At 68.4% G+C, this 113,590-nt stretch carries 101 protein-coding genes and 1 pseudogene (1 of these 102 cut by a window edge); 43 read left to right on the forward strand and 59 right to left on the reverse strand.

What is annotated here, in order from left to right:
- Positions 1-161: 161 nt before the first annotated feature.
- Positions 162-971 (reverse strand): SGNH/GDSL hydrolase family protein, encoded by an 810-nt coding sequence (locus tag ACLARN_RS06525; protein WP_409490388.1) that lies wholly within the window; start codon positions 969-971, stop codon positions 162-164.
- A 151-nt stretch (positions 972-1,122) separates the two neighbouring features.
- Here ACLARN_RS06525 and ACLARN_RS06530 point away from each other — a divergent pair, with 151 nt between their 5' ends.
- The gene (locus ACLARN_RS06530; protein ID WP_409490389.1) at positions 1,123-1,713 is read left to right on the forward strand and encodes a TetR/AcrR family transcriptional regulator; all 591 of its coding nucleotides are present in this window, start codon (positions 1,123-1,125) and stop codon (positions 1,711-1,713) included.
- A gap of 57 nt (positions 1,714-1,770) precedes the next feature.
- Positions 1,771-2,268: a hypothetical protein gene (locus ACLARN_RS06535; protein ID WP_409490390.1), complete on the forward strand. Its 498-nt coding sequence runs from the start codon at positions 1,771-1,773 to the stop codon at positions 2,266-2,268.
- Between the two features lie 106 nt (positions 2,269-2,374).
- On the opposite strand, the gene ACLARN_RS06540 is transcribed toward ACLARN_RS06535, so the two are convergent.
- The 3 genes and pseudogenes from ACLARN_RS06540 to ACLARN_RS06550 all read right to left on the reverse strand — a co-directional run bounded on the left by ACLARN_RS06540 (position 2,375) and on the right by ACLARN_RS06550 (position 5,271).
- Positions 2,375-3,496: a homoserine O-acetyltransferase gene (locus ACLARN_RS06540; protein WP_409490391.1), complete on the reverse strand. Its 1,122-nt coding sequence runs from the start codon at positions 3,494-3,496 to the stop codon at positions 2,375-2,377.
- Positions 3,493-4,793, reverse strand: a pseudogene (locus ACLARN_RS06545) (bifunctional o-acetylhomoserine/o-acetylserine sulfhydrylase). Before ACLARN_RS06545 ends, ACLARN_RS06540 begins: the two are co-directional and overlap by 4 nt.
- Positions 4,794-4,872: 79 nt before the next feature.
- Positions 4,873-5,271, reverse strand: coding sequence for a glyoxalase superfamily protein (locus tag ACLARN_RS06550; RefSeq protein ID WP_409490392.1), 399 nt, complete (start codon positions 5,269-5,271; stop codon positions 4,873-4,875).
- Positions 5,272-5,328: 57 nt separating this feature from the next.
- On the opposite strand from ACLARN_RS06550, the gene ACLARN_RS06555 reads away from it, so the two are divergent.
- Genes ACLARN_RS06555 through ACLARN_RS06565 form a run of 3 tightly spaced genes read left to right on the forward strand, consistent with a single transcriptional unit; the run spans position 5,329 to position 7,712 of the window.
- A complete protein-coding gene (locus ACLARN_RS06555; protein ID WP_409490393.1) occupies positions 5,329-5,688 on the forward strand; it encodes a PadR family transcriptional regulator in 360 nt (119 codons plus the stop codon).
- Positions 5,685-6,122 carry a VOC family protein gene (locus ACLARN_RS06560; RefSeq protein WP_409490394.1) on the forward strand — a complete coding sequence of 146 codons (438 nt, stop codon included), beginning with the start codon at positions 5,685-5,687 and terminating at the stop codon, positions 6,120-6,122. Before ACLARN_RS06555 ends, ACLARN_RS06560 begins: the two co-directional genes overlap by 4 nt.
- Positions 6,123-6,158: 36 nt before the next feature.
- Positions 6,159-7,712: a PucR family transcriptional regulator gene (locus ACLARN_RS06565; RefSeq protein ID WP_409490395.1), complete on the forward strand. Its 1,554-nt coding sequence runs from the start codon at positions 6,159-6,161 to the stop codon at positions 7,710-7,712.
- Positions 7,713-7,840: 128 nt separating this feature from the next.
- Here ACLARN_RS06565 and ACLARN_RS06570 read toward each other — a convergent pair whose 3' ends face one another.
- The 4 genes from ACLARN_RS06570 to ACLARN_RS06585 all read right to left on the reverse strand — a co-directional run bounded on the left by ACLARN_RS06570 (position 7,841) and on the right by ACLARN_RS06585 (position 9,547).
- The gene (locus ACLARN_RS06570; RefSeq protein ID WP_007033850.1) at positions 7,841-8,068 is read right to left on the reverse strand and encodes a hypothetical protein; all 228 of its coding nucleotides are present in this window, start codon (positions 8,066-8,068) and stop codon (positions 7,841-7,843) included.
- A 117-nt stretch (positions 8,069-8,185) separates the two neighbouring features.
- Complete coding sequence (locus ACLARN_RS06575) at positions 8,186-8,437, reverse strand: hypothetical protein (protein ID WP_409490396.1); 252 nt, start codon at positions 8,435-8,437, stop codon at positions 8,186-8,188.
- Positions 8,418-8,606, reverse strand: a complete 189-nt coding sequence (locus ACLARN_RS06580; RefSeq protein WP_409490397.1) for a hypothetical protein — start codon at positions 8,604-8,606, stop codon at positions 8,418-8,420. The genes ACLARN_RS06575 and ACLARN_RS06580 overlap by 20 nt, the downstream gene beginning before the upstream one ends.
- Positions 8,606-9,547, reverse strand: coding sequence for a zinc-binding dehydrogenase (locus ACLARN_RS06585; RefSeq protein WP_409490398.1), 942 nt, complete (start codon positions 9,545-9,547; stop codon positions 8,606-8,608). The genes ACLARN_RS06580 and ACLARN_RS06585 overlap by 1 nt, the downstream gene beginning before the upstream one ends.
- A 164-nt stretch (positions 9,548-9,711) precedes the next feature.
- Here ACLARN_RS06585 and ald point away from each other — a divergent pair, with 164 nt between their 5' ends.
- The 4 genes from ald (at position 9,712) to ACLARN_RS06605 (ending at position 17,724) form a co-directional block, all read left to right on the forward strand.
- A complete protein-coding gene (ald, locus tag ACLARN_RS06590; protein ID WP_409490399.1) occupies positions 9,712-10,827 on the forward strand; it encodes an alanine dehydrogenase in 1,116 nt (371 codons plus the stop codon).
- A gap of 838 nt (positions 10,828-11,665) precedes the next feature.
- The gene (locus ACLARN_RS06595; RefSeq protein WP_409490400.1) at positions 11,666-12,856 is read left to right on the forward strand and encodes an ABC transporter ATP-binding protein; all 1,191 of its coding nucleotides are present in this window, start codon (positions 11,666-11,668) and stop codon (positions 12,854-12,856) included.
- Positions 12,856-13,740: an ABC transporter permease gene (locus ACLARN_RS06600; protein WP_409490401.1), complete on the forward strand. Its 885-nt coding sequence runs from the start codon at positions 12,856-12,858 to the stop codon at positions 13,738-13,740. Before ACLARN_RS06595 ends, ACLARN_RS06600 begins: the two co-directional genes overlap by 1 nt.
- A gap of 261 nt (positions 13,741-14,001) precedes the next feature.
- The gene (locus ACLARN_RS06605) at positions 14,002-17,724 is read left to right on the forward strand and encodes an ABC transporter ATP-binding protein (protein ID WP_409490402.1); all 3,723 of its coding nucleotides are present in this window, start codon (positions 14,002-14,004) and stop codon (positions 17,722-17,724) included.
- A 173-nt stretch (positions 17,725-17,897) separates the two neighbouring features.
- Here the strand turns inward: ACLARN_RS06605 and ACLARN_RS06610 are convergent, their stop codons facing one another.
- Positions 17,898-18,164 (reverse strand): hypothetical protein, encoded by a 267-nt coding sequence (locus ACLARN_RS06610; protein WP_409490403.1) that lies wholly within the window; start codon positions 18,162-18,164, stop codon positions 17,898-17,900.
- Positions 18,165-18,536: 372 nt separating this feature from the next.
- Here ACLARN_RS06610 and ACLARN_RS06615 point away from each other — a divergent pair, with 372 nt between their 5' ends.
- Positions 18,537-22,274, forward strand: coding sequence for a multifunctional oxoglutarate decarboxylase/oxoglutarate dehydrogenase thiamine pyrophosphate-binding subunit/dihydrolipoyllysine-residue succinyltransferase subunit (locus ACLARN_RS06615; protein ID WP_409490404.1), 3,738 nt, complete (start codon positions 18,537-18,539; stop codon positions 22,272-22,274).
- Between the two features lie 124 nt (positions 22,275-22,398).
- Positions 22,399-23,187 (forward strand): SMP-30/gluconolactonase/LRE family protein, encoded by a 789-nt coding sequence (locus ACLARN_RS06620; protein ID WP_409490405.1) that lies wholly within the window; start codon positions 22,399-22,401, stop codon positions 23,185-23,187.
- Here the strand turns inward: ACLARN_RS06620 and ACLARN_RS06625 are convergent.
- A complete protein-coding gene (locus ACLARN_RS06625) occupies positions 23,184-23,915 on the reverse strand; it encodes a hypothetical protein (protein WP_409490406.1) in 732 nt (243 codons plus the stop codon). The genes ACLARN_RS06620 and ACLARN_RS06625 overlap by 4 nt on opposite strands.
- 197 nt (positions 23,916-24,112) lie before the next feature.
- Complete coding sequence (locus tag ACLARN_RS06630; protein WP_409490407.1) at positions 24,113-25,678, reverse strand: S8 family serine peptidase; 1,566 nt, start codon at positions 25,676-25,678, stop codon at positions 24,113-24,115.
- 394 nt (positions 25,679-26,072) lie between these two features.
- Here ACLARN_RS06630 and ACLARN_RS06635 point away from each other — a divergent pair, with 394 nt between their 5' ends.
- Positions 26,073-26,588 (forward strand): GNAT family N-acetyltransferase, encoded by a 516-nt coding sequence (locus ACLARN_RS06635; protein WP_409490408.1) that lies wholly within the window; start codon positions 26,073-26,075, stop codon positions 26,586-26,588.
- A gap of 76 nt (positions 26,589-26,664) precedes the next feature.
- On the opposite strand, the gene ACLARN_RS06640 is transcribed toward ACLARN_RS06635, so the two are convergent.
- The 4 genes from ACLARN_RS06640 to ACLARN_RS06655 all read right to left on the reverse strand — a co-directional run bounded on the left by ACLARN_RS06640 (position 26,665) and on the right by ACLARN_RS06655 (position 30,108).
- Positions 26,665-27,564: an ABC transporter substrate-binding protein gene (locus ACLARN_RS06640; RefSeq protein ID WP_409490409.1), complete on the reverse strand. Its 900-nt coding sequence runs from the start codon at positions 27,562-27,564 to the stop codon at positions 26,665-26,667.
- 86 nt (positions 27,565-27,650) lie between these two features.
- Positions 27,651-28,340: an ABC transporter permease gene (locus tag ACLARN_RS06645; RefSeq protein ID WP_409490410.1), complete on the reverse strand. Its 690-nt coding sequence runs from the start codon at positions 28,338-28,340 to the stop codon at positions 27,651-27,653.
- A complete protein-coding gene (locus tag ACLARN_RS06650; RefSeq protein ID WP_409490411.1) occupies positions 28,337-29,020 on the reverse strand; it encodes an ABC transporter permease in 684 nt (227 codons plus the stop codon). The genes ACLARN_RS06645 and ACLARN_RS06650 overlap by 4 nt, the downstream gene beginning before the upstream one ends.
- Entirely contained in the window at positions 29,020-30,108 is a 1,089-nt protein-coding gene (locus tag ACLARN_RS06655) for an ABC transporter ATP-binding protein (protein WP_409490412.1), read from the reverse strand. Before ACLARN_RS06655 ends, ACLARN_RS06650 begins: the two co-directional genes overlap by 1 nt.
- Positions 30,109-30,199: 91 nt before the next feature.
- Here ACLARN_RS06655 and ACLARN_RS06660 point away from each other — a divergent pair, with 91 nt between their 5' ends.
- Positions 30,200-31,603, forward strand: a complete 1,404-nt coding sequence (locus tag ACLARN_RS06660) for a bis-aminopropyl spermidine synthase family protein (RefSeq protein WP_409490413.1) — start codon at positions 30,200-30,202, stop codon at positions 31,601-31,603.
- 52 nt (positions 31,604-31,655) lie between these two features.
- Complete coding sequence (locus ACLARN_RS06665) at positions 31,656-32,417, forward strand: septum formation family protein (RefSeq protein WP_409490414.1); 762 nt, start codon at positions 31,656-31,658, stop codon at positions 32,415-32,417.
- A gap of 243 nt (positions 32,418-32,660) precedes the next feature.
- Here ACLARN_RS06665 and ACLARN_RS06670 read toward each other — a convergent pair whose 3' ends face one another.
- Positions 32,661-33,821 carry an NADP-dependent malic enzyme gene (locus ACLARN_RS06670; RefSeq protein WP_409490415.1) on the reverse strand — a complete coding sequence of 387 codons (1,161 nt, stop codon included), beginning with the start codon at positions 33,819-33,821 and terminating at the stop codon, positions 32,661-32,663.
- Positions 33,822-34,211: 390 nt separating this feature from the next.
- On the opposite strand from ACLARN_RS06670, the gene ACLARN_RS06675 reads away from it, so the two are divergent.
- On the forward strand, positions 34,212-34,817 hold the full coding sequence (locus ACLARN_RS06675) for a dTDP-4-dehydrorhamnose 3,5-epimerase family protein (protein WP_409490416.1): 606 nt from the start codon (positions 34,212-34,214) through the stop codon (positions 34,815-34,817).
- Position 34,818: 1 nt separating this feature from the next.
- Here the strand turns inward: ACLARN_RS06675 and ACLARN_RS06680 are convergent, their stop codons facing one another.
- Positions 34,819-36,426, reverse strand: coding sequence for a GMC oxidoreductase (locus tag ACLARN_RS06680; protein WP_409490417.1), 1,608 nt, complete (start codon positions 36,424-36,426; stop codon positions 34,819-34,821).
- Positions 36,427-36,594: 168 nt separating this feature from the next.
- On the opposite strand from ACLARN_RS06680, the gene ACLARN_RS06685 reads away from it, so the two are divergent.
- Complete coding sequence (locus ACLARN_RS06685; RefSeq protein WP_409490418.1) at positions 36,595-37,272, forward strand: hypothetical protein; 678 nt, start codon at positions 36,595-36,597, stop codon at positions 37,270-37,272.
- A 154-nt stretch (positions 37,273-37,426) separates the two neighbouring features.
- Here the strand turns inward: ACLARN_RS06685 and ACLARN_RS06690 are convergent, their stop codons facing one another.
- On the reverse strand, positions 37,427-37,897 hold the full coding sequence (locus tag ACLARN_RS06690) for a hotdog fold domain-containing protein (RefSeq protein ID WP_409490419.1): 471 nt from the start codon (positions 37,895-37,897) through the stop codon (positions 37,427-37,429).
- Between the two features lie 63 nt (positions 37,898-37,960).
- Here ACLARN_RS06690 and ACLARN_RS06695 point away from each other — a divergent pair, with 63 nt between their 5' ends.
- Positions 37,961-38,554: an acid phosphatase gene (locus tag ACLARN_RS06695; protein ID WP_409490420.1), complete on the forward strand. Its 594-nt coding sequence runs from the start codon at positions 37,961-37,963 to the stop codon at positions 38,552-38,554.
- Position 38,555: 1 nt separating this feature from the next.
- Positions 38,556-39,038, forward strand: a complete 483-nt coding sequence (locus tag ACLARN_RS06700) for an N-acetyltransferase family protein (RefSeq protein ID WP_409490421.1) — start codon at positions 38,556-38,558, stop codon at positions 39,036-39,038.
- A 150-nt stretch (positions 39,039-39,188) separates the two neighbouring features.
- Here ACLARN_RS06700 and ACLARN_RS06705 read toward each other — a convergent pair whose 3' ends face one another.
- A complete protein-coding gene (locus ACLARN_RS06705; protein WP_409490422.1) occupies positions 39,189-39,689 on the reverse strand; it encodes a hypothetical protein in 501 nt (166 codons plus the stop codon).
- 282 nt (positions 39,690-39,971) lie between these two features.
- On the opposite strand from ACLARN_RS06705, the gene ACLARN_RS06710 reads away from it, so the two are divergent.
- Complete coding sequence (locus ACLARN_RS06710) at positions 39,972-40,898, forward strand: diacylglycerol/lipid kinase family protein (protein ID WP_409490423.1); 927 nt, start codon at positions 39,972-39,974, stop codon at positions 40,896-40,898.
- Between the two features lie 273 nt (positions 40,899-41,171).
- Positions 41,172-41,426 (forward strand): WhiB family transcriptional regulator, encoded by a 255-nt coding sequence (locus ACLARN_RS06715; protein ID WP_026466945.1) that lies wholly within the window; start codon positions 41,172-41,174, stop codon positions 41,424-41,426.
- 280 nt (positions 41,427-41,706) lie between these two features.
- Here the strand turns inward: ACLARN_RS06715 and ACLARN_RS06720 are convergent, their stop codons facing one another.
- Entirely contained in the window at positions 41,707-43,230 is a 1,524-nt protein-coding gene (locus tag ACLARN_RS06720; RefSeq protein WP_409490424.1) for a sensor histidine kinase, read from the reverse strand.
- A 106-nt stretch (positions 43,231-43,336) separates the two neighbouring features.
- On the opposite strand from ACLARN_RS06720, the gene ACLARN_RS06725 reads away from it, so the two are divergent.
- Positions 43,337-43,411 (forward strand): 50S ribosomal protein bL37, encoded by a 75-nt coding sequence (locus tag ACLARN_RS06725; RefSeq protein WP_369299112.1) that lies wholly within the window; start codon positions 43,337-43,339, stop codon positions 43,409-43,411.
- A 68-nt stretch (positions 43,412-43,479) separates the two neighbouring features.
- Here ACLARN_RS06725 and rsrA read toward each other — a convergent pair whose 3' ends face one another.
- On the reverse strand, positions 43,480-43,803 hold the full coding sequence (rsrA, locus tag ACLARN_RS06730) for a mycothiol system anti-sigma-R factor (RefSeq protein WP_020631335.1): 324 nt from the start codon (positions 43,801-43,803) through the stop codon (positions 43,480-43,482).
- Positions 43,800-44,438, reverse strand: coding sequence for a sigma-70 family RNA polymerase sigma factor (locus ACLARN_RS06735; RefSeq protein WP_409490425.1), 639 nt, complete (start codon positions 44,436-44,438; stop codon positions 43,800-43,802). Before ACLARN_RS06735 ends, rsrA begins: the two co-directional genes overlap by 4 nt.
- 191 nt (positions 44,439-44,629) lie before the next feature.
- On the opposite strand from ACLARN_RS06735, the gene ybaK reads away from it, so the two are divergent.
- Together ybaK and ACLARN_RS06745 are read left to right on the forward strand one after the other, a co-directional pair.
- On the forward strand, positions 44,630-45,106 hold the full coding sequence (gene ybaK, locus ACLARN_RS06740; RefSeq protein WP_409490426.1) for a Cys-tRNA(Pro) deacylase: 477 nt from the start codon (positions 44,630-44,632) through the stop codon (positions 45,104-45,106).
- Positions 45,107-45,332: 226 nt separating this feature from the next.
- On the forward strand, positions 45,333-45,896 hold the full coding sequence (locus ACLARN_RS06745) for a hypothetical protein (protein ID WP_409490427.1): 564 nt from the start codon (positions 45,333-45,335) through the stop codon (positions 45,894-45,896).
- On the opposite strand, the gene ACLARN_RS06750 is transcribed toward ACLARN_RS06745, so the two are convergent.
- Both ACLARN_RS06750 and ACLARN_RS06755 read right to left on the reverse strand, forming a co-directional pair.
- Positions 45,846-46,454, reverse strand: a complete 609-nt coding sequence (locus ACLARN_RS06750) for an alpha/beta family hydrolase (protein WP_409490428.1) — start codon at positions 46,452-46,454, stop codon at positions 45,846-45,848. The two genes, ACLARN_RS06745 and ACLARN_RS06750, sit on opposite strands and share 51 nt — an antisense overlap.
- The gene (locus tag ACLARN_RS06755) at positions 46,451-47,209 is read right to left on the reverse strand and encodes an SOS response-associated peptidase (RefSeq protein WP_409490429.1); all 759 of its coding nucleotides are present in this window, start codon (positions 47,207-47,209) and stop codon (positions 46,451-46,453) included. The genes ACLARN_RS06750 and ACLARN_RS06755 overlap by 4 nt, the downstream gene beginning before the upstream one ends.
- Before the next feature lie 101 nt (positions 47,210-47,310).
- On the opposite strand from ACLARN_RS06755, the gene rsgA reads away from it, so the two are divergent.
- The 5 genes from rsgA (at position 47,311) to ACLARN_RS06780 (ending at position 51,920) form a co-directional block, all read left to right on the forward strand.
- Entirely contained in the window at positions 47,311-48,321 is a 1,011-nt protein-coding gene (rsgA, locus tag ACLARN_RS06760) for a ribosome small subunit-dependent GTPase A (protein WP_409490430.1), read from the forward strand.
- 60 nt (positions 48,322-48,381) lie between these two features.
- Positions 48,382-49,278 carry a hypothetical protein gene (locus ACLARN_RS06765; RefSeq protein WP_409490431.1) on the forward strand — a complete coding sequence of 299 codons (897 nt, stop codon included), beginning with the start codon at positions 48,382-48,384 and terminating at the stop codon, positions 49,276-49,278.
- Positions 49,279-49,428: 150 nt separating this feature from the next.
- Positions 49,429-50,109: a hypothetical protein gene (locus ACLARN_RS06770; protein ID WP_409490432.1), complete on the forward strand. Its 681-nt coding sequence runs from the start codon at positions 49,429-49,431 to the stop codon at positions 50,107-50,109.
- Positions 50,110-50,180: 71 nt separating this feature from the next.
- Positions 50,181-50,975 (forward strand): hypothetical protein, encoded by a 795-nt coding sequence (locus tag ACLARN_RS06775; protein ID WP_409490433.1) that lies wholly within the window; start codon positions 50,181-50,183, stop codon positions 50,973-50,975.
- A 60-nt stretch (positions 50,976-51,035) separates the two neighbouring features.
- Positions 51,036-51,920, forward strand: a complete 885-nt coding sequence (locus tag ACLARN_RS06780) for an NAD-dependent epimerase/dehydratase family protein (protein ID WP_409490434.1) — start codon at positions 51,036-51,038, stop codon at positions 51,918-51,920.
- A 78-nt stretch (positions 51,921-51,998) separates the two neighbouring features.
- On the opposite strand, the gene ACLARN_RS06785 is transcribed toward ACLARN_RS06780, so the two are convergent.
- Both ACLARN_RS06785 and ACLARN_RS06790 read right to left on the reverse strand, forming a co-directional pair.
- Positions 51,999-52,490 (reverse strand): DUF6912 family protein, encoded by a 492-nt coding sequence (locus tag ACLARN_RS06785; RefSeq protein WP_409490435.1) that lies wholly within the window; start codon positions 52,488-52,490, stop codon positions 51,999-52,001.
- Positions 52,487-53,893: a WS/DGAT/MGAT family O-acyltransferase gene (locus ACLARN_RS06790; protein WP_409490436.1), complete on the reverse strand. Its 1,407-nt coding sequence runs from the start codon at positions 53,891-53,893 to the stop codon at positions 52,487-52,489. The genes ACLARN_RS06785 and ACLARN_RS06790 overlap by 4 nt, the downstream gene beginning before the upstream one ends.
- A gap of 34 nt (positions 53,894-53,927) precedes the next feature.
- Between ACLARN_RS06790 and ACLARN_RS06795 the strand changes: the two genes are divergently transcribed.
- On the forward strand, positions 53,928-54,701 hold the full coding sequence (locus tag ACLARN_RS06795) for a TrmH family RNA methyltransferase (RefSeq protein ID WP_409490437.1): 774 nt from the start codon (positions 53,928-53,930) through the stop codon (positions 54,699-54,701).
- Between the two features lie 154 nt (positions 54,702-54,855).
- Here ACLARN_RS06795 and ACLARN_RS06800 read toward each other — a convergent pair whose 3' ends face one another.
- Entirely contained in the window at positions 54,856-55,245 is a 390-nt protein-coding gene (locus tag ACLARN_RS06800; RefSeq protein ID WP_409490438.1) for an HAD family hydrolase, read from the reverse strand.
- A gap of 139 nt (positions 55,246-55,384) precedes the next feature.
- On the opposite strand from ACLARN_RS06800, the gene ACLARN_RS06805 reads away from it, so the two are divergent.
- Positions 55,385-55,900, forward strand: a complete 516-nt coding sequence (locus ACLARN_RS06805; RefSeq protein WP_409490439.1) for an Rv3235 family protein — start codon at positions 55,385-55,387, stop codon at positions 55,898-55,900.
- 51 nt (positions 55,901-55,951) lie between these two features.
- On the opposite strand, the gene secA is transcribed toward ACLARN_RS06805, so the two are convergent.
- The 8 genes from secA to ACLARN_RS06845 form a co-directional block, all read right to left on the reverse strand.
- Positions 55,952-58,783, reverse strand: a complete 2,832-nt coding sequence (gene secA, locus ACLARN_RS06810) for a preprotein translocase subunit SecA (RefSeq protein ID WP_409490440.1) — start codon at positions 58,781-58,783, stop codon at positions 55,952-55,954.
- Positions 58,784-59,010: 227 nt separating this feature from the next.
- Positions 59,011-59,703: a ribosome hibernation-promoting factor, HPF/YfiA family gene (hpf, locus tag ACLARN_RS06815; RefSeq protein ID WP_409490441.1), complete on the reverse strand. Its 693-nt coding sequence runs from the start codon at positions 59,701-59,703 to the stop codon at positions 59,011-59,013.
- A 543-nt stretch (positions 59,704-60,246) separates the two neighbouring features.
- Positions 60,247-60,885 (reverse strand): ComF family protein, encoded by a 639-nt coding sequence (locus ACLARN_RS06820; protein WP_409490442.1) that lies wholly within the window; start codon positions 60,883-60,885, stop codon positions 60,247-60,249.
- Between the two features lie 643 nt (positions 60,886-61,528).
- Positions 61,529-63,256: an LpqB family beta-propeller domain-containing protein gene (locus ACLARN_RS06825; protein ID WP_409490443.1), complete on the reverse strand. Its 1,728-nt coding sequence runs from the start codon at positions 63,254-63,256 to the stop codon at positions 61,529-61,531.
- A complete protein-coding gene (gene mtrB / locus ACLARN_RS06830; RefSeq protein ID WP_409490444.1) occupies positions 63,253-64,932 on the reverse strand; it encodes an MtrAB system histidine kinase MtrB in 1,680 nt (559 codons plus the stop codon). The genes ACLARN_RS06825 and mtrB overlap by 4 nt, the downstream gene beginning before the upstream one ends.
- 43 nt (positions 64,933-64,975) lie before the next feature.
- A complete protein-coding gene (gene mtrA, locus ACLARN_RS06835; protein WP_005150760.1) occupies positions 64,976-65,653 on the reverse strand; it encodes an MtrAB system response regulator MtrA in 678 nt (225 codons plus the stop codon).
- Positions 65,654-65,764: 111 nt separating this feature from the next.
- Entirely contained in the window at positions 65,765-66,892 is a 1,128-nt protein-coding gene (locus ACLARN_RS06840) for an NAD(P)/FAD-dependent oxidoreductase (protein WP_409490718.1), read from the reverse strand.
- Between the two features lie 11 nt (positions 66,893-66,903).
- Positions 66,904-67,221 (reverse strand): bifunctional 3-phenylpropionate/cinnamic acid dioxygenase ferredoxin subunit, encoded by a 318-nt coding sequence (locus tag ACLARN_RS06845; protein WP_409490445.1) that lies wholly within the window; start codon positions 67,219-67,221, stop codon positions 66,904-66,906.
- Positions 67,222-67,374: 153 nt separating this feature from the next.
- On the opposite strand from ACLARN_RS06845, the gene ACLARN_RS06850 reads away from it, so the two are divergent.
- The 4 genes from ACLARN_RS06850 (at position 67,375) to ACLARN_RS06865 (ending at position 73,099) form a co-directional block, all read left to right on the forward strand.
- A complete protein-coding gene (locus ACLARN_RS06850; protein ID WP_409490446.1) occupies positions 67,375-68,160 on the forward strand; it encodes an IclR family transcriptional regulator in 786 nt (261 codons plus the stop codon).
- Between the two features lie 270 nt (positions 68,161-68,430).
- Positions 68,431-70,857, forward strand: coding sequence for an FAD-dependent oxidoreductase (locus ACLARN_RS06855; protein ID WP_409490447.1), 2,427 nt, complete (start codon positions 68,431-68,433; stop codon positions 70,855-70,857).
- Positions 70,854-71,999, forward strand: a complete 1,146-nt coding sequence (solA, locus tag ACLARN_RS06860) for an N-methyl-L-tryptophan oxidase (protein WP_409490448.1) — start codon at positions 70,854-70,856, stop codon at positions 71,997-71,999. The genes ACLARN_RS06855 and solA overlap by 4 nt, the downstream gene beginning before the upstream one ends.
- On the forward strand, positions 71,996-73,099 hold the full coding sequence (locus ACLARN_RS06865) for an aromatic ring-hydroxylating oxygenase subunit alpha (protein WP_409490449.1): 1,104 nt from the start codon (positions 71,996-71,998) through the stop codon (positions 73,097-73,099). The genes solA and ACLARN_RS06865 overlap by 4 nt, the downstream gene beginning before the upstream one ends.
- 39 nt (positions 73,100-73,138) lie before the next feature.
- On the opposite strand, the gene ACLARN_RS06870 is transcribed toward ACLARN_RS06865, so the two are convergent.
- The 3 genes from ACLARN_RS06870 to ACLARN_RS06880 all read right to left on the reverse strand — a co-directional run bounded on the left by ACLARN_RS06870 (position 73,139) and on the right by ACLARN_RS06880 (position 75,244).
- Positions 73,139-73,771 (reverse strand): dTMP kinase, encoded by a 633-nt coding sequence (locus tag ACLARN_RS06870; protein WP_409490719.1) that lies wholly within the window; start codon positions 73,769-73,771, stop codon positions 73,139-73,141.
- A 139-nt stretch (positions 73,772-73,910) separates the two neighbouring features.
- The gene (locus tag ACLARN_RS06875; RefSeq protein WP_409490450.1) at positions 73,911-74,678 is read right to left on the reverse strand and encodes a hypothetical protein; all 768 of its coding nucleotides are present in this window, start codon (positions 74,676-74,678) and stop codon (positions 73,911-73,913) included.
- Complete coding sequence (locus tag ACLARN_RS06880; protein WP_409490720.1) at positions 74,675-75,244, reverse strand: papain-like cysteine protease family protein; 570 nt, start codon at positions 75,242-75,244, stop codon at positions 74,675-74,677. The genes ACLARN_RS06875 and ACLARN_RS06880 overlap by 4 nt, the downstream gene beginning before the upstream one ends.
- Positions 75,245-75,584: 340 nt before the next feature.
- Here ACLARN_RS06880 and ACLARN_RS06885 point away from each other — a divergent pair, with 340 nt between their 5' ends.
- Positions 75,585-76,568 (forward strand): hypothetical protein, encoded by a 984-nt coding sequence (locus ACLARN_RS06885; protein ID WP_409490721.1) that lies wholly within the window; start codon positions 75,585-75,587, stop codon positions 76,566-76,568.
- Between the two features lie 117 nt (positions 76,569-76,685).
- On the opposite strand, the gene ahcY is transcribed toward ACLARN_RS06885, so the two are convergent.
- On the reverse strand, positions 76,686-78,158 hold the full coding sequence (gene ahcY, locus ACLARN_RS06890; protein ID WP_409490451.1) for an adenosylhomocysteinase: 1,473 nt from the start codon (positions 78,156-78,158) through the stop codon (positions 76,686-76,688).
- 91 nt (positions 78,159-78,249) lie between these two features.
- Here ahcY and ACLARN_RS06895 point away from each other — a divergent pair, with 91 nt between their 5' ends.
- Positions 78,250-80,544, forward strand: coding sequence for a hypothetical protein (locus tag ACLARN_RS06895; protein ID WP_409490452.1), 2,295 nt, complete (start codon positions 78,250-78,252; stop codon positions 80,542-80,544).
- A 44-nt stretch (positions 80,545-80,588) separates the two neighbouring features.
- Here ACLARN_RS06895 and ACLARN_RS06900 read toward each other — a convergent pair whose 3' ends face one another.
- The 3 genes from ACLARN_RS06900 to ACLARN_RS06910 form a co-directional block, all read right to left on the reverse strand.
- Positions 80,589-81,287, reverse strand: a complete 699-nt coding sequence (locus ACLARN_RS06900; protein WP_409490453.1) for an LPXTG cell wall anchor domain-containing protein — start codon at positions 81,285-81,287, stop codon at positions 80,589-80,591.
- 223 nt (positions 81,288-81,510) lie between these two features.
- Positions 81,511-83,031: an amino acid permease gene (locus ACLARN_RS06905; protein WP_409490454.1), complete on the reverse strand. Its 1,521-nt coding sequence runs from the start codon at positions 83,029-83,031 to the stop codon at positions 81,511-81,513.
- A 767-nt stretch (positions 83,032-83,798) separates the two neighbouring features.
- A complete protein-coding gene (locus tag ACLARN_RS06910; protein ID WP_409490455.1) occupies positions 83,799-84,713 on the reverse strand; it encodes a cation diffusion facilitator family transporter in 915 nt (304 codons plus the stop codon).
- Between the two features lie 144 nt (positions 84,714-84,857).
- Between ACLARN_RS06910 and ACLARN_RS06915 the strand changes: the two genes are divergently transcribed.
- Positions 84,858-87,872 (forward strand): BTAD domain-containing putative transcriptional regulator, encoded by a 3,015-nt coding sequence (locus tag ACLARN_RS06915; RefSeq protein ID WP_409490456.1) that lies wholly within the window; start codon positions 84,858-84,860, stop codon positions 87,870-87,872.
- 41 nt (positions 87,873-87,913) lie between these two features.
- Here the strand turns inward: ACLARN_RS06915 and ACLARN_RS06920 are convergent, their stop codons facing one another.
- From ACLARN_RS06920 to ACLARN_RS06945, 6 genes are all read right to left on the reverse strand, one after another.
- Positions 87,914-88,423 (reverse strand): hypothetical protein, encoded by a 510-nt coding sequence (locus ACLARN_RS06920; protein ID WP_409490457.1) that lies wholly within the window; start codon positions 88,421-88,423, stop codon positions 87,914-87,916.
- A gap of 201 nt (positions 88,424-88,624) precedes the next feature.
- Entirely contained in the window at positions 88,625-89,848 is a 1,224-nt protein-coding gene (gene manA, locus ACLARN_RS06925) for a mannose-6-phosphate isomerase, class I (RefSeq protein WP_409490722.1), read from the reverse strand.
- Positions 89,849-89,915: 67 nt separating this feature from the next.
- Positions 89,916-91,007, reverse strand: a complete 1,092-nt coding sequence (locus ACLARN_RS06930; protein WP_409490458.1) for a hypothetical protein — start codon at positions 91,005-91,007, stop codon at positions 89,916-89,918.
- Positions 90,991-91,212 carry a Trm112 family protein gene (locus ACLARN_RS06935; protein ID WP_409490459.1) on the reverse strand — a complete coding sequence of 74 codons (222 nt, stop codon included), beginning with the start codon at positions 91,210-91,212 and terminating at the stop codon, positions 90,991-90,993. Before ACLARN_RS06935 ends, ACLARN_RS06930 begins: the two co-directional genes overlap by 17 nt.
- Positions 91,213-91,264: 52 nt before the next feature.
- On the reverse strand, positions 91,265-92,620 hold the full coding sequence (locus tag ACLARN_RS06940) for a phosphomannomutase/phosphoglucomutase (protein WP_409490460.1): 1,356 nt from the start codon (positions 92,618-92,620) through the stop codon (positions 91,265-91,267).
- A 71-nt stretch (positions 92,621-92,691) separates the two neighbouring features.
- On the reverse strand, positions 92,692-93,045 hold the full coding sequence (locus tag ACLARN_RS06945) for a DUF3499 domain-containing protein (protein WP_074038239.1): 354 nt from the start codon (positions 93,043-93,045) through the stop codon (positions 92,692-92,694).
- A gap of 116 nt (positions 93,046-93,161) precedes the next feature.
- Here ACLARN_RS06945 and ACLARN_RS06950 point away from each other — a divergent pair, with 116 nt between their 5' ends.
- A complete protein-coding gene (locus tag ACLARN_RS06950) occupies positions 93,162-93,593 on the forward strand; it encodes a metallopeptidase family protein (RefSeq protein WP_076159697.1) in 432 nt (143 codons plus the stop codon).
- Positions 93,594-93,833: 240 nt separating this feature from the next.
- On the opposite strand, the gene ACLARN_RS06955 is transcribed toward ACLARN_RS06950, so the two are convergent.
- Both ACLARN_RS06955 and ACLARN_RS06960 read right to left on the reverse strand, forming a co-directional pair.
- Entirely contained in the window at positions 93,834-97,094 is a 3,261-nt protein-coding gene (locus tag ACLARN_RS06955) for a glycosyltransferase (protein WP_409490461.1), read from the reverse strand.
- A gap of 135 nt (positions 97,095-97,229) precedes the next feature.
- Positions 97,230-97,613 (reverse strand): WhiB family transcriptional regulator, encoded by a 384-nt coding sequence (locus tag ACLARN_RS06960; protein WP_007028952.1) that lies wholly within the window; start codon positions 97,611-97,613, stop codon positions 97,230-97,232.
- 171 nt (positions 97,614-97,784) lie between these two features.
- Between ACLARN_RS06960 and ACLARN_RS06965 the strand changes: the two genes are divergently transcribed.
- Positions 97,785-98,546 carry a site-2 protease family protein gene (locus ACLARN_RS06965; protein ID WP_409490723.1) on the forward strand — a complete coding sequence of 254 codons (762 nt, stop codon included), beginning with the start codon at positions 97,785-97,787 and terminating at the stop codon, positions 98,544-98,546.
- A 1-nt stretch (position 98,547) separates the two neighbouring features.
- On the opposite strand, the gene ACLARN_RS06970 is transcribed toward ACLARN_RS06965, so the two are convergent.
- The 3 genes from ACLARN_RS06970 to mshB are packed head-to-tail and all read right to left on the reverse strand — an operon-like array spanning position 98,548 to position 100,596.
- A complete protein-coding gene (locus ACLARN_RS06970) occupies positions 98,548-99,339 on the reverse strand; it encodes a hypothetical protein (protein WP_409490462.1) in 792 nt (263 codons plus the stop codon).
- Positions 99,332-99,757: a hypothetical protein gene (locus tag ACLARN_RS06975; RefSeq protein WP_409490463.1), complete on the reverse strand. Its 426-nt coding sequence runs from the start codon at positions 99,755-99,757 to the stop codon at positions 99,332-99,334. Before ACLARN_RS06975 ends, ACLARN_RS06970 begins: the two co-directional genes overlap by 8 nt.
- Complete coding sequence (mshB, locus tag ACLARN_RS06980; RefSeq protein ID WP_409490464.1) at positions 99,754-100,596, reverse strand: N-acetyl-1-D-myo-inositol-2-amino-2-deoxy-alpha-D-glucopyranoside deacetylase; 843 nt, start codon at positions 100,594-100,596, stop codon at positions 99,754-99,756. Before mshB ends, ACLARN_RS06975 begins: the two co-directional genes overlap by 4 nt.
- A 157-nt stretch (positions 100,597-100,753) precedes the next feature.
- Between mshB and ACLARN_RS06985 the strand changes: the two genes are divergently transcribed.
- Positions 100,754-102,535, forward strand: coding sequence for an ABC transporter ATP-binding protein (locus ACLARN_RS06985; protein ID WP_409490465.1), 1,782 nt, complete (start codon positions 100,754-100,756; stop codon positions 102,533-102,535).
- Positions 102,536-102,937: 402 nt separating this feature from the next.
- On the opposite strand, the gene ACLARN_RS06990 is transcribed toward ACLARN_RS06985, so the two are convergent.
- The 4 genes from ACLARN_RS06990 to ACLARN_RS07005 all read right to left on the reverse strand — a co-directional run bounded on the left by ACLARN_RS06990 (position 102,938) and on the right by ACLARN_RS07005 (position 108,857).
- Positions 102,938-103,855, reverse strand: coding sequence for an ABC transporter permease (locus tag ACLARN_RS06990; RefSeq protein ID WP_409490724.1), 918 nt, complete (start codon positions 103,853-103,855; stop codon positions 102,938-102,940).
- A 1-nt stretch (position 103,856) separates the two neighbouring features.
- Positions 103,857-104,873 (reverse strand): ABC transporter permease, encoded by a 1,017-nt coding sequence (locus ACLARN_RS06995; RefSeq protein ID WP_409490466.1) that lies wholly within the window; start codon positions 104,871-104,873, stop codon positions 103,857-103,859.
- A gap of 181 nt (positions 104,874-105,054) precedes the next feature.
- Positions 105,055-106,860, reverse strand: a complete 1,806-nt coding sequence (locus tag ACLARN_RS07000) for an ABC transporter family substrate-binding protein (protein ID WP_409490467.1) — start codon at positions 106,858-106,860, stop codon at positions 105,055-105,057.
- A 287-nt stretch (positions 106,861-107,147) separates the two neighbouring features.
- The gene (locus ACLARN_RS07005; RefSeq protein ID WP_409490725.1) at positions 107,148-108,857 is read right to left on the reverse strand and encodes an ABC transporter family substrate-binding protein; all 1,710 of its coding nucleotides are present in this window, start codon (positions 108,855-108,857) and stop codon (positions 107,148-107,150) included.
- Between the two features lie 228 nt (positions 108,858-109,085).
- Between ACLARN_RS07005 and ACLARN_RS07010 the strand changes: the two genes are divergently transcribed.
- On the forward strand, positions 109,086-110,459 hold the full coding sequence (locus ACLARN_RS07010; protein WP_409490468.1) for an MFS transporter: 1,374 nt from the start codon (positions 109,086-109,088) through the stop codon (positions 110,457-110,459).
- Between the two features lie 170 nt (positions 110,460-110,629).
- On the opposite strand, the gene typA is transcribed toward ACLARN_RS07010, so the two are convergent.
- Positions 110,630-112,552, reverse strand: coding sequence for a translational GTPase TypA (gene typA, locus ACLARN_RS07015; RefSeq protein WP_409490469.1), 1,923 nt, complete (start codon positions 112,550-112,552; stop codon positions 110,630-110,632).
- Between the two features lie 204 nt (positions 112,553-112,756).
- Here typA and ACLARN_RS07020 point away from each other — a divergent pair, with 204 nt between their 5' ends.
- Complete coding sequence (locus ACLARN_RS07020; protein WP_409490470.1) at positions 112,757-112,915, forward strand: hypothetical protein; 159 nt, start codon at positions 112,757-112,759, stop codon at positions 112,913-112,915.
- A 7-nt stretch (positions 112,916-112,922) separates the two neighbouring features.
- Here the strand turns inward: ACLARN_RS07020 and ACLARN_RS07025 are convergent, their stop codons facing one another.
- Entirely contained in the window at positions 112,923-113,222 is a 300-nt protein-coding gene (locus tag ACLARN_RS07025; RefSeq protein ID WP_409490471.1) for a YciI family protein, read from the reverse strand.
- A 343-nt stretch (positions 113,223-113,565) separates the two neighbouring features.
- Between ACLARN_RS07025 and trpS the strand changes: the two genes are divergently transcribed.
- Positions 113,566-113,590, forward strand: the 5' end (the start) of a protein-coding gene (gene trpS / locus ACLARN_RS07030; RefSeq protein WP_409490472.1) for a tryptophan--tRNA ligase. Its footprint extends 941 nt past the window's final position; 25 of the gene's 966 nt are visible here — the first part of the coding sequence; its start codon is at positions 113,566-113,568; its stop codon lies off the right edge, out of view.

Consider the following 113,590-nt stretch of genomic DNA (forward strand, 5'->3'; position numbering starts at 1 on the left):
GCCCAGCAACTCAACGGCCGGCCACGCAAAACGCTCGGCTGGAACAAACCAGCCGAGCGCCTGCGTGATCTACTGGCAGCCACATAAGCCATCAGGTGTTGCGAGGACCCCGAGAATTCGCCCGGCTCAACCGAGGGAAGGGGGCCTTAACGCGCAAAACGTCAGCCGATGGCGGAGACCAGCGGGGCGTAGTAGCCGCCGCGCTGGCCGGTGGCCGTCGGGTGGTACGAGTTCACGATCGGCCAGGTGAGGCTGTGCAAGTAGTCGTTGGCCGACGAGCAGATGTTGTGCCCGGTGAAGGCACTCCGCACGTCCACGAACTTCGCACCGTGGGCGGAAGCCCGCGCCGAGAGCACCGCGGCCAGCGTGTCGGAGCCCGAGTTGATCGCGGACCGCTTGGTGTCGGACAGGCCGACCGAGCACGAACCCGGCACCGTGTAGAAGCGCGGGTACCCGAGGACGACCAGCTTCGCACCCGGCGCCTTCGACTTGATCTTGCTGTAGACGTTGTTCAACAGCCCGGGCAGCGTGTTGTTGGCGTAGGTCTTCGCGGTGTTGACCCGGTTGATGCACGTCTGGTCGCTGCCGGTGGTGCAGGTGGTCATGACGTCGGCGAACCCGGCGTCGTTGCCGCCGACCGACACCGTCACCAGCGTGGTGCTGGAGGTGACGTTCGCGATCTGGTTGAGGACGTCGCCGGTGCGCGCCCCCGAGCACGCGACGAACTTGAAGGTGGTCCCGGCGTGGGCGTTGGCCCACAGCTGGGGGTAGGCGTTGGCGCTGCGCATGCAGTCGCCCGAGTTCCCGTAACTGCCGGCACCGACGCCGGACGAGTACGAGTCACCGAGCGCCACATAGTTGGTCGCCGCTTGAGCGGTGCCGGCGAGACCGAAAGTGGTAAGGACAGCGACCCCCAGGGCCGCGACTGAACGAGTGAAGGAAAACGCTTTGATCCGAGCAGGGACGGCCATGGTCACTCCTTCGTGACAAGTTAACGAGACACAGCATTACCAGGTGGTAGCTCCACGCAAAAGGGTCATTTCCCCAGGTAACCCGCTTGGCCCAGGCTGGAAGTACGGCCGCGTGTTAGCGCTCGCTAACACGCGGCCTTAATATGGCCAGATGCCGGCGAACCCCACCCCACTCGTGAACGGCGAGAAGGCGAACAGGCGCGAACAGATCATGGCCGCCGCCGCCGAACTCTTCGCCCACCACGGTTTCCACGGCGTCGGCATCGATGACATCGGCGCGGCGGTCGGCATCTCCGGTCCGGCGCTGTACCGGCATTTCCGCAGCAAGGACGCCATTCTCGGCGAGATGCTGAACTCGATCAGCCGCTACCTCCTCGACGGCGGGACGGCGAGGGCGAGCCAGCGGGACGAGCCGGGTGAGGTTCTCGAAGCACTGGTGGATTTTCATGTGGACTTCGCTCTCGCGCATCCCGCGCTGATCACAGTCCAGGAGCGCAACCTCGCCAACCTCACCGACAGTGACCGCAAGCAGGTCCGGGCCATGCAGCGGCAGTACGTCGAGGTCTGGGTGCGCGCGATCAGTGACGCCGTCCCCGGGATCGGCGAGCGGCAGGCGCGGTCGGCGGCGCACGCGGTCTTCGGGTTGATCAACTCGACGCCGTACAACCGCCATCTCGGTGACAGCGAACTCGCCGAAATGCTCTGCCGCCTCGCGCTGGGTGCACTACGCGCCGCGAAGTGACCACGTCCGGGTTTCGGCCTATCCCCACTTTTCCGTCCTCTGGTGTTTGATAGGCACGTGGAGCCGGACAGGAGCGAGTACGAGCGGAGGCTCGTCGAAAAGGCGCAGCGTGCGCTCGTGGCGATCAGCCTCGGGGACGACGCCGAGGCGCTCGACGAGCTCACGCCGACCGCCGCCGAGCCGCAGGCCCGCTCCGAAGAGACCAAAGAACTCGTGATGATGCTCTTCGGCGAATGCAGCGCCATGGTGTCGACTTTGGGTGACGGCGGCAGCGCGCCGGTCAAGGTCCAGGTGTTCGACGAGGACGGAGAAGAGGTCTCCATCGACCAGGCGGATCCGCCCGTGCGGACAGCCGTGCGCACACTGCTGGCCGAAGTGCACGGCAACAGCGAGGCCGCGCAGGAACAGGTCGAGATCGCCCTCGCCAACGCCGCGCCGGACGAGGTCGACAGCCTGGTGCTGCAGGCCCTGCGCTGGACGATCCGGCTGTCGGCGGAATGCCTCGACCGGGACCTGCCGGTGGCGCCCTGGATCTCGGACGCCGTCGCCGACTAGGCGAGGATGGCTCCGCCGGGCAAAGGCCGGGTGTCGTGAAAGCCACTTTCGCGACACCTGATGTCCCGAAAGTGGCTTTCGCGACACGCCCGCCAGGCACGCGGCCTCAGCCGAGCAGCAGCCGGACCAGTTTCGCGATCTGCTCGGTCTCGATCAGGAACGAGTCGTGCCCGTACGGCGAGTTGATGACGGCGAATTCCGCGCCCGTGACGGCGTCCGCGATCGCCTGCGACTGGTACAGCGGGTAGAGCCGGTCACTGTCCACTCCGGCGGCGACCGTGCGGGCGGTGATCCGGCCCAGCGCGTTCGCGACGCCGCCCCGGCCGCGGCCGACGTCGTGGGTGTTCATCGATTCGGTGAGCACCACGTAGCTGCCGGCGTCGAACCGGCGGGACAGCTTCCCGGCGTGATGGTCCAAATAGGACTCGATGGCGAACCGGCCGCCGCTCAACGGGTCCTCGCCGTCCTGATACCGGCGGCCGAACCGTTGCGACAGTTCACCTTCGCTGCGATAGGTGACGTACGCGATCCGGCGCGCGATGCCGAGACCGGCGTGGGGACCACCGCCGGGGATGTCGTGGTAGTCACCGCCGTGCCAGCCCGGATCGGACCGGATGGCGTGCAGTTGCGGTGCGGCCCAGGCGATCTGGTCGGCCGACGCCTGCGCCGTCGAGACGAGGACGAGCAGCGCCGCGACCCTGTCCGGCTCGCTCACCGCCCATTCCAGCGCGCGCATCCCGCCCATGGAACCACCGAGCACCGCGGCCCAGCGGTCGATGCCCAGCGCGTCGGCGAGCGTGACCTCGGCGGCCACCTGATCCCTTACGGTGACAGCGGGAAACCTGCTGCCCCAAGGACTTCCGCCCGGATGCGGAGACGACGGACCGGTCGATCCCTGGCAGCCGCCGAGTACGTTCGGGACCACGACGAAGAACGCGTCCGTGTCGATCGCCTTGCCGGGGCCGATCAGGCCGTCCCACCAGCCAGGGCTGACGTGGCCCTCCTCGGCCGGGCCGACGGCGTGACTGTCACCGGTCAGCGCGTGCTCGACGAGAACAGCGTTGGAGGCACTGGAATTCAGCGCCCCCCAAGTCTCGTAAGCGATCCTGAAAGGCAACTCCTGCCCGGTTTCGAGCACTTGGACGCCGGTGACGAACCGGCGCCGCCCCAGCGGATCTCCCTCCCGCCACACACCGATGACAGGAGGGAGATCGTGAGCCTGGGTCACAGAGTCGCCTTGGCCGCCCGGAATCCCGCCTCGAGGTCGGCCTTGAGATCCTCGATCCCTTCCAGCCCGACGGCGAGCCGCACGAGCCCCGGCGTGACACCGCTGGAAACCTGCTCCTCTGGCGAAAGCTGGCTGTGCGTCGTCGAAGCGGGGTGCACGATCAGGCTGCGCACGTCGCCGATGTTGACCAGCTGGCTGTGCAGTTCCGTACCGTCCACAAAGGCCCGTCCGGCGTCGACACCGCCACGCAGGTCGAACGAAAGAACCGCGCCCGCACCCTTCGGCAGGTACTTCTTCGCGGCCTCGTAGTACGGGCTCGACGGCAGCCCGGCGTAGTACACCTTCTCGACCTCGTCGCGCTGTTCCAGCCATTCGGCCAGCGCCTGCGCGTTGGATACGTGCCGCTCCAGACGCAGCGACAGTGTCTCGATCCCTTGCAGGATCAGGAAACTGTTCAGCGGCGCGATGGCGGCACCGGTGTCGCGCAGGATCTGGACGCGGGCCTTGGCGGCGTACGCGCCCGGGCCGAGGGCCTCCCAGTACTTGAGACCGTTGTAGCTCGGGTCCGCCTCATTGAACCCGGGGAAGCGCGCCGGGTCCTTGCCGAAGTCGAAGGTGCCGCCGTCGACCAGCACACCGGCGACCGTGGTGCCGTGGCCGCCGAGGTACTTGGTCGCGGAATGGACCACGATGTCGGCGCCGTACTCGATCGGGCGAACGAGATACGGGGTCGGCACGGTGTTGTCCACGACCAGCGGGACACCGGACTCGTGCGCGGCGTCGGCGACCGCGCGGATGTCGAGGACGTTGCTGCCCGGGTTGGCCAGCGTCTCGGCGAAGAACAGTTTGGTGTTGGGCGGACCGCGGCCTTCCACTGCTCGATGTCGTCCTGGTCATCGACGAACGAGACCTCGATGCCCAGCTTCGGCAGCGTGTAGTGGAAAAGGTTGTAAGTGCCGCCGTAGAGCGACGGGCTGGAGACGAAGTGGTCGCCCGCGTTGGCCAGGTTGAGGATGGCCGCCGTCGTGGCCGCGGTCCCGGAGGCGAACGCCAGCGCCGCGACGCCGCCTTCGAGCGCGGCGAGACGCTGCTCCAGCACGTCCTGCGTGGGGTTGTTGATCCGCGTGTAGATGTTGCCGGGCTCGGCGAGGCTGAACAGGTCGGCGCCGTGCTGGCTGTCACGGAACACGTACGAGGTGGTCTGGTAGATCGGGGTGGCCCGCGCGCCGGTGGCGGTGTCCGGCGCCGCACCCGCGTGGATCTGCTTGGTCTCGAACGACCATCCGTCCGCGCTCATCGCGATTCTCCTAGCGGTTCAAGGGTTTCGGCCTGTTGCCACCGAAGCTAGCTCCGCCGAACGGGGCACCCAACCGCTCTCAGGAGGTGGGATTCCTTTCCTGAAGGGCGAACCTGTTGCCCTCGGAGTCGACGAACATCGCCCACCAGCCCCACGGCTGCTTCTCCGGACGGGCCGGGAACTCGACACCCTTCGCCGAGAGCTCCTCGTACGTCTTTTCGATGTCGTCGGCGTAGAAGAAGAAGTTGGCCGTCGGGATCTCGTCACGTACCTCGAAGCGTTTGAGGTCCTCCGGCGAAGTACTCAGGACGAGTGCCGTCTCGCCGTCGGCGGTGGTGACCTCGACCCACCGATTCCCCTTGTCGTCATAGGGCGCGTCGGTGGTGACCTCGAATCCGACGACCTCCGACCAGAACCGCTTCGCCCGTTCCTGGTCCCGCACTCCGACGACGATCTTGTTGACTCCCTGAATCGCCACTTCCGGCTCCTTTGTATCCATCATGGATATAACTAATCCGGAGCGTATGCTTTCCGGATGGCCGACGGCAACCCCCAGCTCACCCCCGCGGCGTTCCAGACCCTGCTGGCGCTCGCGAACGGCGACGGCGGCCGCGCGCACGGATACGCGATCATGGGTTTCGTCGACGAGATGAGCGGCGGCGCCGACCGGCTCGGTCCGGGCACGCTGTACCGGACGCTGGCCAGGCTCGCCGCCGACGGCCTGGTCGAGGAGGCTCCCGACGCGAGCGAAGACCAACCGCACGACTCGCGCCGCCGCTACTACCGGCTGACCCGCGCCGGCCGGGACGTCGCCGCGCGCGAGGCGGAGTTCCTGAGCAGGCTGGTCGCCGTGGCCGGTCAGGCGGGGCTGCTGAAGCGGGCGGAGTCGGCGTGAGCCGGGCTCTCGGGCTCGTCCCGCATCTGTTCGTCAAGGACGTGAGCACGTCGCTTTCCTTCTACGGCAAGGCGTTCGGGGCCGTGGAACTGTTCCGCAACGTGCTGCCGAACGGTGTCGTGCTGTTCGTGGAACTCGCCGTCGGCGACGCGCGGCTGCTGGTGAGCCAGGAGATCCCGCAGCTGGACGCGCTCGCGCCCGCGACCCTCGGCGGCACGCCGATGCTGCTGACCCTGGAGACCGAGGACCCCGACGACCTCGTGCGGCGGGCGGTGTTCGCGGGCGCGCGGGTGGAGGCGCCGGTCGAGGAGATGTTCTTCGGCGAGCGGTACGGCCGAATCGTCGATCCCGACGGGCACCGGTGGGCGCTGACGACCAAACGGGAGCGGTTCACGCCCGAAGACATCGATGCCAGGACGCCACCCGAGGTCTGACGTGTGCCGGGCTCCCACCTGCTGGACAATCGCACCATGGTTTCCGTGCGCAGCGTCGTCGACCGGGTGGGTCCGACGCTGCTGCACGCCCTCCAAGTGCCCGAAGAGTCCCCGGCCGTCGGCGACGTCGTCATCGCCGAACCCGGCACCACCCTCGCCGCGGGCGACCTCGTGCTCGGCGTCGCCATCACCGAGACGTCGGACGCCGCGGAACTGGTCAAGGCCGGCGCGTCGAAAGGCGCGGCCGCCATCCTGCTGAAGCCGCCGCTCGCGGCCAAACCGTCGGTGAAGCGGGCGGCGAAGTCGGCGGACATCGCGTTGATCGAAGTGCGTTCGGCGACGTCGTGGGCCCAGCTCGTCTGGCTGCTCAGGACCGTCCTCGACGCGCTCGCCGACGAGTCCGACGCACTGGAGGACGGCGGCGGGCCCGGTTCCGGCGATCTTTTCCGGCTCGCCGACGCGGTCGCTTCGGTCGTCGACGCGCCCGTCACCATCGAGGACACCAACTCGCGGGTGCTCGCCTACTCGGCCCGGCAGGACCTGACCGACTCGGCGCGCGTGTCCACGATCATGGGCCGTCGCATCCCTGACGACGTGCTCGCGCGGTTCCGTTCTCGAGGTGTGTTCCGCGAGCTTTCCCGTGGGCGGCAAACGATCTTCGTGCCCGCGCAGCGCGACGGCACCCTGCCCCGGCTCATCGTGCCGATCCGGATGGGCGGCGAACTGCTCGGTTCGATGTGGGCGGTCGTCGCGGGCCCGGTCTCCGACGAACGCGCGGCCGCGTTCGCCGACGCGGCGCCCGTCGTCGCGCTGCACCTGCTGCGCCGCCGCGCGCACACCGACTCCCAGCGCCGCGTCTCGGCTGAACTCCTGCGTGCCGTGCTCGAAGGGAAGGCCAGCCCGCGCAAGGCGATCGCGGAACTCGACCTGTCGGAGGAGCCGCACCGCGTCGTCGTCATCGAGGTCTCCGGCGGTGACGGCCGTGACGACGAAGGGCTGCGGCTCGCCCTCCTCGAACGGATCTCCCAAGGCGTCGGCAGACGGCCGGTGGCCACCGAACTCGGCGGCGTGCTCTACGCCGTCGTCCCGGACGGCGACGGCTGGGACGAACTCCGGGCCGCGCTCGAAGCCCTGCCGACGCCGAGGCGGGGCGGAACCCCGCGGGCGGCCGCGGGTTCGGCCTGCGAAATCGGGGAACTCGCGACGTCACGGGCCCAGGCCGACGAAGCGCTGGGCCTGCTGCGCGCCAAGCTCGTCCCCGGTCGTGTCGTGGTGTTCGACGAGGCGTGGACCGCCCTTTCACTGCATCGCGGAGCCACTGCCGCGAGTACCGCGAAGGTGGCCGAACTCGGCCCGCTCGGTCTGCTGCACGCGCACGACGAAGCCCACGAGAGCGGCTACGTCGACACGCTCTACCAATGGCTGCGGCATCCCGGCGACCCGCGCGCCGCCGCGAAGGAACTCCGGATCCATCCCAACACCCTGCGGTACCGCATGCGGCGGCTGCTCGATCTCGTCCCGCTGGATCTCGATGATCCGGATGTCCGGCTGGCGTTGATCACGCAACTCGTTTCCCTGCGGTGGAGCTGACCCGGGATTCCACTTCATTCTGTTCAATAACGAACACCTTGTCGTGCGACAAAACCGCGCGCAGACGTCATGAAAGGGTCTTTCAAGACGTTTTCTGTCAGGAAAGACCCTTTCACTACATCCAGCGGCTAGTGCGCGCTGGCGCGATATCCGTCCTCAATGGTCTGCCGTACCGCGGCGAGCAGATCGGCGCCGGGGTAAAGCGGCAGAAGCACACCGGGGCCACCGTCGACCCGCAGCGCGGCTTCGTAACCATGCCCCGGAGTTTCGACAAGGCCGACGATGACATCGGCCGGATTGCCCTCGGTGTCGACGGTGCGGACACGCCGCTCCCGCCGCCAGTCCTGATTTGTCATGCGCAACAGAATGGCAGCTTACCGGCCAGTAAGATCAACATCTTGACTCGATCGTGCTGCATTTACCGATTCGCAGGTTGCACGGCCGCGCCCACCCCCAGCGAACGCGGCCGTGCGTCATACCCGATAACCGAGGTCTTCGGCGACGAAGCGCTTCGGCACCATCCGGACCCAGACGGTCCCTTTCACCTCGGGATCATCGTGCAGGTAGGAACGAAATCGCGCATCCCAATTGATCTCTTCCGGCCCGAGATACCTGCTCAGCAGCCGCCGTCCACGGGGGACGTCGAACGGGAGTACCTCCGCCTCGCCTCGCGCGAGCACCTGTCTCACCAGGCCGGTGCCGACGTCACAGACGTCGACGGTCACCGCGATCGACGGCGATTCGCGGACGAGACCGGCCAGCCTCGCCCACGGTCCGGTGAGGATCGGAGAAGGCCTGCTTCTCCCAGAGGTACCAGGTCGGGCGCACGGTCGGCCCGGCAGCGGCGACCCTGGCCGTGAGCGGTCCGGCGAGGAACTCGTCGACGTCGAACATCAGACCTCGAGCAGCGTCTTGCCGATCGCGCCACGCGACTGCATGACCGCGTGCGCGTCCGCCGCGCGTTCGAGGGGGAATCGTTGGCCGACCACGGGTGTCAGCCGTCCGGCGGCGGCTTCGGCGAGCGCGGACTCGGTGAACGCCCGCATCTCCGCCTGCCCGCCGAGGTTCTGGATCACCGTGACCCCGCGCGCGGCGGCGTCCTCTTCGGACACCTCTGTCCACGAGCCACTCGACAGCCCGTAGATCAGCATCCGGCCGCCCGGCTTCAGCAGCCCGAACGACGTCGTCCCGATCTCGCCGCCGACCCCGTCGAAGACGACGTCGACCTCGCCCGCCTTCGCCGCCCAATCCGGTTCGCGGTAGTCGACCGCCAGATCGGCGCCGTGCTCCCGGACGTGTTCGACCTTCTCCGGGCCGCCCGCCGCGCCGACGACCTCCGCGCCCGCGGCCTTGGCGAGCTGGACGACCAGGCCACCGACACCGCCCGCCGCGGCCTCGACCAGCACCCGCTCTCCCGGCTGAAGGCGCGCGGCGGTCACCAGCGCCGTCGCCGTGCGGCCGTCGGCGAGGATCGCGACCGCGGCGTCGAGGGCCAGCGCGTCCGGCACCTCGAAGACGGCGTCGGCGGTGACCGCGACCCGCTGCGCGTACGCCCCGGATCCGCCGGTGGAGGTCACGACCCGCTTCCCGACCAGGCCGAGGTCGACTCCTTCACCGACCGCGCTGATCACGCCGCCGACGCCGTTGCCGGGGATCATCGGCAGTTCGGCGCGGAACGGCCCGCCGCCGCCGGCTCGGAACTGGGTCTCGACGAACGTGATGTTGGCGAACGCCACCTCGATCAGGGCCTGCCCGGCGGCGGGCACCGGATCGGGGGCGTCGCCCGCGACGAGCACTTCGGGCCCGCCGAACTCTTTCAACCACACGGCTCTCATGTGACCCAAGGTGCAAGCTCCAGCTGACTGGAGGTCAAGCGATTGTGCTGGAAGGACCATGTTCGCCTCTCGATCTTGTCGTGAGCGCACGATGACACCGCCGTCCGGGTGGCTCACCGTGAGTGGCAGCACCTTTGTCGTAGACCCGCCGCAGGAGGCACTCCGTGCGTATCGCCGTCCCCCGTGAAATCAAGAGGCACGAATACCGGGTGGCACTCACCCCGGCGGGCGTGCACGAACTGACCGGGCGCGGCCACGACGTGTTCGTCGAAACCGGCGCCGGCCTCGGCTCGTCCATCACCGACGAGGAGTACCTCGCCGCGGGTGCGAAGATCCTCGCGACGGCGGACGAGACCTGGTCCGAGGGCGAACTCGTGCTCAAGGTCAAGGAGCCGATCGCCGAGGAGTACCCGCGGCTGCGCGCCGACCAGGTGCTGTTCACCTACCTGCACATCGCCGCGGACCGCCCGCTGACCGACGCGCTGTTGGCCGCGGGCACCACCGCGATCGCGTACGAGACGGTGCAGACCCCGAACCGCGCGCTGCCGCTGCTCGCGCCGATGTCCGAGGTCGCGGGCAGGCTGGCGCCGCAGGTGGGCGCGTACTCCCTGATGAAGCCGAGCGGTGGCCGCGGTGTGCTGCCCGGTGGCATCCCCGGTGTCCACCCGGCGCGCGTGGTCGTGATCGGTGGCGGTGTCGCCGGTCTCAACGCCGCGCGGGTCGCGCTCGGCCTCGGCTCGGACGTCGAGATCCTCGACACCAACGTCGACCGCCTCCGCCAGATCGACAACGACTTCGGCGGCCGCATCCGCACGGTGACTTCGAACGCGCTGTCGGTCGAGCAGTCCGTGCTGGAGGCCGACATGGTCATCGGCGCGGTGCTCGTGCCCGGCGCGAAGGCGCCGAAGCTGGTCTCTAACGACCTCGTTTCGCGGATGCGCCCGGGCAGCGTGCTGGTGGACATCGCGATCGACCAGGGCGGCTGCTTCGCCGACTCGCGCCCGACCACGCACGACGAGCCGACCTACAAGGTCCACGAGTCGGTGTTCTACTGCGTCGCGAACATGCCGGGCGCTGTCCCGCGTACGTCGACCTACGGCCTGACCAACGTGACGCTGCCGTACGCCGTCCAGCTCGCGGAGCTCGGCTGGCAGAAGGCGCTGCAAGCGGACGCTTCGCTCGCGAAGGGCCTCAACACGCACGCCGGTGCCCTCACGAACGCCCCCGTCGCGGCCGCGCACGGCCTGCCCGCCACGGACCTGGCCGACGTCCTGGCCTGACCCCCAAGCCACACTCCCACGCGAGGGACCTTTGCCACCCCAGTGCAAAGGTCCCTCGCTCCTTTCGCGGCTTCGACTGGTCGCGGGTCCGGTCCGTGAAGGCCTCCTTCCCCACTCTGAAGGTAGGGAAGGAGGACTTCACGGACTTCAAGCGAGTCTCCTCACCAGCCACAACGACAGCGCGCGAAGGTCCCCTTCCCTCGGCTCAGCCGAGGAAACTCGGCCCTCACACCCCACTCCCCAGTACATGGAGGCCCCCTTCACTGCGCTAGACGCAATGAAGGGGACCTTCACGGACTTCAAGCGACCAGGGCGCCGGTACGAGCAGGGCGGCGCGTTGGTCATGTCCACGCCGGGCCGCCAGGCCCGCGTAGGACCCCCACCCGCCAACCGCCGCTTCACGCACCGTGGGGGCTCCGGGGGCTCGGCCGCCGGGTGATACGACGAAGCCCCACCTTCGGGAAGACGCGCCAGCGTCGACCGAAGTGGGGCACAGGGGCTGAGGGCGGCCCGCTCGACCAGCCTGGGGGTCACTGGGAGCGGGCCGCCTCCTACATCGTAGGTAATAAGTCGCCGTCGCGCTGCATGGGGTTGCCATGTCTTCGGAATTATTTCTTCACAGACCTCCTTCGCAGTCGGTGATTTTCCGCGCTCTACGTCGCGTATCCGGTAGTCAGCGGCCATTCGGCCCAGCGGCGACTGCGCTGGGGGATGGAACCGTCACCGCACTGAACGTGACGAAGGTCGCTTTCGGTGGATTGACCCCTTCCGCGGGTGCGGGCTCACCCGGTGAGGCAGGATGTCGCGTGATCGGCCTTCGTCAACAAAAGGGGACGGTATGCACGACGGCAGTGGCCGCATCGCGGTGCAAAATCTGAGCAAGCAGTTCGGTGCGGTCAACGCGGTCCAGAATCTGAGTTTCACGGTGGAGCCGGGTTCGGTGACCGGGTTCCTCGGGCCCAACGGTGCGGGGAAGACCACGACGCTCCGGATGCTGCTCGGCCTGGTGACGCCCACGAACGGCACGGCGACCATCAACGGGCGCCCGCACGACCAGCTGGGCAATCCGGCGCGGGTCGTCGGTTCGGTGCTGGAGAACGAGGGCTTCCATCCGGGACGTACGGCGCGGAATCACCTGCGCGTGTACTCGGCGGCGATCGGGATGCCGGATCAGCGGGTGGGCGAGGTCCTCGGCCTGGTCGGCCTTTCGTCGGCGGCGGACCGCAAGGCGGGCGGGTTCTCGCTCGGTATGCGGCAGCGGCTGGCGCTGGCGACGGCGTTGCTGGGTGATCCGCAGGTGCTGGTGCTGGACGAGCCGACGAACGGTCTCGACCCCGAAGGCATCCTGTGGCTTCGGAACTTCCTGCGCGCGTACGCGCGTGAGGGGCGCACGGTGCTGGTCTCGAGCCACCTCCTGAACGAGGTGGAGCAGACGATCGACCAGGTCATCATCATCAGCCAGGGCATGACGCGCTACAACGGCTCGCTCGACCAGTTGCGCAAGAGCAACCAGTCGCGGGTGCTGGTGCAGTCCGCCGACGCGAACGGCCTCGTCACCGCGTTGCAGGAGGCGGGCATCACGCAGGTCTCGCCGATGCCGGACGGCCGGGTCGCGGTTTCCGGTGCGACGGTGCAGCAGATCGGTGACGTCTCGGCGAAGTCGGGCATCGCGGTCTACGGCATGCAGGAGGAGACCGCGGATCTGGAGCGGATGTTCTTCCAGCTGACCCAGGGCCAGTACGCGGCGCCGCAGCCCGGTTTCCAGCAGGGTCCGCCGCCCGGCTACCAGGGCCCGCCCCCGGGTTATCAGGGCCCGCCGCCCGGCTATCAGGGTCCGCCGCCCGGTTATGCGCCGCAGAACACGCCGCCGCCCGGGTTCGCGCCGCCGAACACCCCGGCTCCCGGGTTCGCGCCGCCGCAGCAGCAGTTCCAGCAGCAGGCGCCGCAGCAACAGCAGTACCAGCAGGCGCCGCCTCAGCAGCAGGCGCAGCAGCAGGGCCAGAACGAGGGCTGGGGAGGCCAGGGCTGATGGGCAACCTGATCAAGGCGGAGTTCCGCAAGACGCTCACGCTCAAGGCGTGGTGGGCGCTGATGATCCCCGCGGTGGTCTTCGCTTTCGCGTTCGCCCTGTTCTGGGGCATGATCACCAACGACTTCAGCGACTTCCTCGGCCGTTCGGACACCCGTGAGCTGACCGAAGCGCTCGGCATCTCGACCGGTGAGCTGCCCGTCGGCCTGCTCGCCCTCGGGCACGGCATCAACATCGGCACGATGATCCCGATCATCTTCGGTGTCTTCGCGCTGGCGGGCGAGTACACGAAGAAGACGATCACCACGACGTTCCTCACCGCCCCGAACCGGGTTTCGGCGCTGAGCGCGAAGATGATCACCTACATCGCGTGGGGCGCCATCTACGGCGTGATCATCGTGGGCGCGGCGAGCCTCGGCACCGTGATCACGGTCGACAGCGCGCGCCTGCCGACGGCGGGCCAGTGGCTGGGCGTGCTCGGCGCGGGCGTGCTCGCGACGATCCTGGCGACCCTGTTCGGCATCGGTGTCGGCGCGGTCTGGCGCAGCGTGGTCGGCAGCATCATCACGCTGACCATCTGGATGCTCGTCGTCGAGAACGTCCTGGTGTTCGTCATGTTCGGTGCGGCGGACATCACCTGGCTTGGCGGTGTCCTGCCGAACGGCACGGTCAACGGCATCGTGGGCGCCATCGGCGCGGAGGCGTTCGGCGCCGCCGGTGTGAAGGTGCCGGCGCTGGAAGACGAGACGGCGTGGGCGCTGCAGTACGCGGCCGGTGCCCCCGGCGCCTTCTCGTGGTGGGCCTCCGCGCTCATCTTCTTCGGCTGGACGATGATCTTCTTCCTCGCCGGCTGGGCCGTGAACCAGAAGAAGGACATTACTTGATCTTTATCGCGCGCTGTATTTCTATCGCGCGCTGACGTAAACGTGCCGAAGGGGCGCCGACCCGCTTCAACCTCAGGTTGGGCGAGGAGGCGCCCCTTCATCACGTTTCCGTGGGCCTTCGGCCCAAAAGAGGGCGCGCGACGGGTGAAGTCTCCGTCGGGCGCAGAGCGCCCTTTGGGAGACCGTTCGGTGGCGCCGACGTGGGTCACTTCTCTGCGCGAACCGGCCGGGGTTGTCGGTGGTGCCGCATAGGCTGGCGGGGTGACTACTGCTCCACCTCGTCCGCGTCAAGCCAGTCCGGCACGTGAGACCACCCCCGCACCCACCGGAGGCTGGATCCGCCGTCTGGCCGCTTCGTGCTGGAAACACCCCTGGCTGGTCGTGCTGTCGCTGGGCGCGGCGATCATCGGCGTCGGACTCCAGGCCGCCGGCCCCCTTTTGATCCGCGAGGCGCTCGACGGCGCCGTCGCCGGCGACACCTCCCGTCTCGGCGTGCTCGCCGCCGTGATGGCGGTACTCCAGGTACTGACCTTCGGGAACGCGTTCGCCCGCCGGTACGTCGGCGGGCGGCTGGCCCTCGACGTCCAGCACGACCTGCGCAGGCAGGTGTTCAACGCGGTCTCCCGGCTCGACGGCGGCAAGCAGGACGCGCTGCGCACCGGGCAGGTCGCCTCGCGCGCGATCTCGGATCTCCAGCTGGTCACGTCGGTCCTGATGCAGGTGCCGCTTTCGGCGGGCTCGGTGATCTTCGCGCTGCTGTCCCTCGGCGCGATGCTGTGGATGTCGCCGACGCTGACCCTGATCGCGATGGTCGTCGCCCCGGCGATCGCGATCATCATGGCCGTGAGCCGGAAGCGGCTCTTCCCCGCGACATGGGCGGCCCAGCAGCGCGCGGCCGACGTCGCGCAGCAGGTCGAGGAGACCGTCACCGGCGTACGCGTCGTGAAGGGCTTCGGCCAGGAGGCGCGCGAAGTCGCGAAGCTGGAGAAGACAGCGAAGAAGCTCTTCGCCGAACGCATGCGCGCGGCCCGCTTGTCCTCGTTGCCCACGGCCACGACGGCGGCGCTGCCCGCGGCCGGTCAGGTCGCGGTGCTGGCGGTCGGCGGTGTGCTCGCGTTGAAGGGCGAAGTCAGCCTGGGCACCTTCCTGGCCTTCGCCACCTATCTGTCCATCCTGATCGGCCCGGCCAGGATGATCTCGAGCCTCGTCGTGCAGGCCCAGCTGACCCGCGCGGGCGCGGAACGGGTCAACGAGCTGATCGACGCGCAGCCGGACGTCGTCGACAGCCCGGACGCGCGGCCGCTGCCCGAAGGCCCGCTCGGTGTCCGGCTGGAGGACGTCTCCTTCGGCTACACGCGGTCGGATCCGGTCCTCGACGGGCTCACCCTCGAAGCCAGGCCAGGGGAAACACTCGCCCTGGTCGGCACCGCCGGCTCCGGTAAGTCGACGATCTCCTTGCTGCTGCCCCGGTTCTACGACGTCCACAGTGGTTCGGTCCAGGTCGGCGACCTCGACGTCCGCGACGTCCGGCAGCACGACCTGCGCAGCACGATCGGCGTCGTCTTCGAGGAAGCGTTCCTGTTCTCCTCGTCGGTGCGCGACAACATCGCCTACGGCAGGCCGGACGCGAGCGACGAGGAGATCCGCGCGGCAGCGAGAGCGGCCGAAGCGGACGAGTTCATCCAGCGCCTTCCCGACGGCTACGACACGCTCGTCGGCGAACGCGGCCTCACGTTGTCAGGCGGCCAGCGGCAGCGGCTCGGCCTGGCCAGGGCGCTGATGACCGACCCGCGCGTGCTCGTCCTCGACGACGCGACGTCCGCCATCGACACGGTCACCGAGGCGGCGATCCACGACACGCTGCGCTCGGTCACCGCGAGCCGGACGACCCTGCTGATCGCGCATCGCCGCTCCACCCTCGCCCTCGCCGACCGGATCGCCGTGCTGGACAAGGGCCGCGTCGTCGACGTCGGCACCGAAGAGGAACTGCTGGCGCGCTGCCCGCTGTTCCGCGAACTCGTCGCGGGACCGGGTGACGACGTCGAGGAACCGCACCGCTGCGAAGGCCTCGACTGCGGCCCCGCGGGAATCACCCCCGCCCTGTGGCCGGAGCAGGACAAGGCCGACGAGCTGGCGAGTGAGCGCAAGGGCTCCGGCGGCGAATGGGACGTCGACCTGCCGCCGACCGGCGAACTTCTGGAAGGCGTCCGGAAGCTGCCGCCCGCCACGGACACGCCGAAGCTCCCTGGCACGGACATCACCGCGGCCGAACCGAAGTTCCGCCTCGGCCGCCTGCTGAAACCCGTGCGTCGCCCGCTCGCCGTGGTGATCGGCCTGGTCGCGGCGGACGCGCTGGCCACCATCGCGATGCCCGCGCTGTACCAGTACGGCATCGACAGCGGCGTGCGCACCGGGCTGGAAGCGGTGATCTGGCTGGCCGCCGGGATCGGCGCGCTGGTGATCGTCGTGGACTGGCTCGCGATCTACCTCCAGACCAAGATGACGGCGCGGGTCGGCGAAACGGTGCTGTATTCGCTGCGCGTACGCAGTTACGCGCATCTGCAACGACTCGGGCTCGACTTCTACGAACGCGAACTGTCCGGGAAGATCATGACCCGGATGACGACCGACGTCGACGCTCTCTCGACGTTCCTGCAAACCGGTGTCGCACAGGCCGTGGTCAGCGCGCTGACACTGGTCGGGATCGCGGCGGCGCTGATGATCACCGACATCGGGCTGGCGGCGTACGCGCTCGCGGTACTGCCGATCCTCGTCGTGGCGACGGTGATCTTCCGCCGCGCCTCGTCCAAGGCGTACACCGAGGCGCGGGAACGCGTCAGCGTCGTCAACGCGGACATGCAGGAGAACGTGAACGGGCTGCGGGTCGCGCAGGCGTACACGCGCGAAGAGCGGACGGCGGAGAAGTTCGCTTCCCGCAGCGACGAGTACCGGCGTTCGCGCTTGCGCGCGCAACGTCTCGTCGCCACGTACTTCCCTTTCGCGGCAATGCTTTCCGGACTGGCCGAGGTGGTCGTGCTGATCGTCGGCGCGAACCGGGTCGCGGCGGGCACGCTGTCGGCGGGGGTACTGGTGGCGTTCCTGCTGTACCTGGGTCAGTTCTTCTCGCCGATCCAGCAACTGTCTTCGGTTTTCGACGGTTACCAGCAGGCGCGGGTCGGCCTGGTCCGCATCGGCGAGCTGTTGCGCACGCCGAGTTCCGTTCCCGAGGCGGAGAAACCGGTCGCGGTCCCGGAGCGGCTGCGAGGCGAGGTCTCGTTCAAGGATGTCGATTTCGCTTACACCTCAACGGACGAGCCCGCCTTGACGCAGCTTTTGCTGGAAGTCCCGGCCGGGGAGACCGTCGCTTTGGTCGGCGCGACGGGCGCCGGGAAGTCGACAGCGGTGAAGCTCGTCGCGCGCTTCTACGACGCGACAGGCGGCGTGGTCCGGATCGACGGAACCGACATCCGCGAGTACGACCTGGCCGCGCTGCGCGCGCGAATGGGTGTGGTGCCACAGGAAGCGCATCTGTTCTCGGGAACCGTCGCGGACAATGTGCGCTACGGCAGGCCTTCCGCGACCGACGCGGAGGTCGAGGAGGCTGTCCGGTCCGTCGGCGCGCTCGACGGTGTCGCCGCGCTCCCCGCCGGTTTCCACCAGCCCGTCGGCGAACGCGGACGTTCACTTTCGGCGGGACAACGGCAACTCGTCGCCCTGGCCCGCGCCGAACTCGTGGACCCGGACGTCCTCCTGCTCGACGAGGCGACCGCGGCCCTCGACCCGTCCACCGAAGCCGCCGTCCTGCGCGCGACCGAACAACTCGCGCGCCGCCGCACGACCTTCGTGGTCGCGCACCGCCTCGCCACCGCCGCCAAAGCGGACCGGATCGTGGTACTGGACCACGGCCGGATCATCGAGCAAGGCACGCACGCGGAACTCCTGTCCGCGAACGGCCACTACGCACGCCTGTGGTCCCTGGGCTAGCCACCGCGACTAGCCGACTACTTGCGGACCGCCGCACCCCGATGTCCCCAATGCGACATTGGCGACGCTGAGCGTCTCAAATGCGACATTGGGAACCTCCCGCCCCGGCGGACACGAGAATGTCGGTCACAGGTCACCATGTCGACAAATCGATCGGAGCGTCCGTACCCCGCTTAGGAGCGCCACGAGAGGCCGCTCATCCCGGCGACCTCCAGGTCCCGGGCCGACGCCCACCGGAAGGTCCCGGGCCGGACGTGCACCCCGGCCGCCACGGCCCAGTCCGGCTCGTCGGGCTCGACGTGCTCCATCTCCTTGAAGTCGGAGAGCGTCGGCCAGACCGCGGCGCACGAGTCGCACCTCAGGACGACCTTGCCGGACTCGGTGACCACCGGGCGCACACGCCCCTCGTCCCAGAACGACGGACACTCGTCCAGCCACATCGTCTGCCACCGCCTCGCGGGTGATCGGCGGCCGGCACGACACCGGCCGCATCCTCCACCCAGCAAAGCCCCCCGACGTGAACTCCAGGCTGTCCCGGCACGACCACTCCGCCAACCTTTACCGACCAAACAGTGACCTGACCTGCACAGACCGTGAACCGACAGCAAAGGTCCCCCGCTCCCCCGAACGGCCGCGGACCGCTTCGGCGAGTGGTACATTTTCGATCTCTTGATCGAGACAGTGACCCATCACCTAGTGCGCCACGCCTCACACAGGCCAGTTCCATCACACGGCTGCCACCGAGGGGGTTAGCCTGGTAGGCGCATCAGCGGTGTTCAAGATCTCGAGACGGATAGAGGCGAGTCCAAGCCGTGTCCAGCAGCAGCCCTGCGTCACAATTCGGCCCCAACGAGTGGGTCGTCGAGGAAATGTACGACCAGTTCCTCGCCGACCCCACCTCAGTCGATGCCGCCTGGCACGACTTCTTCGCGGACTTCAAGCCAACGCAGGCCGCGCAGACCAAGGCGGACGACGCACGTCAGACCTCCACGGAGACCGTCAAGGAGGGCTCGGGCGCCAACAACGGTCAGGCCTCCACGCCGTCGCCGCAGACGGTCCGCAACGCCGAGTCCGCCGCGAAGCAGAGCGCTCCGAAGACCGAGGCGAAGGCCGCCACACCGGCGAAGGCCGCCCCGAAGACCGAAGCGAAGGCCGCCGCACCCAAGGCGGCCGCTGCGAAGGCTCCCGCCAAGACGGTCGAGAAGGACGCTGAGCCGGAGTCGAAGCAGCTCCGTGGCGCGGCCGCCGCGATCGCGAAGAACATGGACGCGTCGCTGTCCGTGCCGACGGCGACGAGTGTGCGTGCCGTCCCGGCGAAGCTGATGGCCGACAACCGCATCGTCATCAACAACCACCTCAAGCGCACGCGCGGCGGCAAGATCTCCTTCACGCACCTCATCGGTTACGCGATGGTCCGGGCGCTGAAGAACTTCCCGAACATGAACCGGCACTACCAGCTGATCGACGGGAAGCCGTTCGCGATCACGCCGGAGCACGTGAACTTCGGTCTCGCGATCGACATGAAGGGCAAGGAAGGCTCCCGCACGCTCGTCGTGGCCTCCATCAAGGCCACCGAGAACATGACCTTCATGCAGTTCTGGCAGGCCTACGAGGAGATCGTCAAGAAGGCCCGCAACGGCAAGCTGACCGCCGACGACTTCGCGGGCACCACGATCTCGCTGACCAACCCCGGCGGCATCGGCACCAACCACTCGGTGCCGCGGCTCCAGGCCGGCCAGGGCGCGATCATCGGCGTCGGCGCCATGCAGTACCCGGCGCACTTCGAGGGCACCAGCGAGAAGGCCCTCGTCGACCTCGGCGTGTCGAAGATCATGACGCTGACCTCGACCTACGACCACCGCATCATCCAGGGTGCGGAGTCGGGCGAGTTCCTCAAGCGCATCCACGAGCTGCTGCTCGGCGAGGACGGCTTCTACGACGACGTCTTCACCAGCCTGCGCCTGCCGTACGAGCCGATCCGCTGGGTCGCCGACATCCCGGACGGCCCGGTCGACAAGACCGCGCGCGTGATCGAGCTGATCGACGCCTTCCGCATGCGCGGTCACCTGATGGCCGACACCGACCCGCTGAACTACCGGCAGCGCAGCCACGCCGACCTCGACGTCCTCTCCCACGGCCTGACCCTGTGGGATCTGGACCGCGAGTTCCCGGTCGGCGGTTTCGCCGGCCAGGAGCGGATGAAGCTGCGCGACATCCTCGGTGTCCTGCGCAACTCGTACTGCCGCACCGTCGGCATCGAGTACACGCACATCCTCGATCCCGAGGAGCGCCGCTGGATCCAGGACCGCGTCGAGGTCCCGCACGAGAAGCCGGACCCCGCCGTCCAGAAGTACGTGCTCTCGAAGCTCAACGCCGCCGAGGCGTTCGAGACCTTCCTGCAGACCAAGTACGTCGGACAGAAGCGGTTCTCCCTCGAAGGCGGCGAGACGGCGATCCCGCTGCTCGACACGCTGCTGGACAAGGCCGCCGAGCACGAACTCGACGAGGTCGTCATCGGCATGCCGCACCGCGGCCGCCTGAACGTGCTCGCGAACATCGTCGGCAAGCCGATCGCGCAGATCTTCCAGGAGTTCGAGGGCAACCTCGACCCGGGCCAGGCGCACGGTTCCGGTGACGTGAAGTACCACCTCGGCGCCGAGGGCAAGTACTTCCGCATGTTCGGCGACGGCGAGACCAAGGTGTCGCTGACCGCGAACCCGTCGCACCTGGAGACCGTCGACCCGGTGCTCGAAGGCATCGTCCGCGCGAAGCAGGACATCCTCGACAAGGGTGGCGAGGGCTTCACGGTCCTCCCGGTCCTGATGCACGGCGACGCGGCCTTCGCGGGCCAGGGTGTCGTGGCCGAGACGCTGAACCTGGCGCTGCTGCGCGGCTACCGCACCGGCGGCACCGTGCACGTCATCGTCAACAACCAGGTCGGCTTCACCACCGCGCCCGAGCACTCGCGTTCGAGCGAGTACGCCACCGACGTCGCGAAGATGATCGGTTCGCCGATCTTCCACGTGAACGGTGACGACCCCGAAGCCGCGCACTGGGTGGCCAAGCTGGCCGTCGAGTACCGCCAGGCGTTCCACAAGGACGTCGTGATCGACCTGATCTGCTACCGCCGCCGCGGCCACAACGAGGGCGACGACCCTTCGATGACCCAGCCGGCGATGTACGACATCATCGACACGAAGCGTTCGGTCCGGAAGACCTACACCGAATCGCTGATCGGCCGCGGCGACATCTCCGTCGAAGAGGCCGAGGCCGCGTTGCGCGACTTCTCCAGCCAGCTGGAGCACGTGTTCAACGAGGTCCGTGAGCTGGAGAAGCACGCGGTGAAGGCCAGCCCCTCGGTCGAGGAGGAGCAGCAGGTCCCGGCCAAGGTGCCCACGGCGACCACCACCGAGGTCATCGAGCACATCGGTGACGCGTTCCTCAACGTGCCCGAGGGCTTCACCCCGCACCCGCGGGTCAAGCCGGTCATGGAACGCCGCCACAAGATGTCCCGCGAAGGCGGCATCGACTGGGCGTACGGCGAACTGCTCGCCTTCGGTTCGCTGGCCATGGAAGGCCGCCTGGTGCGGCTCTCCGGCCAGGACTCCCGCCGCGGCACCTTCACCCAGCGCCACTCGGTGCTGATCGACCGCAAGACCGGCCAGGAATACTCCCCGCTGGCGAGCCTGGCCGAGGGCCAGGGCCGCGTCATGATCTACGACTCGGCGCTGTCCGAGTACGCGGCCGTCGGCTTCGAGTACGGCTACTCCGTGGCCAACTCCGAAGCGCTGGTCATGTGGGAAGCGCAGTTCGGTGACTTCGTCAACGGCGCGCAGACCGTCATCGACGAGTACATCTCCTCCGGCGAGGCCAAGTGGGGCCAGCTTTCCGACGTCGTGCTGCTGCTGCCGCACGGCCACGAAGGCCAGGGCCCGGACCACACCTCCGGCCGCATCGAGCGCTTCCTCTCGCTGTGCGCCGAAGGCTCGATGACCGTGTCGGTGCCGTCGACCCCGGCGAACTACTTCCACCTCCTCCGCCGTCACGCCCTCGACGGAGTGAACCGCCCGCTGGTGGTCTTCACCCCCAAGTCGATGCTGCGCAACAAGGCCGCCACCTCGGCGGTCGAGGACTTCACCGGCCAGACGAAGTTCATGTCGGTCATCGACGACGCCGTCGTCGACCCGTCGAAGGTGCGCAAGGTCCTGCTGACGTCGGGCAAGCTGTACTGGGAACTGGTGGCCGAGCGGACGAAGCGCGAGGCGAACGACATCGCGATCGTCCGCGTCGAGCAGTACTACCCGCTGCCGAAGAAGAAGCTGCTCGCGGCGCTCGAGCGCTACAACGGCGCTCCCGCGGTCTGGGTCCAGGAGGAGCCGGAGAACCAGGGCGCGTGGCCGTTCTTCGGCCTGAACCTGCCCCGGAAGCTCCCGGAGGTGTTCTCCAACCTGGACGTCGTGTCGCGCCGGCCGATGGCCGCCCCGTCGGCTGGTTCGTCCAAGGTGCACGAGGTCGAGCAGAAGGCGCTGATCGCGCGGGCGTTCGACTGATCGCCTAGAAGTACATGAAGGCCCCCTTCCTTGCGCCTGGCGCAAGGAAGGGGGCCTTCATGTACTTAGGTGTCGAAACCGGCGGACCCCGTTCGTATAGGGGTAAACAACCGAAGGAGACACCATGAAGACCCTGCTCGACGGCCTCAAGCTCCCCGAATCCGCCCGCTGGCACGACGGCCGTCTCTGGCTGGCGAACTGGGGCACCGGACAGATCCTCGCCGTCACCCCGGACGGCGAAAGCGAGGTCATCGCGAACGTGCCGACCACGATGCCGTTCTCGATCGACTGGCTCCCCGACGGCCGTCTCCTGATCATCTCCGGCCCCGAAGCCCGCCTGCTCAACGCGGACCTGAGCACCTACGCCGATCTGTCCCCCGTCGCGGCGCTCTGGAACGAACTCGTCGTCGACAGCCGTGGCAACGCCTTCGTCAACGGCTTCCACGACCTCCAGGCGCCCGGCGTCATCGCCGTCGTCACCCCGGACGGCGAAGCCCGCCAGGTCGCCGACGGCATCCTCTTCGGCAACGGCATGGCCGTCACGCCCGACGACTCGACGCTGATCGTCGCCGAGTCGTACGGCAACCGGCTCACCGCTTTCGACATCGCCGAGGACGGTTCCCTGTCCGGACGGCGGGTGTGGGCCGAACTCGGCGGCGATCACCCCGACGGCATCTGCCTCGATGCCGAGGGCGCCGTCTGGTACGCGGACGTGGCGAGCAAGCACTGCGTCCGGGTCCGCGAAGGTGGCGAAGTACTTCAGAAGGTCGAAACCGATCGAGGCTGCTTCGCCTGCACGCTCGGCGGCGAGGACGGAGGTTCGCTCTACATCCTCGCCGCCGAATGGCACGGCTGGGACAACCCGTTCGGCGACGGACCGACGGGACAGGTCCAGGTCGTAGAAGTCGGCTAGCCGATCGCCTCGGAGGTCGCCTTCGCGACCTTCAGGGCGTTCTCCTTGCACTTCGTCTGGTTGACCGTCCCGGAAGGATCGGGGCCGGTCACGATGATCTCCGCCTCGACGTTGCCCTGCTGGAACTTGATCTGGCACTGGCTCGCGGAATCGAGCTTCGCGTACACGGCCTTGGTCGCCTTGGCCATGGTGGGGATGAGCACGCCGCCGGCGTTGACGGCGTTCTCGATCGAGGCCTTGGCCCAGTCCTCCCCTGCGCCCGAACCCGGCTCCTTGGACTTGGACAGGTACATGCCCACCATGGCCGAAGGCGCGTCAGGTTCCCGCCAGGTGCAGAACGAGCGCGTGTAGACGATCTCGTTGTTCGAAGTACTCGCCGGCTCTTCGCCCTTCGGGGTTTCGAGTGGCGGCAGGTTCTTCACGCCGGTCCCGATCTTCTCGCAACCGGGCATGGCGGTGTACTTGTCCGGTGGCCCGGACTTCTTGGACGCCGTCGGCGCCGCGCTCGAACTCGAATCGCCGGAGAACAGGAAGAAGGCGCCGACTCCGCCGCCACCGAGCAACACCACCGCACCGATCACGATCCCGATGACGAGGCCGGTGTTCGACTTCTTCGGCGGCGGCGGGCCGTACCCGGGCTGCGGGTAGCCCGGGTAGCCCTGCTGCGGATAACCCTGCGGTGGATACGGCTGCTGAGGTCCCTGCTGATAGGGCGGTCCGGGCTGCATACCCCAGAGGCTAGAGCCTCGCGACGGTCCTTAGTGGACGAACGCCGCAACCGGTGCCACATGTCTGGATGGCGATCTCGTGTGATCGCCGCCTGATCACGCGAGATCTCCGCTCAAGCACGCGTGTTATCCCGCTGGACACGGGGAGGCCCCCTTCCCAGCAGGAGGAAGGGGGCCTTCGCGTTCTCAGGGGCGGATCAGAGGGTCAGCGACCAGCTGTTGAGCGTGCCGGTGTCGACCCGGTACACGTCCTGCACCTTCAGTTTCCAGGCGCCGTTCGCGGCCTCGGCCGCGGCGTTGACGGTGTACGTGGTGTTGATGTTGTCGGACGAGTCGTTGCTCGAACCCTTCAGGCGGTACGAGGTGCCGTCCGGCGCGACCAGGTCGATGACCAGGTCACCGACGTAGGTGTGCGTGATGTTCACCGCGACCTTGGTGGTGGCCGAGGCGTTGCGGGCGCAGTTCGCGACGGTGACCGTGCTGGTCACCGCGGCACCGGCGTCGGGGATGGCGACGGCGCCGCTGCTGGTCTGCGTGCCACAGGGCGTGGGCTCGGGGCCGGGGCCACCGCCGGTACCGGTGTAGAGCAGCACGTTCGGCGAACCGGTGCCCGGGTTGGTCACCTTGTCCTTGGTGCCGTTGGCGACCAGCGCGTCACGGACCTGCTTCGGCGTGGCCGACGGGTTGGCGGAGGCGTACAGGGCCGCCGCACCGACGACGTGCGGGGTCGCCATCGAGGTACCGCTGATGGTGTTGGTGCCGTTGTTCAGCCACGTCGACGTGATGCCGCTGCCCGGCGCGAAGATGTCGAGGCAGGTGCCGATGTTGGAGAAGCTGGACCGGGCGTCGGTGTTCGTGGTCGAGCCGACGGTGATCGCCTCGGGGGTACGGGCGGGCGACGTGTTGCACGCGTTGGCACCGGTGTCGTTACCGGCAGCGACACCGTAGGTGACGCCCGCCGCGATCGACCGCTGGACGGCCTGGTCGAGGGTCGCCGAAGCGCCACCGCCGAGGCTCATGTTCGCGACGGCCGGCTTGACGGCGTTCGCGGTCACCCAGTCGACACCGGCGATGACACCGGCGGTCGTCCCGGAACCGGAGCAGTTCAGCACGCGGACGGCGACGAGCTTGACGCCCTTGGCCAGACCGTGCGCCGTACCACCGATGGTGCCGGCGACGTGGGTGCCGTGGCCCTGGCAGTCCGTGGCGTCGTTGTCGTTGTCGACGGTGTCACGGCCGTGGGTCGCGCGCCCGCCGAAGTCGGGGTGCGTGGTGAGGATGCCGGTGTCGACGACGTACGCGGTGACGTTCGACGCCGTGGTGCTGTAGCTGTACTTCTGGTCCAGCGGAAGGCTTTGCTGGTCGACCCGGTCCAGGCCCCACGACGGCGGGTTCAGCTGGTCCGCCGAGATCGAGACCGTCTGGTTCTGCTCCACGTAGGCCACCGCGGGGTCGGCGGCGACGCGCTTCGCCTGCTTTTCGGTCAGTGCGCCGGAAAAGCCGCGGACCGAAGACGCGAAGGTCTTCTCGACCGTGCCGCCGTGGCGGCTCGTCAGGCTCTTCGAGGCGGCTTCGACCGACGTGCCGTCCTTCAGCACGACGATGTAGCTGTCCTTGATCGCCTTGGCACTACCGGCATTGACGATCGAGCCTTCCGCGGCCGAAGCGACGGTGGCGCCGCCGAGCGCGGTCAGCACGGCGACAGCCGCCGCCACACCGAAAGCGGGCAGTCGTCTCTTCAGGGTTCCCAGGGAATTGTTCAAGATATTCCTCCCAGGCAGGGTCGACCCACGGACATGACGCGGCCCGCCGGATCGTTAGGGGTGTGCTCAGAGGTGAAGTGCGTTCCACTTAGGAGCGCAGGCTGAGACTAAGTCGCGGATTCACCCCAAGGAAGACCTTGCATTACGGACATCTCGGTAGTAATGGACGTCACGTCGACGCAGCTCGAGCCCCGTTCAGCCCCCGCCTTTAGTCGCGTTTTGCGCCCGTACGGCCCACGAAGAATTGGGGATCCGCACATCTGGTGGTCGCTTTCCCGTCCGCCGGTCGTTTCACCGCCGTGAAAGTACACACGGATGGCCGCCTACTAAAGTCTCGAACGGGCGGGCTGGAAATCGATTTCCATCCTACCTTCGGATGGAGCACACTCGGCGCATGCTGCTCCGACAGGAAACCCCGGCCGACCGCGAGGCGATCCACGCCGTCCATCTGGCCGCGTTCGCGAAACACAGTGTCCCGGTGGTCGAGGCGAAACTCGTCGACGAACTCCGCGAGGACGGCGATCTGCCCGGCGCACTGTCCATCGTGGCCGAACGCGACGGCGAAGTCGTCGGACACGTCTGTTGCAGCCCGGCCCGGCTCGGCTCCGACGAGAAGTCGACGGTCGGCCTCGGCCCGCTCGGTGTCCTGCCCTCGCACCACAAGTCCGGCGTCGGCTCGGCTCTCGTGCACGCGGTACTCGGCGCGGCCGACGCGCTCGGCTACGGCGCCGTCGTCCTGCTGGGCGACCCGAACTACTACTCCCGCTTCGGCTTCGTACTCGCCGAACCCCTCGGGATCACGCCGCCGGTCGCGGAATGGTCGCCGCATTTCCAGGTCCGCACACTCCGCGCGTACACCGAAGATCTCCGAGGCGACTTCCGCTACTCGCCCGCCTTCGACCGCCTCTGACCCACACCGCAATTCGGCACCTGGTTGCGATAGTTCGTTAGCCGAACTATCGCAACCAGGTGCCGAATTGCGGGGGTCAGGAGGGCGCGAGGAGGTTGTTCCGGCGCAGGAACTCCTCGGCGACGTCGAGCGGGTTGCGCTTCTCCTCACTGAACTGGACGTTCAGTTCGGTCAGCTGATCGGTCGTGAGCGCCGCCGAGACCCGGTTCAGCGCCTCGACCTCCTTCGGGGACAGCGTCCCCTTCGCGACCAGGGGCACGATGTTCTGCGCGGGGAACATGTTCTTGTCGTCCACGAGCGGCACGAACCCGTTCGCGGCGATCGTCGACGACGTGCTGAACAGGTCGGCGACCTGGATCGCGCCGGACTTCAGCGCGGCGACCGTGACCGGGCCGCCGGTGTCGGTCGTGCGGATCTCGGCGAACTCACAGCCGTAGAGCGTCTTGATCTTTTCCTTCCAGCGGCTGCTCCACTGGCCGGGGCCGCCGAGCACGAGTTCCTTGCAGCGCTTGCCGAGATCGGAAAAGGTCTTCACTCCGGAATCGGCGAGTTCCTTGCGCACCACCAGAAGATCCTTGTCCTCGGCGGGCGCTTGTTCGAGCACCTCGAAGCCGGACGGCAGCTTTTGCTTCAACTGCGCGTAGACGTCCTGCGACGTGGTCGCCTGCGTCTCTTTGTCGAAGTAGCGCAACAGGTTCCCGCTGTAATCCGGAACCACCGAAAGCGACTTGTCCTGCAATGCCTTGACGACGACCTCGCGACTGCCGACCGGCGGCCGGACGGTCACGTTCTCCGCACCCGCGTTGCGCAGCGCGCCGGCGTAGATCTGGGCCAGCAGAAGGCTTTCCCCGACGTCGGAAGCGCCGATGATGATGTCGCCGGTCGCGCCGCCCTCGGCGCCGCCTGCCAGCGGGTTACCGCAACCCGTCGCCAGCAAAGCGATCCCGGCGAACAGAGCCGCCACCGTCCGCCTCATAGCCTGCTGGTGAACCCGCGACCGCGATCGGGGTTCACGCATCTGGTCACTTTTCCCGGTGCACCCGCAGCTCCGCCTACCGGCACTCATACCTTCGCCTTCTTCCCGCTCGCGGCCTGCGCCAGCCGTACTCCCTTGGGTACCAGCGCCCGCTGGACGCCTGCCAGGACGAGGTCCAGCACCACGGCGAGCAACGTCGTCAGGACGGCGCCCGCGACCACCTGCGGATAGTCCAAAATGGCCAGTCCGTCGAGCAGGAACCGGCCGAGCCCGCCGAGCCCGACGTAGGCGGCCACGGCGGCCGTCGCGACCAGTTGCAGCACAGAGTTCCGGACCCCGCCGAGCACCAGCGGCAGCGAGATGGGCACCTCGACCTTCCACAACCGTTGCCAGCCGGTCATTCCGATCCCCTGCGCCGCGTCGACCACGCCGTGGTCGGTCGCCTGCAAGCCCGCGTACGTTCCGGCGAGGATGGGCGGGATGGCGAGCACCACGAGCCCGATGATCGTCGAGATCTCGCTTTCGGTGAAGAGCAGGAACAGGAAGGTCACCAGGCCCAGCGTCGGCAGCGCGCGGATCGCGTTACCACCGCTCACCAACAGCACCGCGCCACGGCCGGTGTGCCCGACGTAGAGCCCGAGCGGGATCGCGATGATCAGCGCGAAGACCAGCGCCAGCAAGGTGTAGCCGAGATGCTGGAACAGCCGGTTGAGGATGCCGTTCGTGCCCTGCCAGTGGGCCGGGTCGCCGAACCAGTTCAGGACGTCGCCGATCATTTCGCCCCCGCCGTGGTCGCCACCCGGTCCCAGGGTGTGAGGACTTTCCGCAATTGCACCAGCAGCAGGTCGACGATCAGCGCCAGCAGCAGCGTCGCGACGATGCCGACGACGATCGGTGAGAAGTACTCGCGCTGGAAGCCGTCGGTGAACAGCACGCCGAGCCCGCCGGTGCCGATCAGCGCGCCGACGCTCACCAGGCTGATGTTGCTGACCGAGGCCACCCGGACGCCTGCGGCGAGCACCGGTACCGAAAGCGGCAGTTCGACGGTGAGGAACTTGCGCGCCGGTTTGTAGCCGATCGAGGTGGCCGCCGCGACGACGTGCGGCGGGACGGCGTCGAGCGCGTCCAGCACCGGGCGCACCAGCAGGGCGGAGGTGTAGATGGTCAGCGCGACGATGACGTTGACGCTGTCGAGGATCTTCGAACCGATGATGCCGGGGATCACGACGAACAGCGCGAGCGACGGGATCGTGTACAGCAGGTTCGACACCACCAGCAATACGGACCGCACCGGGGCGAACCGGTGGCCGAGCCAGCCCGCCAGTACCGCGATCACCAGGCCCAGCACCAGCGGCACCAGCGAAAGGTAGATGTGGTCGAGCAGGTCACCGAAGAACTGCGAGCGGTTGTTGGCGCTGGCGAGGTAGCGCCCGAGTTCCGCGAAGAAGTCCCCCATCAGGAACCCAGTGGCAGCGCTTCGATCACTTCGAGAACCTGCTTGGCTCTGACCACGCCGAGGACCTTGTTGTCGGCGTCGACGGCGACACCGAGACTCGCGGGCGACGAGAGCGCCGCGTCGAGCGCGCCGCGGATCGGCGATCCCTGGACGTACAGCGATCCACCCGCGGCGAGGTCGGTTTCGGCGAGCGCTCCGTCCACAGTGGACCCCGGACGCAGCCAGCCGCGCGGCTGCCCCTCGGCGTTGACCGCGACCAGCCATTCGTCGGACGGCCCGGTGACCGGCTTGCCGACCTCGACCCGCTTGATCTCTTCGACGACGATCCCGTCCGCCGAAAGGAAGGAGAGGCCACGATAGCCGCGGTCCTTGCCCACGAACGACGCGACGAAGTCGTCGACGGGATGACGCAGCACATCCGAGGGCGTGCCGTACTGCGCGAGCACACCGCCGACGCGGAGCACGGCGATCTTGTCGCCGAGCCGCACGGCCTCGTCGATGTCGTGGGTGACGAACACGATCGTCTTCCCCAGCTGCGACTGCAATCGCAGCAGTTCGTCCTGCAGTTCCTCGCGGACGATCGGGTCCACGGCGGAGAACGGCTCGTCCATCAGCAGCACCGGCGAATCCGCCGCGAGCGCCCTGGCGACGCCGACACGCTGCTGCTGGCCGCCGGAAAGCTGTGCGGGGTACCGCTTGCCGAGTTCCGCGGGCAGGCCGACGGTCTCCAGGAGCTCGGCCGCGCGTTTGCGTGCCTTGCCCTTGTCCCAGCCGGACAGCAGCGGCACGGTGGCGACGTTGTCCAGGACTGTCCTGTGTGGAAAGAGGCCGGCGTGCTGGATGACGTAGCCGATGCCGCGGCGCAGCAGCGCCGGGTCGCCGTCGCTGACGTCCTTGCCGTCGAGCAGTACGGCGCCCGACGTCGGCTCGACCATGCGGTTGATCATCCGGAGTGACGTGGTCTTGCCGCAACCGGACGGCCCGACGAAGACGGTGATGGTGCCGTCCTCCACGGTGAGGTTCAGGTCGTCGACCGCGACCGTCCCGTCCGGATACCGCTTGGTCACGCCACGGAACTCGATAGTCACGCGTCTCTCCCCATGTCTGGTCGAAAAACCGTAGCCCACATCGGCCCTGTTGGCACGGTGTCTCAGGGATCGGTTCACTAGGCTGCGCGCTGTGAGTTCTCTCGTCGATGACGTCCTGGCGGCGCACGGTGTCCACGTGCGACCGCTCCATCAGGTGATTTCCCTGCTCCGGACGGATTGGCGTGACCTCGGCGAACTGGTCCGGATCAGCACCGCGCCACGCCGGAGTGTCGAAGACGTCCTGAACGCGCTCGGCGACGACCTCGAACGGAACGAGTCCCGCGTCCGGCTCGCCCCCGCCGCCCGCGAGAAATACGCGCGCTTCGAGGCGCGGGACCGGAAACCCGACCCCGACCTGCTGAAGACCATCACCAGCTACGTCGAGAACGTGCCGCCGCCGCTGGCCGCGCTCGACCACGTGCAGGCGACACCGGAGACCGTGCTGAACCGCGCGCTGTGGCTGGACGAACGCTACGACCTCGACACGGCGAAGCTGCTGTTCCTCGGCGACCACGACCTCACTTCACTGGCCGTACGCGCGTTGCGGCCCGACGCGGACCTCACCGTCGTCGATCTCGACGATCGGGTGCTGGCCTACATCGACGAACTCAGCGAGCGGTCCATCCGTACCCTGCACACGGATCTGCGCGTCGGGTTGCCACCCACCGTGGTCGGCCGGATGGATCTCGTGTTCAGTGATCCGCCTTACACCCCCGAAGGAATGGGCCTGTTCGCCGCGCGCGGCGTCCAGGCGCTCACCGAACCCTCGGACGGACGACTGCTGCTCGCTTACGGCTACAGCCCCCGCCATCCCGCGTTGGGCGCCCAGGTGCAGCGGGCGCTCGCGACGCTCGGACTGACCTTCGAAGCGATCCTGCCGGACTTCAACCGGTACTTCGGGGCGCAGGCGATCGGGAGCGCGGCGGACCTCTACGTATGCCAGCCGACCGCGAAATCGAAGAAGAACCGCGGCGGCAAAGGAAAGTCCGCGATCTACACGCACGGGCCGCAGTCGGTGGAGTCCGCCGGCGCGGCCAAGCCGTCGCTGCTGGACAAACTGCACGAAATCGCCACCGAGGGCGGGCTGGCGCTGGAGTCGCGGCCGGTCGACTGGTCTGTTTCCGGACCGGAAGGCGACTCGGTCGCGATGGATCTTTCGGCCGACCCCGGCCCGTGGCTACTGAGGACACTGCTGGGCACCAACGCGCGGCGGCTCGCGCTCCTGGTCCCGAACTCGCATCCGGACCTGACGAACGCCGAGGCGCAGGGCGCGCTCAACCGGCTGGTCGGGGCGAAGTACCGGCTGCGGCTGCTGCGGAGCACCCCGGACAACCGGCACGCCATCGTCGTCGCGGACGCCGTCGACCATCCCGGGGAGCTGCTGACCAGGGCGCACGCGCGGCTGGCGAACGTCTCCCTCGACGTCCCGGCGGATCTGACGGACGCTCGGCTGATCGATCTGCCGCGGCACCGGCTGGCGGAACTGCTCGACTGAGCCGACGGCCGCTGTCATCGGAACTTCATGCGCTCTTCCTAGGTTCGGTCCCATGAACGAACCGCGCGGACCTCAAGGCCCGGGAATGCCGATCGCGCAGCCGTACGGGTTCGCCTACCCGGCCGGGCTTCCGCCGCACCACCACAAGACCAGCGGCCTGGCGATCGCCACGTTCGTACTGGGTCTGGCCGGTTGCCTGGCACTGCCGTTGCTGCCCGCGATCATCATGGGCATCATCGCGCTCACCCAGACCGGACAGGGAAAGCGGCCGGGCCGGGTCCTGGCGATCGGCGGCCTCGCGGCCGCCGGCTTCTGGACCGTCGGCTGGATCGCCCTTCTCGGGAACACCATGGGGAACCCGGACCGCTACACCGCGAGCCCGCCGAGCGCGTCGAGCACGAGTTGCGCCACCCCGCCGTCCGGCCACGCCAACGCCTGCACCTTGAAACCGGGCGATTGCTTCCAGCAGTCCGCGGTCACGGGCACTTTCACCAGCGTCGAACTCACCGCGTGCGGAAGCGTGCACACCACCCAAGTGATCGGAGCCTTCACCGCGACGGACGGCCCCTGGCCCAGTGGCGGAGAACTGAAAGCGGAAGCCTTGGACCACTGTCAGCGGATCATGGCCAAGAACGTGGACAAGCCGCGACTCGACGCGGAAGGTGTCTACACCGATCTGGGCTACCTGAAGCCTGAGCGCGACACCTGGAAACACGGCGTGCGCACCGTCTTCTGCACGCTCCACTCGCCCAGCTCACAGCTGACCGATTCCGCGCTGGTCCCCGGTGCCGATCTGGCCATCCCTACCGGCTGACGTGCGCAACCTCGATCGGGATCATGGCAAGTACAGGAAGGCCCCCTTCCTTGCGCCTGGCGCAAGGAAGGGGGCTTCCTGTACTTGCGGGCCTTCACGCGCCGCCGTCGTGACTGGTGAGGCTCAAGGGGTCCTTCACGGACCTGTGCCCTGCGCAACCCGGATGAGATGAACGGGACTTTCATTGCAAATTTTGCAATGAAAGTCCCGTTCATCTCACACTTCAGGCCACGAAAGGACCGGTCACACCACGCCGTCGGCTTCGGCGGCCTTCGCGACCGCGGCGGCCACCTCGGGCGCGACGCGCGGGTCCAGCGGGCTGGGGACGATGCGGTCCGGGCCCAGGTCGTCCTGCGCGACGGAGAAGATCGCGTCGGCCGCGGCCAGCTTCATGTTCTCGGTGATCGCCCGCGCGCCGGAGTCCAGCGCGCCGCGGAAGACGCCGGGGAACGCCAGCACGTTGTTGATCTGGTTCGGGAAGTCGCTGCGCCCGGTCGCCACGATCTTGGCGTACCGCGACGCCGCGGCCGGGTGAACCTCCGGGTCCGGGTTGGACAGCGCGAACACGATCGCGTCGTCGGCCATCCCGGCCAGCAGGGTCTCGTCGATGGTCGCCCCGGACAGGCCGAGGAAGACGTCGGCGCCCTTCAGCGCCTCGCCGAGGCCGCCGCGCAGACCGGAGGTGTTCGTGGTCTCGGCGAGCTTCCGCTTGATCGGGTTCAGGCCCTCGCGACCTTCGTGGATGATGCCGCGCGAGTCGAGCACGGTGACGTCCGCGACACCGGCGTTCTGGAGGATCCTGGCGCAGGCCACACCCGCCGCGCCCGCTCCGGAGACGACCACGCGCTGGCCGGAGATGTCCTTGCCGAGGACCTGGTTCGCCCCGCGCAGGGCGGCCAGCGTGACGATCGCCGTGCCGTGCTGGTCGTCGTGCATGACCGGGCAGTCGAGGGCCTCCTTCAGGCGGTCCTCCAGTTCGAAGCAGCGCGGCGCCGAGATGTCCTCCAGGTTCACCGCGCCGAACGACGGGCGCAGCCGGACCAGGGTCTCGATGATCTCGTCGACGTCGGTGGTGTCGAGCACCAGCGGGATCGAGTCGAGCCCGCCGAAGGTCTTGAACAGGACCGACTTGCCCTCCATGACCGGCAGCGAGGCGCTCGCGCCGATGTCACCGAGGCCGAGCACCGCCGTACCGTCGCTGACCACCACGACCAGCCTGTCCGCCCACGTGTACCGCTTCGCCTTGGCCGCGTCCTCGGCGATCGCCAGGCTGACCTTCGCCACACCAGGCGTGTACGCGACCGAAAGGTCACGGGGCGAGGAGATCGGGCGCGTCGCGGCCACGGAGAGCTTGCCGCCCTCGTGCCCTTCGAAGATCTCGGCGTCGGTCACTGGCGTGGTCATCGTGTTTCCCGTCATTGCTTCGGCCGTGTCTATGGACGGCGAAGTCTCGATTCGAGCGTAAGTCACTGGATTCTCCTGGGACTGCGAGCGGGGGAACTGGTGAATGGGCAGGCCGAAAAGGGCATGGCCCGGCCATCCGGGGTAACTCGTCCTCCGACACGGCAGCCCAGCGCGGTAGCGCCGGCCTGTCGGCGAAGCGTCCAATCGGCCATCGGTGCCGTGGGTGTGGCGACGGCCGCGGACGCAGCGGTCAGATCATTGTGACAGGCGTGCGGACCAGTGTGCCCCTCTGGTGCGGTTCATGTCACAAACCGGCCCGGCTTTCCGCAGCTCAAGAGAGGTATAGCAAGACGTCCGTCCGGCTTGAGAACGGCTGGCTAGCATTGAGGTATGCAAGCCAGGCGCCTCAGCATCCCCGACTGTTTCGAGTTCACCCCCAGCGTTTTCCCCGATCACCGCGGCCTGTTCGTGGCGCCCTTCCAAGAGGAGGCGTTCGTCGAAACGGTCGGACACCGGCTTCGCCTGGCGCAGACCAACACCAGCGTTTCCCGGCGCGGCGCCATCCGCGGACTGCACTTCGCGGACACCCCGCCCGGGCAGGCAAAGTACATCTACTGCCCGAGCGGTTCACTGCTCGACGTCATCGTCGATCTCCGCGTCGGCTCGCCGACCTTCGGCGAGTGGACATCCGTGCTGCTCGACAGCGTCGAGTACAAATCGGTTTACGTCGCCGAAGGCCTCGGCCACGCCTTCATGGCGCTCGAAGACAACACGGTCATGACCTACCTCTGCTCCGAGCCGTACAACCCGGCGGGCGAGCACGGCATCAACCCGATGGACACCGACCTCAACCTGCCGTGGCCGCGCGACATCGAAGCCGCGGTGTCCGAAAAGGACACTGCTGCGCCCTGGCTGAAGGAGGCCTTGGAGCAGGGGTTGCTGCCGCGATACGACGATTGCGTCCTCTACTACGAGAAGTTGCGGGCCGAGGGCTGAGCTAGCCGAGGGCGTCCTCCCTCAGCACCCGTTCCACGTTCCGCTCCGCCAGCGCGGTGATGGTCACGAAGGGGTTCACCCCGGTGCTGCCCGGGATCAGCGATCCGTCGGTCACGTAGAGGTTCCGATAACCCTTCACCCGGCCGTACAGGTCGGTGGCCTTACCCAGCACCAAACCGCCCAACGGGTGATAGGTGAACCGGTTCTCGAACGACCGCGTATCCCCGAACAGGTCACTCCGGTAGATCGTGCGATTCGCCCGGTTGACCTTGTCGAACAACGACTTCGCCGCGTCGATCGACGGCTTCCCCTGCTCGGCGCTCCACCGCAGTCGCGCGGAGTCGCTGGCGGCGTCGTAGGTGAAGTGACCGCGCTCGGGGTTCTTCGTGATCGCCAGATACAGGCTCAGCCACGTCTCGATCCCGGCTGGCACCGGCGCGACCTCGGCGAAGACCGGGTTCACCGGGTCGTCCCACGCGTCGATGCCGAGCGCGGGCATCCCCGACTGCAACGAGCCGCCGAGATCCCACGCGTGGTTGGCACGGCCCAGCATCACGTTGCCGTTGGTCCCCCAGCCGCGGCCGACCTCGTCGTTCAGCTCGGGCAGTGTCCCGGTCTCGCGCGCCCGCACGAGCAGTTCCGTCGACCCGAGGCTGCCGGCACCGAGGAACAGGTACTTCGCGCCGAGCTGTTTCCTCGCCACGACCGCGCCGTCCTCGGCGGTTTCGTGCACGGTCAGGACGTAGGTGCCGTCGGTCTGGCGCGTGATTCCGCGGACCTGGTGCAGAGTCTTGATGGTCACCTTCCCGGTGCCCAGCGCGGCCGCGAGGTAACTCTTGTCGAGGGAACGCTTGCCGTGGTTGTTGCCGTAGATGACTTCCGACGCGAGCGCCGACCTCGGCACCGTGCCCGCTTCTTCCCGCTTCATGTACTCGAAGTCGTAGACGCTGGGCACGAACACCGTCTTGAGGCCCGCTCGCGCCGCCGCCTTCCGGGAAACCCGCGCGTACTTGTAGGAACGGCAGGTTTCGAACCAGTGCGGGTCGATGTGGTTCACCCCGAGCGCCTGGTTGGCCCGGGGAAAGTACGTCCCGTACATCTCGTCCGCGTCGACGGCGGGCAGGATCTCCTCGAAATACGACCGCCTCGGCGTCACGGCCATCGCGCCGTTGACCAGTGAACCGCCGCCGACCCCTCGTCCGACGTACACGGACATGTCGCCGTGGTTAACCCGGTCGAGGACGCCGGGATACCGCTTGATGTCCCGGTTGGCCAGGTCCAGCCACAGGAAGGACGCGAGCGGGGCCTGGGTGCGGTTCTTGAACCACGCGGCCCGCCGGTCCGGTTTGAGCATGTCGCAGAAGACCTTGCCGTCGGGACCGGCGTCGCTCCACAGCTTGCCCATCTCGAGCATGACGGTCGGGATCCCGGCCTCACCGAGGCGGAGCGCGGTGACCGCGGCGCCGTACCCGGTGCCGACGACGACGGCCGTCGAGAAGCCCGGTGTCGTTTCTTCGGCCCGCGCGGTGGAGATCGTGGTGAGCCCGAGAGCGGCGGCGGAGTTGAGTGCGGTGAACCCGAGGAACTTGCGGCGCGACAGTGGGGACATGGGCCGATGATCACCCGCTGGTCAGGGCACCTTCAAGGCCGAATCCGAAGGAGATTCGCGTCAGCTGGGTAAACACCGTTTATTTTCACTCGAACGTGGCGATTCCCGGGATCCCCTGGGTGACTTCCCCGATGTGACCCGGCTCGGCACAGACCACTCTTTTCGGTCATGAGACGTCTTCTCGCCGCCGCCGCGGCCGCACTCTCCGCCGCCGCCTTCGTCGTCCTGCCCGGCCACGCCTCCGCGGCGCCGTCCCCCTTGCCCGACTTCGACTTCTCCGCCTGCCCCGCCCCGCCCGCCAACGCCGACCCGGGGACCTGGCGGTGCGAAGCCTTTGTCTCCCAAGGAGTCCTGACCATCGGCGGCCGCGAGATCCCGCTCGGGGAGATGCGGCTGACGTTCTCCGAAGGCAAAGTGGCCGGGAAGTACGCGCAAGTGTTCGGCGAACTGCGTCACGACCCCGCCCGGATCCGCGGCACTCTCGGCGCGACCATGCAGCTGAAGTACGGCGGCTATTCGGACTTCCTGTCGAACGACGAACGTCGCGGCGAACTGGACCTCTACGCGGTCCTGCGGCATCCCTTGCTGCCCAAGGGATGCACGGTCGGCACCCTCGACGCGCCGCTCCACTCCGTGGTCAAGGACGATCCCGCGGTGCCCTTCGAGGTGATCTCGCAGAACCCGACGACGGTGAAGTTCGGCGTCGTCGACACCCAACTCGCGTTTCCGCGCACCACGGGCTGCGGACGCTTGGCGCAAGTAGCCGACCACTTGCTCGGGCTGCCGTCACCGAGCGGGGCCAACACCTTCAAGCAGGTGACCTACGTCCAGTTCAAACCCCTCTGACGGGCGCGCGTGCGGCTACCGCCGCCGAGAGGGAAACGCCCTGCGGTCACTCTCCCCAATGCCGCATTGGAGACGCTCAGCGACACCAATGCGACATTGGGAACACTTCGATCGCCACGCCGAAACCCTGGCATCCCCACCCGGTGGGTCGCACCTACTTCTTCTTGGTCACCCAGATGGTGATGGTCGCGGTCACGACGGGCTTCCCGTTCGTGTCCGTGATCGTCACCGGCACGGGGAGCTCGAAGCCCTCGTCGCCGAATTCCGGCAATTCCGGGAGTTCGGCGACGGCCCGCAGACCGGTCTCAGCCTTCGCCACATAAGAGACAGTCATCCCCTTGGGCAGCCAGCGATGCGTCGTCGGGACGGTCGCCTCGGCGAGCATCCCCATGGCGATCTCGGCGAGGTTGCATGCCGCGATCGCGTGAAAAGTCTTGATGTGGTTGTAAACACCCCACCACTTCGGGGACGTCACCTCACACCGGCCGGACCGCAGCTCGCGCACCGACGGGAGCACCGTCCGGAAGTACGGCACACGCAGGCACATCGCCGCCGAGAACAGCTGTTTGCCGACCGGCTTCCCGGCCAGCCGGTTCCACATCGCGTAGGTCGGGTTCTGCGCCATCACGGTCTCCTCATCATGTTACTCATCAGTAGCATAACCGGACCGCAGGCTATATTCGCAACCGTGGCTCATCGGCTCTTCCTTCTCCGGCATGGTCAGACCGAGTGGTCCGTCAACGGACGGCACACCGGGCGCACCGACATCCCGCTCACCTCCGCTGGCGAAGGGCAGGCCCGCTCGGCGGGCGGCACCTTGCGCGCGGTGCTCGGCGGCAACCCCGCGCTCGTCCTCTCCAGCCCTCGCGCCCGCGCGCGGCGGACGGCCGAGCTGGCGGGACTGCGCGTCGACGAGGTCACCGAAGAGCTGGCCGAATGGGACTACGGCGACTACGAAGGCGTCAGCACGCCGGTCATCCGCGAGACGGTTCCCGGTTGGACGGTCTGGTCGCACCCGATCCCCGGTGGCGAAAGCGCGGAGGACGTCAGCGCCCGCGCGGACAAGCTGATCGAACGGGTCCGGGAGCCGCTCGGCGAGGGTGACGTGATCCTGGTCGGCCACGGGCACTTCAGCCGCGTCCTGGTCGCGCGCTGGATCGGGCTGCCGTCGACGGCAGGCGTCCACTTCGGACTGGACCCGGCAGGCGTCGCGGTACTCGGCGACGAGCGCGGCGAGCCCCAGATCGAGCACCTCAACCTGCTGCCCACCACAGAGGACTGAAATGGCCGACGAACGTATCCGGCGCATCCGCGAGGAAGACGTCGACGCCGTGGCCCAGCTCGTTTACGACCTCGCCGAATTCGAACGCGCTCGCGACGAATGCCACCTCACGCCTGAGCAGCTGCGCACCGCGCTGTTCGGCGAGGCGCCGGCATTGTTCGGGCACGTCGCCGAAGTCGACGGCGAGATCGTGGGTTACGCGCTCTGGTTCCTCAACTTCTCCACCTGGCGCGGCGTGCACGGCATCTACCTCGAAGACCTCTACGTCCGCCCCGAGCAGCGCGGCTCCGGCCTCGGCAAGGCGCTCCTGGCCACCCTCGCGGCGGTCTGCGTCGAGCGCGGTTATGCCCGTCTCGAATGGTCAGTACTGAACTGGAACCCGGCTCAGGGCTTCTACAAGTCGCTCGGCGCGGTGCCGATGGACGAATGGACCGTGGACCGGCTCACCGACGAACCCCTGAAGGCTCTCGCGGCCCAGGTTTAGGAGTCCGGTAGTGGTGCCGTGTCGCGAAAGCCACTTTCGGGACATCAGATGTCGCGAAAGTGGCTTTCGCGACACCCGGGATGGCGGCCCGCGCTCAACGCCTGAGTCCCGCTTCTGCCCGGGGTAACCGTCCCCAACACTCACGAAGCCCTAGTCACGCTCTTCGCGTTCGCGACGGGCCGCGCGACCCGCGGCGCCGTCGCGTTCGGCGGCCTCTTCCTCGGTCTCGCCTTCCTGCAGCCCCAGCGCCCACGCACGCGACGGGCGGCGGAACAGCAGCACGATGACGGCGACGCCGATCAGGCCCAGCGGCACACCCCACGCCGGCTGCCCGGACGGGCCCGCGCCGTACCAGCCGACCCCGACCAGGATCAGCGCGACGACGACGCCGGGCGACCTCGCCCAGGTCTTCCCCAGCAGCAGTCCGGCCGCGCAGGCCAGCGTTCCGGCGGCCAGGACGAGGTAGTAGGCGACCTCGGCCAGGAGGTTCTGCGGTCCGGCCTGTCCGTTGACCAGGAGCAGGATCGCGAACACGATCAGGGCGAGCCCCGGCAGCGCGGTGACGGCCCCGGCGAGGCGGACTTCACGGGGCGCGGGCGAGAGTTTGTCGGCGATAGACACGGCGAAACAGCCTTCCAGGCTTCCGGACACGATGCTCCACCAGGGCGGGTCACCGTACGTGAGCACTTTCGATCGTATGCCACCCGGTCGGCCGGTTCCCCCTGGCCGCCGTGTGGGAAGAATTGGAAGCGTCGTCGATGAGCGGGCGGTCGGTCCGGGTGCACTTGTCACGACGAGCGGTGGAACAGCAGCACGATGAGGAGGAACGCCCGCCACAGGGGTCATACGGTGCTGCTTCGAGGACGCACGGGCATTGAGCTTCGCGTCACCTGACGCTCCCCTCTTCTGGCCGGCGTCACCTACCCTGCGGTAGTGCGTGCCATCCTCGTCGTGAACCCCCAGGCCACCTCGACCACCGCCGGTGGCCGTGACGTGCTGGCGCACGCGCTGGCCAGCCAGGTCAAGCTCGACGTGGTGGAGACCGACTACCGCGGCCACGCGATGGCCGTGGCGCGGTCCGCCGCCCGCGACGGGATCGACCTGGTGGTCGCCCACGGCGGCGACGGCACGGTCAACGAAGTGGTCAACGGCCTGCTCGCGGACGCCGACGGCGTTCCCGCCGAAATCGGCGACGTCCCCATGCTCGGTGTCGTGCCGGGCGGCTCGGCGAACGTCTTCGCCCGCGCGCTGGGGATCGCGCACGATCCGGTGGAAGCAACGCATCAGCTTCTCAACGCCATCGAGAACGACCGGAGCCGCAAAGTCGGCCTCGGACTCGCCGACGGCCATTGGTTCACCTTCAACGCGGGCATGGGCTGGGACGCCGACGTCGTCGGCCGCGTGGCCAAGCGACGGGGCAAGCAGACCACCGCGGGGCTCTATCTGAGGGCCGCGGTGGCGTCGCATCTGCGGCCTCCGCTCGGCCGCCCGCCCCTCACCGTCCGGATCCCGGGTGAAGAGCCCACCGAAGTGCTGACCGCTTTCGTGTCCAACACCGATCCGTGGAGTTACCTGGGTGAGCGTCCCGTCCACCTCAATCCGGGCAGCTCATTCGACACCGGATTGGGCCTGTTCGCGTTGAGCGGTCTGCGATTGCCCACCGTGTTCAAGCATGTACGGCAGGCGTTGCTCACGAAGAGCGACCAACGCGGACGACGTCTCCTTCGTCACGATGACCTCCCGATGATCCGCATCGACGCTGCTGAACCGGTAAACTTCCAGGTGGACGGCGACCTCGTCGGCCAGCGGAAGCGAGTGGAGTTCTTCAGCGTTCCGAGTGCACTGACAGTGACTGTTTGAGCACCGGGCCGCTGATCGCCTGCGGCAAAGTGCAACCTGCCGCTCATCGACGCAGAACCTCCGCTCACCGCATCGGCCTTCCCTTCGGGAGGCTGTTTCGGAACGAAACCGCAGGTCAGACACGTCGCTCGGCCGGGTGAGCTGACTCACCGATCTTCAGAAAACCCTTGTCGAAACGGGTGCTTCGTGAAAGCATTCACAAGCACCCAAAAAAACGACCGCCATGACGACTATGGCGCGGAGTACCGCGCCGTTATGAAGGAGCTCAGAAACATGGACTGGCGCCATGACGCGGCCTGCCGAGACGAGGACCCCGAGCTGTTCTTCCCGGTGGGAACCAGCGGTCCTGCTCTGTCGCAGGTAACTCAGGCGAAATCCGTGTGCCACCGTTGCACCGTCGCTTCCGACTGCTTGGCTTGGGCTTTGGCCAGCGGGCAGGACGCAGGCGTGTGGGGCGGGATGAGCGAGGACGAGCGACGGGCCCTGAAGCGCCGTCGTACGCACATCGGCACGCGTACCTCCGCCTGAGTCTTTTCGAGACTCAGCACGCTTCATCGCACAACCAATAACTCAGGTAACACCCAAGCTTCGGGAAATCCCGCGGTGCAGTGGCTTCACGCCTCCGCGCTGCGAGGTGACACGTACCCGAGTTGAGCTTAACAAGCGAGGCCGACACACCCCCACGGGGGTATGGCTTCACTGGACTTCCCAGTCCTCCCGCGGAACCGTTACAGGGCCGGCGCCATCTTCTCTTCAGGCGCCGGCCCTAAAACGTGTCCGGGTTGGACAGTCCACAAGGGACAGTCCATTAGAGACGTCGTGACAGCGGGATCCGCAGCGCGGCTTCGGTTCCCATCCGACGGCCGCCGGATTCCTCGGACTCCCCGCGCAGTCCGCGAAGCGACAGCGAGCCGCGCAGTTCCGACTCGACCAGTGTCCGCACGATCTGCAACCCGAGGCCGTCGCTGCGTTCCAGGGAAAAGCCCGAGGGCAGTCCGCGCCCGTTGTCGCGGATGACGACGTCGAGCCAGCGGGCCGACCGTTCCACCTCGAGTTCGACCTTGCCCGGCCGTCCGCCGGGGAACGCGTGCTCGATGGCGTTCTGGACCAGTTCGGCCAGCACCATCACCAAGGGCGTCGCGATCTCGGCGACGACGACACCGAACGAGCCCTTGCGCGAAAGCCCGACCTGCGACTCGGCCGTCGCGACCTCACCGACCATCGGGAGGACGTTGTCGAGCAGCTTGTCGAGATCGACCCGCTCGTCCACCGAGATGGACAGCGCCTCGTGCACCATCGCGATCGACGAGACCCGGCGCACGGACTCACCGAGCGCCAGCCGCGCCTCCTCGCTGGAGGTGCGGCGTGACTGGAGCCGCAACAGCGCGGCGACGGTCTGCAGGTTGTTCTTCACCCGGTGGTGGATCTCGCGGATGGTCGCGTCCTTCGAAAGGAGGGCGCGGTCACGGCGCTTCACCTCGGTGACGTCGCGCACCAGCACCAGCGCCCCGGCGGCCTGCCCCGCCGGGCGCAGCGGCAGCGCACGGAACAGCACGACGGCGCCACGGCGGGAATCCGCCTCCGTGCGGCTGCTGGGCTTTCCGTCGAGCGCCTCGATGATCCGGTGCGACACCTCGGTCGCGTCGAACGGGTCACGGATGAGCGACCTGGTCAGCGGCGCGAGACGCTGCCCGACGAGGTCGGATTCGTGCCCCATCCGGTGATAGGCCGACAACCCGTTCGGGCTGGCGAAGACCACGGTGCCGGTCGGGTCGAGGCGGATCAGGCCATCGCCGACGCGCGGGCTCGTGTGCGTGTCCGTCTGGTTCCCCGGGCTGGGGAAGGTGCCGTCGACGATCATCTGGCACAGGTCACCGGCACTGCCGAGGTAGGCGATCTCGAGCGGGCTCGGCACCCGCGAGGCCGCCAGGTTGGTCTCGCGGCTGAGGACGGCGATCACCGTGCCGCCGAACACCACCGGGATGGCCTCGCGGCGCATCGGCAGGTCGCGGTACCAGTGCGGGTCCTCTTCGCGGCAGATCCGCACCTCGCGGCTCGCCTTGGCCAGCTGCGGGTGCTCGTCCACGGTGAACCGGGAGCCGACGACGTCCTCCGGATGGGCCGTCGGCGCCGTCGTCGGGCGTGCGTGCGCGACGCAGACGTAGTCGCCGCCGTCGGGCTGAAGCTCTTCCGAGACGGCGACCCAGAGCAGGAAATCGGCGAAGGACAGGTCGGCCAGCAGCTGCCATTCGGCGACCACGGTCTGGAGATGATCCGCGGCCTCGCCGGACATGCCGGTGTTCTCCGCGAGCAGATCGGAAAGAGTGGACACGTCCCCATCCAAGCAGGGTGAGGGCCGCATGACACACTGGAGAGGTTGACCCTGGCTCAGCGGTGTCGTACCACCCCGCGAGGGCCACCTGGACAAGGAGTGAAACATGTCGAAGCGCGCCCGCAAGCGTCGCGACCGTAAGAAGAACGGCGCGAACCACGGCAAGAAGCCCAACTCCTGATCATCGATCAGACACATGAAGGCCCCCGCACCGATCCGGTACGGGGGCCTTCATGTGTCTGAGCCGGGCTATTCGAAGGTCTGCTCGATCTTGACCTCGGTGCGCTCGATGGTGATCGCGCCCTTGGTCTGCACGGTCTGGCGGATGGAGGCCCGCAGCCGGGACTTGAGGTCGTCCGGCGCGTGGTCGCCACCGCATTTGCGGGCGAGCAGCTGCTTGATGTGCTCGTCGATACCGTATTCCTCGAGGCACGGCGGGCAGTCCTCGATGTGCTTGCGCAGGGCCGCGTCGCGTTCCGCGCTGCACTCCCTGTCCAAGAGCAGGTAGATGTCGGCGAGCGCTTCCTCGCATTTGACCTTGTCGTCCGCGCCGCTGCAGTAGTCGTCGGTCATCGCCCCGCCACCTCCTGCTGTTTGCCCGCGCGGATGAAGCCCCGCTCACGGGCGACGTCGGCGAGCAGGTCACGGAGCTGGGCGCGGCCGCGGTGCAGCCGGGACATCACGGTGCCGATGGGCGTTTCCATGATCTCGGCGATCTCCTTGTACGCGAAACCTTCGACATCGGCGAGGTAGACCGCGAGGCGGAACTCCTCCGGCAGCTTCTGCAGCGCTTCCTTGACGTCGGCGTCGGGCAGGTTGTCCATCGCCTCGACCTCGGCCGAGCGCAGCCCGCTGGAGGTGTGGTTCTCCGCCTTGGCGATCTGCCAGTCGGTGATCTCCTCGGTGGGCTGCTGCACCGGCTGGCGCTGACGCTTGCGATAGCCGTTGATGTAGGTGTTCGTGAGGATGCGGTACATCCACGCCTTGAGGTTCGTACCCGCCTTGAAGGACGCGAAGGCCGCGTACGCCTTCAGATACGTCTCCTGGACGAGATCCTCGGCGTCGGCGGGATTCCGGGTCATCCGCATGGCGGCCGAGTACAGCTGGTCGAGCAGGGGCATCGCGTCCCGCTCGAAGCGCTCGGCCCGCGCGGCCGCCTCTTCGGCGTCCGTGCCTGTGTCCGGCGCGGGATTCTGCGTGCTCGGCAAACCGTTCCCTTCTCGATCGGCGTCGATGCGCTTGTGCGCATGAGACGACGACGAGTTTACGCGCGGACGGATCACCTGGCCGCCCGGCGTGCGCGGGATCAGGATTCGGGGAGCTTCCAGTGTGGTGGACACATCCGGGTCAACAGCGGCGCCCGGCCGGGCATTCCCGGCGCGCTCGTAGACTCCCGCCCATGGCAGGCAAGGGAACCCCGGCGACGGCGCTGCTGACGAAGCGGAAAGTACCGCACGTTCTGCACGCCTACGACCACGATCCGCGGGCGGAATCGTACGGCCTCGAAGCCGTCGAAGCGCTCGGACTCGAGCCCGCGCGGGTGTTCAAGACACTCGTCGCCGAGGTCGACGGGAAACTGACCGTCGGCGTGGTGCCGGTCACCGGTCAGCTGGATCTGAAGGCGCTGGCCGCCGCCGCGGGCGGGAAGAAGGCGAAGATGGCCGACCCCGCGGCCGCGCAGCGCGCGACGGGGTACGTGCTCGGCGGGATCTCGCCGCTCGGGCACCGGAGCCGTCTCCCGGTGGTGATCGACGCGTCGGCGGAGAAGTTCGAGACCGTGCACTGCTCGGCAGGCCGTCGCGGCCTGGAAGTCGAACTCGCGCCGGGCGACCTGGTGCGGCTCACCGATGCCATCGTCGCCCCCATCGCCGGCTGATCTCCCGCGTTTCGTCCTCTGGTCGCGGTCCTTGCGCGGGCAACTACCGCAACCAGAGGACTAATTGCGGGGGCCTTGGTCGCCCTGCATCGCAACTAGAGGACTAATTGCGGAGCGGAGGTTCACCCTCGCGAGGGAGGGTGGTCGGTCCGGAGCGGGAAGATCACGGGCCCCATCCGAGGAATCGTCGTCGGTAAGCGAACGACGACTCCTGGGAGCGAACGAAATGACCAAGACCGTGCCCGACGTGCCGAGGTGGGCGAACCTCGCCGCCCACGCGACGCTGCTGGTGACCCTGCCGTCCGGGCTGTGGCGGATCGCGATGGGGCTGGGGATTCCGGTCGGGTTCACCGCGCAAGGACTGGAGGCCTTCGGCATCCCCGGCTGGGGCACGGCCTATGTCTTCGGTCTGAGCCTCCTCTCCGAAGCCCTCGCGTTCCTCACCCTCGGGCTCGTCCGGCCGTGGGGTGAGGTGTGGCCGCGCTGGATCCCGGGGCTGCGCGGCCGTCCGATCCCGCCGCTCGCGGCGATCGTCCCGGCCGCCGCTGGCGCGATCGCGCTGACCGCGATCGGTGTCCAGGGCCTGCTCGGCTGGGCGGAAGCCGGTTCTTCGTTGGCGCAAGGGGGCTGGGAGAACTCGCCGGTCTACGGCGCCGTCATGGCCGCCTGTTACGCCCCGCTGCTGCTCTGGGGTCCGCTGCTGGCCGCGGTCACCGTGCACTACGCCCGGCGACGGCTCTCAGGCAAGCGGCCGCAGCACGCGCTCGAGCCACTCGGCGGCCGCGCGTGACACGCCGTCGAGGTCGGCGCTGAGGTTGTGGTCGCCTTTGAGCACCACGATCTCGTGATGCGGCCCCGCCTTGGGCAGGCCGAACGGGTCACGTTCGCCCTGGACGACCAGGGTCGGGACCTCGACAGCGTCCAATTCACCCTGCCGGGTCTTCTCCGGCTTCCCCGGCGGATGCTCGGGGAAGGCCAGGCAGAGCACCGCCACCGCCTGCCCCACCGCGGCGGTCCGGCAGGCGACGCGGGCCCCGGAGGACCGGCCGCCGAACACGATCGGGAGAGCGTCGAAGCGCTCGGAGATCTCGTCGGCGACGGTGAGCCAGGCGGTGTCGAGTTGCGTGGCTGGAGCGGGAGCGCGGCGGCCCGCCACCCGGTACGGCTGCTCGACGAGCGCGACGTGCACGCCTGCCGCCTGTGCCGCCCGCGTGACGGCGACCAGGTCCTTCGCGCCGATCCCGCCGCCCGCGCCGTGCCCGAGCATCAGCACCGCGATGCCCTCCTCGGCGCAGTGCAACTCGGCCCGCGCGGGGCCGTAGGCGGTGTCGATCTCCAGCTTCGTCATGAGCTCGGCAGGTCGAAGAGTGCGCTGTCCGCGGCCGGTTCGACCCGGTCCAGCAGCTCCGGGCCGTTGTTGCGGACGTTGTTGACCAGGCTGGACACCGGCCGCAGCTCGATCGTGTCGACCAGGTCCGCGGCGGGCGGGACGAGCAGTTCGGTGACGTCGGGCAGGTCGGGGTCGAGCCAGGTGTCCCACTTCTCCCGCGGCATCAGCAGCGGCATGCGGTGGTGGATGTCGGTGAGCCTGCCGACCGAGTCCGTGGTGATCACGGAGAAGGTGATCAGCGGGTCGGCGTCCTTGTCGTCCTTCGGCCGCCAGGTCTCCCAGATCCCGGCGAACGCGAGCGATCCGTCGCCGGGGCCGGTCATGAAGAAGGGCTGCTTCTCCTTGCCGTCACGCCGCCACTCGTACCAGCCGTCGGCGGGCACCAGGCAACGCCGCGAGGAGACCGCCTTTTTGAAGGACGGCTTCTCCTTGGCCGTCTCGGCGCGGGTGTTGATCATCTTCGAGCCCACTCCGGGGTCCTTCGCCCAGAACGGGACCAGGCCCCAGCGCATCATCCGCAGTGAACGGACGGCCGGTTCGTCTTCGAGCACCGCGCCGTCGGCGTCACGCGGGTGGCGCTGCACCACCGTGGCGACGTCCTTGGTCGGCGCCACGTTGTGATCGGCCCGGATCCGGCCTTCGGTCAGGTCCACCGCGGCGAATTCGTCGATCAGCGCGGCGGGGTCCTTGGTCGCGGCATAACGCCCGCACATGCGAAAACCTCCTCTTCGAAAAGTCATCGTTACACGCTCGCCAGTCGATGGCGAGCGGCATGGGATCATTCTTCCGCGGTGTTCGAAGAGCAGGAGGCGGTTTGACGGGCAAGGACTGGCGCAGGCTGGACGAATCCGATGTGCGGATCCGTCCCGGCAAGGGCACCAGACCGCGCAGCAAACGCCGTCCCGAGCACGCGGACGCCTCCACGGCGATGGTCATCGGGAAGGACCGCGGCCGCTGGACCTGCGCGATCGACAACGATCCGGAGCGCGTCGTCACCGCGATGCGGGCCAGGGAGATGGGCCGGGTCTCGGTCGTCGTCGGGGACACCGTCGGCATCGTCGGCGACGTGAGCGGCAAGCCGGACACCCTCGCCCGGATCATCCGGGTGGACGAGCGCTCCAGTGTGCTCCGCCGGACCGCGGACGACACCGATCCCTACGAACGGGTGGTCGTCGCCAACGCCGAGCAGTTGCTGATCGTGACCGCGCTCGCCGATCCCCCGCCGCGCACCGGGTTCATCGACCGCTGCCTCGTCGCCTGCTACGCGGGCGGTCTCAAGCCGGTCCTGTGCCTGACGAAGGCCGACCTCGCGAGCCCGGACGAACTCCTCGCCGGCTACGCGGGGCTCGACATCCCCGCCGTGGTCACCCGGCACGACAAGTTCCCGGACGATCTGGTCGGACGGCTCAAGGACCGGGTCACCGCGCTGGTCGGGCATTCCGGGGTCGGGAAGTCCACTTTGGTCAACCGGCTGGTGCCGGACGCCGGACTGGCGACCGGCGTGGTCAGCGCGGTCGGCAAGGGCAGGCACACGTCGGTCGCGGCGGTCGCGCTCCCGCTGCCCGACGGCGGCTGGGTGGTCGACACCCCCGGCATCCGGTCGTTCGGGCTCGCGCACGTGACCGCCGACGACATCGTGCTCGCGTTCGAGGAGTTCGCCGCGGCCGCCGAAGAGTGTCCCTCGGCCTGCGGGCACCTCGGGCCGCCCTCGGATCCGGACTGCGCGCTCGACGACGTCGTCACCGAAGGTCACGCAAGTCCGGAACGATTGGGCTCTTTGCGCCGCCTTTTGGGGTCTCGAGCTGGACATGACGACGATCGGTAACTAAATTCGCCCGCGCGCGATAACCCGTTCGGATTAGATCAACTTTTCTGAGGGGTCCACTTGAAGCGCGTAACCATGCTCGCCACCATCACCACGGCCGCCGTCCTGGCGCTGTCCGCCTGCGGTGGCGAGAAGCAGCCGGGCACGGCTGCCCCTGCTCCTTCCGAAGTGAAGAGCTCGCTTTCGTCGCCGCTCGGCGACCCGATCCAGCTCGCGGCGCTGACCCGCGAGAGCACCAAGAAGGCCAAGTCGTCGAAGGTGACGATGGAGACCGTCGCGGGCGCCGAGAAGAGCACCGCGTCCGGGCAGGGCCTGTACGACGGCGAGAACAGCAAGTTCTCGATGGTCATGGACAGCGACGGCAAGAAGATCGACATGCTCTTCGTCGACAACGCGCTGTTCTTCAAGCTCGACGCGGCCGACCAGGCCGAGATGAAGACCGACAAGCCGTACGTGAAGATCTCGGCCGACGGCCAGGACCCGATCTCGCAGCTGCTCGGCAAGATGATGTCCAAGGCGGTCAAGGAGAGCGACCCGTCGCGGACCATCGAGCAGATCTCGAAGGCCGGCAAGATCACGAAGTCGGACCAGGTCGAGCTGAACGGCGAGCAGACCAACCACTACGTCGTCGAGATCGAGGTCGAGAAGGCCATGGCGCTCGTCGTGGGCGACCTCGGCGTCCCGCTGCCGGCGGAGGTCTTGAAGCAGCTCGACGCGAAGCTCAAGGGCAAGAACATCACCATCCCCACCGAGCTGTGGCTCAATGCCGACCAGCTGCCGGTGCAGGTCGTCTCGGACCAGACCGCGTTCGTGAAGGCCATGGGCGCACCCGGCGACGGTGTCGCCAAGACCACGGTCAAGTACACCGACTGGGGTGCCCCGGTGAACATCACCGCCCCGCCCGCGGACCAGGTCGGCGACCTGGCGGAGATCATGAAGAAGGCCGGCGGCCGCTGATTGGCGGCTAGAGCACTCCGCGTGAAGGCCCCCTTCCCTCGGTTCAGCCGAGGGAAGGGGGCCTTCACGCGCTGCCCGACAATCGGACGGTGGAAATTCACGCGATAGGCACTACGGTGGTGGTACAGACCATTCACCCGAGGGAGTCCTATGCGTGCCACCGGATTCGCCGCCGTCTGTACCGCCCTCCTGCTGCTGGGAGGCTGTTCCGGCGAGGAGAAACCGGCGGCGCCACCGGTCAACGACGCGGCACAACTGGCCTCGGTCGCCGCCGCGGGCACGCAGAAGGCGCGCTCGTCGAAGATCGCGCTGGAGACCACCGCCGAGGACGGCCGCAAGGTCGTGGTGACCAGTTCCGGGCTCTACGAGGGGCCGAACAGCAAGTTCTCCATGGTCGCCGAGATCGCCGGTGAGAAACGGGACCTGATCTTCGCCGACGGCGTCCTCTACTACCACCTGTCCGACGCGCAAGTCCAGGAACTCAAGACCGACAAGGAATGGGTCAAGATCACCGCCGGTGGCAAGGACGCGCTGTCCGCGGCCAACGGCGAGCTGATGACGAGCGCCGTCGAGACGATGGATCCAACGCGCACGATCGACCGGATCTCGAAATCCGGCAAGGTCACCAAGTCCGAGCAGGCCGACTTGAACGGCACAGCCGCCACGCATTACGTCCTCGACCTCGGCGGTGCCCCGGCCGAGGTGTGGCTGGACGCCGAACAGCGCCCGGTGCAGGTCACCCTCGGCAAGGCCACGGTCAAGTACGACAGCTGGGCCTCGGACGTGGTGATCATCGCGCCGCCGCCCGAGGCGGTCGGCGACAGCCGCTGAGCCTTCCCCCGATCGGGTCTCGGCCCCTGGCTGTGTTTCGCTTGAGCGCCCGCCTTTGAAAGCAGGTCCTCATGCGGAGAACGGCCCTGTCCGCCGTCGTGCTCGTACTCGGCGCGCTGCTCGGCGCGTGTGACGGCGAAACCGTCGCGTTCGCCGACGCCCGCGCGCTCGCCGACGGGGTCACGTCCGCCATCGACGGCAAGGCCGCGAATTTCGCCACCGACGTCACGGCGGGCACGATGCGCTCGAAGAGCCAAGGCCAGGCGCGAGTCGCGCGGGCGGGTACCGCGCTGGCCATGACCACGGACTTCCTCGGCGAGCCACTCGAACTCCGGCTGGTCGACAAGGTCGTCTTCGCCAAGGTCCCCGAGAGCGCCCGTGAGGACGTTCCGAGCGGGAAACCCTGGGTCAAGGTCTCCGCCGACGGCGCGGACCCGTTCTCGCAGGTCGTCGGCGGCAGTATCGACCAGCTGGCGAAGCAGAACGACCCCGGCCGCGCGCTCGACCAGATCCGTCGGGCGGGCACGCTCACCGAATCCGGGCACGCCGAACTCGACGGCGTGGACACCGAGCACTACCGGCTGGACGTCGACATGGCCGCGCTGGGCGCCGATCTGCCCGCCGGGTTGTCGGCGGAGGCCCTCGGGGAACTGAACGGCAAGCTCGGGAAGATCCCCATGGAGATCTGGCTCGACGACGCGCACCGTCCGGTGCGGATCACCCTCGACCTCGCCCCCGTCCTCGCCGCTTCGGGCGTCCCGGACGCCGCGATGGCCCGGATCGTCACGCGCTACACCGAGTGGGACACGCGGGCCGACATCCAGGCGCCGCCGCCGGACCAGATCGGGGAGATCCCGGCGGGCTGACCCTGTCACGTTCCCGGCGCCCGTCCCGTCCAGATCGTGTAGGCGGACAGGAGGACGAACATGCGTGTGATGGTGATCGGGGCGACGGGAGTACTGGGGCGGCCGCTGGTGCGGCGTCTGCTGGCCGAGGGCCACGAGGTGAGCGGGCTGGCCCGCGGCGAGGACCGCGTCGCGGCCGTGCGCGCGACCGGCGCGAAGCCGGTGACGGGTTCGCTGTTCGACGTCGATTCACTGGCCGGGGCGCTGCGCGGGCACGACGCGGTGGTGAACGTCGCGACCCGGATCCCGGACGCGCGGCACGCGATGACGCTGTCCGGCTGGGCGGAGAACGACCGCCTGCGGATCGACGGCAGCCGGACGCTCGCGGCCGCCGTTCGACGGGTCGGGGACCTGGGAATCGTGGTGCAGGAAGGGATTTCGTTCGTCTACGCCGACGGCGGTGACGCCGAACTCGACGAGGACGCGCCTCTCGCGCCGCGCGGCAACATCGCGTCTTCGACGGTGGCGCACGCGAACGTCGCGGAACTGGCGGACGAGGGCCGGACCGCGATCCGGCTGCGGATCGGGCTGCTGGTCTCCGACGACGCGATGACCACGGCGATGCTGACGGCCGCGCGGCGCGGTTCGCCGCTGATCATCGGCCGTCGGACGGACTGGACCGCGGCGATCCACCCGGACGACGCGGCGGCGGGCGCGATCGCGGCACTGCGGGCACCGAGCGGCGTCTACAACCTGGCCGCGGATGCGGTGCGGAAGCAGGAACTCGGCGAGGCGATGGCGGCCGCGGCCGGTGTCCGTCGTCCGCACGCGCTGCCGAAATGGCTGGCGAACCGGGTGGGCCTGATGTCGGTACTGGCGCGTTCACAGCGCGTCGTCTCGACGCGGCTCACCGAGGCGACCGGCTGGCGCCCCGAACGCCCCACCCCCGACCCTTCGTGGTTCTAACCCACGCAATTCGGCACCTACTTGCGGTAGTTGCGCGTGCTAAGGATCGCAAGCAGGTGCCGAATTGCGGGGGGGGGGTTACAGGAGTTCCAGTAGGAAGGGGAGTTCTTGGGGGGCGTACCAGGCGAGTTCGTGGTCTTCGGCGTCGCCGAGGGTGAACTCCGCGTCCGGGTCGCCGAGGTCGGCCTCGTCGATCACCGCGGCGGCGGCCTGCACGGACTCGGCTGCCTCGGCCGCGTCGACGTGGATCGCGGCGACGTCGGCGATCGCGACCGGCCCGGCCAGCCGGACGACGGCGGCGTCGAGATCCGGGCGCAGCTTGACCTCGTCGATGTCGGCCGAGATCACCACTCGCCGCGGCTCGGGCTTCTCCTCGGCCGCGATCAGCCGGAGCGACGCCCTGGCGGCGTCGAGCAGCGCGGCGTACTCCAGTTCTTCGTCGGATCCGCTGGCGTAGGACTCCCGCAACGCCGGGGTCAGCGCGAACCCTGTGCCGCTCCGCGCCCGGAACTCTCCGGCGGTTTCGAGGTCACGAAGCATCGCGATCGTCGCCGGTAGATAGACCCTCACCAGTGCGCACCCTTCAGCTCTTCCAACGATTCCTCGATCATCCCGGCGAGCAGGTCCACATCGGACACGGCCTTGCGGTCGCCGTTCAGTCCGAAGTAGACACCGCCGTGATACGAGGTGACCCCGATCGCCAGCGCCTGATTGCGCACCAGCGGCATGACCGGGAACATCTCCACCATCTTCGCCTGTCCCGCGTAGAGCGGCACCTGCGGGCCCGGCGAATTCGTGATCAGCACGTTGAAGATGCGCCCCGACATGGACCCGGCCGCCCGCGCGCCCAGCGAATGCAGTGTCGCCGGCGCGAAGCCGCCGACGGTCAGCAGTCCGCGCGCGGCGACCGACCGGCCGGAGTCGAGGTGATCCGCCATCGCGTGGCCGATGTGCTGCAACCGCAGGACCGCGTTCGGCTCACCGACCGGGAGGTCGACCAGGTAGGCGTCGACCTGGTTCCCCAGCAGCGCGGGCGTCGAGTACTCGGCCGTCTCGGCGTCGCGAACGGCCATCGGCACCAGCGCGCGCACCGTGGTCGTCGCGATCAGGCTCGACCCGCGGGAGAGCAGCCATTCCCGCAGCGCGCCGGAGATCGCCGCCAGCACGACGTCGTTGACCGTGCCGCCGTGCGCGGCGCGGATCTTGCGGTAGTCCTCCAGCCGCGTGCGGACCACGGCGAACATGCGGCCGCCGGAGGTGCGGACGTTGAGCGGCCCGGACGGCGCCGGATTGACCATCGTCTTGAGCGCCGACGCGACGTCACCGACCGTTTCGGTGACCTTGCCAGCCATCGCGGTGGCGTCGTGGGCGATGGAGCGGACGTTCTCCACCAGTTCCGTCGGCCGCTGCACGGTCTCGGCGACCGCGTCGAGGATCAGCTGGGTACGGCTCGGTTCCCGCCGCGGATGCCAGTTGTCGTCGAACGGTTCCGGCTCCTGCGGGGTGACGTCGAGGATCAGCTGACCGAGATCGATGGTGCCGATCCCGTCCACAACGGACTGATGCGTCTTGGTCACCAGCGCGACCCGGTCCCCCGCGAGCCCCTCGACGAAGTACGCCTCCCAGAGCGGCCTTCCCGGGTCGAGCCGCCTCGACATCAGCCGCGCCACGAGATCGAACAGCTGGCCGTCGGAGCCCGGCTGCGGCAGCGCGGACCGGCGGACGTGGTAGTTGAGGTCGAAGTCGACGTCGTCGACCCACACCGGCCGGGCGAGGTGACCCGGCACCTCCAGCACCCGCTGCCGGTAGCGCGGCAGGAACGCCAGTCGCTGCCCGATCAGGTCCAGCAGCTGCTCGTAGGTGACGCCGTCGCGCGGTCGTTCGAAGATCGCCACGCCGCCGACGTGCATCGGGGTCGAGTGGTCTTCCACGTACAGGAACGAGGCGTCCAGCGCGGAGAGGCGGTCGGGCATGAGCCGATCCTTACATAGTGGGACACTCGCCGGTGTGGGTGATGAGTCGGCGATCTCGCCGAAGGACCGGTTCCTGACGGTGTACGGGCGGAAACCGGTGCTCGAGGCATTGGACGACGCGGCGCTCGAGGTGGACAAGGTGATTCTCGCCGACACCGTGCGCGGGCAGAACGCCGCCGAGATCGAGCGCGCGGCCAAGGCCGCCGGGGTCCAGGTGCAGCGGGCGAGCGCGCATCGCGTCAAGGTGCTGGCAGGCAATGGCAAGCAGGACCAGGGTGTGCTGGCCGACGTCGTCGCGCCGCGCATGCGGTCGCTGCACGCGGCGCTGTCCGACGGCAGGCCGCCGTCGCGGGTGCTGCTGCTCGACGGGATCACCACGCCGGCGAACGTCGGGATGATCCTGCGCACGGCGACCGCCGCCGGGCTGGAGGGTGTCGTGGTGCCGCGGCGCGGGGTCGCCGCCCTCGATCCGATGGTGGTCAAGGCCTCGGCCGGAGTCGCGTTCCGCGCTCCGGTGCTGCGGTGCGGCAGCGCGCGCGAGGCCGCCGAAATGCTCACCGAAGCCGGGTACGGGATCTACGCGCTGGGTGCTTCGGCCCGCGATTCGGTGTTCGACGTCGAACTGCCGCAGCGCGCGGCGTTCGTGCTGGGCGGGGAGACGAACGGCGTCGGCCCCGAGGTCGGCGAACTGGTGACGGAGTGGGTGTCGATCCCGATGCCGGGCGAGGTCGAGTCGCTGAACGTGTCGGCGGCCGCCGCCGTGCTGTCGTTCGAGCTGGTCCGCCGGGCCCGCGCCGCGACGGGCTAGCGGCCCCCCGTCCGCCGCACTCACGTGCTCAAAGCCGTCACTCGCGTGCTGGGTTTGATTCAGGTTCCCTGAACGCACGAACCTCCGGCGCAGGACACTAGACGCAATGAAGGGGTCCTTCATGTACCTGCATGAGACGCGGGGAAAGTCCCCTTCAGCCCCCCGGGAAAAGGGCGCCGAGCTCGGTCAGCGTCTCCTCGACCGACGTGTGGTGCACTCCCGCCATCCCCGCCGCCACCGCGGCGCGGACGTTGTGCGCGGCGTCGTCGACGAACACGCACCGGTCCGCGGGCAGGTCGAGCAGCCCGGCGGTCAGCAGGTAGACCTCGCGTTCGGGTTTGGCCACACCGACCTCGCCGGAGAAGACGAGCGCGTCGAAGAACGGGTCCAGTGACCGCTTGGCCTCGTCCGACGCGCCGGGAGCGTTCGAGAGCAAGGCCGTCTTGATGCCGCGTGACCTGGCGGCCCGCAGGAAGGCGTACAGCTCGTCCGCTCCCGCGTCCGTCAGCACCCCGACGTAGTCGACGACCAGCCCCTTCAGCACCAGCCCACCGTACCCGCGCGCGGCCACAAGCGATTGCCGCCCGTTTCATCCTCTCGGGCGGTTCCTGTCGCCGTGCGGCCCACCGCCGGTCCCTTAACTGCTGGGCGTGGCCGAGGGGGCCGCGGAGGGGGACGACCTGATGACTTCGTACGTTTTGAGACGGCTTCAACCGTATGAGCCGCCGTACCGGCTCGCGGGCCGCCCGAGCAGGTTGATGCACCGGGTGTCACCGCCGGACAACCAGCTCATGCTGGACCTGCCGCTGGCAGGCGAACGGTTCGCCGAGGTACCGCAGCCGCGGCAAGCACCCGACACGCTGGACGGGCGGCAGGTGGGCAGGCTGCTGACCACCATCCTCGAAGCCTGTGACGGACGGCGTCCGGCGGTCCAGGTCCAGCCGATCCTCGACCCGGCGCTCCACAGCGCGCTCCTCGACCGCGGCCGTCGCCGCCCGCCGGGTGGCTACCGGCCGAAGTCGATCCACCTGTGTCATCCGGCCGACGGCGTCATCGAGGCCTGCGCGACCGTCGAACAGAACGATCGCTGCCTCGCCTTGGCCGCGCGCTTCGAGCGGACATCGACGGGCTGGGTGTGCACCCGTTTCAACCTGTTGAAGCCGCCGCGACGCGTTTCCGCGCTCCGGATCGCCGCATGACGAAGGGGCCCTCACCGCGTGCGTGCGGCGAGGGCCCCTTTCGAGCTGTCTTTAGCGGCGCGGGCCCTTCTTGCCCTTCTTCTGGGCGGCGCGCTGCGCGGCGCGGCGCTCCCGGCGGGTCCCGCTCTGGTCGCCGCCGTCGCTGTCGCCACCGTCCGAATGCGACTCGACGCCGCCGTCCTCGGACGGACCCGACAGGGTCAGCCCGGACTGCGAACCGCCGCCGAGTCCCTTGCCCCGCAAGGCGGACGGCACGGATTCGGTGTCGGTCGCCGGACCCTGCGGAGGCGTCGGACGGGCGTGCCGTCCATCGCCGTTGGCGGCCTGGCCGTTCCCGGAGCCGACACCGGCGGGCAGCGCGGACGCGGACTCCGGCGACGGCGCGGCGGGCTCGGCCTGCTCGACCTGGAGGTTGAACAGGAAGCCGACGGCCTCCTCCTTCAGCGACTCCAGCATCGCGCGGAACATGTCATAGCCCTCGCGCTGGTACTCGATGACCGGGTCGCGCTGCGCCAGTGCCCGCATGCCGATGCCCTCCTTGAGATAGTCCATCTCGTAGAGGTGCTCACGCCATTTGCGGTCGAGCACGGTGAGCATCACCTGACGTTCCAGGCTGCGCATCGCGCCTTCGCCGACCTTGGCGTCGATCTCGGCTTCGCGCTCGTCGTACGCGCGGTGGGCGTCCTGGAGCAGCGCCTCGCGCAGCCCGTCGGCGTCGAGGTCGTCGTCCGCGGTGAGGTCGTCCCAGGTGGCCTTGACCGGGTACAGCGTCTTGAGCGCCGTCCACAGCTTCTCGTGGTCCCAGTCCTCGGCGTAGCCCGAAGAGGTCTCTTCGGTGACGTACGCGTTGATGACGTCGACCAGCATGTGCTCGATCTGCTCGCGAAGATCCTCGCCCTCGAGGACGCGCAGGCGCTCGGCGTAGATCACCTTGCGCTGCTCGTTCATCACCTCGTCGTACTTGAGGACGTTCTTGCGGATCTCCATGTTCTGCTGCTCGACCTGCGTCTGCGCGCTCTTGATCGCCTTGGAGACCATCTTGTGCTCGATCGGCACGTCGTCCGGCAGCCGCATGGTGGTCATGACCCGCTCGACCATCGTCGCGTTGAAGCGGCGCATGAGCTCGTCACCGAGCGACAGGTAGAACCGGGACTCACCCGGGTCGCCCTGACGACCGGAACGACCGCGGAGCTGGTTGTCGATCCGGCGCGACTCGTGCCGCTCGGTGCCGAGCACGTACAGCCCGCCCGCCTCGCGGACCTCGTCGGCCTCGGCCTTGGTCTCCGCCTGGATCTCTTCGAGCACCTTCGGCCAAGCGGCCTCGTACTCCTCGGAGTGCTCCACCGGGTCGAGGCCGCGGTCGCGCAGCACCTCGTCGGCGATGATGTCCGGGTTGCCGCCGAGCACGATGTCGGTACCGCGGCCCGCCATGTTGGTGGCGACCGTGACCGCGCCCTTGCGCCCCGCGCGGGCGACGATCAGCGCCTCCCGGTCATGGTGCTTGGCGTTGAGGACCTCGTGCGGGACACCCAGCTTGAGCAGCAACTTCGACAGGTGCTCGGACTTCTCGACACTCGTGGTGCCGACCAGCACCGGCTGGCCCTTTTCGTGCCGCTCGGCGATGTCCTCGGCGACGGCCTCGAACTTCGCCTGCTCGGTCTTGTAGATGAGGTCGGCCTGGTCGGCACGGACCATCGGCTTGTTGGTCGGGATCGGCACCACACCCAGCTTGTAGGTCTGGTGGAACTCGGCCGCCTCGGTCTCGGCGGTACCGGTCATGCCCGACAGCTTGTCGTAGAGCCGGAAGTAGTTCTGCAGCGTGATCGTGGCGAGCGTCTGGTTCTCGGCCTTGATCTCGACGCCTTCCTTGGCCTCGATCGCCTGGTGCATGCCCTCGTTGTAGCGGCGGCCGTGCAGGATGCGGCCGGTGAACTCGTCGACGATGAGGACTTCGCCGTCGCGGACGATGTAGTCCTTGTCGCGCTTGTAGAGCTCTTTGACCTTCAGCGCGTTGTTCAGGTAGCCGACCAGCGGCGTGTTCGCGGCCTCGTAGAGGTTCTCGATGCCGAGCTGGTCCTCGACGAAGGCGACACCCTTCTCGGTGACACCGACGGTGCGCTTGCGGATGTCGACCTCGTAGTGGATGTCCGCCTTCATCAGCGGGGTCATCCGCGCGAACTCGACATACCAGCGCGAGGACTGGTCCGCCGGACCCGAGATGATCAGCGGGGTCCGCGCCTCGTCGATGAGGATCGAGTCCACCTCGTCGACGACGGCGAAGTTGTGGCCGCGCTGGACGCAGTCGTCGAGGCTCCACGCCATGTTGTCGCGGAGGTAGTCGAAGCCGAACTCGTTGTTCGTGCCGTGCGTGATGTCGGCGGCGTACTGACGGCGGCGAACCTCGGGCGTCTGGTCGGCCAGGATGATGCCGACCTCGAGGCCGAGGAAGCGGTGGATCCGGCCCATCCATTCGGCGTCACGTTTGGCGAGGTAGTCGTTCACCGTGATGACGTGCACGCCCTTGCCGGAGAGCCCGTTCAGGTAGGCGGGAAGCACCTGGGTCAGGGTCTTGCCCTCACCGGTCTTCATTTCGGAGACCTGGCCGAGGTGCAGCGCGGCGCCGCCCATCAACTGGACGTCGTAGGGCCGCTGGCCGAGCACGCGCCAAGCGGCCTCCCTCGCCACCGCGAACGCCTCCGGCAGGAGGTCATCGAGGGACTCGCCGTCCGCGTGCCGTTTACGGAACTCGTCGGTCTTCGCCCGCAGCGCGGTGTCCGAAAGTTCCTTGACGTCGTCTTCGAGGGTGTTGATGTGATCGGCGATGTGACGTAGCCGCTTCACCATTTTGCCCTCGCCCGCGCGGAGCAGGCGGTTCAGCACCATCCGGTCGACCTCACTAGCTGATTGTGATCGCACCCGAGCCGGTCCCGGGCAATCTCGTACGCGGTGGCGCCTGGTAACGCACCACCGTCCGACCCCATCGTAGGGAACACCTCGGTGTTCGCGCACGCACCGTCCGTCGGGATGTGGGGGGCCGGACACGACGGCGGCCCGCACGCGATCACGTGCGGGCCGCCGTCATAGGCGATAGGGGTGTCGGAGGCCTCCGGCTAACTCAGCCGGATGACGCCGTAGTCGAAGCCTCGCCTCCGGTAGACGACGCTCGGGCATCCGGCGTCGGAGTCGTTGAACAGGTAGAAGTCGTGACCGACCAGTTCCATCTCGTAGAGAGCCTGATCGACCGTCATGGGATCCGCGTCGTGTTTCTTCTCGCGGACGACGCGACCGGGCTGGTGTTCGGTCACCCCGTCATCCCAGCGCTGCTGCTGGGGCATCTCGAAGTCGTCACCGCTCTCGACAGCGAAACCGTTGGCCATGGGTTCGGCCTCGGGCGCTTCGAGCAGCGCGGTACCCGCCAGATGTCGGGTGTCGGTGGTCATGCCACCGGCGGCCGCCATCGAAGTCGCCTCGGCGACGGATTCCGGGCGGCTGCGGCCGTAGTGCACGCGCCGGCGGTCGTGTGTCTTCCGCAACCTGTTCTCGAGCTTGTTCAGTGCGGAATCCAGCGCTGCGTAGAAGTCGCCTGCACACGCTTCGGCGCGTACGGCGGGGCCCCGGCCCTTCCCGGTGATTTCGACGCGCTGGCAGTTCTTCGACTGCCGGCGATTGGGCTCATGGAAGAGCTCCACGTCGTAACGGATGACCTTCTTGTCGTAGCGCTCTAGCCGGGCCAGCTTTTCGCTGACGAGTGCCCGATAGTGGTCGGGCACCTCCACGTTGCGGCCCTTAACGACGATGTCCATACACGACCTCCCTCGCTGAAATGACTGCGAGCTGTAGATGTGTTCACTAAGGCGCCGGTAAAGCGGGGACGAAGCCCGGATCGCGGGCGATGAGGGAACTCGGCATGCGGCCACGACGTCTCGTGTCGGATGTCCGAGCGCGGACTCAGCGCGGCTCCGGCGCCAGGGACATGGGCTGGTCACCTCCCTGCCTGCCGGGATTGCTGATAGCGCTGCACGTTAGCTGTAACACGCCGCGAGCAACAGCCCCCGAGCCGGGGGATATCAGGACGTGAGACCTCGTTACCGCACGCGACGACGGCGGTGTGTGCAGCGGGACAATCCGGCCTGCCGGGCGTCGTCCCGGTGATTTGTTTTCACGCGGACGGCGCAAGCCTTCGGACAGGAAAAAGCCGAGGGTGACGCTGCCGAGGGAATCCGCCGCCACCCCGGTGGAGTGGCGGGCCGTTGGAGTGTTCCCCGGAAGCTGCCTCATATCCCGTCAACGCCCTTGTACCCATTCTCGTTCCCGATCATTCATCACTCTTGTAGGTGACCTCTCGATCACCCGGCGGCGGCCAGTGCTACCACCGCGGAAACGTGAATTCCGCTTATGTCCAACAGACGGGTACAAGCGGCGGCCGTCGCTCCGGTTGTGATCACGTCGTCAAGAAGAATGACCCGCGCGGGCCAGACTCCCGGTACCAGGCGGATGCGGCCGTCGAGGTTCACCGCCCGCTCGGCGCGAGTGAGCCTCGCGGCGTCACGGACCCCGGCGTCGAGTTTGAGGGCCGGGGCCACTGTTGCCGGGTTTCCTTTGCTCGCCAGCACTTTCGCGCACTCTTCGGCCATACGCTGGACATGGGGTCCGCCTCGGACACGCGAGGCGGACCGTCTCGACGGGACCGGGACGAGGCACGGGCTCGCTTCCGGTTCGGGCAGATGCGGCAGAGCTTCGGCGAGGGCTTCGCCCAAGGACGGCGCGAGGTCGCGGCGGCCGCGTTCTTTGTAGGCGAGGATCAGGCGGCGGGCTTCGTCGGCGTAGCGGGCCAAGGCGTAGACGGGTACGAGACCGATCGTCGGGGCGCGGGTGATCTCGCTGAGCGAACCCCAAACGGTCCGACAGGTCGCGCAGCAAGGGGCGCCGGGCGCCCCGCAGGACGCGCAGCGGGCGGGGATGAGGAGATCCAGGAGTTTGGACATGGGGTGAGTGTCGTTCGGGGCTCCGACAGTTCCGGGGCCCGTCGTGTCATGAAAGGTCCGCTTAGGACACTTTTCGTCTTAAGCGGACCTTTCAGGACAGCAGTCGAGGAGAAGGCACTGGTTCCTGGGACGCGCTCGGGATGCCAGTGGAGAAGAAGGTGCCTTCAGGCGCATCGCGCCTTCGCAGCTGAGCCTCGGTCCGTGAAGGCCTCCTTGCCTACCCTCAAGGTAGGGTCCCGGCAAAGTCGAGATCTTGCAGGTCAGTCGGCTATTCGCCGCCTGCGTGAGGCTGACGGTGAAGGAATCGGGACGTTGAATGTCCCCATTCCTTCACCGTCAGCGGGCACACCGGTTGCGGAGCCCCCCGAGCGGGGAGGATTCCGGACGTTCAACGTCCGGAATCCTCCCCGCTCGACCCTTGCGGGCACTAGCGATATCAAGCCCGGATTACCAAGAGCAGCGCTGACCAGCAGCCCTGCGACTTTGCCGGGACCCTGCCCTCGAGGTAGGGAAGGAGGCCTTCACGGACCTCTCCAGCAGATGGTTTGCTAGCACCGCTAGGAAAGCTGCCGATACTAAAGGTCCCTTGCTCCCCTCCGGAGCCGAGGGAAGGGGGCCTTCACGCAGGAGTCGCGCAAGCCCCTCAGCCCGGGTAGAACGGATCCGCGTTGGTGACCGTATGCGCCTGCGGCCGCCAGACCTCGCCCAGCTCGGACGCCACCCACAGCCCACCCGCGTCCGCGACCAGGTTCTGTCTGCTCGGCGCGGCGGTGACGCCGTGCACCGGCGGGGTCAGGTTCGAGCTGTTGAAGGTGTCCATCCGCTGCCCGTCCAGCGGCACCTTGACCACCGGCAGCGTGCTCGACGACGTCGCGGCGATCAGGTGGTCCTGGGTCGCCCAGTCGACGTCGACGACGTCCTTGAGGTCGCGTTCCTGCAGCTTCCGCGGCGACCGCAGCGCCACCGAGTCCGCCGTCCGCACGATCGAGGCGACCACCAGCTGCCCGTTGACCACCGCGGCCAGCCTGGACCCGTCGCGGGAAAGGCGCAGTTCGGTGACCTGGCCGAGGCCGGTGAGCATGGTCGCGTCGACACCGGCCTTCACCCAGCGCCCGTCCGCGGCCAGCGTGACCCTGGCGACGGTGTTGTGGTCGACGACCGTCCAGACCTCGCCCGACACCCCGCCGCCGCGGGCGACCGGCCGCCAGGTGGGGCGGCTCAGGCTGCCGCCAAACAGATCCACCGAAGCGAGGTCGCGGCCGAGGTCGCCGACCCGGAGCCACTGCCTGCCGTCGCGTTCTTCGACCACCGCGAGCCGTTTGCCGTCGACGGACTGCGCGCCGCTGATGACCTTGTACCCACCGTTGCCCGCCGGTCCGCCGACCGGTGCCCCGTCGCCGAGCGACCGGACCCGCCCGTTCACGGTCATCAGCCCCGGCAGCTCCGAAGTGGGCACGATCTCCGTGTTGTAGGGGAGAAGTTCGTTCGCACGCCAGTATTCGTGGTCCGGGACCAGCGCGGTGCCGTCGGCCAGCAGCCGGATCCGGCTCAGCGTCACCGTCTGCAACGAGAGGACGATCTGCGCGGCGATCAGGTTCCGGTCCGCGAGGCTGGCGCCGCCGATCCCGGTCAAGGCGATGTCCAGCGTCCCGTCGTCCGTACTTCGCACGTTGGTCTCGGTGGCCACCTGGCCGCCGAGCAGGTCCTTGACCGCGCCCTTCAGCCCTTCCGACGGCCCCTGGAGGACCAGGTCCATCACCCGGCCCGGGAGCCCGGCCTGCGGTTTCGCCGCGATGTACCGGAGGTCGGGGACGAAGGCGCCGGAGTCGGGCGAGTAGAAGCTGATCGGCACCCGGAAGTAGTTGGTCGTGAAATCCTTGTCAGTGACGGCGAGCTCCTGCGGCGGATCCACAATCCGCCACTGGCCGTTCGGCTGTTTCCGCAGCTTGAACTGCTGCGAGTACTCGGCCTTCAACGGGATGAACGCGCTGTCGGGGCTCAGGTTGCCGAGTTTGAACCCGCGGACGGTCACCACCTGCTCGTCCGGGTTCGCCGTCGGCGACGAGGTGTCGTAGACGGTGCCGAAGGTGTTGTCGATGATCGTCAGCCCTGGCGACGGCTTCCAGTTCCGCCGGGCTTCGTCGTCGAGGTAGACCCGTGCGTCGGCGTTCCCGGTGCCCGGTGTCGCGGAGTTGCGGATGAACTGGCGGGTGACGGTCAGCGAGTCGATCCCGGCCGCCGGTTCGGGGACGTCCACCGGGGTCTGCGCGGGTTTGTCCCCGGGGACGACCATGGGCTGGGATTCGAGCGGGATGTTCGCGCAGCCGGCGACCAGCAGGAACACCGCAAGCAGGGTCAACAGCCGTTTCATCGGCCGACCTCCTCGGGCTCGGCGAGGATCGCGTCGGGCGCAGGCCGGACTTCGAGCAGTCCGGACGACCCGTGCGTATCGGTCGCCTTGTGATCGGGCGGCGGCAGGACCAGCGGGCTCTCCCCCATCGGAGTGTCCTGTTGCCGCGGCAGCACGAGCCGGAAACAGGCGCCGTGGCCGGTCTCGCCCCACGCGTCGAGCACGCCGCCGTGCAGCCGGGCGTCCTCCTGGCTGATCGCGAGGCCGAGCCCGGTGCCGCCGGTCCGGCGGTTGCGGGACGGGTCGGCGCGCCAGAACCGGTTGAACACCAGTTCCGCCTCGCCGGGGTGGAGCCCGACACCGCGGTCGCGCACGGTGATGGCGACGGCGGTCTCGTTGACCGCCAGTGTCAGCACCACCGGGTTCCCCTCGCTGTGGTCTACCGCGTTGGCCAGCAGGTTGCGCAGGATCCGCTCGACGCGGCGCGCGTCGACCTCGGCCGCCGCCTCCTCGTCCGGCAGCACCAGCTCGACCGAACTGCCCGCGTTGCCCGCGATCACCCGGACCTGTTCGACGGCCCTGGTCGCGATGGGCCGGACGTCGATCAGCTCCGCCGAGAGCTCCTCGACACCCGCGTCGAGCCTGCTGATCTCCAGCAGGTCCCCGAGCAGGGCCTCGAACCGGTCGAGTTCGTCGACCAGCAGTTCGGTGGAGCGGGCGAGACCCGCCGGGAACTGCTCGCGCGACGCGTGCAGCACGTCGGCGGCCATCCGGACGGTGGTCAGCGGGGTGCGCAGTTCGTGTGAGACGTCGGAGGTGAACCTGCGCTGAAGGCCGCCGAAATCCTCCAGTTGGCGGATCTGCCGCTGGATGCTCGCGGCCATCCCGTTGTAGGACACGGCGAGTTTGGCCAGATCGTCCTCACCGAGCACGGCGAGCCGCTGGTCCAGGTCTCCGCCCGCGAACTGTTCGGCCGCCGCGGCGGCCTGCCGGACCGGCCGGACCACCTGCCGGGTGACCAGGTTCGTGATCCCGGCCAGCAGGAGCAGCAGCACGAGACCACCGACGAGCAGCGTGTTCTGCACGGTCGAGACGGTGTTCTGCTCGCTGGTGAGCGGGTACAGCAGATAGAGCTGGAGCGGGTTGATCATCGTGGACACCGGGGCGCCGACGATCAGGTACGTCGTCTTGCCGCCGTCCGGTTCGGAGACCGTGTGGATCAGGTGGCTGACCTGCTCGGTCTCCACGAACTGGCGCAGCCGGACGGGCACCTTGTCGTAGGGACCGGCGGCCACCGGACGGCTCGACTGGTCGCGGCCGCCCGCGACCAGCACCGGCTCGAAGGTGCCCGCGGCCGATCCGGCGCCGTCCTGCGAAGTCGTCGTGCTGGAGATCTTCTTCAACGCGTTGTTCAGCCGCGCGGTCAGCGCGTCCGAGCTTTCGGTGCCGACACCGACCAGTTCACTGGCCGCGGTCTCGACGACCGCCCTGGTCTGGGCGATCGCCGCGTTCTGCTTGGTCTCGACCAGCCGTTCGGTGATCTGGTTCTGCAGCACCATGCCCAGCACGAACACCACGGCCGAAGACAGCGCCAGCGTCGACACCGTGACCCGGAATTGCAGCGAATGCCGCCAGAGTTCGTTGAACGAGACGACTTTGCGGCGCACGAAAACCACGATGCGCCGGAGGTGGCGCATCGTGGTTTGGGCGAGCCTTGGCAAGCGTCCTCTCATGGGGCGATCACGGCGGGCCTGCCTTGTACCCGACGCCGCGAACGGTCAACACCACCTCGGGGTGTTCCGGGTCCTTCTCGACCTTCGAGCGCAGCCGCTGGACGTGCACGTTCACCAGCCGGGTGTCGGCGGCGTGGCGGTAACCCCACACCTGCTCGAGCAGCACCTCGCGGGTGAACACCTGCCGAGGCTTCCGCGCGAGCGCGACCAGGAGGTCGAACTCCAGCGGGGTCAGCGGGATGGCCTTGCCCTCCCGCGTCACCTCGTGGCCGGGGACGTCGATCGCGAGGTCGCCGATCGTCAGCGACTCGGCGGGCTCGGCCTCGGTGCGGCGCATCCTGGCCCGGACACGGGCCACGAGTTCCTTCGGTTTGAAGGGCTTGACCACATAGTCGTCGGCTCCCGACTCGAGCCCGAGGACGATGTCCACGGTGTCGCTCTTGGCGGTGAGCATGACGATCGGCACGCCGGACTCGGCCCGGATCGCCTTGCAGACGTCGATGCCGTTCATCCCGGGCAGCATGAGGTCGAGGAGGACCAAGTCCGGTTTCAGCTCACGAAGCGCGGGCAGCGCCCGTGAGCCGTCGGCCACGACGGCTGTGTCGAACCCCTCCCCACGCAGCACGATGGTGAGCATCTCCGCGAGAGCAGGGTCGTCGTCGACGACCAGAACACGTGCCTTCATAAACCTATGTTCGCACTAGTTTCCCCGCGCGAGCGCGCGACCCGGCGATGTGACCACCAGAAAGATCATCGAAACGGGCAAATTGCTCCATCCGAGTAGGGCCTTCGTGCTCTAGAGGGAACGCCGAAGCCTGGTGAAGGGCCGTGGGGAGTCGATCGCGAAGACGCCGGTCAGCGCGTCTTCGCGGTGATAGGTCGCGACGAAACGCTTCGCCGCGACATCGCCTTCGACGATCCGCACGTCTTCTGTGGCCACTCCGGCGAACTGGATCCGGTGTCCGTACTGATCGGACCAAAAGTAACCGTGTCGTGCGAAATGCGTGACGGTCGCGCCGGCGAGCAGGTTCTCGACCGCGACGCCCGCCTGCTCGTTGGCGGCCGTCCAGTGTTCGGCGCGGATCCGCCTGCCGCGCAGACGGCAGCGGTACCGCGCGACGTCACCCACCGCGATCACTCGGGGATTCGCTGTGACACAGCCGGAATCGACCAGCACCCCGTCGTCGACGGCGAGCCCGGAGCCGGTCAGCCATTCGGTGACCGGTCGCGCGCCCACTCCGGTGACGACGAGATCGGCCGGGATCTGCCTGCCGTCCGCGAGCCGCACACCGGTGACGCGATCGGCCCCGGTGAACCCGGCGACGGGAACGCCCGCGATCAGCCGGACGTCGCTTTCCGCGTGCAATCCACCGCATACCGTGCCCATTTCCGGGCCGACGACCGGAGCGAGCGGGACGGGCATCGCCTCGATCACGGTGACGTCGTGGCCGAGCAGACGGCAAGCGGACGCGACCTCGGCACCGATGAATCCCGCGCCGATGACGACCAACGAAGACGGCCCCGCCGCGAGATCCCGTTTCAAGCCGACGGCGTCTTCGAGCGTTCGCAAGGTATGAACGCCTTTCAGATTTCTTGCCGCTCCAAGGGTTCTGGCCACCGCGCCGGTCGCGATGACGTAGCCGTCCGCGGCGATCGTGGTGCCGTCGTCGAGTGTCACGCCGTCGCGACCGAGCGCCTCGGCACGGACGCCGAGATGCCATTCGGCGTCGAGGTCGTCTTGCTCGTCGAGGGCGAGGTCTTCGGCGGAAACCTTGCCCAGCAAGAAGTCCTTCGACAGCGGTGGCCGGTCATACGGCGGTTCGACGCCGATCATCACCAGCCGTCCGTCGAAACCCCGCGAGCGCAACTCCTGCGCCGAACGGAGTCCCGCCAGGGAGGTCCCGACGACGGCGACGGTTCTCAAGCCACTGGTTCTCAAGCCACCTCCCGGCGCGCCTCGGTGTCCACGTAGATCACCCCGTCGTCGACGACGACCGGGTACGTGCGCACGGCGTTCTTCGCGGGCAGGCAGGCCGGGACACCGGTCCGCAGGTCGAACCGCGCCGCGTGCAGCGGGCATTCGACGAAGCAGTCCTCGATCCAGCCGTCGGCCAGCGACGCGTCCTGGTGGGTGCAGGTGTCGTCGAGGGCGTAATACCCGCCCTCGGCGTGGAAGACCGAGACGGGCACAGGGCCCTCCAAGCGGAGGGCCTCGCCCTCGGGCAGTTCGGAGACGGAGCAGGCACGGATCATCGGGGCCTCCGGGGAAAGGACCGACGGTTTGTTGATGTTGCGTATTACGAGACATGACGTGCTCTGCGCAACAATCGCTCCCGAGGGGCCGGTACGTCAAGGGATTCGCCCACTCAGCCGAGCGGATCCGAGCGAAACGGCTACTGTTGCGTCATGCGGAACCAGGACGCGGGGAACGCAACGCCCAGTCAGGTGCAGTCGGTCGACCGCGCGATCAGTGTGCTGGAACTGCTGGCGCGCAACGGGGAAACGGGGATCACCGAGATCGCGGGCGAACTCGGCGTGCACAAGTCGACGGCCTCCCGCCTGCTGAGCGTCCTGGAGAACCGCGGCCTCGTCGAGCAGCTCGGCGATCGGGGGAAGTACGCGATCGGCTTCGGCGTGGTCCGGCTCGCCGGCGCCGCCACCGGCCGCATGGACCTGGCGAAACTGGGCAGGCAGACATGCCAGGGCCTGGCCGAGGCACTCGGCGAGACGGTCAACATCGCGATCGCCGACGACGGGGTCGCGATCAACATCAGCCAGGCCCGCGGCTCGGCCGCGATCAGCACGCAGAACTGGACCGGCCAGCGCACCCCGCTGCACGCGACCTCCAGTGGGAAGGTGCTTCTCGCGTACATGGGCGATGTCGAGCGCAAACGCTTGCTCCGGCGGAAACTCGAACAGTTCACGCCGCGGACCATGATCGACCCCGACGAGCTGACCGCGGAACTGGAACGCGTCGCCGAGGACGGGTACGCGGCCTGTTTCGAGGAGCTGGAGCTGGGGATGCACGCGGTCGCGGTGCCGGTGCTCGGCCCCGGCGGCGATGTCGTCGCGGCGATGAGCGCTTCCGGTCCGTCGTACCGGCTTTCGAAGCAGCGGGTGCGGCAGATCGTGCGGCCGCTGGCGGAGGCTTCCGCGGATCTCTCGGCTCAGCTGGGGTACTTCGCTGAGTGATGTGACCGCGCGGCCTCGGCAATTAGTCACCTAATTGCGACACCGTCGTGCGCTGCACGCCCCCTCGACCGTCGCAATTAGGTGACTAATTGCGGGGATAGCGCGAGGGTTGAAGAGGGCGACCGTTTCGGGCTCTTGACAGCGCGCCCGCACGTGCCGCACTTTGTTGCTGAAGACGGAACACCGTGCACCGTACGCAACAGCGCCTGTCACCCCGATGCCCGCGTGTCCATTGTGGACACCCTGGGCAGGCAGGAGGTTCCCCTCACCATGGCCCCCAGACCCCGCGTGGTCGTGATCGGCGCCGGCATCGTCGGCTGCGCGATCGCCGACGAACTGACCGAACGCGGCTGGACCGATCTCACCGTGCTGGAGCAGGGCGACCTGTTCACCACCGGCGGGTCCAGTTCGCACGCCCCCGGTCTGGTCTTCCAGACCAACGGCTGCCGCACGATGACCGGATTCGCCCAGTACACCGTCGCCAAGTACAGCGCGCTCGACCTCGACGGGCGGCCGTGTTTCCGGCCGGTCGGCGGGCTGGAGGTGGCCACGACGCCGGAACGGCTCGCCGATCTCAAGCGGCGGCACGGCTGGGCGACCGCGTCGGGCGTCGAAAGCAGGCTGATCGAGCCGGGCGAATGCGCCGCGCTGCATCCGCTTCTCAATCAGGCCAAGGTGCTCGGCGGGTTCCACATCCCTTCGGACGGCCTGGCCGAACCGCTGCGGGCGGCCGAGGCGCAGGCCCGCCGCGCGATCGGGCGTGGCGCGAAGTTCCTCGCGCGGCAGAAGGTCGTCGGCGTCGAAAGCGCGGGCGGCCGGGTCACCGGCGTCACCACCGAGACCGGGAGCTTCCGCGCGGACATCGTGCTCTCGTGCGCCGGGATGTGGGGGCCGCTGCTCGGCGAGTTGGTAGACCTCGCGATCCCGCTGGTCCCGATGGCGCACCAGTACGCGCGGACTACTCCCCTGCCAGGGCTCGGCGGCGCGACCCGGCCGATCCTGCGGCACCAGGACGCCGACCTCTACTTCCGTGAGCACGGCGACAGGATCGGCATCGGCGCGTACGGGCACCGGCCGATGCCGTTGCCCGCCAAGGAGATCGGCGCCGGTGAGGGCATGCCGTCGGAACTCGCGTTCACGCCCGCGGACTTCGAGGAGTCCTGGGCCGCCGCCGTCGACCTGCTGCCGTCACTGGGCGACACCAAGGTCGAAGAGGGCATCAACGGCCTGTTCTCGTTCACTCCGGACGGGATGCCGCTGCTGGGCGAGCACCCCGGGCTCGACGGGTTCTGGGTCGCTGAAGCCGTCTGGATCACGCATTCGGCCGGTGTCGCACGGGCGATGGCGCGCTGGCTGGTCGACGGGCAGCCCGGCGCGGACCTGCACGGCTGCGACCTCGCCCGGTTCGAGCCGGTCCAGCTGGCCCCGGACTACGTACTGGCACGCAGTTGCCAGAGCTTCGCCGAGGTCTACGACGTCGTCCATCCCTTGCAGCCCATGGAGGAACCGCGTCCGCTGCGGACGAGCCCGTTCTACGAGCGGCAGGCCGGGCTCGGTGCGTTCTTCCTCGAAGCGGGCGGCTGGGAGCGGCCGCACTGGTACGAGGCGAACGGGAATCTGCCCGAAGTGGAGAGCGTCCCGGCGCGCAACGACTGGGCCGCGCGTTACTGGTCCCCGATCGGCGGCGCCGAGGCATTGGTGGCGCGGCGGCGGGTCGCGATGTTCGATATGACGTCGCTGAAACGCGTCGAGGTCACCGGCCCCGGGGCGTTGCCGTTCTTGCAGACGATGACCACGAACCAGCTCGACAAGAAGCCGGGTTCGGTCACCTACACGCTGTTGCTCGGCGAGGACGGCGGCGTGCGCAGCGACCTGACCGTCGCCCGGATCAGCGCCGAGCGGTTCCAGGTGGGCGTCAACGGCAACATCGACGTCGACTGGCTCCGGCGGCACCTGCCCGGTGACGGCGCCGCGCAGATCCACGAGACCACGCCGGGAACCTGCTGCATCGGCCTGTGGGGGCCGCTCGCCAGGGCCGTCCTGCAACCACTGTCCACAACGGACTTCTCGCACAAGGCGATGGGCTACTTCAAGACGAGACAGGCGTACGTCGGCCAAGTACCGGTGACCGCGATGCGACTGTCCTATGTGGGCGAACTCGGCTGGGAGCTGTACACGAGCGCCGACCTCGGCCGCGAACTGTGGGACACGCTCTGGGAAGCCGGGCAGGCGCACGGGATCATCGCCGCCGGACGGGACGCGTTCTCCAGCATGCGGCTGGAGAAGGGCTACCGCCTGTGGGGCACGGACGTCACCGCCGAGCACGACCCGTACGAGGCTGGGCTCGGATTCGCCGTCCGGATGGACAAGGGTTATTTCATCGGGCGGGACGCGCTGGCCTGCCGATCGGCGGAAACGGTCACCAGGAAACTGACCTGCCTCACCGTCGACGATCCGTATTCCGTCGTACTCGGCAAGGAACCGGTGTACGCCGACGGCCGCCCGGCCGGATACGTCACCAGCGCCGCCTACGGGTACACGGTCGGCAAGAACATCGCGTACGCCTGGCTTCCGGCGGAATTGTCGGTGCCGGGCAGGCCGCTGGAGATCGAGTACTTCGGCGAGCGGATCCCCGCCGTCGTGGCGGACGAACCGCTGTTCGACGCCGGTATGACCCGGATCAGGAGTGCCGCATGAGCCATTACGACGTCATCGTCATCGGCCTCGGCGGCATGGGCAGCGCGGCCGCGTACCGGCTCGCCCGGCGAGGACAGCGCGTGCTGGGCATCGACCAGTTCGCGCCGGTGCACAACCTCGGGTCCAGTCACGGCGGCTCGCGGATCACGCGGCAGGCGTACTTCGAGGATCCCGCGTATGTCCCGCTGTTGCTGCGAGCGCACGAACTGTGGGACGGGATCGAACGCGACTCCGGCCGGAAGATCTTCACCCGCTGCGGCGGGATCATGCTCGGCGGCCCGGATTCGCGGACGGTGTCGGGAAGCCTCGCCAGCGCCCGGCGATGGGATCTGCCGCACGCGATCTGGGACGCGCCCGAAGTCCGGCGCCGGTTCCCGACGATGAACCCCACCGACGGCGAGATCGCACTGTACGAGGAGAACGCCGGGTTCGTGGTGCCGGAAAGCAGTGTGGCGGCGCATCTCCAACTCGCCGCGCGGGCCGGAGCGGAATTGCGTCACGAGGAGAAAGTCCTTTCGTGGCAACAGACGTCCACCGGTGTCCGGGTCGGGACGTCGCAGAACTTCTACACGGCCGAACAACTGGTGATCTGCCCGGGCGCCTGGGCGCCGCGGCTGCTCACCGAACTCGGGATCGACTTCACCATCGAACGCCAGGTCCAGTACTGGTTCTCGCCCTCGGGCGGGGCGGAGCCGTTCCGCGCGGAACGGCATCCGATCTACGTCTGGGAGGGCCAGGAAGGCCGCCAGTTCTATGGTTTCCCCTCGCACGACGACGCCGGGAGCGTGAAGGTCGCGTTCTTCCGCGGCGGTCGGACGTGCACGCCGGAGACCATCGACCGGACGGTGCACGCCGAAGAGGTCGACGAGATCTCGGAGTTCGTCGGGCGGAAGATGCCATCGCTGCCCGGCGAGTTCCGGCGCGCGGCGACCTGCATGTACACGAACACCCCCGACGAGCATTTCGTCATCTCCCGCCATCCCACCCACGACCGCGTGGTGGTCGCCTGCGGGTTCTCCGGGCACGGCTTCAAATTCGTGCCGGTGGTCGGCGAGTTGCTCGCGGACCTGGTGGTCGACGGCGCCACCGATCAGCCGATCGCCCTGTTCGATCCCGCCCGGTTCGCCGGAGTCCCGAGATGACGAGTCTCATCCCGACACTGGGCGGCGGCTACTACACCGATTCCGAGATCTTCGCGGCGGAGCAGGAAAAGATCTTCGAGCGCGGCTGGTTCTGCGCGGTGCGTTCGGCGGACCTTCCGTCGGCTGGTGACTTCCGGACCATCCACATAGGACGGGAGAGTGTCATCGTCAGCCGGGGCCGGGACGGCGGGCTGCGGGCGTTCCTCAACGTCTGCCGCCATCGCGGGGCCCGGCTGTGCACGGAAGAGACGGGCACGGTGAAACGCGCGTTCCAGTGCCCGTACCACGCGTGGACGTACGGCCTCGACGGAAAACTGATCGCGGCGCCGAATCTGGCGAACCTGCCGGACATCTCCCGCGCCGAGTACGGGCTGCATACGGTGCACCTGCGGGAATGGCTGGGTTACGCGTGGATCTGCCTCGCCGCGGATCCGCCATCGTTCGAGGCCGACGTCGAAGGCGCGGTGCGGGAGCGGCTGGGCGACCTGGAATCGATCGAGCGCTACGGGCTGGACGGGCTTTCGGTCGGGCGGCGGATCACCTACGACGTCAAGGCGAACTGGAAACTGATCGTCGAGAACTTCATGGAGTGCTACCACTGCGCGACGATCCACCCGGAACTGACCGAGGTGCTGCCGGAGTTCGCCGACGGGTACGCGGCGCAGTACTACGTCGGGCACGGCGCCGAATTCGGCGAGGACGTCGACGGGTTCACCATCGACGGCGGTTCGGGCTTCGAGCGGCTCGACGGTGTCGTGAGCGAACAGGACAGGCGGTACTACGCGATCACCATCCGGCCGCAGGTGTTCGTGAACCTGGTGCCGGACCACGTGATCTTCCACCGGATGTACCCGCTCGCCCCGGACCGGACGGTCGTCGAATGCGACTGGCTGTACTCGAAGGAGGTCATGGCGTCAGGCCGGGACGTTTCGCGGTCGGTGGAGTTGTTCCACCGCGTCAACGAGCAGGACTTCGACGCGTGTGAACGCTGCCAGCCCGCCATGGCGTCCCGCGCCTACCGCGGCGGTGGGGTGCTGATGCCGTCCGAGCACCACATCGGCGAGTTCCACACCTGGCTACTCACGCAACTCGGCACCTAGTTGCGATCCTCACGCTCGCGAAACATCGCAAGTAGGTGACTAGTTGCGGAGGAGTTCGGTAGCCAGAGCAGGGGTGTCGACACCGGCGGCGCCGTCGAGGACGTGCCAAGGCGCGAGCCAGCCTGTCGCGGCGAGTTCGTCGTAAACCACGGAGCATCGCTTCTGGAGCGCGTCGTCGGTCTCGAAGGAATCGCGGGCGCGGTCGGCGTCGCTCTCCGCCCGGCGCTGCGCGCGTTCGGCGGCCACGTCGGTGGTGACCCGCAACAGCAGATGCGCGACCGGCACCGGCAGGCCGAAGCGGTCGATCTCCAGTTCCCGCAACCACCGCACGAACTCGCCGTCCGCGCCCTGGTGGAGCCGGGCGGCGCCGTACGCCGCGTTCGACGCGACGTACCGATCGAGCAGCACGACGTCGTGATCGGCGAGACGGGCGCGGATCTCGTCGGCCGCGCCCCGGCGGTCGAGCGCGTAAAGCATCGCCATGCCGTACACCGAGTCGGCGAGGTCGCCGTGCCCGCGGTGCAGCGCTTCCTTCACGAGGTCGGCGTGCACGCTTTCGCCGTAGCGCGGGAACGCGATGGACGTGACGCTCGCTCCGGCCGCGTTCAGCGCACCGGTCAGCGCGTCGGCGAGCGTGCGCTTGCCGGCGCCGTCCAGACCTTCGATCACCACGAGTCGTCCCACGTGCACAGGATATGGGCAGCACCGCGAAGCGGTTCCGTTGAGGGCGGTGGCGGGGGCATGGATGGATAAGAGGTAGTGGTCGACCGGCGGGCCAGACGGGTCAGCTCACGTCCGGCCCACCGGTCCGCTAGGGGATGCGCCGCTTCGAGTGCAGGAAGAAGCCGGCGATACCGATGAGGAGCAAGCCGCCGCAGATCAGTAGCGGGACGAAGCCGGTGTCCTGCGCGTCGGGCGCGGGGCCGCCGTCGCCGCGAGGCATCACTTGGGCGTTGTAGCCGCCCGCCTTGCCCTCTTGGGCGTACGGCGAGCCCGCGAGGATCGCGCCGTACCGGCCGGAGACCGTCTTCTGGTACTCCGCGAGGGTGGCCGAAGCACCGGCCGCGTAACCGCTAACGCCTGAGTCGAGCAAGGTCACCTTGCCGTCGCGCAGCGCGTACCAGGCGTCGACCTGGGGTTCGTGGAGCAGCGTCGCACCGGCGGGCAGCCTCCGGGCCAGCGCGCTTTCCCGGTCACCCGAGGCGATGTTGCCGACCCGCCAGGAGCCGTCGTCGCCGCGGACCGACCAGACGGTGGCGGTCTGCCCGTCGGACGCCGTCACCGGGACGGCGACGTAGGCGAGTTGCCCGGCGACCGCGCCGTCACCGGCGACGAAATCCCTCGAAAGCTCGTAAACCGGGAAGGATTCGTCGACGACACTCACCGACGGCGCGTGACTCGAACCACCCGTCTGAGTGAAGAAGCGGCCGATCTCGGCACGCAGCGTGGGGTCGTCGGCAGCCGCCTTCGCGGCCGCGAGATCTTCACCCGACAGTTGGTCCGCGTGCGCTCCGGGCGCCGACAGCAGCAGTGCGACCGCGACCAGCCCGGCGAGCCCGAGGAACCGCCGCGCGCTCATCGCCGGATCCCGGTGAGCGTATGGGTCCAGGTGAAGGACTTGTTGTCCGCGTAGAAGTCGTAGGTCGACCAGTTGTAGCGACTGCCGGTGGGCAGTGGATCCCCCCACGAGACCCACTTCCGGCCGAGGTCGGAGCCGTAGAGCACGTGCGTGTGCCCGCCGCCAGAGGCCCAGCCGACCCGCGTCTGCACGGGACGGCCGGAACCGGTCTGCTCCCGGACGGCGGCGTACCCGATGCGCCCCTTGACGTACTTCCCCGGGTCCGAGAAACCGAGCTTGCCGAAGGCGTGCCGGACGTCGCCCAGCGTCCCCGGGCGGTCGGCGCACTCCCGGCGACGCTCGTCGTGAGCGATCCGGCAGAATTCGTTCTGGGCGATGGTCACGCCGTGGCGTGCCGCGATGGTGGTGCCGGAAGCCACCCAGCACCACTGGGACTTTTCCTGCACCTGCATGGCGATGGGGTTCTGCCGGTCGGACGGCGAGGGCACCGCGCTCGCCGGGGTCTGGATAGCCAGCCACGCCGCGACACTCGCGGCGCCGGCGGCGCAAACCCTCCTCGAGAACACAGGCACAACGGGCCTCCTGGTCACCATGGCGAACCAATGTGGTCACAACGGTGAACAGCAGGCTCACACAGAGCAAGATGGGCACTCGGCGGAACGGACCGTTCCGGGGCGTTTCCACACCCCGGAACGGTCACTCTTCCGGGGTCAACCACCCCGAACGGGGGACGTAGTGTTCACAGTGCGCTGCTAACGTGAACGTTCCGCGGTGTTCACGCTCAGCGCACACACTGGTCTGGTGAAGGGACGAGCGGTGACACGAGACGGTGTCGATGCGTTCTCGGCGGGAGAGCGTGCCTCGAACGGAGCTGATTCGTCCTCGGCGGGAAGGCTTGCCTCGGACGTGGACACCCCGACGATCATCGACGGCACGCGCCGTCAACCGCTCGAAGCCCTGCCCAAGGAGCTGGTCGAGGCTCTGCGCAGCGGCGAATTCCACCACGCGCTCCGGCAGGCGATCGCCTATCGCGGCCTCTCCCTCGCCCGGCTCCGCGCGCATCTCGGGCTCCGCGGCGTCCAAATCGGACAGTCGACGTTGAGCTACTGGCAGCGCGGATTACGCCAGCCGGAGGTACCCAAGGCGCTCCCGGCGGTCCGCGCGCTGGAATCGGTACTGCAACTGCCCGCGGACGCGCTCGTCGTGCTGATCGGGCCGCGGACGACGCGGGCACGCGGACACCAGATGGCCGCGTCGTTCCACGACATCCGGTCCGGTGACATGGGCTCGATCGTCGACCAGCTGCTGGCCGAACTCGGCGCGTACCCGTCGTCCAACCGCTACAACGCCGACCTCGAGATGCTCTCGGTGCACGACACGATCACCTTCGACGCCGCGCACCGGCAGGTCGGCCTGCAGACCCGGCTGGTGTGCCGGGCGCGGCGCCACGGCCCGGACCGGTACGTCACGGTCTACAACGGGGATCCCGGCTGCAATATCGCCGACGTCGAGCTGATCACCGCCGAGGGCTGCCGCGTCGGCCGGATCCGGCGCAACGCCGATGCCGAGACGATGGCGACCGAACTGCTCTTCGACCGGAAACTCGCCGAGGGCGAGATCCACGTGTTCTGCTTCGAGGTCCGCGACGACTCCGGCACCGCGTCGCCCGGGTACTTCCGGATGCTGCGGGACCAGTGTTCGAGCTACCTGGTGCAACTGAAGTTCGCGCTCGGCGCGCTGCCCGCCCGCTGCACGCGGCAGTTCCGGACACGCGACGACGCCGTTCCCGTCGAGTCCGAAGAGCTGCCGCTCGACATGGGCGGCGTCACCAGTGGTTTCTTCAGCGACGCCGGGCCGGGACTGGCCGGCATCGAGGTCGAGTGGCGCTAGCGCCACGCAATTAGTCCTCTACTTGCGGTGGCCCCGTGCGCGTGAAGGCCTCCTTCCCTCGGCTGAGTCGAGGGAAGGGGGCCTTCACGCGGGTCCCGCGAGGGCTTGGCCGGTACGTCAGTACCGGTAGTGGTCCGTCTTGAAGGGACCTTCGACGTCCACGTCGATGTACTCCGCCTGGTCCTTGGTCAGCTTCGTGAGCTCACCACCGAGCGCGTCGAGGTGGATCTTCGCGACCTTCTCGTCGAGCTTCTTCGGGAGGCGGAAGACCTCCTTGTCGTACTCCTCGTGCTTGGTGAACAGCTCGATCTGCGCGATCACCTGGTTGGAGAAGCTGTTCGACATCACGAACGATGGGTGCCCGGTCGCGTTGCCCAGGTTCAGCAGGCGCCCCTCGGACAGCACCAGGATGCTCTTGCCATCAGGGAAGACCCACTCGTCGACCTGCGGCTTGATGTTGATCCGCCGGATGCCCGGGTAGCGCTGGAGGCCCGCCATGTCGAGCTCGTTGTCGAAGTGGCCGATGTTGCCGAGGATCGCCTGGTGCTTCATGCGCGCCATGTGCTCGACGAGCACGACGTCCTTGTTGCCGGTGGTCGTGATGATGAGGTCGGCCTCGCCGAGGACGTTCTCCAGCTTCTTGACCTGGTAGCCGTCCATCGCCGCCTGCAACGCGCAGATCGGGTCGATCTCGGTGACGATCACCCGCGCGCCCTGACCGCGCAGCGATTCCGCGGCGCCCTTGCCGACGTCGCCGTAACCGCAGACGACCGCGACCTTGCCGCCGATGAGGACGTCGGTGCCGCGGTTGATGCCGTCGATCAGCGAGTGCCGGATGCCGTAGCGGTTGTCGAACTTCGACTTGGTCACGGCGTCGTTCACGTTGATCGCCGGGAACAGCAGCTCACCGGCCGCGGCGAGCTGGTAGAGCCGCAGCACGCCGGTGGTGGTCTCCTCGGTGACACCGAGGATGCCTTCGCCGATCTTGGTCCATTTGCCGGTGTCGGCCGCGACAGAGGCGCTCAGCAGCTGAAGGAACACGCGGAACTCGTCCGAGGTGTTCTCGTCCGGCGAGGGGACGACGCCCGCCTTCTCGAACTCGGTTCCCTTGTGCACCAGCATGGTGGCGTCGCCGCCGTCGTCGAGGATCATATTGGGACCCTCGCCGTCCCAGGTGAGCATCTTCTCGGTGCACCACCAGTACTCCTCCAGCGACTCGCCCTTCCAGGCGAACACCGGCACGCCCTTGGGCTCCTCGGTGGTGCCGTGCGGGCCGACGACGACAGCCGCGGCGGCGTGGTCCTGTGTGGAAAAGATGTTGCAGGAGGCCCAGCGCACCTCGGCACCCAGTGCGACGAGGGTCTCGATCAGGACCGCGGTCTGTACCGTCATGTGCAGCGAGCCCGAGACCCGGGCTCCCCGCAGGGGATACACCTCGGCGTACTCACGGCGCAGCGCCATCAGGCCCGGCATCTCGTGCTCGGCGAGGCGGATCTCCTTGCGGCCGAACTCGGCGGCCTCGAGATCGGCGACGGCGAACTCGATGCCGTTGCGGGTGTCGTGCCGCTTGGCAACGCTTTCGGGGGTCATATGCGCGCTTCCTCCAAGGTTGGATGACAACAGAACAGTACCGTTGTCGGCTCAAAGCCCACTGAACAGTTTGGAGGCCTTCACCGTGGTCATGCCGGGTCCCGATACCCGCGTCGTCGAAATACGCGTACCCGGGTTAGTGGGCACGAGCGGTGAAAGTCTGCTGGATTCGACGTCGGTGGTCGACGTCGCGGGCGACGGGATCGGCAGGCTGATCCGGCCGTCGGACCGGCTGCGCCGACCCGCTCCCGGTCCGGTGCTGCCCGCGCTCGGTCGTTCGATCCCGCGCATCCTCGAAGGCTACCTGTGGAGCGGGATGACCTCCGGTGGCGCGGCGAAGGCGACTTGGGCGCTGCTGTTCCCGTTCTCACTGGCGAACGTCGCGCACTGGATGCTGCCGCCGGTCCCGGAGGGCAAACGGTTCGCGGCGATGCTCGGCACGGCGTGCCGGGCGATCCTGCGAGTGGCCTCGCTGCTGCTGACGATGCTGCTGATCAGCCAGCTCGCGGTGGTCTCGCTCGATCTGTTCGCCGCGCAATGCCTCGCACCGAGTTCACCGTGTCTCGCGGGCGCGCCCTCGTTCCTGCGGGATTTCGCGCCGCTGCGGACGGCGATCGGAGTGGTGCCGCTGCTGGCGCTGATCTTCGTGCTCGACCGAATCCCGTCGTCGGACTGGCGGTCGCGGAACAGGTTGCACCGCGTCCACAGTCCGGCCCCGCTGCAACCACAGGACATGCCGCGGACGCCGGGCCTGCGCACGCTGCACACCGTCGCCGCCTTGACCTGTGTCGCGCTTCCGTTGCTCGGCGGGCCGTTCCGGCTGCCGACGACGACGTTCGACCTGGTCGTCTGGATCTGCGCGCTGGCTCTCGTCCTTGCCGCGCTGGTGGCGTCGACGGTCGGTTTCTCGGCGGGCCCGGTGATCCGCGGCGGGCTGATCGCGCTGGCGGTCGCACTGGTCGGGATCGCCGTCGTCCGCCGCACGCCGCTGCCCGCCGGGCTTCCGGGCGGCGGGCTCGGCGGCGCGGACGGGACGGTCGAGGCGCTGGGCGCGGCGATGGTCGTGGTGACCGTGCTGTTCGCGCTGCTGCTCATCCCGTCCGCCCTGCTCGGCCGGTCGACTTGGAAACACCTGCCGCACCGGTTGCGGCCCTGGCTCGGCGGCTGGGCGGCGGCGCCGGTCGTCGCGCTCGCCGGTCTGCTCGGCGGCGGCTTCGGCGCGGGACTCGCGGTCGCGCTGCGGCAACTGGTCGGCGCGAGCGATCTCCGGCTGCCCGACACCTACGTCCTGGTGACCGTGCTGTGGGGCGCCGGGCTGGCACTCGCCGTCGTCCTCGGCATTCTGGGCTTCGCGGTGGCCGTCCCGCTGCGGCGGCTGCGGCGCGGCGTCCCGAAGATCGTCGCGCTGATGGAGATCGGCAAGGCGCAGGAAGAGGAGGCCGCCCGCGTCTGGGCCCGTGCCTCGTGGGAACGCAAGCATCTGCACCATCTCGCGCTGGTGGTCGCGCTGGCGATGGCGGCGGGCGGCGGCGCTCTCCTGGTGCTGCGCTTCGGTTTCGGGCAGCTGCCCGGCTGGTTCTCGACGCTGTCGGGGATCGGCGTGTTCGCGCTCGGCGCGCTGGCGGCGGGGCTGCTGCGGGTCGTTTTCGCCGCCGCGACGACACCCAAACGCAGCCGTCACCTCGGCGCGCTGGCAGATCTCGTGTGCTTCTGGCCGCGTGCCGCCCATCCGACCGTTCCGCCGAGCTACGCGCTCAAGGTCGTCCCGGAACTCGCGGACCGCGTCAAGGAACATCTGGCCGATCCGGGCACGCGGGTCGTGCTGTCCGGGTACAACCTCGGCAGTCTGCTGACCGTACTCGCGGCGGCGCGGGTGATCGCCGACCTCCCGCCGGAGGACCGCGACCGCGTCGGGCTGCTGACCGCGGGCTCGCCACTGCAATGGGGCTACCAGCGGGCCTTCCCCGCGATGCTGCCGCAGGCGCAACTCTCGGACCTGTACAAGGATCTCGACGGCCGCTGGCGGGCGCTGTGCCGCGGCACGGACATCTTCGGCGGCGGCGTCACGACGTGGCGGCATCGCGTGGTGGCCGGGAAACTGCTGGGCGACGGCTATCTGCCGGGCGGCGGAACGGGCCCGCTGGCCGCGGAGGCCGACGAGCAGGGCGTCCTGGTGCTGGGCGGCGATCACTGGCTGCCGGACCCGATGCGCGGACCGACCGGGCGGCACCGCTGGGCGCCGGGCGTCCTCAAGCACACGGATTACGTCGTCGACGCCGAATGGGACAACGCCGTCGCGATGGCCGCCGGACTCGGCCGCCCCCGCCCCACGAACCCTTGGGGCGAGCAGGGATCGCTGTTCGGGGACTTCCCGCAGATGCGCTGAAGGCCCCCTTCACGAGGAAGAGGGCCTTCAGGCATCAGCTAGCTTCAGTCGGCCTTGCGGCGCACACGCAGCAGGACCAGGACACCGGCACCGGCCAGTACCAGCAGGCCACCGGCCCACAGCAGCCAGGCGTTGTCGAAACCGGTGTCGGCGAGGCCGCCACCGTTGCCGCCGTTACCGCCGACGTTCGGGGCGGGAACCGCGGTGCTCGACGGAGCCGAGGTCTCGGACGGCTTGTCCGTGGTGGTCGGAGCGGTCGTCGGCGGCTTGGCCGTCGAGGTCTTCGTCGGCTCGCTCGGCTTCGGCTGCTCGGTCGGCTTGGTCTTCTCGCCGCACGCGTACCACTTGTCGATGTTCGCCTTGCTGCCGTCGCGGTTGAACGGCGCGCGCAGCTCGGTCCACGGCGGGGTGTCGCCGAGCTTGCGCTTGCCCGGCTCGTAGACGTTGTAGCCGTCGTCACCACCGAGGACGACGATCGCGGTCACCTTGACGCCTTCGCCGAGGCCGGTGATGTTGAGCCGCTTCTCACCGGCGCCACCGGTGAACTTGAAGTCCGAGTCGGACAGGGCCTTGCCGCCTGCCTTGACCTGTTCGCATTTACTGATGTTGCCGGGGATCGGCTTGGCGCGGTCGTCGTCGGAGTGGCAGGCCAGCGCCGAGCCGGCGGTGCCGAGCAGGGCGGCGGTCGCCAGTGCGACGACGGTGACGGCGGAGCGGACGCGCCGTCCGGACATGATCTGCATTCAGAGCTCTCCTGTACCGATCGGGGGACAAACGAGCAAAGCGCGGTGCCTCTTTTGAGGGACGAAGGTCAACTCGCGGTGCTTCTACACGAGCTCCGTTCACCCGTCAGGGTGAGGCAAGAGACCGGACGCTATCGCACACCGATTTCACACCGAAACCGGGGCCCCCGACAAAGCGGCCCACCATCCACAGAGGAATGGTGGGCCGCCGAAACGAGAATGATCAGTCCGAAACGGACGTCGGAACCTCGCCCTTGTTCTTCTTGCCGAGCAGCGAATTACGGCGGCTGTAGGCGAAGTAGATGACGACGCCCAGCGCCATCCACGCCAGGAAGCGCAGCCAGGTGAGAACGGTCAGGTTCAGCATCAGCCAGACGCAGGCGATGATCGCCAGGATCGGGATCACCGGGACCCACGGCACCCGGAAGGCGCGGGGCAGATCGGGCCGGGTCTTGCGCAGCACCAGCACGCCCGCGGAAACGAGAACGAAGGCGAAGAGCGTGCCGACGTTGACCATTTCTTCCAGTTTGTCCGCCGGGAAGAACGTCGCCGCGACCGCGACGAGCGAGCCGACCACGATGGTCGCCCGCTTCGGCGTGCCGTTCTCCCCGGTCTTCGCCAGCCCACGCGGCATCAGGCCGTCACGCGACATCGCGAAGATGATCCGGATCTGGCCGAGCATCAGCACCATGACGACGGTCGTCAGACCGGCGAGGGCACCGACGGAGATGATGTTGGCCGCCCAGTCGACGCCGTTGGCCGAGAACGCGGACGCGAGCGTCTTCTTGCCGCCGTCGCCCGCCGAAGTGGCGAGATCCTTGTAGTTGACCATACCGACGACCACGAGCGACACGGCGACGTACAGCACCGTGACGATGGCGAGCGAACCGAAAATGCCCCGGGGCACGGCCTTCTGCGGGTTGCGGGTCTCCTCGGCGGTGGTCGCGACGATGTCGAACCCGATGAACGCGAAGAACACCAGCGACGCCGCGGCCAGCAGACCGAAGACGCCGAACGCACTGCTGCCACCACCGGCGACCAAGGAGAACAGCGACTGGTCGACCCCGGTCGCCGCCGACTCCCCGGCGGGCTGGGCGTCGGGGACGAACGGGGTGTAGTTCGAACCCTTGATGTAGAAGATGCCGAGCACGATCACGAACAGCACCACCGCGACCTTGATGCCGGTGATCACCATCGAGAATCGCGACGACAGCTTCGTGCCGACCGCGAGCAGCGTGGCCAGCACGAGCACCACGAGCAAGGCACCCCAGTCGACCGGGATGGGGCCGATCTCGAACGTCGTCTTCGTGCCCTTGCCGAAAATGTAGGAGAGCACGGTTTCGAGGTAGGCGGACCAGCCCTTCGACACCGCGGCCGCGCCGACCGCGAGTTCCAGGATGAGGTCCCAGCCGATGATCCACGCCATGAACTCGCCGAACGTGGCGTAGGAGAACGTGTACGCGCTCCCGGCCACCGGAACGGTCGACGCGAATTCCGCGTAACAGAGGGCGGCCAGCGCGCAGGCGATGGCCGCGAACACGAACGCGAGCGAGACCGACGGCCCCGCGAAGTCACCGGCCGTGCGGGCGGTGAGGGTGAAGATCCCGGCCCCGATGACGACCGCGACACCGAAGACGGTCAGATCCCACGCGCTCAGGTTCCGCCTGAGCTTGGTCCCAGGCTCGTCGGTGTCCGCGATGGACTGCTCGATGGACTTCGTACGCCACAGACCGTTTCCGGGCACCCTTGACCTCCTACACCTGACTGCGGTTCAAGGGACCCTATCGCCCGGCACTGACGGGAGCGCGGTGGGAGAGCAACGAAGTATGCGGAGGTCGCGACGGTAATCGGCGGAGTACGGACAGTTGCTCCGGAAGGCAGTCGCGGGGCCTTCGGTCCAGGCCCACGCTTTCCGGCGCTCTGGTCGCCAGTACATGAAGGTCCCCTTCCTTGCGCCTAGCGCCTAGCGTCCGGCAAAGTCGAGATCTTGCAGGTCAGGTGGCTATTCGCCGCCTGCGTGAGGCTGACGATGAAGGAATCGGGACGTTCAGTGTCCCCATTCCTTCACCGTCAGCGGGCACACCGGTTGCGGAGCCCCCCGAGCGGGGAAGAATCCGGACGTTCAACGTCCGAAATCCTCCCCGCTCGACCCTTTCAGGCACCAGCGATGCCAAGCCCGAATTACCAAGAGCAGCACTGCGACTTTCCCGGGACCCTGCGCCTAGCGCAAGGAAGGTCCCCTTCATCTACTGGGGAAGGTGTGAAGGTCGCGTTTCCTCGGCTGAGCCGAGTGAAGGGGGCCTTCACTCGCCATCGTTGTGACTGGTGGGGCCTCGTGCGAGTGTTCCGAGCCCTTCACGGACCGCCGGTCCCGACCCAGCCGCCGTCGGTACCTAGAACAGCCCTTGGCCGTAACCCGAAACGCCATTCACGACCACCCACACATGCCATGAACGGCCCGTTACTTGCAAATTTTGCAAGTAACGGGCCGTTCATGGCATCGGGAGTGGCTCAGGCCAGCGAGCGGTCCAGGTCCGGCTCCAGGTAGATCAGCTTCGCCGTCGGCACCTTCGCGCGCACACGCGCTTCGGCGTCATCGATGGCTTGAGCGATATCGGCGGTCTCCAGCCCGGGCACCAGCGCGAGCTTCGCGGCCACCAGCATCTCGTCCGGGCCGATGTAGAGGGTGCGGATGTGGATGACCCGCTCGACCTTGCCCGCGGCGAGTTCGTCCACGATCGTGTCGAGGTCGGGCTCGGAGGCGCCCTCGCCGATCAGCAGGCTCTTCATCTCGATGATCAGGATGATCGCGATGACGCCGAGCAGCAGGCCGATCGTCACGGTGCCGATGCCGTCCCACACCGGATTCCCGGTGACGACCGACAGCCCGACACCGGCGAGCGCGAACACCAGGCCGAAGAGCGCGCCCGCGTCCTCCAGCAGGACCACCGGCAGCTCGGGCGTCTTGGCCTGGCGGATGAACGCCCACCAGCCCGCGTCGCCCTTGATCTTCTTCGACTCCTGGATCGCGGTGTAGAAGGAGTAGCACTCCAGTCCGATCGCGACCACCAGGATGCCGACCGCCACCCACGGCGAGGTCAGCGCCTCCGGCTCGCTGATCTTGTGGATGCCCTCGTACAGCGCGAACACCGAACCGAGGCTGAAGAGCATCAGCGCGACGATGAACGAGTAGAAGTACCGGTCCCGCCCGAAGCCGAACGGGTGCGTGCGGGTCGCCTTGCGCTGCGAGGTCTTCTGACCGAGCAGCAGGAGACCTTGGTTCGAGGTGTCCGCGAGCGAGTGCACGGACTCGGCGAGCATCGAGGACGACCCCGTGATGAGGAAGCCGGTGAATTTCGCGACCGCGATGCCGGCGTTCGCCACGAGCGCGGCGATGATCGCCTTGGTTCCGCCACCTGCAGACACGTGCAACTCCCCAACTGGTGTCCCGATATGCCGGGTTCGAAGGCTAGCAGTGCAGATGAGCCTCGTGGCGCCGGGCAGGACAGGTCACAGAACTGTCGGTACCCCTCGCTAGGGTCGCCCCTCTCATGACCTGGGGAGGTGCCCGTGCCGCGATTCGGCGTGCTCGGACCGTTGACGATCGAAAGCCCGCCCGGGCGGCGCACGACGCCGCGCGGCGATCATCAGCGTGCCCTGCTGGCCGTCCTGCTGCTGAACGCGAACTCGTCCGTCCCGGTCGACGCCCTGGTCGAGGCCCTCTGGCCGGAGACGCCGCCCAAGTCGTACTCCTCGAATCTGCACACGTACGTCTCCCGTCTGCGGGCGCGGTTCGAGGGGCTGGAGATCGAGCGGGATCCGCGCGGCTACCGGCTGGTGGTCGAGCCCGCCGACCTCGATCTGCTGTCCTTCCGCGAAGCCGCCGCGGCGGGGAAGGCGGCGGCGCGGGCGGGCGATCCGGCGGTGGCCGCCGGGCACTATCGCCGCGCGCTGGCGGAATGGCGCGGGCCGGTCCTGTCCGGACTGCACGTCCCCCGGCTCGACGCGGACGTCGCCCGGCTCGAATCGGAACGCCTCGCCGCCTTCGAAGACTGTGTCGACGCCGAACTGTCCGACGGCAGGCACGGCGAACTCACCGGCGAACTCCAGGCGATGATCACCGAACATCCCCTGCGTGAGCGGCTCGCCGCGCAGCTGATGATCGCGCTGCACCGCGCCGGGCGGCAGGCCGATTCACTGGCCGTCCACCGCGAGCTGCGCGCCACCCTCGTCGAGGAACTCGGCGTGGAGCCCGGCGCCGAGGTCCGCCGCGTGCACGCCGCCGTGCTGCGCGGTGAGGATCCGGTGCCGTCCGCCAAGCCGGCGCCGATCTTCCCGATCTGCCAGCTGCCGCCGGACATCGCGGATCTCGCCGGTCGCGAGCACGAGATCGCGAAACTCTCTGGGCTGCTCGGCGAAGGCACGGGCGTCCCGGTCGCGGTGATCACCGGCGAACCCGGCGCGGGCAAGTCCACCCTCGCGGTCAGCACCGCGCACCGGCTCCGCCGGTCCTTTCCGGACGGACAGCTGTTCGTCCCGCTGGCGGGCGCCTCCAACCCGCGCGAACTCGCCGACGTCCTCGGCGACCTGTTGCGCGCGCTGGGGGTCACCGGTCCCGCCATCCCGGACGACGTCGAGGCGCGGGCGGCGGTCTATCGCGGCCGTCTCGCCGATCGGCGGGTCCTCGTGGTGCTCGACGACGCCGCGAGCCCCGAGCAGGCCCGCGCGCTGCTGCCGGGAACGCCGGGCAGCGCCATCCTGATCACCAGCAGGCAACGGCTTTCCGGGCTCGCCGGGGCGAGTCGCCTCCACCTCGCCCCGCTGTCCGGCGCCGAAGCGATGACCCTGCTGGAGCGGCTGGCCGGGCCGGATCGGGTGGACGCCGAACGCGCGGACGCGGAGCGCATCGCCAAAGCCTGCGGCAATCTCCCACTGGCACTGCGGATCGCCGGCAGCAGGCTCGCCATGCGGCCGGGCATGCCGCTTGGGAAACTCGCCGGGAAGCTGGAGGACGAGGTCTCGCGCCTCGACGAACTCCAGGTCAGCGATCTCCAGGTGCGCGGCAGCATCGCGTTGAGCTATCAGGCGCTGAGCCCGGCCGCGCGGCGCGCGTTCCGGTTGATCGGCCGCTGCCGCACCCTCGACCTTCCTGCGTGGGCGGTGTCGACCCTCATCAACGACACCGCCGACGAAGAAGCAGAGGAGGCCATCGACGAACTCGTCGAGGCCAGCCTGCTCGAAGCCACCGGTCTCGACCCGACGGGTGAGCAGCGGTTCCGCGTGCACGACCTCGTGCGCGTGTTCGCCACGGAACTCGGCCGTGAACTGGAGACCCACGCCGAGCGGGTGGCCAGCGTCGCGAAGGTGTCGGACGCGGCACTGTGCCTCGCCGACACGGCGGCCCGCCGCCTGCCGAGGACGGTGCCGATGCCGTTGTCGGATCAGGACGTCCCCGCGCAGCCGCTGCCTGCCGAACTGGTCGAGCGGCTGCTGCGTGACCCCGGGACGTGGTTCTCCGTGGAGCGGGCCAACCTGGTCGCCGCCGTCTCGTCGCTGTGTGCCGTCGGCTGGCGGCGAAAAGCGTTGCGGATACTGGAAAGGCTGAGCGCGTACCTGTACCTGCACAGCCACTACACCGACATGCGGACGGCGTACGAGACCTTGCGCGACGCCGCTCGCGAAGCGGACGACAGGCATATCGCGGTCATCGCCGAAGCGAACCTGACGGTGTTGCTGCACGCTCGTGGCGAGTACGAACGCGCCGTCGAGGGCTACCGCGAATGCTCGAAGGAGCTGGCGGAGCTGGGCGACAGTTCCGCGCAGGCGTGGGTCGAGACGAATCTGGCGCGCTGTCTCGTCGGCCTCGGCCGGGCCGGGGAATCCTTGCACGCGGCGACTCAGGCCCGCGAACTGTCCACTGTGGAGGAAACCGGGCCGGGAGCGTACGCGCGGCACGCGGAGTCCGCGGCGCTGCACCGGCTCGGCAAGATCTCCGAGGCGCTGGAGATCGACCGCAGGATCCTCGCGCTCGCACGGGAATGCGGGGACGAACGTCAGCTCGGCGTTGCCCTGCAAGGACTTTCGTGGTCGCTGATGCTCGACGGCCGCCAGGAGGAGGCGCTGGAGACGATCGAAGAATCGGTCCGGGTGCTGCGCCGGACGACGGCGAAATCGGCGCTGGCCAAGTCGTTGCGCACTCAGGGCGCGATCCTCGCCGGTGCCGGGCGGCGCGTCGGCGCAGTGAAGGCGTATGAGAACGCGCGACGGCTGGCGGGTGCGCTCGAAGAACGGCCGCGGGAACTTTCCTGCACCCGCGCGATCGCGGCGAGCTGGATCGGCGACGGCCGGGCCGATCGCGCGATTCCCGTGTTGCGCCGCTGTCTCGACGAATTCCGTGCCATGGGCGGGAAACCCGCGACAGGCCTCACCCTGCACGTGTTGCGCCGGGCGTACGAGGCCGTCGGGGAAACGAAAGCGGCCGAGGCGGCGGGCGAAGAGGCGAAGCGATTGGAAGTCCCCCACGACGCCAACGCTTCGACCCTCGTCCGGCTGCTGTTGTCGCTCACCGAACCCGCCCCGGCCTGACCGGGGGGTGCCCGACCCCTCAGACGAGCACCTCCCGGAAATCACTGTGCGACGAGCCGTGGCGCCCGCAGGTCGGCGGAGAACCAGGCCAGCGTGATCACCAGCACGCCGTTGGCCGCGACGTCCCACACCGGCGGCGAGGCGGGTTCGAGACGCGAGACCGCGAACACGTTGAGCAGACCGGCCACGGTCAGCATCACGCGAGTGGGCTGCGCGCCCGTGACCAGCAGTGCGGCGGTCAGCAGCACCTGTGCGCCGAGCGTGACCAGCACGACCAGCGGAAGGTTCAGCCTGCTCTCCGCGTCGGTGGCGAGGTCGTGCAGACCGGAGCCCGCCGCCTTGACGGACTCGATCGCCTCACCGGCGAACCCCGCCAGTGCCTGCGCCGAGACGACCAGGTCCTGACCGTCCGGCAGCACCAGCACCCGGTCGACGACCGGGACGAGCGCGGACACGACCGCGATTCCGAGCGTGGCGAGAAGGGCGGTGGGGCGCACGGAAACCGGCACCCGGTAAGCGCGTCCGCTCGCCGCGTCGGGATGGGATGTCACTGCTGCCTGCTCCTTGGCTGTCGACGTCCGGGACGAGCCGACAACAAGCGCCGGGTCACCCCTTCGGGCGATAGTTGCGGAACCCACCACACGGAACGCACACACTTCGACCAAGCCCTCACGCAATTCGGCACCTGCTTGCGGTACTTGCGCGTGCAAATACCGCAAGCAGGTGCCGAATTGCGGAAGAGTGGGGGGGGGTCAGCAGGTGCCGGCGGTGGCGCGGAAGACCTGGGTGCGCTCACCGGAAAGCGGGCGGACGCGGACGGCGGGGTCGGCGGCCGGGAGCCACACCGATTGGCCACGGCGGAGTTCGACCTGCTCACCGTCGTCGGCGGTCACCAGCAGGGCACCCGCGGTGCACAGCAGGATCTGCGGGCCGATGTCGTGGACGGCGACCTCGCCGTCGTCCCCGGCCTCCCACTCGATCCGCGACAGCTCGAACTCCGGCGCGTCGGTGTGGTACACCGACATCCGCGCCTCCTCTGTGCCGCTCTGCACCGGCATCTCGCCGCACGCGAAGTCGACGACGCGCAGCAACTCCGGCACGTCGACGTGCTTGGGGGTCAGCCCGCAGCGCAGGATGTTGTCCGAGTTCGCCAGGATCTCGACCGCGGTGCCGTGCAGGTACAGGTGCAGGTTCCCGGCGGGAAGGTAGATCGCCTCGCCCGCGCTGAGGGTGAGGCGGTTGAGCAGCAGCGCCGCGAGCACGCCCGCGTCCCGCGGATGCGACTCGCCGAGTTCCAGGATGGTCCGGCATTCGACGTCGAACTCGCCGCGTTCCTGGACGTGTTTGACGCACGAATCGAGGACCTCGGGCAGCAGTTCGTCGAGCGCGGCCTGCGGCAGGGTGATCCAGGTGGTGAACAGCGCGCGCAGCCCGGCCGGATCCGGCTGGGCCTCCAGCAGCACCGCGTACTTCGCCAGTCCTGGCGTCTCGATCGCCTTGAGCAGCGAGATCGTGCGTTCCGGGTCGCGGAAGCCCGCGAGCGCGTGGAACTCGGTCAGCGCGCAGACGAGTTCCGGCTTGGCCGTCGGATCCGGGTAGTTGCGGTTCGAGGCGTCGCGCGGGATCCGGGCCGCCTCCTCGCGCGCGTACCCCTCCGCCGCCTGCGCGGCAGACGGGTGCGCCTGCATCGAAAGGGGCTCTTCGGCGGCGAGGATCTTCAACAGGAACGGCAGCCTGCCGCCCCAGCGTCCGGCGCAGCTCGTGCCGAGCTGGCCGACCGGATCGGCTTCGACGAGCTCCAGCAGGCTCCGCTCGGTGCCATCCGGGCCGATGACGTGGGACGGGTCGCCGGGGTGGGCGCCCATCCACAGTTCCGCCTCCGGGTGCGGCGCCGGCACCGGACGCCCCAGCAGCTCGGGGATCGTCGTTCTGGACCCCCACGCGTAGGGCCGCACGGCATTGCGCAGCAGCTCCACTGTCACCTCAACTCCTCGCCGGGCACGGGTGGTGCCGGCCCTCATTTCCTAACGTCGCGCGCGGGGCTCACGCCGGTGCGGGCGTGTACCTCCCGGCGCCGCCGATGCTGCCGACGGCCAGCCCCAGATAGACCGCGGCCAGCTCGAAACGCAGCGCGAGAACGGCCGCACGCACGATCTCGTCCGTTTCGATCTCTTCGGCCGGGGCGATCACATCCGCACCGGGTAGCAGGTCTTCCGCCTGGTAGCGAGCCGCCTCCGAGGCCGGCCCCGTCCGAATCGAGAGGAGCAACACCCTCGGCGTCGAGCCGACCCCCTCCTCCGGGTCCGCGAAGATATCGCGATCCACGCTCCCGGACAACGCCGCCCGGCGCAAAGCAGGCCTGGCCAGCGCCTGGCGGTAGTCCTCCACGTCACAGACGAGTGCCGCGTGGGCGGCGAACGCGTGGGCGGCGTGCTCGCCGACGGCGACCGCGACCGGGTCCAGCCCCCACAGCAGCGGCTGGCGATCGGCCACCATCAGCGCCATCGCCTTGGCCGGGTTCGCGAACGAGTCCCTGGCCAGGTAGTCCTTCTCGGCTTCCGCGTCGAGATGGTCGGCGAGCTGCTCCAGGTCGGCGACCAGCAGGCCGAGCGCGTTCGCGGTGAGCAGAGCCGCGGCGAGCCCGCGCGGGAAGGCCATCTCCGGCGGGACCGGGAGCCTCGGCGTGAGGATCAGTCCCTTGCCCGCGACGGCGGCCGCGACCGGGCCCTCGCCGGGAGCGGACAGCACGACGGTCGCACCGAACCGGGCGGCGCGCTCCAGCGAAGCGGCCAGCTCACGGTCGCCGGCGTCGTCCGTGTGCGCGAAGACGACGTCGAGCGCGCCGATCCAGCTGGGCACCACCTCGGCGACGACCACCGGCACCGGGCAGGCCGGGGTCAGCAGCGCGGCGACCAGCCTGGTCAGCGTCCGGCTGACCCCTGGCCGGTCGATCAGCACGAGCGCGCGCGGGCGCCCGACGTCCAGCCGATCGCTCAGCTCGATTTCTGCCGCGGCTTCGGCGGTCGCCCGAACCTGGGCGCCCGCCATCGCCGCGGCACGGAGGAGCCCCGCGGTGTCGGCCTCGGCCAACCTCGCGGGATCGTCGAGCAGGGAATCGTCAGGGGCCGTCGGCATGGGCGCCATCCGGGTTCGTCGGCTCGGTGGCTTCGTCCAGCAACAGTACCGGGATTCCATCACGGACCGGATACACCCGACCGCACTCCGTGCAGGTGAGCGCGTCGGCCTCCGGATCGGCCGTCGTCCCCGTCCGCAGTGGTGCGTGATCGGGGGACGGGCAGGCCAGGATCTCCAGCAGCTGTGCGTCAAGCGTGACGGCCATGCTCACTCCCTACCTGTGGGACATCTCTATGTGTGTTTTCACGACACATTCGTTACCCACGGACAATCGCCAATACGTCTTCGGTCAGCGCCCGGACGGCCTCGGCGTCGGCGGCCTCGACGTTCAGGCGGAGCAGCGGCTCGGTGTTCGACGGGCGCAGGTTGAACCAGCCGCCACCGGGCAGCTGCACGGTGAGCCCGTCCAGTTCGTCGATTTCGACGCCGTCGCGCGCGCCGAAGGCGTCCTTGACCGCGATCATGCGCGCGACCTGATCGTCCACGGTCGAGTTGATCTCGCCGGAGGCCGCGTAACGCGAGTACTCGGCGGTCAGCTCGGACAGCGGGCCCGACTGCTCGCCGAGGGCGGCGAGGACGTGGAGCGCGGCCAGCATGCCGGTGTCGGCACGCCAGAAGTCGCGGAAGTAGTAGTGCGCGGAGTGCTCGCCGCCGAAGATCGCGCCGGTCTTGGCCATCTCGCCCTTGATGAACGAGTGCCCGACCCGGGTGCGCACCGGCTTGCCGCCGTGTTCGGCGACGATCTCCGGCACCCCCTTCGACGTGATCAGGTTATGGATGATGGTGCCGCCCGGCTCCTTCTCCAGCTCACGGACCGCGACCAGCGCGGTGATGGCGCTCGGCGACACCGGCTCGCCGCGCTCGTCGACGACGAAGCAGCGGTCCGCGTCGCCGTCGAAGGCGAGGCCCGCGTCGGCGCCTTCCTCGCGCACCTTCGCCTGGAGGTCGACGATGTTCTTCGGGTCGAGCGGGTTGGCCTCGTGGTTCGGGAAGGTGCCGTCGAGCTCGAAGTACATCGGCACGACCTCGATGGGCAGGCCCGCGAAGACGGTCGGGACGGTGTGGCCGCCCATGCCGTTGCCCGCGTCGACGACGACCTTCAGCGGGCGGCTGCCCGACAGGTCGACGAGCTTGCGCAGGTACGCCGCGTAGTCGGCGAGGACGTCCTTCTCGGTCACGGAGCCGCGCTGGCCCGCGAAGGCGGGTACACCCTGGTCGACGGTGTCGCGGATCTCCGCGAGACCAGAGTCCTGGCCGACCGGAGCGGCACCCGAGCGGCACAGCTTGATGCCGTTGTACTTCGCCGGGTTGTGGCTGGCGGTGAACATGGCGCCCGGCAGGTTCAGCGAGCCGGACGCGAAGTACAGCTGGTCGGTGCTGGCGAGGCCGATCGTCACGACGTCGAGGCCCTGCGAGGTCACGCCGTCGGCGAACGCGGCGGAAAGCTCCGGCGAGGAGTCGCGCATGTCGTGGCCGATGACGATCGCGTCCGACTCGGGTTTGATCAACAGGGCGAACGCCGAACCGAGGTCGCGGACGAGCGCCGCGTCCAGCTGCTCACCGACCACGCCGCGAATGTCGTAGGCCTTCACGATGCCCGAAAGGTCTGGCACGCCTGCTCCCCGCCAATAGTCTCGTTACAACGCCCTCTGGCGCCCCGAAAGCCTACCGGCGAGGTCTCGCGTCAGGCTCGGCCGGGCAGGACGCGCAGGTGGCCGCGCCTGCCCGACGGTCCCTCGGGTTCGGGGTCGGGCGCGGGCTTGTCGGAGCGGCCCGCTTCGCGCACGGCCTCGGCCAGCGCGGTCAGCTCGTCGGCGGACGGGTCGGGAGCGGCGAAGGCTCCCTCGTGCCGGACGACTTCCCATCCCTTGGGCACGGTGAGCCGGAGGGCGTGGGCTTCGCAGAGGTCATAGGAGTGCGGCTCGCTCGCGGTGGCCAGTGGGCCCACGACGGCGGTCGAATCGCTGTAGGCATACGTGAGCGTGGCGACAGCGGGTTCGAGGCAACCCGTTCGCGAACACTTTCGTACGCTCCGCACGATCGAGAACGATAGCGCGTCGCGGACGCGGCGTACCGGCGACACGCGCTTCGACTCGCCGAGCGCGTACCCTTCGGTTCGTGGCGACGGCTCGTGATTCCCGACAGCGACGGCGGATGCGCCGGGACCGGCACGGCCGGGGCCTGCGCGGAGCGCTGTATCCGTCGACCCTTCCCGCCGCCGCTAGCAGGGCGGAAAGGTTCGACGCACTGGTTTTGGACGCGCTCGAACCGATCGAAGCGCGGTGGCGGCACGAGCTGACGAAGCTCGACGTCGCCGTCGACGACGTCCCCGAAGTTCGCTCGGATGGCGCACCGACCGGAGTGGACGGCGTGCTGCACGACGGCGCCGTCCCGCTCTCGCGGCTCGTGCCCGCCGGCGTCGACCGCGCCGGACTCCCGACGCGTGCCCGCATCGTCCTCTACCGCCGCCCTCTCGAAGCACGCGCGAAGGACCCGGGCGAACTCGCGGAACTCGTCCACGACGTCCTCGTCGAACAGGTCGCTGGCTACCTCGGCGTCGAACCAGACGTCATCGAAGGCGACTAACCCCCGCTCACTCGCCGCTCTCCGCGCAGCCCCCGCCCTTCCCCGGGGGGCGTCCCCAGTCCAGCGTATCGGCTAGGACCGACGGGACCTGGGGAAACGGGCTCGGAACGCGAAGTTGTCCACAAGGGGATCGGGCTGTGGACAACTCGGTTCTGGTGGCACTGGCGAGCCGTGGCGTGTTCCCAATGTCGCAGCGCGGAACGCCAGGGCGGGCAAGCGCGCGGCAGACGACCATGTGACCTAGAGAGGTCGCCGCCGCGTAGGCACCGCGGTCAGCAGCGTGAACAGCACCGCCGCGATCTGCGCCAGCAGCAACAGGTTCCGCGTCGTGCCTTGGTGCTCCACCACCACCTCCGAAGGCGTGGGAGGCACCGAGACCGCCACCTGGTGGCCCCACGCCCGCACGATCGGCACGGCCTTGCCGTCCACGCTCGCCTGCCAGCCCGCCTCGAACTCCGCGGCCAGCACGAGCAGCCGCCCGGTCGGGCCTTCCGAGACGCGCACCCGCACGTCCGGCAGCCCGGCCTGCACCGGCGCCACCCCTGGCGACACCCCCGGCGCGCCCTTCCCGGTCACGGCCGCCTGCGCCAGTTCCGGCGAGATCAGCGCCACCTGACCGCCCGCGGGCAGCAGCCGCAGCACCGGACGCCCGTCCGAGGTCGGCGCCGCCAAAACCACCAGATCACGCGCGAGTTCGACGAAAGCGCCGCCATCGGCACCACTGGGCAGCACGACGTACAGCACACCGGAAGCCGCGGCGGCCGCGAAGGCCTGCTTCATCGCGTCCGGCGAACCGGTCAGCAGGTCCCGGCGCCACGAGGCGAGCCGGTCGGCGCTGCCGGGTGTCGGCGCGAGTTCGTCGTCGCCGTAGAGCGGCAACCGTCCCCCGGTCTGCCGAACGGGCTCACCCACGACCAGAACCGAGCGCCCACTGGAAGCCAAGTCGAGAGAGGGACGCTCACCCGACCGCAGCGGGCCTTCCCGGCCGGCGACGACCGCACCGGTCGCCAGCGCCAGCAGCACGAGCACCCCGGCGACGGCCGTGACCTTCGCCAGCCACGGCGCCGGTTCGACCCTGGTCCCACCACGTTGCCAGGTGGCCAGCACCGTCCACAGCAGCCCCGCGCCGATCACCAGCAGCGGCACCCCGGCGAACCCGGTCGCGTGCGCGCCGCCCGACATCGGCGTCACCGCCACGAACCGCACCGCCACGAGACCGAGCGCGCCCAGCACGACGACCGCGACACCACCGCCCGCGCCCTTCGACGGCCGGACCACCAGCGCGACGATCGCGGCCGCGACCAGGACCACCCCGACCGGCCACGCGCCGGGACCGCCGGGGTCCAGCCCGGCGAGATCGGCGCCGGACGCGGCCGTCGCGCCGCCGCCGAGCCCGTGCAGCAACAGTTCCGGATGCCGCAGCAGCACACTCGGCCACGGCAGCAACAGCGCCAGCGGCAGGAAGACCACGATGCCGACCGACGCGATCCGCCGCGCGAGCCCGGTCGGCGAAGGCAGCACCACGAACCCGATCACCAGCCCGACCAACGCCAGCGCGTGCGCCAGCGGCGAGAAGGCGCAGATCAGCGCCAGCCCGATCGCGCTCAGCGCGGAAACGTGCAGCCATCGCGAATCCGCGCGGACCAGCAGCCCGACGATGCCCGCGATCACCAACGGCAGCAGCAGATGCACGACGACGACGTCGAGCCGCCCCTGCGCGACCGAAGCCGTGGCCGCGGGCAGCACGCCGTACGCCGCCGCGGCGACGGCACGCACCCAGCGACGCACGCGAAGGTGCCGAGTGGCCACGTACGCGCTCAGAGCGGCGAGCGGGATGTCACCGATCAGCAGGATCGCGACCAGCGCCGCGGGTCCGCCGATCGGCGCGAAGATCGCCCCGAGGATGCCCAGCACCGGCAGCGTCGCGGGCGCGGGACTCGCCGTCCCCCCGGCGATCGCGTGCCACGGCGCGAGATACGACGACCAGATCTCGCCGAGCCCGCCGACCGGCAGCAGTTTCCCGCCGAAGAGGTCCAGCCCGAGCCGGGAACCGTTGACCGCGAACGCGAGCGCCGTCAGCACGACGAGCACGATCACCGGCGGCGCGAACAAGGTCGCGCTGAGCACCCGCTTCCGGTCGACCTCGACGAACACGAGTTCCGGCTCCGGCCGCCGACCGCCGTCACGCGGCACCGGCGACGGTTTCAGCCCCTCTGCCACGGGCTTTTCGGGAACGGCGACAGCCACGACCGCGCTGGGCCGCCGCAGCCCCGTCCCCCGCGACCCGACCCCGCGCATCGCCCCGGCGGGCAGCGCGCCGGGGCCGACCGGACGATCTTGCCCGGCCTTCACCGCTTCCGGCGGAATCCAGGCGCCTTCCTGATCCGCGCTCTCCGGCACGGTCCCGAGGGCGAAATCCCGTTCGACGCCGCGTCGGACGAGGCCGACGACACCGGCGCGGACCGCGTTGCGCACGCGCGTCATCCGCCCGGTGAAGAGACCTCGGACGGTGCCGGGCCGGTCGGTCTTCCGGCGTTCGGCGCGGGCCGTGCGTAGGCCGCCGCGACCGCGCAGTAGGTACCAGGTCGCCGCGAGTTCCGCGCCCGCCTCGTCGGTGCGGCGCAGCAGCAGGAACGCGAGCGCGCGCAACAACGCGAACAGCGGGATTCGAATCAAGCCGAACCAAAACGACAACGGGGAGCAATTGACGAGGAACACCCGGAGCCCGTGCGCGCGGTTCGCCGTCGCGAGGGAAAGGCCGAGCACGTCCGGTTCCCGCTGTCCGGTGCTGAGCGCGCGGGCGTGCCGTAGCCGCGCCGACGGCACCGAAAGCACGCGCCCGCCCGCGGCGTTGGCCCGCCAGCCGAAGTCGAGATCCTCGCGCAGCAAGGGAAATCCGGGGTCGTAGCCGCCGAGGTCGTGCCAGACTTCGCGCCGCACCAGTGATCCCGCGCTCGGCACGGCGAGCACGGCGGTGGCGGTCTCCTCGGGCGAGATCTGCTGCCGGTGGCCGATGGCGTCGGTCGACAGCCCGGCTTCGACGATCAGCCGCGGGTCGCTCCAGTCCACCGCGAGCGGACCAAGCACCGTCGCCGCCGGCTCGTTTTCGGCCGCTGTCAACAGGTTCTCGAGACAGTCGGGTTCCGGCGCACAGTCATCGTGCAGCAACCAGACCCAGCCGCCGGGATCACCCCAGCGTTCGACGGCGTGCTCGACGGCCTCGCCGACCGCGGCACCGAAGCCCACATCACTCGAAAGCGTGAGGATTCCGTCAAGGACCGGCGCCTCGCCCGCGACACCTTCGGCCGCAGCGGCGTCGGTGAGGATTCGCGCGGTCCGGTCAGTGGAACCGGTGTCGACGGCCAGCACGTGCCGGGGCCGGACACCGCTGCGCCGCAGCGCGGAAAGCGCCAGTGGCAACCAGTTCTCGCCGTTGTGACAGACCACAATGGCCAGAACGGGGGCCGTACGCGGCACAGGTGACGCGGCAGTGCGAGACAACGGGCACTCCAGATGTGGCGGCGACGTCGAGTGCCGCCACCCTACGACGCGACCCTGTCACCCGTTGGTGGCCCCACTATGTGGATGCGGAGCAGGAAGCGATCTCCGGCGCACTGACGGTGCCGGAGATCGCCGTCACACGGCTCGTTTCTTCAGTTTCCTACGCTCACGTTCGGAGAGCCCGCCCCAAATACCGAACCGCTCGTCATGTGCGAGGGCGTACTCGAGGCACTCGTCCTTGACCTCGCAACCGAGGCAGATCCGCTTGGCTTCGCGGGTGGAGCCGCCCTTCTCAGGGAAGAACGCCTCCGGGTCCGTCTGCGCGCAGAGGGCCCGTTCCTGCCAGTCCTGCTCTTCCGCGGAGGCATCGTCGAAAAGCTCGGTGAGATCGCCCAGTTGCTGCTCCGGGACCTCACCCCAACCCACGACTTGCCCCCATTCCCTTCCATCTGCTTCCAACCGCACGTCCGCCTCCTCGCTATCCACGCACTCCCCAGGCTGGCGGTGTTGAAACACCATCCGCCGCCCCCTTCCAGCGACGAATGACATCACTGTGATTACACCCGTGTAGTGCGGTCAGGTCAAGCGGAGTAGCGAGTTCGGGGGATACCCGCGCGCGGGAGCGCAAGGGGACACGCCGAGAACTTCACATCGGGCATACGGAAGACTGGTGGGGTGCAGAGATCAGCAGTGCGGCCAAGCCCGATCTTCCTCGGCATCCTCGCGGTCACCGTCCTGGGCGGTGTACTGGCGGCTTTCGGCGAAGAGACCATGATTTTCACGCAGCAGTACGACGTGCTGACCATCGCCGGCGTGGTCCTGCTCGTCGCCGGAGGCTGGGTGGCGTCACTGACGCTGCACGAGTTCGGCCACGCGATCGTGGCGTTCCGCGGCGGCGACCACAGTGTCGCCCACAAGGGTTATCTGTCCATGGACGTCCGGAAGTACACGGATCCGGTGCTGTCCATCGTCCTGCCGTTGGTATTCCTCATCATCGGCGGCATCCCACTGCCGGGTGGCGCGGTGTGGATCGAACACGGGCGCCTGCGGTCGCGCGGGGTCCAGTCGTGGGTGTCGCTCGCCGGGCCGCTGAGCAACCTCGCCGTCGGCGTCGTGCTGACCCTCGTCGTCGCGCTGGTCCCGATGTCGAGCGGGCTCGTGATCGGGCTTTCGTTCCTGGCGCTGCTTCAGATCGTCACGTTCATGCTGAACATCCTGCCGATCCCCGGTCTCGACGGCTGGGGCGCGATCGAGCCGTATCTTTCGCCCGGCGCGCGTGAGTTCGGCGCGAAGGCCCGGCCGTGGGCGCCGCTCGCGCTGTTCGCCATCCTGTTCGCCGTGCCGGGAGCCAGCTCGTTGCTGTGGCAAGCCTCTTACACGATCTTCGACTCCGTCGGAGGGTTCACGCGCGCCGCCCAGTACGGCCAGGACGCGTTCATGTTCTGGAGGTAGTTCAGGTGCCGTCGGGGTGCTCGGTGAACCACTCGTGCGCCCGCTTCCAGACCCGTTTGAGGCCGGACCGCTCGCCGAGGTAGTCGCCTGCCATGCCGACCACCGGCAGTTTCCCGAGCGCCCGGTGGAAAAGACGGCCGCGAGGCCGCTTCTCCAGTTCGCCGACGATGCCCAGCAGCCCCCGGCCGAGTCGCCACAGCGTGCCCGCGGCCGCCTTCAGGGTGATCTTGCCGTGCTTCTTCTTCGACTCGTTGAGTTCTTCGGTGAGCTTCGCCGCTTCGTCGTCTTCGGCGGCTTTGTCGTGTTCGGCATGCTTGCCCGCTGCGAGCGCCGGGTCGATGTCGCGTTCGAAGAGGACCCACGCGATCAACCGCACCCGGGCGCCGACGTCGGTCACGCCGTACTCCCCCGCGATCGCGCACAGCAGGATCCCTTGGGACGCGGAGCCGAGCGCGTCCTGCACCGGCAGCCGGTCGGCGAGCGCGCCGCCGATCCCGGGGATCGCGGTGACCAGCGCGGTGACCCGGCCGACCCGGTTCACCCACCAGGAGGTCCGCTGGTAGTTCGTCATCTCCGCCCAGGCCGCGGTGCCGGGCACCTTGACCGAGGTGATCCCGTCGAGCAGCTTGTCCTTCAGTTTGGGCTCGACGCCCTCCAGCGCGTCCTCACGCCGCCCCCTGGCCTGAAGGCCGAACGGATCCGCGTCACGCAGCGCGTCCACCATCGGACCGCAGGCGCGAACGAACGGCCGCAGCACCGCCACGACCTGGCGATCCGAAATCGCTTCACTCATCTTTGCCTCCCTTGGCGGCCTTCGCCGCTATGCCAAGGCCTCCGCCCAGCGCCAGCGCGCCAGGCAAGGCCCCGCCGCCGATCAGCAGCAGCGCCCGCCAGTCCTGTACCAGCACCAGATCACCACCCGGGCCCGTCACGCCCATCCCGAGTACGACGAGTACCCAGACGAGCAGAGGAATCACCGAAAAGGAGGGCCGGACCACTTTGGCGGTCGTCCTCACCAACAGCGGTGTCGTGATCACGGCGAGTACGACGGTCACCGGGAACGGGGCATCGCCGAGTTTCGGCAACACGATTCCGTCGAGTCGCAGCGGGAGGAAGAACAGCTCGAGGAGCCCGAGCAGAAACGCGTCGAAGCACAGCAGTGCCAGCATCCAGCGCCGTCCCGGCGTCAACGGTTGTGACGGCACGGTCACTTCCCGAGTCCTCCGAACAGGTCCGCGGCGGCGCCCTCCGCCGGTCCGTTGGCGAGCACGAAGTACTCGTTCGGGGTGATCGGCTGCGCGACGTCGTTGCTCAGCGCGAAGTGGTCCGCGAGATGCGGCGGAGCGGGCACGCTGACCTGAGTCTCGTGCGCCCTCAGTGCGGCGGCCTTCGCCGGGATGTACGCGCCGACGTCGAGGACGGTCGTAATCGTCTCGTCCGGCGTCACCGGCAGTTCGCCGTCTTCGGGCACCCGGAACGACGAACGCCCGCGCAGCGCGGCGAGCCCGGCCGCGACGGCGTCACGGGAAGAAACCGTGTGGAACACCCGCTCGACCGATTCCGCCTTCGGCGCGGCGGCCATCGTGATCTCGTGCGCGCGGACGTGGTCGGGATGGCCATAACCCCCGAAAGCGTCATAAGTGACGACCACCCGCGGCCGCACCTCGTCGAGGATCTCCGCGAGCTGGGCCGCCTGCTCCTCGATGTCACCCCCGGAGAACGCGCGCGGATGGGCCGCGGAAGGCGTCCCGGCCATCCCCGAATCGCGCCAGCGGCCGATACCGCCGAGATACCGGTGCCGGGAGACGCCGAGCGCGGCGCACGCCGACGCCAATTCACCCGCGCGGTAACCACCGAGCTGATCGGAAGCCCACGAACCGAGGCCGCCGAGGGACGGCGGGATGATCTCGCCCTCCTCGCCGAGTGTGCACGTGACAACGGTCACGTCAGCGCCTTCGGCCGCGTAGCGCGCGATGGTGCCACCGGTGGTGATGCTCTCGTCATCCGGATGGGCGTGTACTAGGAGTAATTTGGGCCGATCGGAGATCACGGCTTGAAGACTAATTCGAACACGGCGCGCATTCCTTTATAGGGTGTCGGGAACGGAAGCCCCGAGCACCGACCTTAGTCGGGCGACTCTCGGTTATCCTCGCGCGAGTCACGGCCGATGTGCCGTGACCATATGTACCCCCACGAAGGGCATCTTGGTGAGCACTGAAGCAGCATCGTCGGACCTCGGCGGCGTGTCGGGTTCGGTTCTGTCCATCTCCGACCTGAGCGTCTCGTTCCCGACCGACGGCGGCGTGGTCGACGCCGTCAAGGGCATCGGATTCGACGTCAAGCCTGGTGAGATCGTCGCGGTGGTCGGCGAATCCGGTTCCGGCAAGTCGGTGACCTCGATGTCGGTGCTCGGGCTGCTCCCGAAGACGAGCCGGATCGCGGGCGAGCTCCGCCTCGGCGAGCGCAACCTGGCCGACCTCAAGGAGAAGGACCTCCAGAAGATCCGCGGCAACGAGGTCGCGATGATCTTCCAGGAGCCGATGACCGCGCTGAACCCGGTCTACACCGTCGGCTGGCAGCTGCGCGAGGCGCTCCGCTCGCACCAGGACATCTCGAAGGAAGCCGCCGACAAGCGCGCCATCGAGCTGCTGGAGATGGTCGGCATCCCGAACCCTCCGCTGCGCTTCAAGCAGTACCCGCACCAGCTCTCCGGCGGTCTGCGCCAGCGCGTCGTCATCGCGATGGCGATCTCGTGCGACCCGAAGGTGATCATCGCCGACGAGCCGACCACGGCGCTCGACGTCACCGTGCAAGCTGAGATCCTCGGCCTGCTGCGCAAGCTGCGTGACACCCTCAACACCGCGATCGTGCTCATCACGCACGACATGGGCGTGGTCGCCGACCTCGCCGACCGCGTGGTCGTGATGTACCAGGGCACCATCGTCGAGCAGGCGCCGGTGCGCGACCTGTTCGCGTCGCCGCAGGTGGACTACACCCGCAAGCTGCTCGCCGCGGTCCCCGTGCTCGGCCAGCGTCCCGAGGGACGCCGTCTTCTCGACGACAGCGGCATCTCCGCCGACAGTGAAGAAGCCTCGAAGATCGCCGAGGACATCCGGCTCGAGGACAGCGAACTCGCGGCCGTGATCGAGGAGAACGCGCCAGCGCTCGAGATCAAGAACCTCGTGCTGGAGTACCCCGGCCGCCGCGGCCAGGCGAAGAACCGCGCGGTGGACGACGTCTCGCTGAGCATCGCCAAGGGCGAGATCGTCGGCCTTGTCGGCGAATCCGGTTCCGGCAAGTCGACCGTCGGCCGCTGCGCGATCCGCCTGCTGACCCCGACCGCGGGCACCGTGTCGATCGCGGGCAAGGACATCACGAACATGTCCAACAAGGACCTGCGCCCGCTGCGCCGCTACTTCTCCATCGTGTTCCAGGACCCAGCGTCCACCCTCGACCCGAAGATGACCATCGGCGAGTCGATCGCCGAGCCGATGGTGCTGCACAAGTTCTTGGCGGGCAAGGCGCTGAACGAGCGCGTGGCGTCCCTTTTGGACAAGGTCGAACTCGGCGGCCACTACCGCAACCGGTACCCGCACGAGCTGTCCGGCGGCCAGCGCCAGCGCGTCGCCATCGCACGGGCGCTCTCGCTCGACCCGGCGCTGCTGATCGCGGACGAGCCGACTTCGGCGCTGGACGTCTCGGTGCAGGCGCGGGTGCTGGACCTGTTCCTGGACCTGCAGCGCTCGTTGCAGTTCGCCTGCCTGTTCATCAGCCACGACCTCGCCGTCGTCGACCTGCTTGCCGACCGCGTCGCGGTGATGCAGTACGGCAAGCTGGTCGAGGTCGGCACGCGTGACCAGGTGCTGCACTCGCCGAGCGAGGACTACACCCGCCGTCTGCTCTCGGCCGCTCCGGTCGCGGACCCGGTGTTGCAGGCCGAGCGGCGCGCGGCCTGGGAAGCGGGCAAGCTCGCCCCGGTGGCCGACTAGCCCCTGGAAGTACAGGAAGGCCCCCTTCCTCGCGTCCAGCGCAAGGAAGGGGGCCTTCCTGTACTTGGGGGCCCGCCGCGATTAGTCGACTAGTTGCGGGGGTCGGGGGCACCAACTCGAGTTTCGCGTGCTTGGAGAGCGAACTCACGTGATTGGACGGAGAACTCGCGTGATTAGGAGGGGAACTCGCGTGATTGGCCGGGCAACACGCCGCCGATCCGGCCGCACGCGTGTTCTCCGTGCAATCACGCGAGTTCGCCTTTCAAGCACGTGAGTTCGCCCTGCAATCACGCGTGACGCGTGCTTCGGTACCGCCCTCTCCCAGTCGCGCTGGAAGCGCGTGAAGGCCCCCTTCCCTCGGCTGAGCCGAGGGAAGGGGGCCTTCACGCGCTAAAGCAGGTGTTACGCCTTCATCTTCCGCTGCCGCGGGTCGAAGGCGTCCCGCAGGCCGTCACCGATGAAGTTGATCGTCAGCGAGATCAGCACCAGCACGATGAACGGGCCGAAGAACAGCGCAGGCCGGTTCTGCAGCTGGGCGTAGTTCTCGAGGATGACGCGGCCGAGCGAGGTGTCGGGTAGCTGCACACCCAGCCCGATGAACGACAGCGCGGCCTCGATCAGCACGGCCTGCGCGATCGCGAGGGTCGCGTTGACCGTGATGAGCCCGATCATGTTCGGCACCAGGTGCTTGAACACGATGTGGAACGTCCCGGCGCCGGACGCGCGAGCGGCGTCCACGAATTCCCGCTGGGACAACGACATCGCCTCGGCCCTGGCGATACGCGCGATGGGCATCCAGCCGAAGGCCGCCAGCACCATCGCGACGATGTACCAGGTACCGCCGCCGAACACCTTCGCCAGGATGGCGGCGGCGGCGATCTGCGGGACGATCAGGAACAGGTCCGTCACCCGCGAGATCGCCGAGTCGGTGAAGCCGCGCAGATATCCCGCCATGGCACCGAAAACGGTGCCGATGGTGGTGGCGACGATCGACACGATGAGCGCGATCAGCAGTGAGTACTGGGTGCCGCGCAGGATCTGCGACACCATCTCCTTGCCGACCTGCGTCGTCCCGAGCGGGTAGTCCCCGCTGGGCTTGGCGAAGGACGGGAAGGAGCTGTCCTCGTAGTTGTACGGCCAGAAAATCGGCATGATCAGCACGGTCAGCACCAGGAGCAGCAGGATCGCCGTGCAGATCATCGCCAGTTTGTGCCGCAGGAACTTGCGCAGGACCAGCTTGCCCTGACTACGCGGCTCGGGCAGGGCTTCAGGGGGAAGCTTGCCTTCGGCGGCGTCGTCCGCCGTGATGAGGGAGTTCAAGTCAGCCAACGCGAATCCTCGGGTCCAGGATGCCGTACATCAGGTCGGCGATCAGGTTGGCGATGATGATGCTCGTGGCGATGACCACCAGCCAGCCCATCATCACCTGCGGATCGCTCTTGGTGACGGCTTCGACGAGCAGCGTGCCCATGCCGTGCCAGTTGAATACCGTCTCGGTGATGATCGCGCCCGAGAGCACGGCACCGAAGTTGACGGAGAACAACGTGGTCACCGGGATCAGGGCGTTCCGGAACGCGTGCCGGAAGATGACCCGCCCGTTGGCGAGGCCCTTGGCCCGCGCTGTCCGGACGTAGTCGGCGTTCAGCGTCTCCAGCATCGAGGCGCGCTGGAACCGGCTGTACGCGGCGAAGCTGATCGCCATGATGGAAAGCGTCGGCAGCAGGTAAGCGCCTATGTAACTGGCGACGAACCCACCGGGACCGTCGAAGTTCAGGGATTCCGGGCTGGTGGTCCGGATCCAGGGGTTGCCGAGGACGTCCGTCAGGCCCAGATCGCGGACCCAGCCGTTGAACTCGATCGCATAGCCCTTCAGCACGATCGCGACACAGAAGATCGGCATCGAGAACAGCAGGAACGCCAGCGTCGTGGCGATGTAGTCGATGATCGAGTACTGCTTGACCGCCGCGATGACACCGACGAGAACGCCGAGGACCAGCGCGAGCAGTTCCGCACCGACGACGAGCTTGGCGGTGACCTCGAACGCGGCCATGACCTTCGGGAACACCGGGGCCAACGCGTTGCCCTGGGCGATCGAGATGCCCCAGTCGCCGGACACGAACGCGCCGAGCCAGTCGAAGTACCGAAGGACGATGTTCTTGTCGAGACCGAGCTGACTGGCGATCTGGTTCAAGGTCTCCTGACTCATGGCCGGGTTGCTTCTCAGCTCACCCAGCGGGTCACCGGTGCCGGCGACCATGATGAAACACAGAAAAGTCCCGACCAACAGGACGGGAATCGATATCGCCAGACGGCGAAGAATGTAGATCACCAGGTTCAACGAACTGCTCCTCTTCCGGGCCTGGTCGCCGTAGTGCTGGACCGGTCACCCGGTTGTCACCGTAGTGGCGGTAACCCTACGGTCAACAGCTACTTCCGGCGGGTAGGAGGGCCCGGCTTGTGGCCGGGCCCTCCTACCACCAGGATCGCGTGAGCGAGTGGAGAAAAAGCGGGGCTACGCCCTACTTCTTCTGCTCCCACTCGCCGACGTTCCACAGGACACCGTTGTACGACTGCATGTAAGTGCGGTCGATGCCCTTGAACGCCCACATGGACGGGGTCTGGAACAGCGGCAGCGTCGCGTACTCGTCCGCGATCGCCTGGTCGGCCTTCTGGTAGTTCTCCAGCTGGACGGCCTCGTCGGTGGCCTTGACGGCCGCCTCGAACGACGAGTCGATCACCGGGTTGGACAGCCCCTGGTAGTTCTGGCTGCTGTCGTCGACCCGGGTGATGTAGATCGACTTCTGCTCGGCCTTGAACGGAGCGGCGGACCAGCCGAAGAGCGCGACGTCGTAGTCGCCGGCCGCGAGACGGCCACCCTTCAGGAAGTTGGCGTCCGTTTCGTCGGTGATCTCGATACCGGCGAGCTTGGCCTGCGAGATGACGATCTCGACGGTCTGCGTACGACGGGCGTTCTGGTTGTGCGAGATCTTGAACGACGCGCGCTGGCCGTCCTTGGCGAAGATGCCGTCGGGACCCTTGGCCCAGCCGGCGTCGGTCAGCGTCTTGGCCGCGGCCTCGGCGCCCAGACCGGCCTTGCTGCTGTAGAGGTCCTTGAAGCCCTGCTCACCCGGCATGAACACGATGCTGTTCAGCGGGGTCGCGTCGGCCTGGACTTCCTTGAGCAGCTTGTCGGTGATCTCCTGGCGGTTGACCACCTCGAAGAACGCCTTGCGCAGCGACTTGTCCTTGAACATGCGCTTGTAGTTCATGTCGAAGTGCTCGAAGGTCAGCTGCGAGCCCGAACCGTAGGTCACGCCCTGAGCCGAAAGGCCCTTGAGGGTGTTCGCCGCGGTGGCGTCCGGCTGGGTCGACGCCGCGACGTCGATCTCACCGTTCTGCAGCGCGGTCGCCATGGCCTTGGTGTCCTCCATCGCCCTCACGACGATCTTCGAGGGGCCACCCTTGCCGCCGATCCAGAGCGGGTTCTTCTCCAGCGTGACGGCCTTCTGGTTGGCGTCGAACGCGGTGATCTTGTACGGGCCGGAGGCCGGCATGTTCGCCGGATCGAAGCCCTTGAACTTGTTCGTCCAGAAGTCGCCGGCCTTCGTCAGCTGGGCCGCGTCGCCGGTCGGCGCCAGCTTGGTGATGTCCTCGATGCCGGCGTTCTTCTCGATGATGTGCGCGGGCATGATCGCCGTCGAGTTGAACAGGCCCTTGTAGTCCAGGTACGGCTCGGTGTACTTGGTCTCGAAGGTCAGGTCGTCCTTGCAGGTCGCCTCGTTGATCAGCGAGTAGCCGGTGGTCGAAGCGGCGAGGAAGGCCTGCTTGCCGTCCGCGGTCTTCGCCTTGCCGCTGTGCGCCAGCCACGACAGGTACATGTCGTCACAGTCGAACGGCTGGTTGTCGGACCACTTGACGTTCGGCTTGATCTTGTAGACGACGGTCTGCGGCTCCTTGGAGGTGACCTCCCAGGAGTCGAACACGTCGTTGTTCAGCAGCACCTTGTTGTTGCCGTCGAGCACATCGGCGCCGGCGAGCACAGCAGTCAAGATGTAGGTGTTGTACGACGAGTTGGTGTCCGGGGTGTCGTTGTTGTAGCCCGAGTACCCGTCATCGATACCCACCGTGACGGTGCCTTCGTACCCCGGGGTGTCCGCGAGCTTGAAGTTTTCGCCGTTCTGCGCCTTGCCAAGCGCCATGGCCTTGATATCGGTCGACGACCCGTTCTGGTCGGAACTGCCGCTGTCGCCACCGCTGCATGCGCTCAGCACAAGCGCGGAGGCCGCGACCAGCGACCAGGCGGAGACTGCCTTGGACTTCCTCATGAAGTGTGCCCTCCTAGCACTGGGCTCCTGAGATCGGAACAGGACCCCACACCGCTCCGGTGAGATGGCCCGGAGCCTATGACACGCCAAGCAACACTCATTTGGCGCACTGCGGGTGCACGCTAGAAAGGAAATGCACGAACAGTCACCAGTTTAGGGGCGATCGTGACCAAAGGGTAACTTGCGGCTGACATCGAGAAATACAGTGGTCACCTTGAGGAATCAGTCAGCCACTCGAACGTGCCGAGAAAGGTCACCCTCCAGGGGTCGGCTCGGACTCGAATCGGCTACTTCGGACCCCTCGTCCAGTTCACCGCGGACCCGAAAGGGCCCACCATAGGAGGACCAGCGGTTACTCCGGAAATACCAGAGCCGATGGCGAGGGTATCGGCCAGCTGGAACAACGGAATGGCCACATTCCGGTGCCACAATTCCGGTTCCAGGGTCGAAAGCGTGTCGGCGACCGGCGTGGTTCCGGTCAGCGCGGCGTCGATCGACGGCTGCAGGGCCGGGTCGCAGAAGCCCAGCGGGTTCCCCGGGACGACCGCCTTGGTCTTGTCGGCGAGCTGATCGGGGCGGCAGCCGAAGGTCGACGCCAGCACCGACGCGACGTCCGCACCTCCCGTGACCTGGCCGATCACGGCGATGTCGATGCCGACGTTGCCCGCGCCCTCCGGCGTCGTCTGCTGCACCCCGTTGAGCACCGGCATGGCCAGCAGCGTCGAGAACAGTTCCCTCGGCTGCGGCGCGATCGCGTTGACCTCGATCCCCGCGGCCACGAGTTGCGCGGTCAACTCCTTGGCGATCGTCGCGTACGGTTCCTGCTTCGCGGGCGAGGCGACGACCAGCGAGAGGTTCTTCCCGTTCTTGCGCCAGGTACCGGCTTCCTTGGTGTACCCGGCGGATTTGAGGAGTTCCTCCCCCTTGACCGGATCGGGCGTCGACGGCGGGCCGGGGGCCGGGATCGTCGGCTGGAAACCGGTGGTGGACGGGACGCGGGCCTGGGCGTCGGCGCGGAGCTTGTCCGACGGACCGCCTTCCGCCGCCTCGGTGATCAGCTTGCCGCGGTCGATCAGCGCGGTGACGCCTTCGCGCACCTTGGGATCCGACAGCGTCGAGCTCACCGGTCGCAGCAGGATCTGCGCGACCGTGGGACGGGCGACCGTGTGCAGCTGGACGGCGGAACCCAGTTCGCCGAGCCGTTTGAGGGCGTTGCCGTCGGCCCTGGTCATCACGAACTGGTCGTTACCGCTGCGCAGGGCGGCCAGTGTGCCGTCCTGATCGGCCGCACGCAGCACGATCCGGTCCAGCGCGGAGGGTTTCTCCCAATAGCGCTCGTTGCGCTCCAGGACGACCTCTCCGCGCGCGGTGTCGAGTCCCTTGATCGAGTACGGCCCGCCGACGGCCGGGAACGTCGTCGCCAGCGCGCCCTGCCAGCCGTTCGGGGCGTCTTTGAGCAGGTGGGCGGGCAGGAGGTTGTTGAAGAGCGTCTGCCAGCCCGGATACGGCTTGCCGAAGGTGACTTCGACCCGTTTGCCGCCTTCACGCGACTGGATGTCGGAGATCAGCCGGTAGCCCGCGGCGCCGATGACGCCGGGCTGGTCGCGCATCGCTTCGCGGAGGTAGGCGAAGTCCTCGGCGGCGATCGGCGCGCTGTCGGACCAGGAGGCGTCCGGCCGGATCGTGTACGCGACCGTGAACGGCTGCTGCGAGACGACCTCGGCGGACTTCATCAGGTTCTTGTCGAGCACCACGCTGCCGTCGTCCTTCGGGCGGAACACCGATGGGAGCAGCAGCTGCGAAAGCGCCGACGTCACCAGGGAGGCGTCGGCGAGATTGTGCGGGTTGTAGCCGCCGAGAACGTCGTCGACACCCACGACGACCTGCGAAGGCGTCTTCGTGGTCGAGGTGCTCACCGGCGAGGCCGACGAGCTGACCACGGGTGGGGGCGGGGTGTTGCTGCAGGCGGCGAGGAGCACGGCCGCGCACGCCAATATGGGTGCCGCTGTGTTCGCTACCCGCACGCCTGAATCCTCCCGATTTTTTCCCTCGTCATGCTGCCACGGGGGCCTGTGCCGACGCAGCGAGATTCCCATATCGGCCCGGTCGACGCGCGACCGGAGGTGGTCCCCCGTTCGGTGGACGTCCGGGAGCGCCGTGAGGTTCCTGCTCAAGGCTCGGGAAAACGCTTAGCCCGGCGAAGTGGCCACCGTTAGCTTGCGTGAGTGACCAAACGCGCGCTCGTCCTCGTGGTCGTGCTCATGTCCACGTTCACCTTCCCGCTGACCATCACGGGCGCGTCGGTCGCCCTGACGGACATCGCGGACGACCTGGACGCGGGCCTCGCGGCCACCCAGTGGGTCGTCAACGGCTACAACGCCTGCTTCGCGAGCTTCCTGGTCTTCGCGGGCTCTCTGGCCGACGTGGTGGGCAGACGGCGGATCTACGTGGCGGGCCTCGCGCTGTTCGTCGGCGGCGGGATCGCGGCCACGGCCGCCGGGAACATCGTCGTCCTCGACGTCGTCCGGCTCGTCGCGGGAACGGGCGCGGCCGCGGCGGTGACCGGCGGGCTGGCGATCCTCACCGAGACCTTCCATGGCGCGGCGCGGACGCGGGCGTTCGGCTTGGTCGGGACGGTGCTCGGGATCGGGCTCGCCTTCGGGCCGTCCATCGGCGGCCTGCTCGTCGACATTTGGGGCTGGCGGGCCGTCTTCGGCGCCCCGGCCGCCGTCGCTTGCCTCGTACTGGCCCTGACGCCGCTTCTGCCGGACGTTCGCGGTACCGCCGGGCGCCGGATCGACTGGGCGGGCGCCGCACTCTTCACGGGCGCGATCGGGCTGCTGATCTTCGGTCTGGTCGAAGCGGGCGAACTGGGCTTCGGTCATCCGCTCGTCGTGGGCACCCTGGTGCTGGCCGTCGTGCTCGCCGTCGCCTTCCCGCTGGTGGAACGCCGCCGCGCGGATCCGCTGTTCGACCTCGCGCTGCTGGCCAACCGCGGGTTCACCTCGCTCGCCGTCGCGGCGGGCGCGCTGGTGACGATCCTGGTGCCGCTGCTGGTCTACCTGCCGTCGTACCTGATCGAGGTCGTCGAGCTCGGCGCCGGGGAAGCCGGGCTGTGGCTGCTGATGCTGACCGCGCCGACCGTCCTGTTCCCGGCCGTGGGGGCCGCGCTGGCGCGGCGGCTGCCGTCGTCGTGGTTCGTCGCGGGCGCGGTCGCCGTGAGCGGGGCCGGCGCCTTCCTGCTGATGACCATGAACGCGTCGTCGGGGGTGCTCTCGTTGCTCGTCCCGCTCGTTCTGGTCGGGGCTGGCACGGGATTGACGATGGGTTTGCTGGACGGTTTGGCAATCGGTTCCGCGGGCCCGGAACATTCCGGAACGGCGGCCGGAATGTTCACCACCGCACGATTGGCGACCGAAACGATCGCGATCGCGGTTGTCGGCGCCGTTCTCGCGTCGATTACCGGAGGGAAGCTCTCCGGCGAGTCCTATACGGACGCATTTAGGATCGTTTGTTTCGGGCTGGGTTGTGTCGGCGTTCTCGGGACGGTCTTCGCGGCCGTCCTCTCGCCGCGCCGGGAAGCCGTTCCGGCGTTGTGAACACTGTCCAAAAAGGAGAACGCCTTTCCCGGCAGAATTGTCGGGAAAGGCTTGTTTTTAACAAAGAACACCCGATCGAATACTCTGCGTGACCATCGAACGGCCGAAAACGCCGAAGGGCGCCTGATCACGGTGAGTGACCAAGCGCCCTTCGGCGTTCGCTGAGTGGATCAGCCGCGGTTCTTGTTGCGGTTGCGCTCCTTGGCGCGCTGGTTGACGTCCAGCGTGACCTTGCGGATCCGGACGACGTCGGGGGCGACCTCGACGCACTCGTCGACGGAGCAGAACTCCAGCGCCTCTTCCAGGCCCATCTTGCGCGGACGGGCCAGCGTCTCCATCACGTCGGCGGAGGACTGACGCATGTTCGTCAGCTTCTTCTCCTTGGTGATGTTGATGTCGAGGTCCTCGGCGCGCGGGTTCTCGCCCACGACCATGCCCTCGTACACCTCGGCGCCCGGCTCGACGAAGAAGGTGCCGCGATCGGCCAGCTGGATCATCGCGTACGCGGTGATCGGGCCGGACCGGTCGGCGACCAAGGAACCGGAGTGACGGGTGCGGATCTCGCCCGCCCACGGGAAGTAGCCCTCGAACACGTGGTTCGCGATACCGGTGCCGCGGGTCTCGGTGAGGAAGTCGGTGCGGAAGCCGATCAGGCCGCGCGCCGGGAGAACGTAGTCGAGCTTGATGCGGCCCGAGCCGTGCCCGCCCATGTGCTCCATGCGGCCCTTGCGGGCGGCCAGCAGCTGCGTGATGCCACCGAGGTGCTCTTCGGGGGCGTCGATCGACAGGCGCTCGAACGGCTCGTGCAGCTTGCCGTCGATCATCCGGGTGACCACCTGCGGCTTGCCGACGGTCAGCTCGAAGCCCTCACGGCGCATCTGCTCGACGAGGATGGCCAGCGCCAGCTCGCCACGGCCCTGGACCTCCCAGGTGTCGGGGCGCTCGGTCGGCAGCACCTTGATGCTGACGTTACCGATGAGCTCCTGGTCCAGCCGCGCCTTCACCAGGCGCGCGGTGACCTTGTCGCCGCCACTGCGGCCCGCCAGCGGCGAGGTGTTGACACCGATGGTCATCGAGATGGCGGGCTCGTCGACGGCGATCCGGGGCAGCGCCTCGGGGTTCTCGACGTCGGCGAGGGTGTCGCCGATGGTGATCTCGGGGATGCCGGCGATGGCGACCAGTTCGCCCGCGCTCGCCTCGGTCGCCGGGACGCGGGTGAGCGCCTCGGTGACCAGCAGTTCGGAGATCCGGACGTTCTGGATGGTGCCGTCCTCGCGCATCCACGCCACGGTCTGGCCCTTGCGCAGGTTGCCGGAGTGGATGCGGATCAGCGCGATCCGGCCGAGGAAGTTCGACGCGTCGAGGTTGGTGACCAGCGCGCGCAGCGGGCCTTCCTTGTCCGCGAAGGGCGGCGGCACGTGACGCATCAGGGTCTCGAAGAGCGGGTCGAGGTTCTCGCTCTCGGGCACCGCGCCGTCGGCGGGCTGCTCGAGGCTCGCCTTGCCCGCTCGCGCGGAGGCGAACACGACCGGCAGGTCGAGGATCGCGTCGAGGTCGGCGTCCTCGATGTCACCCGCCAGGTCGAGGAGCAGGTCGTGGGTCTCCTCGACGACCTCGGAGATCCGGGCGTCGGGGCGGTCGGTCTTGTTGACCACGAGGATGACCGGAAGGCCGGCCTCGAGGGTCTTGCGAAGCACGAACCGGGTCTGCGGGAGCGGCCCCTCGCTGGCGTCCACCAGCAGGACGACGCCGTCGACCATGGCGAGGCCGCGCTCGACCTCACCGCCGAAGTCGGCGTGGCCGGGGGTGTCGATGACGTTGATCGTCACCGGGCCGTTGTCGGTCTCGCGGTGGATGGAGGTGTTCTTCGCGAGAATGGTGATGCCCTTTTCCCGCTCGAGCTCCCCGGAGTCCATCACGCGGTCGACGAGTTCGGCACGCTCTTCGAAGGCGCCGGACTGCCGGAGCATGGCGTCGACGAGGGTCGTCTTGCCGTGGTCGACGTGTGCGACGATGGCGACGTTGCGCAGGTCGGGTCGCGTCTTGCCGGAATGGCGGCCGGCATCGACTGCGGTGGCGCTGGCTGCGGGCACGCGAAGGCTCCAAAGGGTTCAAGTCGGGTGTGGTGCCCGCGCTCGCACATTCGAGACACGCTTGACCGACTTTGGCCATACGCGGACCACACCAGGATACCGGTAGCCCGAGTGTGAGCAGCCCCACGCCCCAAGATCGGTTAGGCTCACCTAACGTGAACAGCCAAGGCGGGCGTCGCCGACGAAGTCCGACGAGGAGCTCGAGTGGGCAAGAAGAAACCCGACGACCCGCAAAAACTCGTGCGCAAGTGGATGAAGTCCGGCAAGGTCAAGAAGAAATGCTGCCGGTCCAAGTCGCGGTGCGGGAAATGCCCCGTCCTCGCCCTCAAAAAGGCGAAGACGAAGATCGCGAAAGCGGCCTAGAAGATCGTCAATGCACCACCGCCTCGTTGACCGCCCGCAGTTCCGGCGCGGTCCGGGTCGGCGAGAACTCGATCACCTCGTAGGCGGCCATGTGCTTGATCGAGAAGGGGTCGGTCGCGAGGATCGCGTCCAGCTTTCCCCTGGCCATGGGCCTGGTGATGATGACGCCGCCGATGCGCGGGTTGCGCCTGCCGGAGGCCAGGAAATTGCCGTGCTCGTACTGCTTGGTCAGCCAGTCGGCGTGATCAGGGAGCACGTAGTCGATTTCTTCGATGGGTGCCGTGTAGGTCAGCAGGACGACATACATGAGATGACGGTAGACCCGGATCCCCAATGTGACAGGCGTACTACTGAAGCCGATATGAAGTGTTGACGCGACATGCCCGGAATGAGTGACACACGCCTTTTCGGCCCGCAAGTAGTCCTCTAGTCGCGATCATTCGCCGTCGAACCACCGCGACTAGAGGACTACTTGCGGTAGTCGCGTACCATCGTCGGCATGCGCACGCAGAACGCTCAGTGGTGGCTGCCCTCCGGCGGCCCCGCAGTCCTGCGCTGAACCAGACGAGCGCACCACCAGGCCGCCCCACCGGGCGGCCTTTTTCGTGCCCGGACCCTGGGGCGGCCCGAATCCGGAAGGAAGAAGGCAGATGATCAGGTTGTCCGGGATCACCC

It is taken from the genome of Amycolatopsis sp. cmx-11-12, assembly GCF_046269425.1.
GTDB lineage: Bacteria > Actinomycetota > Actinomycetes > Mycobacteriales > Pseudonocardiaceae > Amycolatopsis.

What these genes read in the sequence shown, in the direction of transcription:
- ACLARN_RS06525 (WP_409490388.1), bottom strand. Translation starts at nt 971, where the DNA reads ATGGCCGTCCCTGCTCGGATCAAAGCGTTTTCCTTCACTCGTTCAGTC.
- ACLARN_RS06530 (WP_409490389.1), top strand. Translation starts at nt 1,123, where the DNA reads ATGCCGGCGAACCCCACCCCACTCGTGAACGGCGAGAAGGCGAACAGG.
- ACLARN_RS06555 (WP_409490393.1), top strand. Translation starts at nt 5,329, where the DNA reads ATGGCCGACGGCAACCCCCAGCTCACCCCCGCGGCGTTCCAGACCCTG.
- ACLARN_RS06565 (WP_409490395.1), top strand. Translation starts at nt 6,159, where the DNA reads ATGGTTTCCGTGCGCAGCGTCGTCGACCGGGTGGGTCCGACGCTGCTG.
- ACLARN_RS06570 (WP_007033850.1), bottom strand. Translation starts at nt 8,068, where the DNA reads ATGACAAATCAGGACTGGCGGCGGGAGCGGCGTGTCCGCACCGTCGAC.
- ACLARN_RS06580 (WP_409490397.1), bottom strand. Translation starts at nt 8,606, where the DNA reads ATGTTCGACGTCGACGAGTTCCTCGCCGGACCGCTCACGGCCAGGGTC.
- ACLARN_RS06585 (WP_409490398.1), bottom strand. Translation starts at nt 9,547, where the DNA reads ATGAGAGCCGTGTGGTTGAAAGAGTTCGGCGGGCCCGAAGTGCTCGTC.
- ACLARN_RS06595 (WP_409490400.1), top strand. Translation starts at nt 11,666, where the DNA reads ATGCACGACGGCAGTGGCCGCATCGCGGTGCAAAATCTGAGCAAGCAG.
- ACLARN_RS06600 (WP_409490401.1), top strand. Translation starts at nt 12,856, where the DNA reads ATGGGCAACCTGATCAAGGCGGAGTTCCGCAAGACGCTCACGCTCAAG.
- ACLARN_RS06610 (WP_409490403.1), bottom strand. Translation starts at nt 18,164, where the DNA reads ATGTGGCTGGACGAGTGTCCGTCGTTCTGGGACGAGGGGCGTGTGCGC.
- ACLARN_RS06620 (WP_409490405.1), top strand. Translation starts at nt 22,399, where the DNA reads ATGAAGACCCTGCTCGACGGCCTCAAGCTCCCCGAATCCGCCCGCTGG.
- ACLARN_RS06625 (WP_409490406.1), bottom strand. Translation starts at nt 23,915, where the DNA reads ATGCAGCCCGGACCGCCCTATCAGCAGGGACCTCAGCAGCCGTATCCA.
- ACLARN_RS06635 (WP_409490408.1), top strand. Translation starts at nt 26,073, where the DNA reads ATGCTGCTCCGACAGGAAACCCCGGCCGACCGCGAGGCGATCCACGCC.
- ACLARN_RS06640 (WP_409490409.1), bottom strand. Translation starts at nt 27,564, where the DNA reads ATGAGGCGGACGGTGGCGGCTCTGTTCGCCGGGATCGCTTTGCTGGCG.
- ACLARN_RS06645 (WP_409490410.1), bottom strand. Translation starts at nt 28,340, where the DNA reads ATGATCGGCGACGTCCTGAACTGGTTCGGCGACCCGGCCCACTGGCAG.
- ACLARN_RS06650 (WP_409490411.1), bottom strand. Translation starts at nt 29,020, where the DNA reads ATGGGGGACTTCTTCGCGGAACTCGGGCGCTACCTCGCCAGCGCCAAC.
- ACLARN_RS06665 (WP_409490414.1), top strand. Translation starts at nt 31,656, where the DNA reads ATGAACGAACCGCGCGGACCTCAAGGCCCGGGAATGCCGATCGCGCAG.
- ACLARN_RS06670 (WP_409490415.1), bottom strand. Translation starts at nt 33,821, where the DNA reads ATGACCACGCCAGTGACCGACGCCGAGATCTTCGAAGGGCACGAGGGC.
- ACLARN_RS06675 (WP_409490416.1), top strand. Translation starts at nt 34,212, where the DNA reads ATGCAAGCCAGGCGCCTCAGCATCCCCGACTGTTTCGAGTTCACCCCC.
- ACLARN_RS06680 (WP_409490417.1), bottom strand. Translation starts at nt 36,426, where the DNA reads ATGTCCCCACTGTCGCGCCGCAAGTTCCTCGGGTTCACCGCACTCAAC.
- ACLARN_RS06685 (WP_409490418.1), top strand. Translation starts at nt 36,595, where the DNA reads ATGAGACGTCTTCTCGCCGCCGCCGCGGCCGCACTCTCCGCCGCCGCC.
- ACLARN_RS06690 (WP_409490419.1), bottom strand. Translation starts at nt 37,897, where the DNA reads ATGGCGCAGAACCCGACCTACGCGATGTGGAACCGGCTGGCCGGGAAG.
- ACLARN_RS06700 (WP_409490421.1), top strand. Translation starts at nt 38,556, where the DNA reads ATGGCCGACGAACGTATCCGGCGCATCCGCGAGGAAGACGTCGACGCC.
- ACLARN_RS06715 (WP_026466945.1), top strand. Translation starts at nt 41,172, where the DNA reads ATGGACTGGCGCCATGACGCGGCCTGCCGAGACGAGGACCCCGAGCTG.
- rsrA (WP_020631335.1), bottom strand. Translation starts at nt 43,803, where the DNA reads ATGACCGACGACTACTGCAGCGGCGCGGACGACAAGGTCAAATGCGAG.
- ybaK (WP_409490426.1), top strand. Translation starts at nt 44,630, where the DNA reads ATGGCAGGCAAGGGAACCCCGGCGACGGCGCTGCTGACGAAGCGGAAA.
- ACLARN_RS06745 (WP_409490427.1), top strand. Translation starts at nt 45,333, where the DNA reads ATGACCAAGACCGTGCCCGACGTGCCGAGGTGGGCGAACCTCGCCGCC.
- ACLARN_RS06750 (WP_409490428.1), bottom strand. Translation starts at nt 46,454, where the DNA reads ATGACGAAGCTGGAGATCGACACCGCCTACGGCCCCGCGCGGGCCGAG.
- ACLARN_RS06755 (WP_409490429.1), bottom strand. Translation starts at nt 47,209, where the DNA reads ATGTGCGGGCGTTATGCCGCGACCAAGGACCCCGCCGCGCTGATCGAC.
- ACLARN_RS06770 (WP_409490432.1), top strand. Translation starts at nt 49,429, where the DNA reads ATGCGTGCCACCGGATTCGCCGCCGTCTGTACCGCCCTCCTGCTGCTG.
- ACLARN_RS06775 (WP_409490433.1), top strand. Translation starts at nt 50,181, where the DNA reads ATGCGGAGAACGGCCCTGTCCGCCGTCGTGCTCGTACTCGGCGCGCTG.
- ACLARN_RS06780 (WP_409490434.1), top strand. Translation starts at nt 51,036, where the DNA reads ATGCGTGTGATGGTGATCGGGGCGACGGGAGTACTGGGGCGGCCGCTG.
- ACLARN_RS06790 (WP_409490436.1), bottom strand. Translation starts at nt 53,893, where the DNA reads ATGCCCGACCGCCTCTCCGCGCTGGACGCCTCGTTCCTGTACGTGGAA.
- ACLARN_RS06805 (WP_409490439.1), top strand. Translation starts at nt 55,385, where the DNA reads ATGACTTCGTACGTTTTGAGACGGCTTCAACCGTATGAGCCGCCGTAC.
- secA (WP_409490440.1), bottom strand. Translation starts at nt 58,783, where the DNA reads ATGGTGCTGAACCGCCTGCTCCGCGCGGGCGAGGGCAAAATGGTGAAG.
- hpf (WP_409490441.1), bottom strand. Translation starts at nt 59,703, where the DNA reads ATGGACATCGTCGTTAAGGGCCGCAACGTGGAGGTGCCCGACCACTAT.
- ACLARN_RS06820 (WP_409490442.1), bottom strand. Translation starts at nt 60,885, where the DNA reads ATGTCCAAACTCCTGGATCTCCTCATCCCCGCCCGCTGCGCGTCCTGC.
- ACLARN_RS06825 (WP_409490443.1), bottom strand. Translation starts at nt 63,256, where the DNA reads ATGAAACGGCTGTTGACCCTGCTTGCGGTGTTCCTGCTGGTCGCCGGC.
- mtrB (WP_409490444.1), bottom strand. Translation starts at nt 64,932, where the DNA reads ATGCGCCACCTCCGGCGCATCGTGGTTTTCGTGCGCCGCAAAGTCGTC.
- mtrA (WP_005150760.1), bottom strand. Translation starts at nt 65,653, where the DNA reads ATGAAGGCACGTGTTCTGGTCGTCGACGACGACCCTGCTCTCGCGGAG.
- ACLARN_RS06845 (WP_409490445.1), bottom strand. Translation starts at nt 67,221, where the DNA reads ATGATCCGTGCCTGCTCCGTCTCCGAACTGCCCGAGGGCGAGGCCCTC.
- ACLARN_RS06850 (WP_409490446.1), top strand. Translation starts at nt 67,375, where the DNA reads ATGCGGAACCAGGACGCGGGGAACGCAACGCCCAGTCAGGTGCAGTCG.
- ACLARN_RS06855 (WP_409490447.1), top strand. Translation starts at nt 68,431, where the DNA reads ATGGCCCCCAGACCCCGCGTGGTCGTGATCGGCGCCGGCATCGTCGGC.
- solA (WP_409490448.1), top strand. Translation starts at nt 70,854, where the DNA reads ATGAGCCATTACGACGTCATCGTCATCGGCCTCGGCGGCATGGGCAGC.
- ACLARN_RS06865 (WP_409490449.1), top strand. Translation starts at nt 71,996, where the DNA reads ATGACGAGTCTCATCCCGACACTGGGCGGCGGCTACTACACCGATTCC.
- ACLARN_RS06875 (WP_409490450.1), bottom strand. Translation starts at nt 74,678, where the DNA reads ATGAGCGCGCGGCGGTTCCTCGGGCTCGCCGGGCTGGTCGCGGTCGCA.
- ahcY (WP_409490451.1), bottom strand. Translation starts at nt 78,158, where the DNA reads ATGACCCCCGAAAGCGTTGCCAAGCGGCACGACACCCGCAACGGCATC.
- ACLARN_RS06895 (WP_409490452.1), top strand. Translation starts at nt 78,250, where the DNA reads ATGCCGGGTCCCGATACCCGCGTCGTCGAAATACGCGTACCCGGGTTA.
- ACLARN_RS06900 (WP_409490453.1), bottom strand. Translation starts at nt 81,287, where the DNA reads ATGCAGATCATGTCCGGACGGCGCGTCCGCTCCGCCGTCACCGTCGTC.
- ACLARN_RS06930 (WP_409490458.1), bottom strand. Translation starts at nt 91,007, where the DNA reads ATGCCGACGGCCCCTGACGATTCCCTGCTCGACGATCCCGCGAGGTTG.
- ACLARN_RS06935 (WP_409490459.1), bottom strand. Translation starts at nt 91,212, where the DNA reads ATGGCCGTCACGCTTGACGCACAGCTGCTGGAGATCCTGGCCTGCCCG.
- ACLARN_RS06950 (WP_076159697.1), top strand. Translation starts at nt 93,162, where the DNA reads ATGCGCCGGGACCGGCACGGCCGGGGCCTGCGCGGAGCGCTGTATCCG.
- ACLARN_RS06960 (WP_007028952.1), bottom strand. Translation starts at nt 97,613, where the DNA reads ATGGTGTTTCAACACCGCCAGCCTGGGGAGTGCGTGGATAGCGAGGAG.
- ACLARN_RS06970 (WP_409490462.1), bottom strand. Translation starts at nt 99,339, where the DNA reads ATGAGTGAAGCGATTTCGGATCGCCAGGTCGTGGCGGTGCTGCGGCCG.
- ACLARN_RS07000 (WP_409490467.1), bottom strand. Translation starts at nt 106,860, where the DNA reads ATGAGGAAGTCCAAGGCAGTCTCCGCCTGGTCGCTGGTCGCGGCCTCC.
- ACLARN_RS07025 (WP_409490471.1), bottom strand. Translation starts at nt 113,222, where the DNA reads ATGTATGTCGTCCTGCTGACCTACACGGCACCCATCGAAGAAATCGAC.